Origin of the sequence: Aminobacter aganoensis (assembly GCF_014206975.1) — a bacterium.
GTDB classification, from domain to species: domain Bacteria; phylum Pseudomonadota; class Alphaproteobacteria; order Rhizobiales; family Rhizobiaceae; genus Aminobacter; species Aminobacter aganoensis.
Map to the genome: position 1 here is coordinate 57,672 of NZ_JACHOU010000008.1, position 112,919 is coordinate 170,590.

General features: G+C 65.4%; 105 protein-coding genes, 1 tRNA gene and 1 pseudogene (2 of these 107 cut by a window edge). 45 read left to right on the top strand and 62 right to left on the bottom strand.

Annotation, left to right across the window (positions count from 1 at the left end; genetic code table 11):
* Both GGR00_RS16385 and GGR00_RS16390 read right to left on the bottom strand, forming a co-directional pair.
* A protein-coding gene (locus tag GGR00_RS16385) for a phospholipase effector Tle1 domain-containing protein (RefSeq protein ID WP_184700015.1) crosses the window boundary here: on the bottom strand, positions 1–416 show its start. Its footprint begins 712 nt before the window's first position; only the first 416 of its 1,128 coding nucleotides appear in the window; it begins with the start codon at positions 414–416; its stop codon lies off the left edge, out of view.
* A gap of 105 nt (positions 417–521) precedes the next feature.
* Positions 522–794 (bottom strand): usg protein, encoded by a 273-nt coding sequence (locus tag GGR00_RS16390; protein WP_055974952.1) that lies wholly within the window; start codon positions 792–794, stop codon positions 522–524.
* A 313-nt stretch (positions 795–1,107) separates the two neighbouring features.
* On the opposite strand from GGR00_RS16390, the gene acs reads away from it, so the two are divergent.
* From acs to GGR00_RS16410, 4 genes and pseudogenes are all read left to right on the top strand, one after another.
* On the top strand, positions 1,108–3,063 hold the full coding sequence (acs, locus tag GGR00_RS16395; protein WP_184700016.1) for an acetate--CoA ligase: 1,956 nt from the start codon (positions 1,108–1,110) through the stop codon (positions 3,061–3,063).
* Between the two features lie 97 nt (positions 3,064–3,160).
* Positions 3,161–3,268: pseudogene (locus tag GGR00_RS16400) on the top strand (creatininase family protein); the annotation flags it as partial.
* Between the two features lie 146 nt (positions 3,269–3,414).
* Positions 3,415–3,831 carry a MerR family transcriptional regulator gene (locus tag GGR00_RS16405; protein ID WP_184700081.1) on the top strand — a complete coding sequence of 139 codons (417 nt, stop codon included), beginning with the start codon at positions 3,415–3,417 and terminating at the stop codon, positions 3,829–3,831.
* Positions 3,779–4,174: a carboxymuconolactone decarboxylase family protein gene (locus GGR00_RS16410; protein ID WP_184700017.1), complete on the top strand. Its 396-nt coding sequence runs from the start codon at positions 3,779–3,781 to the stop codon at positions 4,172–4,174. Before GGR00_RS16405 ends, GGR00_RS16410 begins: the two co-directional genes overlap by 53 nt.
* A gap of 293 nt (positions 4,175–4,467) precedes the next feature.
* Here GGR00_RS16410 and GGR00_RS16415 read toward each other — a convergent pair whose 3' ends face one another.
* Positions 4,468–5,859, bottom strand: coding sequence for a pilus assembly protein (locus tag GGR00_RS16415; protein WP_184700018.1), 1,392 nt, complete (start codon positions 5,857–5,859; stop codon positions 4,468–4,470).
* A gap of 317 nt (positions 5,860–6,176) precedes the next feature.
* Complete coding sequence (locus GGR00_RS16420; RefSeq protein ID WP_184700019.1) at positions 6,177–6,446, bottom strand: PepSY domain-containing protein; 270 nt, start codon at positions 6,444–6,446, stop codon at positions 6,177–6,179.
* Positions 6,447–6,567: 121 nt separating this feature from the next.
* On the opposite strand from GGR00_RS16420, the gene GGR00_RS16425 reads away from it, so the two are divergent.
* Positions 6,568–7,053 carry a hypothetical protein gene (locus GGR00_RS16425; protein ID WP_184700020.1) on the top strand — a complete coding sequence of 162 codons (486 nt, stop codon included), beginning with the start codon at positions 6,568–6,570 and terminating at the stop codon, positions 7,051–7,053.
* A gap of 7 nt (positions 7,054–7,060) precedes the next feature.
* Here the strand turns inward: GGR00_RS16425 and GGR00_RS16430 are convergent, their stop codons facing one another.
* Positions 7,061–7,273 (bottom strand): DUF1674 domain-containing protein, encoded by a 213-nt coding sequence (locus GGR00_RS16430; protein ID WP_184700021.1) that lies wholly within the window; start codon positions 7,271–7,273, stop codon positions 7,061–7,063.
* 106 nt (positions 7,274–7,379) lie between these two features.
* On the opposite strand from GGR00_RS16430, the gene htpX reads away from it, so the two are divergent.
* The 4 genes from htpX to purH all read left to right on the top strand — a co-directional run bounded on the left by htpX (position 7,380) and on the right by purH (position 13,319).
* The gene (htpX, locus tag GGR00_RS16435) at positions 7,380–8,396 is read left to right on the top strand and encodes a zinc metalloprotease HtpX (RefSeq protein WP_184700022.1); all 1,017 of its coding nucleotides are present in this window, start codon (positions 7,380–7,382) and stop codon (positions 8,394–8,396) included.
* A 68-nt stretch (positions 8,397–8,464) separates the two neighbouring features.
* Positions 8,465–9,796: an RsmB/NOP family class I SAM-dependent RNA methyltransferase gene (locus GGR00_RS16440; protein ID WP_055975472.1), complete on the top strand. Its 1,332-nt coding sequence runs from the start codon at positions 8,465–8,467 to the stop codon at positions 9,794–9,796.
* A 64-nt stretch (positions 9,797–9,860) separates the two neighbouring features.
* On the top strand, positions 9,861–11,609 hold the full coding sequence (locus GGR00_RS16445; RefSeq protein WP_377863565.1) for a heparinase II/III family protein: 1,749 nt from the start codon (positions 9,861–9,863) through the stop codon (positions 11,607–11,609).
* Positions 11,610–11,702: 93 nt separating this feature from the next.
* Complete coding sequence (gene purH / locus GGR00_RS16450) at positions 11,703–13,319, top strand: bifunctional phosphoribosylaminoimidazolecarboxamide formyltransferase/IMP cyclohydrolase (RefSeq protein ID WP_184700024.1); 1,617 nt, start codon at positions 11,703–11,705, stop codon at positions 13,317–13,319.
* Between the two features lie 140 nt (positions 13,320–13,459).
* On the opposite strand, the gene GGR00_RS16455 is transcribed toward purH, so the two are convergent.
* From GGR00_RS16455 to GGR00_RS16465, 3 genes are all read right to left on the bottom strand, one after another.
* A complete protein-coding gene (locus GGR00_RS16455; RefSeq protein WP_377863567.1) occupies positions 13,460–14,839 on the bottom strand; it encodes an MFS transporter in 1,380 nt (459 codons plus the stop codon).
* Positions 14,840–14,953: 114 nt separating this feature from the next.
* Positions 14,954–19,738, bottom strand: a complete 4,785-nt coding sequence (locus GGR00_RS16460) for an NAD-glutamate dehydrogenase (RefSeq protein ID WP_055974988.1) — start codon at positions 19,736–19,738, stop codon at positions 14,954–14,956.
* A gap of 188 nt (positions 19,739–19,926) precedes the next feature.
* Positions 19,927–20,538, bottom strand: a complete 612-nt coding sequence (locus GGR00_RS16465; protein ID WP_055974990.1) for a LysE family translocator — start codon at positions 20,536–20,538, stop codon at positions 19,927–19,929.
* 206 nt (positions 20,539–20,744) lie between these two features.
* On the opposite strand from GGR00_RS16465, the gene GGR00_RS16470 reads away from it, so the two are divergent.
* On the top strand, positions 20,745–21,059 hold the full coding sequence (locus GGR00_RS16470) for a YciI family protein (protein ID WP_184700026.1): 315 nt from the start codon (positions 20,745–20,747) through the stop codon (positions 21,057–21,059).
* Positions 21,060–21,139: 80 nt separating this feature from the next.
* Here GGR00_RS16470 and typA read toward each other — a convergent pair whose 3' ends face one another.
* The 3 genes from typA to GGR00_RS16485 form a co-directional block, all read right to left on the bottom strand.
* Entirely contained in the window at positions 21,140–22,960 is a 1,821-nt protein-coding gene (gene typA, locus GGR00_RS16475) for a translational GTPase TypA (RefSeq protein ID WP_055974997.1), read from the bottom strand.
* Between the two features lie 132 nt (positions 22,961–23,092).
* Positions 23,093–24,049, bottom strand: a complete 957-nt coding sequence (locus tag GGR00_RS16480) for a small ribosomal subunit Rsm22 family protein (protein ID WP_055975000.1) — start codon at positions 24,047–24,049, stop codon at positions 23,093–23,095.
* 215 nt (positions 24,050–24,264) lie between these two features.
* A complete protein-coding gene (locus GGR00_RS16485; RefSeq protein WP_184700027.1) occupies positions 24,265–26,313 on the bottom strand; it encodes a M3 family metallopeptidase in 2,049 nt (682 codons plus the stop codon).
* Between the two features lie 129 nt (positions 26,314–26,442).
* Between GGR00_RS16485 and GGR00_RS16490 the strand changes: the two genes are divergently transcribed.
* Both GGR00_RS16490 and GGR00_RS16495 read left to right on the top strand, forming a co-directional pair.
* Positions 26,443–26,919, top strand: a complete 477-nt coding sequence (locus tag GGR00_RS16490) for a MarR family winged helix-turn-helix transcriptional regulator (protein WP_055975007.1) — start codon at positions 26,443–26,445, stop codon at positions 26,917–26,919.
* Positions 26,916–28,169: a multidrug effflux MFS transporter gene (locus GGR00_RS16495; protein ID WP_184700028.1), complete on the top strand. Its 1,254-nt coding sequence runs from the start codon at positions 26,916–26,918 to the stop codon at positions 28,167–28,169. Before GGR00_RS16490 ends, GGR00_RS16495 begins: the two co-directional genes overlap by 4 nt.
* Positions 28,170–28,171: 2 nt before the next feature.
* Here GGR00_RS16495 and GGR00_RS16500 read toward each other — a convergent pair whose 3' ends face one another.
* The 4 genes from GGR00_RS16500 to GGR00_RS16515 are packed head-to-tail and all read right to left on the bottom strand — an operon-like array spanning position 28,172 to position 30,520.
* A complete protein-coding gene (locus GGR00_RS16500; RefSeq protein WP_184700029.1) occupies positions 28,172–28,576 on the bottom strand; it encodes a nuclear transport factor 2-like protein in 405 nt (134 codons plus the stop codon).
* Between the two features lie 27 nt (positions 28,577–28,603).
* Entirely contained in the window at positions 28,604–29,356 is a 753-nt protein-coding gene (locus GGR00_RS16505; protein WP_184700030.1) for a DUF429 domain-containing protein, read from the bottom strand.
* On the bottom strand, positions 29,353–30,258 hold the full coding sequence (gene pdxY, locus GGR00_RS16510; protein WP_184700031.1) for a pyridoxal kinase PdxY: 906 nt from the start codon (positions 30,256–30,258) through the stop codon (positions 29,353–29,355). The genes GGR00_RS16505 and pdxY overlap by 4 nt, the downstream gene beginning before the upstream one ends.
* 4 nt (positions 30,259–30,262) lie before the next feature.
* Positions 30,263–30,520, bottom strand: coding sequence for a hypothetical protein (locus GGR00_RS16515; protein WP_055975022.1), 258 nt, complete (start codon positions 30,518–30,520; stop codon positions 30,263–30,265).
* Between the two features lie 103 nt (positions 30,521–30,623).
* Here GGR00_RS16515 and GGR00_RS16520 point away from each other — a divergent pair, with 103 nt between their 5' ends.
* The 5 genes from GGR00_RS16520 to ppa all read left to right on the top strand — a co-directional run bounded on the left by GGR00_RS16520 (position 30,624) and on the right by ppa (position 34,208).
* Entirely contained in the window at positions 30,624–31,259 is a 636-nt protein-coding gene (locus GGR00_RS16520) for a LemA family protein (protein WP_184700032.1), read from the top strand.
* Between the two features lie 180 nt (positions 31,260–31,439).
* Complete coding sequence (locus tag GGR00_RS16525; RefSeq protein WP_184700033.1) at positions 31,440–32,285, top strand: TPM domain-containing protein; 846 nt, start codon at positions 31,440–31,442, stop codon at positions 32,283–32,285.
* A gap of 6 nt (positions 32,286–32,291) precedes the next feature.
* Positions 32,292–32,930: a TPM domain-containing protein gene (locus GGR00_RS16530; protein WP_184700034.1), complete on the top strand. Its 639-nt coding sequence runs from the start codon at positions 32,292–32,294 to the stop codon at positions 32,928–32,930.
* 130 nt (positions 32,931–33,060) lie between these two features.
* On the top strand, positions 33,061–33,567 hold the full coding sequence (locus GGR00_RS16535) for a GNAT family N-acetyltransferase (RefSeq protein WP_055975030.1): 507 nt from the start codon (positions 33,061–33,063) through the stop codon (positions 33,565–33,567).
* Positions 33,568–33,671: 104 nt separating this feature from the next.
* On the top strand, positions 33,672–34,208 hold the full coding sequence (gene ppa / locus GGR00_RS16540) for an inorganic diphosphatase (protein WP_184700035.1): 537 nt from the start codon (positions 33,672–33,674) through the stop codon (positions 34,206–34,208).
* 63 nt (positions 34,209–34,271) lie between these two features.
* Here the strand turns inward: ppa and GGR00_RS16545 are convergent, their stop codons facing one another.
* From GGR00_RS16545 to GGR00_RS16555, 3 genes are all read right to left on the bottom strand, one after another.
* On the bottom strand, positions 34,272–34,877 hold the full coding sequence (locus GGR00_RS16545) for a hypothetical protein (RefSeq protein ID WP_055975036.1): 606 nt from the start codon (positions 34,875–34,877) through the stop codon (positions 34,272–34,274).
* A gap of 81 nt (positions 34,878–34,958) precedes the next feature.
* Positions 34,959–35,279: a DUF167 family protein gene (locus GGR00_RS16550; RefSeq protein ID WP_055975040.1), complete on the bottom strand. Its 321-nt coding sequence runs from the start codon at positions 35,277–35,279 to the stop codon at positions 34,959–34,961.
* An 11-nt stretch (positions 35,280–35,290) separates the two neighbouring features.
* Positions 35,291–35,581 carry a YggT family protein gene (locus tag GGR00_RS16555; RefSeq protein WP_055975475.1) on the bottom strand — a complete coding sequence of 97 codons (291 nt, stop codon included), beginning with the start codon at positions 35,579–35,581 and terminating at the stop codon, positions 35,291–35,293.
* A 320-nt stretch (positions 35,582–35,901) separates the two neighbouring features.
* Here GGR00_RS16555 and GGR00_RS16560 point away from each other — a divergent pair.
* Positions 35,902–35,977, top strand: a tRNA-Ala gene (locus GGR00_RS16560).
* 163 nt (positions 35,978–36,140) lie between these two features.
* Here the strand turns inward: GGR00_RS16560 and GGR00_RS16565 are convergent.
* From GGR00_RS16565 to GGR00_RS16595, 7 genes are read right to left on the bottom strand one after another with little or no spacing between them, the layout of a single operon-like run.
* The gene (locus GGR00_RS16565; protein WP_244487813.1) at positions 36,141–37,031 is read right to left on the bottom strand and encodes a DUF1684 domain-containing protein; all 891 of its coding nucleotides are present in this window, start codon (positions 37,029–37,031) and stop codon (positions 36,141–36,143) included.
* A 22-nt stretch (positions 37,032–37,053) separates the two neighbouring features.
* Positions 37,054–38,412, bottom strand: coding sequence for an acyl-CoA thioesterase/BAAT N-terminal domain-containing protein (locus GGR00_RS16570; protein WP_055975072.1), 1,359 nt, complete (start codon positions 38,410–38,412; stop codon positions 37,054–37,056).
* A 37-nt stretch (positions 38,413–38,449) separates the two neighbouring features.
* Positions 38,450–39,364, bottom strand: coding sequence for an Ldh family oxidoreductase (locus GGR00_RS16575; protein WP_055975075.1), 915 nt, complete (start codon positions 39,362–39,364; stop codon positions 38,450–38,452).
* Entirely contained in the window at positions 39,361–40,074 is a 714-nt protein-coding gene (locus GGR00_RS16580; RefSeq protein ID WP_055975078.1) for a GntR family transcriptional regulator, read from the bottom strand. Before GGR00_RS16580 ends, GGR00_RS16575 begins: the two co-directional genes overlap by 4 nt.
* A 20-nt stretch (positions 40,075–40,094) precedes the next feature.
* Entirely contained in the window at positions 40,095–40,907 is an 813-nt protein-coding gene (locus GGR00_RS16585) for an ABC transporter permease (RefSeq protein ID WP_055975081.1), read from the bottom strand.
* 1 nt (position 40,908) lies between these two features.
* A complete protein-coding gene (locus tag GGR00_RS16590) occupies positions 40,909–41,709 on the bottom strand; it encodes an ABC transporter ATP-binding protein (protein WP_055975084.1) in 801 nt (266 codons plus the stop codon).
* Entirely contained in the window at positions 41,709–42,728 is a 1,020-nt protein-coding gene (locus GGR00_RS16595; protein ID WP_244487814.1) for an ABC transporter substrate-binding protein, read from the bottom strand. The genes GGR00_RS16590 and GGR00_RS16595 overlap by 1 nt, the downstream gene beginning before the upstream one ends.
* Positions 42,729–43,083: 355 nt before the next feature.
* Between GGR00_RS16595 and GGR00_RS16600 the strand changes: the two genes are divergently transcribed.
* Entirely contained in the window at positions 43,084–44,253 is a 1,170-nt protein-coding gene (locus GGR00_RS16600; protein ID WP_246441411.1) for an AraC family transcriptional regulator, read from the top strand.
* Positions 44,254–44,328: 75 nt separating this feature from the next.
* Here GGR00_RS16600 and GGR00_RS16605 read toward each other — a convergent pair whose 3' ends face one another.
* Positions 44,329–45,048, bottom strand: a complete 720-nt coding sequence (locus GGR00_RS16605; protein WP_246441412.1) for an outer membrane protein — start codon at positions 45,046–45,048, stop codon at positions 44,329–44,331.
* Positions 45,049–45,888: 840 nt separating this feature from the next.
* Between GGR00_RS16605 and GGR00_RS16610 the strand changes: the two genes are divergently transcribed.
* Complete coding sequence (locus GGR00_RS16610) at positions 45,889–46,287, top strand: heme-copper oxidase family protein (protein ID WP_055975096.1); 399 nt, start codon at positions 45,889–45,891, stop codon at positions 46,285–46,287.
* Here the strand turns inward: GGR00_RS16610 and GGR00_RS16615 are convergent.
* On the bottom strand, positions 46,284–47,360 hold the full coding sequence (locus tag GGR00_RS16615; protein WP_055975099.1) for a substrate-binding domain-containing protein: 1,077 nt from the start codon (positions 47,358–47,360) through the stop codon (positions 46,284–46,286). The two genes, GGR00_RS16610 and GGR00_RS16615, sit on opposite strands and share 4 nt — an antisense overlap.
* Before the next feature lie 232 nt (positions 47,361–47,592).
* Between GGR00_RS16615 and GGR00_RS16620 the strand changes: the two genes are divergently transcribed.
* Together GGR00_RS16620 and GGR00_RS16625 are read left to right on the top strand one after the other, a co-directional pair.
* Positions 47,593–49,047, top strand: coding sequence for an aldehyde dehydrogenase family protein (locus tag GGR00_RS16620; RefSeq protein WP_055975101.1), 1,455 nt, complete (start codon positions 47,593–47,595; stop codon positions 49,045–49,047).
* Between the two features lie 113 nt (positions 49,048–49,160).
* Entirely contained in the window at positions 49,161–50,150 is a 990-nt protein-coding gene (locus GGR00_RS16625) for a methionyl-tRNA formyltransferase (RefSeq protein ID WP_184700036.1), read from the top strand.
* 88 nt (positions 50,151–50,238) lie between these two features.
* Here the strand turns inward: GGR00_RS16625 and torT are convergent, their stop codons facing one another.
* Entirely contained in the window at positions 50,239–51,321 is a 1,083-nt protein-coding gene (torT, locus tag GGR00_RS16630) for a TMAO reductase system periplasmic protein TorT (protein WP_246441413.1), read from the bottom strand.
* Between the two features lie 44 nt (positions 51,322–51,365).
* Here torT and torS point away from each other — a divergent pair, with 44 nt between their 5' ends.
* Positions 51,366–54,284, top strand: coding sequence for a TMAO reductase system sensor histidine kinase/response regulator TorS (gene torS / locus GGR00_RS16635; protein ID WP_184700037.1), 2,919 nt, complete (start codon positions 51,366–51,368; stop codon positions 54,282–54,284).
* A 15-nt stretch (positions 54,285–54,299) separates the two neighbouring features.
* Here torS and torR read toward each other — a convergent pair whose 3' ends face one another.
* Entirely contained in the window at positions 54,300–55,034 is a 735-nt protein-coding gene (torR, locus tag GGR00_RS16640; RefSeq protein ID WP_055975111.1) for a two-component system response regulator TorR, read from the bottom strand.
* A 212-nt stretch (positions 55,035–55,246) separates the two neighbouring features.
* On the opposite strand from torR, the gene GGR00_RS16645 reads away from it, so the two are divergent.
* The 3 genes from GGR00_RS16645 (at position 55,247) to GGR00_RS16655 (ending at position 59,288) form a co-directional block, all read left to right on the top strand.
* Positions 55,247–56,173, top strand: coding sequence for an ABC transporter substrate-binding protein (locus GGR00_RS16645; protein ID WP_082496532.1), 927 nt, complete (start codon positions 55,247–55,249; stop codon positions 56,171–56,173).
* Between the two features lie 104 nt (positions 56,174–56,277).
* Positions 56,278–57,306, top strand: coding sequence for a quaternary amine ABC transporter ATP-binding protein (locus GGR00_RS16650; RefSeq protein WP_184700038.1), 1,029 nt, complete (start codon positions 56,278–56,280; stop codon positions 57,304–57,306).
* Positions 57,303–59,288, top strand: coding sequence for an ABC transporter permease (locus tag GGR00_RS16655; protein WP_210315046.1), 1,986 nt, complete (start codon positions 57,303–57,305; stop codon positions 59,286–59,288). Before GGR00_RS16650 ends, GGR00_RS16655 begins: the two co-directional genes overlap by 4 nt.
* Positions 59,289–59,331: 43 nt before the next feature.
* Here the strand turns inward: GGR00_RS16655 and GGR00_RS16660 are convergent, their stop codons facing one another.
* The 5 genes from GGR00_RS16660 to GGR00_RS16680 all read right to left on the bottom strand — a co-directional run bounded on the left by GGR00_RS16660 (position 59,332) and on the right by GGR00_RS16680 (position 67,212).
* On the bottom strand, positions 59,332–59,799 hold the full coding sequence (locus GGR00_RS16660; protein ID WP_082496533.1) for a TetR/AcrR family transcriptional regulator: 468 nt from the start codon (positions 59,797–59,799) through the stop codon (positions 59,332–59,334).
* The gene (locus tag GGR00_RS16665) at positions 59,796–62,942 is read right to left on the bottom strand and encodes an efflux RND transporter permease subunit (protein ID WP_184700039.1); all 3,147 of its coding nucleotides are present in this window, start codon (positions 62,940–62,942) and stop codon (positions 59,796–59,798) included. The genes GGR00_RS16660 and GGR00_RS16665 overlap by 4 nt, the downstream gene beginning before the upstream one ends.
* 12 nt (positions 62,943–62,954) lie before the next feature.
* Entirely contained in the window at positions 62,955–64,172 is a 1,218-nt protein-coding gene (locus GGR00_RS16670) for an efflux RND transporter periplasmic adaptor subunit (protein WP_184700040.1), read from the bottom strand.
* A 78-nt stretch (positions 64,173–64,250) separates the two neighbouring features.
* Complete coding sequence (locus GGR00_RS16675; protein ID WP_184700041.1) at positions 64,251–64,829, bottom strand: TetR/AcrR family transcriptional regulator; 579 nt, start codon at positions 64,827–64,829, stop codon at positions 64,251–64,253.
* 340 nt (positions 64,830–65,169) lie between these two features.
* Entirely contained in the window at positions 65,170–67,212 is a 2,043-nt protein-coding gene (locus tag GGR00_RS16680; protein WP_184700084.1) for a TonB-dependent receptor domain-containing protein, read from the bottom strand.
* 283 nt (positions 67,213–67,495) lie between these two features.
* Here GGR00_RS16680 and GGR00_RS16685 point away from each other — a divergent pair, with 283 nt between their 5' ends.
* Positions 67,496–68,959: a glycosyl transferase family protein gene (locus GGR00_RS16685; protein WP_184700042.1), complete on the top strand. Its 1,464-nt coding sequence runs from the start codon at positions 67,496–67,498 to the stop codon at positions 68,957–68,959.
* 13 nt (positions 68,960–68,972) lie between these two features.
* Here the strand turns inward: GGR00_RS16685 and GGR00_RS16690 are convergent, their stop codons facing one another.
* Entirely contained in the window at positions 68,973–70,067 is a 1,095-nt protein-coding gene (locus GGR00_RS16690; protein ID WP_184700043.1) for a fatty acid desaturase, read from the bottom strand.
* A gap of 226 nt (positions 70,068–70,293) precedes the next feature.
* Here GGR00_RS16690 and GGR00_RS16695 point away from each other — a divergent pair, with 226 nt between their 5' ends.
* Positions 70,294–71,559 carry an AGE family epimerase/isomerase gene (locus GGR00_RS16695; protein ID WP_184700044.1) on the top strand — a complete coding sequence of 422 codons (1,266 nt, stop codon included), beginning with the start codon at positions 70,294–70,296 and terminating at the stop codon, positions 71,557–71,559.
* Between the two features lie 25 nt (positions 71,560–71,584).
* Here GGR00_RS16695 and GGR00_RS16700 read toward each other — a convergent pair whose 3' ends face one another.
* The gene (locus GGR00_RS16700; protein ID WP_184700045.1) at positions 71,585–73,567 is read right to left on the bottom strand and encodes an acyltransferase family protein; all 1,983 of its coding nucleotides are present in this window, start codon (positions 73,565–73,567) and stop codon (positions 71,585–71,587) included.
* Between the two features lie 254 nt (positions 73,568–73,821).
* On the opposite strand from GGR00_RS16700, the gene GGR00_RS16705 reads away from it, so the two are divergent.
* On the top strand, positions 73,822–74,250 hold the full coding sequence (locus GGR00_RS16705) for a hypothetical protein (protein WP_055975144.1): 429 nt from the start codon (positions 73,822–73,824) through the stop codon (positions 74,248–74,250).
* 183 nt (positions 74,251–74,433) lie between these two features.
* Positions 74,434–75,675, top strand: coding sequence for an MFS transporter (locus GGR00_RS16710; RefSeq protein WP_055975146.1), 1,242 nt, complete (start codon positions 74,434–74,436; stop codon positions 75,673–75,675).
* A 28-nt stretch (positions 75,676–75,703) separates the two neighbouring features.
* Here the strand turns inward: GGR00_RS16710 and GGR00_RS16715 are convergent, their stop codons facing one another.
* From GGR00_RS16715 to hemC, 6 genes are all read right to left on the bottom strand, one after another.
* On the bottom strand, positions 75,704–76,411 hold the full coding sequence (locus tag GGR00_RS16715; protein ID WP_055975149.1) for a glutamine amidotransferase: 708 nt from the start codon (positions 76,409–76,411) through the stop codon (positions 75,704–75,706).
* 7 nt (positions 76,412–76,418) lie between these two features.
* Complete coding sequence (locus tag GGR00_RS16720) at positions 76,419–76,898, bottom strand: tellurite resistance TerB family protein (RefSeq protein WP_055975152.1); 480 nt, start codon at positions 76,896–76,898, stop codon at positions 76,419–76,421.
* 48 nt (positions 76,899–76,946) lie between these two features.
* Positions 76,947–78,527 carry a heme biosynthesis protein HemY gene (locus tag GGR00_RS16725; RefSeq protein ID WP_055975156.1) on the bottom strand — a complete coding sequence of 527 codons (1,581 nt, stop codon included), beginning with the start codon at positions 78,525–78,527 and terminating at the stop codon, positions 76,947–76,949.
* A gap of 10 nt (positions 78,528–78,537) precedes the next feature.
* Complete coding sequence (locus GGR00_RS16730) at positions 78,538–79,908, bottom strand: COG4223 family protein (protein ID WP_184700046.1); 1,371 nt, start codon at positions 79,906–79,908, stop codon at positions 78,538–78,540.
* A gap of 122 nt (positions 79,909–80,030) precedes the next feature.
* On the bottom strand, positions 80,031–80,747 hold the full coding sequence (locus tag GGR00_RS16735; protein ID WP_055975163.1) for a uroporphyrinogen-III synthase: 717 nt from the start codon (positions 80,745–80,747) through the stop codon (positions 80,031–80,033).
* Positions 80,748–81,677, bottom strand: coding sequence for a hydroxymethylbilane synthase (hemC, locus tag GGR00_RS16740; protein ID WP_055975165.1), 930 nt, complete (start codon positions 81,675–81,677; stop codon positions 80,748–80,750).
* Positions 81,678–81,775: 98 nt separating this feature from the next.
* Between hemC and tsaD the strand changes: the two genes are divergently transcribed.
* From tsaD to GGR00_RS16765, 5 genes are all read left to right on the top strand, one after another.
* On the top strand, positions 81,776–82,861 hold the full coding sequence (tsaD, locus tag GGR00_RS16745) for a tRNA (adenosine(37)-N6)-threonylcarbamoyltransferase complex transferase subunit TsaD (RefSeq protein ID WP_184117386.1): 1,086 nt from the start codon (positions 81,776–81,778) through the stop codon (positions 82,859–82,861).
* A complete protein-coding gene (locus GGR00_RS16750; RefSeq protein ID WP_055975171.1) occupies positions 82,858–83,841 on the top strand; it encodes an NAD(P)H-dependent glycerol-3-phosphate dehydrogenase in 984 nt (327 codons plus the stop codon). Before tsaD ends, GGR00_RS16750 begins: the two co-directional genes overlap by 4 nt.
* A 19-nt stretch (positions 83,842–83,860) precedes the next feature.
* On the top strand, positions 83,861–84,157 hold the full coding sequence (locus GGR00_RS16755) for a YciI-like protein (RefSeq protein ID WP_055975174.1): 297 nt from the start codon (positions 83,861–83,863) through the stop codon (positions 84,155–84,157).
* 31 nt (positions 84,158–84,188) lie between these two features.
* Positions 84,189–84,623, top strand: a complete 435-nt coding sequence (locus GGR00_RS16760) for an EVE domain-containing protein (protein WP_055975177.1) — start codon at positions 84,189–84,191, stop codon at positions 84,621–84,623.
* 68 nt (positions 84,624–84,691) lie between these two features.
* A complete protein-coding gene (locus tag GGR00_RS16765) occupies positions 84,692–85,291 on the top strand; it encodes a class I SAM-dependent methyltransferase (RefSeq protein WP_184700085.1) in 600 nt (199 codons plus the stop codon).
* A 5-nt stretch (positions 85,292–85,296) separates the two neighbouring features.
* On the opposite strand, the gene gcvA is transcribed toward GGR00_RS16765, so the two are convergent.
* Complete coding sequence (gene gcvA, locus GGR00_RS16770) at positions 85,297–86,214, bottom strand: transcriptional regulator GcvA (RefSeq protein WP_055975181.1); 918 nt, start codon at positions 86,212–86,214, stop codon at positions 85,297–85,299.
* Positions 86,215–86,348: 134 nt separating this feature from the next.
* Between gcvA and GGR00_RS16775 the strand changes: the two genes are divergently transcribed.
* The gene (locus GGR00_RS16775; protein WP_055975184.1) at positions 86,349–86,597 is read left to right on the top strand and encodes a hypothetical protein; all 249 of its coding nucleotides are present in this window, start codon (positions 86,349–86,351) and stop codon (positions 86,595–86,597) included.
* Positions 86,598–86,716: 119 nt separating this feature from the next.
* On the opposite strand, the gene GGR00_RS16780 is transcribed toward GGR00_RS16775, so the two are convergent.
* Positions 86,717–87,343, bottom strand: coding sequence for a L,D-transpeptidase family protein (locus tag GGR00_RS16780; RefSeq protein WP_184700047.1), 627 nt, complete (start codon positions 87,341–87,343; stop codon positions 86,717–86,719).
* A 50-nt stretch (positions 87,344–87,393) separates the two neighbouring features.
* Here GGR00_RS16780 and GGR00_RS16785 point away from each other — a divergent pair, with 50 nt between their 5' ends.
* Both GGR00_RS16785 and GGR00_RS16790 read left to right on the top strand, forming a co-directional pair.
* Positions 87,394–88,077 (top strand): response regulator transcription factor, encoded by a 684-nt coding sequence (locus GGR00_RS16785; RefSeq protein WP_055975187.1) that lies wholly within the window; start codon positions 87,394–87,396, stop codon positions 88,075–88,077.
* 73 nt (positions 88,078–88,150) lie between these two features.
* On the top strand, positions 88,151–88,606 hold the full coding sequence (locus tag GGR00_RS16790) for a Crp/Fnr family transcriptional regulator (protein ID WP_184700048.1): 456 nt from the start codon (positions 88,151–88,153) through the stop codon (positions 88,604–88,606).
* Positions 88,607–88,858: 252 nt separating this feature from the next.
* Here GGR00_RS16790 and GGR00_RS16795 read toward each other — a convergent pair whose 3' ends face one another.
* The 4 genes from GGR00_RS16795 to GGR00_RS16810 all read right to left on the bottom strand — a co-directional run bounded on the left by GGR00_RS16795 (position 88,859) and on the right by GGR00_RS16810 (position 94,271).
* Positions 88,859–89,665, bottom strand: coding sequence for an exodeoxyribonuclease III (locus tag GGR00_RS16795; RefSeq protein WP_184700049.1), 807 nt, complete (start codon positions 89,663–89,665; stop codon positions 88,859–88,861).
* Between the two features lie 120 nt (positions 89,666–89,785).
* Positions 89,786–90,448: an outer membrane lipoprotein carrier protein LolA gene (locus tag GGR00_RS16800; RefSeq protein WP_184700050.1), complete on the bottom strand. Its 663-nt coding sequence runs from the start codon at positions 90,446–90,448 to the stop codon at positions 89,786–89,788.
* 118 nt (positions 90,449–90,566) lie between these two features.
* Entirely contained in the window at positions 90,567–93,218 is a 2,652-nt protein-coding gene (locus tag GGR00_RS16805) for a DNA translocase FtsK (RefSeq protein WP_184700051.1), read from the bottom strand.
* Positions 93,219–93,350: 132 nt separating this feature from the next.
* Positions 93,351–94,271, bottom strand: a complete 921-nt coding sequence (locus GGR00_RS16810) for a hypothetical protein (RefSeq protein ID WP_246441414.1) — start codon at positions 94,269–94,271, stop codon at positions 93,351–93,353.
* A 277-nt stretch (positions 94,272–94,548) separates the two neighbouring features.
* Here GGR00_RS16810 and GGR00_RS16815 point away from each other — a divergent pair, with 277 nt between their 5' ends.
* The 3 genes from GGR00_RS16815 to GGR00_RS16825 all read left to right on the top strand — a co-directional run bounded on the left by GGR00_RS16815 (position 94,549) and on the right by GGR00_RS16825 (position 95,708).
* Complete coding sequence (locus GGR00_RS16815; protein WP_055975202.1) at positions 94,549–94,758, top strand: hypothetical protein; 210 nt, start codon at positions 94,549–94,551, stop codon at positions 94,756–94,758.
* A gap of 139 nt (positions 94,759–94,897) precedes the next feature.
* Positions 94,898–95,149, top strand: a complete 252-nt coding sequence (locus GGR00_RS16820; protein ID WP_156381216.1) for a DUF1344 domain-containing protein — start codon at positions 94,898–94,900, stop codon at positions 95,147–95,149.
* Positions 95,150–95,288: 139 nt separating this feature from the next.
* Complete coding sequence (locus tag GGR00_RS16825) at positions 95,289–95,708, top strand: hypothetical protein (RefSeq protein ID WP_055975208.1); 420 nt, start codon at positions 95,289–95,291, stop codon at positions 95,706–95,708.
* Positions 95,709–95,836: 128 nt separating this feature from the next.
* On the opposite strand, the gene GGR00_RS16830 is transcribed toward GGR00_RS16825, so the two are convergent.
* The 3 genes from GGR00_RS16830 to GGR00_RS16840 form a co-directional block, all read right to left on the bottom strand.
* On the bottom strand, positions 95,837–97,219 hold the full coding sequence (locus GGR00_RS16830; RefSeq protein WP_055975211.1) for an ammonium transporter: 1,383 nt from the start codon (positions 97,217–97,219) through the stop codon (positions 95,837–95,839).
* Positions 97,220–97,249: 30 nt separating this feature from the next.
* Positions 97,250–97,588 (bottom strand): P-II family nitrogen regulator, encoded by a 339-nt coding sequence (locus GGR00_RS16835; protein ID WP_055975214.1) that lies wholly within the window; start codon positions 97,586–97,588, stop codon positions 97,250–97,252.
* Positions 97,589–97,810: 222 nt separating this feature from the next.
* Entirely contained in the window at positions 97,811–98,683 is an 873-nt protein-coding gene (locus GGR00_RS16840) for an acyl-CoA thioesterase (RefSeq protein WP_184700053.1), read from the bottom strand.
* 92 nt (positions 98,684–98,775) lie between these two features.
* Here GGR00_RS16840 and GGR00_RS16845 point away from each other — a divergent pair, with 92 nt between their 5' ends.
* Positions 98,776–100,035, top strand: coding sequence for a ubiquinone biosynthesis hydroxylase (locus GGR00_RS16845; protein WP_184700054.1), 1,260 nt, complete (start codon positions 98,776–98,778; stop codon positions 100,033–100,035).
* Positions 100,036–100,368: 333 nt separating this feature from the next.
* The gene (locus tag GGR00_RS16850; RefSeq protein WP_184700055.1) at positions 100,369–100,794 is read left to right on the top strand and encodes an OsmC family protein; all 426 of its coding nucleotides are present in this window, start codon (positions 100,369–100,371) and stop codon (positions 100,792–100,794) included.
* A gap of 42 nt (positions 100,795–100,836) precedes the next feature.
* On the opposite strand, the gene GGR00_RS16855 is transcribed toward GGR00_RS16850, so the two are convergent.
* On the bottom strand, positions 100,837–101,808 hold the full coding sequence (locus GGR00_RS16855; protein WP_184700056.1) for an AraC family transcriptional regulator: 972 nt from the start codon (positions 101,806–101,808) through the stop codon (positions 100,837–100,839).
* 585 nt (positions 101,809–102,393) lie between these two features.
* Between GGR00_RS16855 and GGR00_RS16860 the strand changes: the two genes are divergently transcribed.
* Positions 102,394–103,512 carry a Glu/Leu/Phe/Val family dehydrogenase gene (locus GGR00_RS16860; protein WP_184700057.1) on the top strand — a complete coding sequence of 373 codons (1,119 nt, stop codon included), beginning with the start codon at positions 102,394–102,396 and terminating at the stop codon, positions 103,510–103,512.
* A gap of 144 nt (positions 103,513–103,656) precedes the next feature.
* Here GGR00_RS16860 and GGR00_RS16865 read toward each other — a convergent pair whose 3' ends face one another.
* From GGR00_RS16865 to sdhC, 6 genes are read right to left on the bottom strand one after another with little or no spacing between them, the layout of a single operon-like run.
* Positions 103,657–104,295, bottom strand: a complete 639-nt coding sequence (locus GGR00_RS16865) for a YceH family protein (protein ID WP_184700058.1) — start codon at positions 104,293–104,295, stop codon at positions 103,657–103,659.
* 31 nt (positions 104,296–104,326) lie between these two features.
* Positions 104,327–105,106, bottom strand: coding sequence for a succinate dehydrogenase iron-sulfur subunit (locus GGR00_RS16870; protein WP_055975230.1), 780 nt, complete (start codon positions 105,104–105,106; stop codon positions 104,327–104,329).
* Positions 105,094–105,558 carry a DUF3052 family protein gene (locus tag GGR00_RS16875; protein ID WP_184700059.1) on the bottom strand — a complete coding sequence of 155 codons (465 nt, stop codon included), beginning with the start codon at positions 105,556–105,558 and terminating at the stop codon, positions 105,094–105,096. Before GGR00_RS16875 ends, GGR00_RS16870 begins: the two co-directional genes overlap by 13 nt.
* A gap of 3 nt (positions 105,559–105,561) precedes the next feature.
* On the bottom strand, positions 105,562–107,391 hold the full coding sequence (sdhA, locus tag GGR00_RS16880) for a succinate dehydrogenase flavoprotein subunit (RefSeq protein WP_184700060.1): 1,830 nt from the start codon (positions 107,389–107,391) through the stop codon (positions 105,562–105,564).
* A 4-nt stretch (positions 107,392–107,395) separates the two neighbouring features.
* Entirely contained in the window at positions 107,396–107,791 is a 396-nt protein-coding gene (sdhD, locus tag GGR00_RS16885) for a succinate dehydrogenase, hydrophobic membrane anchor protein (protein WP_055975238.1), read from the bottom strand.
* A gap of 1 nt (position 107,792) precedes the next feature.
* Positions 107,793–108,209 carry a succinate dehydrogenase, cytochrome b556 subunit gene (gene sdhC / locus GGR00_RS16890; protein WP_055975515.1) on the bottom strand — a complete coding sequence of 139 codons (417 nt, stop codon included), beginning with the start codon at positions 108,207–108,209 and terminating at the stop codon, positions 107,793–107,795.
* 420 nt (positions 108,210–108,629) lie between these two features.
* Between sdhC and GGR00_RS16895 the strand changes: the two genes are divergently transcribed.
* On the top strand, positions 108,630–108,986 hold the full coding sequence (locus GGR00_RS16895; protein WP_055975240.1) for a hypothetical protein: 357 nt from the start codon (positions 108,630–108,632) through the stop codon (positions 108,984–108,986).
* A 7-nt stretch (positions 108,987–108,993) separates the two neighbouring features.
* Here the strand turns inward: GGR00_RS16895 and GGR00_RS16900 are convergent, their stop codons facing one another.
* The 4 genes from GGR00_RS16900 to GGR00_RS16915 all read right to left on the bottom strand — a co-directional run.
* Positions 108,994–110,205 (bottom strand): GGDEF domain-containing protein, encoded by a 1,212-nt coding sequence (locus GGR00_RS16900; protein ID WP_055975244.1) that lies wholly within the window; start codon positions 110,203–110,205, stop codon positions 108,994–108,996.
* 165 nt (positions 110,206–110,370) lie between these two features.
* Complete coding sequence (gene leuC, locus GGR00_RS16905) at positions 110,371–111,780, bottom strand: 3-isopropylmalate dehydratase large subunit (protein WP_055975247.1); 1,410 nt, start codon at positions 111,778–111,780, stop codon at positions 110,371–110,373.
* A gap of 67 nt (positions 111,781–111,847) precedes the next feature.
* Positions 111,848–112,000, bottom strand: coding sequence for a hypothetical protein (locus GGR00_RS16910; RefSeq protein ID WP_162244913.1), 153 nt, complete (start codon positions 111,998–112,000; stop codon positions 111,848–111,850).
* 63 nt (positions 112,001–112,063) lie between these two features.
* A protein-coding gene (locus tag GGR00_RS16915; protein WP_055975250.1) for a haloalkane dehalogenase crosses the window boundary here: on the bottom strand, positions 112,064–112,919 show its 3' portion. 38 nt of this gene lie beyond the right edge of the window; 856 of the gene's 894 nt are visible here — the last part of the coding sequence; its start codon lies off the right edge, out of view — the gene reads right to left on this strand; it ends in the stop codon at positions 112,064–112,066.

Genomic DNA, 112,919 nt, shown 5'->3' on the forward strand with positions numbered 1-112,919 from the left:
GGCCCGCCAAGATCGGTCGTCGCGATCCCGCATGTCGCCAGCACACCGCCGAGGCAGCGCACGGTGTAGGCGCCGCGGGAAAAGCCGAACAGCCCGACCTTCATGCCTGGCCGCCAATCCATCATCAGGGCTTCGTAGCAATCGACGATGTTTGCGGTGATGCCCCAGCCGGTGGCCTTGCTCCATAGGTTGCGCAGGGTGCGAGTCCAGTTCCACTCGCCTGCCTCCGGCGCGCCGAGGCCGGCATCGTAGAAGGTGCGGATGCCCGGCCTGCCGTCGATGGCCGAATACATCTGGAACACATTGGTGTTCTTGAACTGCCTATCGCCGACCTGCTCGATCTCGTCGGCCCGGACGCCGCGCTGCCCCGTGCCATCGGAAAAGATCAAAACCCAAGCGCCGCTTGCCTGAGACATGCCGCCTCCCGCCGACTGCCGCCCACCGACGGCGAATACTAGCATGCAGGGCACGCTCACCTGCGCTGAATTGGCCGCGCAAGGTTAATCGGAAGGGCAGTCCGCCTAGTGCATCAGGAATTCGCCATCGACCTTGCGCCACTCGTTGGGTGCGATCAGCTTGCGATGGGTGTAGTGCACCGAATGCAACGGACCATCGAGCTTGGCCCGCCAGAACTCGATGAACCCGAACAGGATCGGAAATTTCGGCGCCAGGTCGTAGTCCTGCCAGATGTAGGTCTGCAGCACATGCGGATGGTCGGGCAGGTGGTACAGGATTTCAGCTGTGGTCAGGCCGTACCCCTTCAGCATCAGTTCCAGTTCAGAAGTGTCGCGCATCGCAAGCCTTCCGTGTCGAACAACTCCTCCACGGCCCGAGTCTGCGCCGCGGTCGTTAACCGTCCACTAAAATGAACGTGATCCACACGTGATAAGTTCCAAGAAATCAGCAGTTTAGAACTCGACCGCAGCCGTTTCCGACGGCTATAAGGCGGCGGCGATTTGCCGCTGCGGAATGCGACGAGGCAAATCCAATGTCTAATATTGTGGCGAGGCGGGAATTGATAATAATGCCCGCCAACGTGCGGCCCTGAGGTCGCCGTCCGCCGGCCACCAGGAGCCGACGGATCGCATCCGGGAGGAAGGGAAAGAAATGTCCGAAGTCCGTGTCCACCGCGTCCAGCCGGCGTGGAAGAAGAATGCGCTCATCGACAACGACACCTACCTGAAATGGTATGGCGAGAGCGTGAAGAACCCCGACAAGTTCTGGGGCAAGCACGGCAAGCGGATCGACTGGTTTAAGCCCTACACCAAGGTCAAAAACACCTCCTTCAACGGCAAGGTCTCGATCAAGTGGTTCGAGGACGGCCTGACCAACGTCTCCTACAACTGCATCGACCGCCACCTGAAGAAGCGCGGCAACCAGACCGCCATCATCTGGGAAGGCGACAACCCCTACGACGACAAGAAGATCACCTACAACGAGCTCTACGAGCACGTCTGCCGCCTCGCCAACGTGATGAAGAAGCACGGCGTCAAGAAGGGCGACCGCGTCACCATCTACATGCCGATGATCCCCGAGGCGGCCTATGCGATGCTCGCCTGCACACGCATCGGCGCCATCCACTCGATCGTCTTCGGCGGCTTCTCGCCCGACGCACTCGCCGGCCGCATAGTCGACTGCGAATCGACCTTCGTCATCACCGCCGATGAGGGTCTGCGCGGAGGAAAAGCAATTCCTCTGAAGGAAAACACCGACAAGGCGATCGACATCGCGGCCAAGAACCACGTCATGGTCAAGGACGTGCTGGTCGTGCGCCGCACCGGCGGCAAGATCGGCTGGGCGCCGGGCCGCGACCACTGGTACCATGACGAGGTCCGCTTGGTGAAAGCCGAATGCAAGCCTGAGAAGATGAAGGCCGAGGACCCGCTATTCATCCTCTACACCTCCGGCTCGACCGGCAAGCCCAAGGGCGTGCTGCACACCACAGGCGGCTACCTCGTCTATGCAGCGATGACCCACCAGTATGTCTTCGACTACCATGACGGCGACATCTACTGGTGCACCGCCGATGTCGGCTGGGTCACCGGCCACAGCTACATCGTCTACGGCCCGCTCGCCAACGGCGCGACCACGCTGATGTTCGAGGGCGTGCCCAACTATCCCTCCGCCTCGCGCTTCTGGGATGTCGTCGACAAGCACAAGGTCAACATCTTCTACACCGCCCCTACCGCGATCCGTGCCCTGATGGGCGCCGGCGACGAGCACGTGAAGAAGTCTTCCCGCAAGTCGCTGCGCGTGCTGGGCTCGGTCGGCGAGCCGATCAACCCTGAAGCCTGGGAGTGGTACTACAACGTCGTCGGCGACAAGAAGGTGCCGATCGTCGACACCTGGTGGCAGACCGAGACCGGCGGCATCCTGATCACCCCGCTGCCCGGCGCCACCGACCTCAAGCCTGGCTCGGCGACGCGGCCGTTCTTCGGCGTGGTTCCCGAACTGGTGGACAACGAGGGCAAGCTGCTCGAAGGTGCGGCCGACGGCAATCTCTGCATCGCCGACTCCTGGCCGGGCCAGATGCGTACCGTCTATGGCGATCACGAGCGCTTCATCCAGACCTACTTCGCCACCTACAAGGGCAAGTACTTCACCGGCGACGGCTGCCGCCGCGATGCCGACGGCTACTACTGGATCACCGGCCGGGTCGACGACGTCATCAACGTCTCCGGCCACCGCATGGGCACGGCCGAGGTCGAATCGGCGCTGGTCAGCCACGACAAGGTTTCCGAGGCCGCCGTCGTCGGTTATCCCCACGACATCAAGGGCCAGGGCATCTACAGCTACGTCACGCTGATGTCCGGCATCGAGGCCACAGAGGACCTGCGCAAGGAACTCGTCGCCCATGTCCGCAAGGAAATCGGCGCCATCGCCTCGCCCGACAAGATCCAGTTCGCGCCCGGCCTGCCCAAGACCCGCTCCGGCAAGATCATGCGCCGCATCCTGCGCAAGATCGCCGAGGACGATTTCGGCGCGCTCGGCGACACCTCGACGCTGGCCGATCCGGCCGTCGTCGACGACCTCGTCGCCAACCGCCAGAACAAGCGGGTCTGACCACTCTCCTCCCCCGCATCACCGATGCGGGGGATTTTGCTTCCGGCTGCGGATCCAACGCCTTCCCGAAGCCGTCAATTGACAACTCCTCACATCGATCGCGGTGCGCGGCAACGCCATGGCGATCCTGCCGGTCGGCTCGCTGGAACAGCACGGACCACATCTGCCCGTCATCACCGACACGGCCAGCGCCGAGGCCGCAGCCTGATCCGGTCTGGGCGCCCGGTCGCGGCTCGGCATGCGCGCCGGCCGATCGCAACTCGTCGTCCAGTAAGCTCCCGAAACAGGCCTTGACTTAGAGCGCGCTCGAACACCTAGCATCGCGAGCGTCGTAACGAGACAAGGTTGACCATGAAGATCGGAGAACTCGCCAGGCGCAGCGGTTTGACAGCCTACACGATCCGCTACTACGAGCAGATCGGGCTGTTGCCGGCGCCCGACAAGGGCACATCGGGTCAACGCGACTATGATGCCTCGATCCTCGTCTGGATCGAGTTCCTCGGCCGCCTCAAGGCCACTGGCATGCCGATCCGCGAGATGCTGCGTTATGCGGCCCTCCGACAGACAGGTCCGGTTACCGACGCCGCGCGCCGCGTCCTGCTCGAAAAGCACCGCGACAAGGTGCGGGGCCACATCGCCGACCTTCAGGCCAACCTCCTCGTTCTCGACGCCAAGATCGCTGGCTACGCCGATGCGGAAGAAAGGACTGAGACCAATGGACAACATCAACGAGAGCCGCTTCGAGCGCGGCACGCGCGCACTCGCTGAAATCGACGGCGCAGGCGGGCAGAAGGTGGTGGATTCCCTCGCCGACATCGCCCCCGATTTCGCCCGCTACATCATCGAGTTCCCGTTCGGCGACATCTACTCGCGCCCAGGCCTGGACCTCAGGTCACGCGAGATCGCAACGATCGCCGCCCTGACCGCGCTCGGCAATGCCACCCCGCAGCTCAAGGTGCATATCCAGGCGGGACTGAATGTCGGGCTCAGCCGAGACGAGATCGTCGAAACGATCATCCAGATGGCGGTCTATGCCGGCTTTCCAGCGGCACTCAACGGCCTGTTCGCCGCGCGGGATGTGTTCCAGGAGAAGCACAGTCTCGCCGCATGATGCGGTAGCAACGGTCTAGTGCCATGGTCGCACTTGCCAAATCGATGGAAAGCCCCCACCTTCCCTAATGTGTTCAACGAACTGAAAGGAGGTGATCCGATGTCGAGTGATTTCGTTTTCCTGAACGTGGCCTCTGCGGATTGCCTTCTCGGGAAGCAGCCTTCCTGAGCGATGCATGATGTGCGGCGGGCGATGCTCCGGCATCGCTGCTGACGGCCGCGCCACGGACGAAACACGGAAAGGCCGCGTCTTCGCAAGAAAGCGCGGCCTTTTTTGATTCCTCGCCGTGCAGCCTACTTGGTCAGCGACAGCTGTTCGATGTTGCGGGCGATGGTCTGGAAGGCTTCGTCGAGTTCCTTGCCCGTCGAGACTTCGAAATAGCGCTTCAGCGTGCCGCTATCCGGCGTCGCACAGTTCTTGAGCACGGCCTTGGCCGCATTCCTTTCGGACTTCGAGGTGTCCTTGTTGTCGAGGTCGAAGCCGATGGTGAAGACCTCAATGCCGTCGTTCTTCATGTTGGTACAGATGCTTTCGGCATAGCTGCCGGACTTCGCCGACTGGCTGCCCTGGGGCCTTCCCGTGACGCCTGCAAAGGCAGTGTTGAACAGGCCGTCGGTCATCAGGATGGCCACCTTCGCGACCTTCTTCGCATCGGGATTGGCCGGGCCCGCACCGAGGTTCGCATCCTTGATGGCAGTGCGCCATTTGGGCGAAAGCATGTAGTAGCCCCACTGCGCGGCGATGCCGCCTGCGGTCACTCCGTTGGCCCTGAACCCGCCGATCGCGGCCGTCAGCTTCGTCACATCGGCGGTCAGCGGTATCAGCTTCGCCGACGGGCATGACCCGACGCGGTCGTCGCGATTGACCCTGGCGAGATAGATCTCGCCCTGGTTGTTCTCGCGCTCGGTGTAGGGGCCGTCGTCGCTGAAGTCGGCGGCGCCGTCCTTGTCCTTGCGCTCGCTGGCGCAACCGTCGCCGCTGCTGGCAGAAACAGCCTGCCAGGCATCGATCGGGGGCGGCAGGTCCGACTTGCCCGGCTTCTCGACGAAGACGGCGTCCGACAGCCCACCGGTGTTGACCGCCTCGGCATAGGGAACCAGCGCAATGCGTATGCGCGGCTTGTCGGCATCCTGGCCCGTGAGAAGGATATCGACGGCGTTCTGGGCGGCCGTCTTCAGATCCTTGATCTTCTGCCCGCCCATGGAGCCGGTGACATCTAGCATCATCGCAACTTCGATGCGCTTGTCGGAATAGAGCGACGCGGTCGTCGCCGAAACACGCTGCCGGTTGCCCTTGCCGAAAAGCGGGAAGAAGATGTCTACGTCGATCTCTGCGGTCGCCTCGACCGTGCCCGCCAGCCGGTCGACGGTGACGCTGCGCAGCACAACCTTCTCGCCGGGCGCCAGCAGGCTCGCAGCATTGACCTCAAGGAAAGTCCTGACGGACGCGTCGGCATCCTCTGGCTTGATCCTCCCGGTCGTCAGGTCGCGCGCCGTCGATGTCACCGCCCCGTCGACCGCCAGCGCCAGGCCGGATTTTACATTGGACAGCTGGGCGATGTTGATCCCGAAGCCAGCGGCCATGGCCAGCAGGGAAATCGTCACGCCACCCAGGACGGCAAAATTGCCACGACGATCCCCGGCCAGGCGAAGTGCCGTCCGTCCCGCCTTCCGAAATTGCAACATGTCCCGCCCCGCCATTCAATTGCCTCTGGCGAAGGCGTTGCAGGAAACTGGCCGTGTCGGCGCTCTGCTGGCCTCGTCAGGTCGACGGCACGACAAGTTATTGAATTTACAGGATTTCGAGTGGCATCAGGGTAAACGGAGCGTAAACGCAGTCCCCGCACGCACGGTTTATTCACCACTCGCTAACCACGATGCATGCGGTTCGCCAGAGCCATTCGTGGAGCTGTCCCGTTTCGGTGCGCAGGGGTGTGCCAAATTCTGTCAGCACCAGGCGTGCCGGGTCAGACCTCGACATCCAAGCTTTAACCGGCCTCGGGTCAGAGCCGCGGTTCGCCCGTCACCGCGTCGATCTTGATTTCCACCTTGGCCTTGTCCGACGTGTAGTAGACGATGTCGTAATAGCCTTCGCTTTCCCATTCCACTTCGGAAAGATAGCGGAACTGATCGCGCTGCTCGATCTTGGCGATGATCTCGGACAGCTTGAGCGAATTCTGCGGCGGCACCGCCGGTTCCTTGGTCTGCGCCTGCGCCGGCATGGTGCCCAGCAGGGCAGTAACTACGAGTCCGGTAATTGACCACTTTGCCATAATTGCTCCTTTCGCAACTCCCAGCGAAACGACCGGCACGGATTTCAGTTCCCGCTCCAGCGTTCCAGTTGATTAGTCGAATGCAATAATGACTAGATTGACGAAAAGACGGGAGGGGAAGATGAAACGAAGAATAGACTTGGCATTAATTGTCGCGGCTATGCTGTTCTCGACAGGCTGCGTCCAGCAAATTCCGATACAAACGCAGTTCAACAATGCAGAACACGAATTCGCAAACAAGCCGGGCAAGGCGACCATCTCTGGCCAGGCATTCATGCGCCGCAATGATGGCGTGGTTGTTTATGCCGCCGGCAGCCCTGTCTACCTCACGCCTCAAACGTCATACACCATGGAGGCGTTCAATCGCAGCGCGTCTGCCACCGGCCCGGTTGTATTCACCAATCCGGACGCGCGTCTGAAGGACTACACACGCGTGACTCAGGCCAACGGCGAAGGCCGCTTCACTTTCGCGGGCGTGCCGGATGGTCCATTCATTGTCGCCACCACGGTGCATTGGATGGCTGGCGACATGCGGCAGGGCGGCGACCTGACTAAGCTGTTCGTCGTCACCCACGGCCAGGGTCACGACATCATCATGACCCGCTGACGAAAGCTCAGAAGTCGCTGGTCAGGCCCTTGATTTCCCAGTCGCCGTAGCGTCCTGGTTCCTTGCCGCCACGGCCACCGATCTCGCGCGGCAGCTTCGCCTCCTGCGCCCTGTAAGCTTCGCGGCGTGCCTCGGCCTCGGCCAAGGCGCGCCTGGCGGCCGGCGAAAGCTCCTTCGGTGCGGCCGTCTCGGCTTCGATTTGCGGCTTGGCGTCGTTCATGGGATTCCTCGGAAATGATTGAAACGCACCCTCGTGTTTCCCATCATATAGCGAAGCGCGCGACCGGGATCGACCCTGGCGCAGGCGGAAAAGGACGGAGCGGACGATGAACATGATGCGGACGGCTATGCTTCTGGCGACCATGACGGCGCTGTTCATGGGCGTCGGCTACCTGATTGGCGGATCGGGCGGCATGACAATCGCCTTCCTGATCGCCGCCGGCATGAACCTGTTCAGCTACTGGAACTCCGACAAGATGGTTCTGCGGATGAACCATGCCGTCGAGGTCGACGAGCGCAACGCGCCCGAATATTACGCCATTGTGCGCGGACTTGCCGCCAATGCCGGGCTGCCGATGCCCAAGGTCTACCTGATCGACAATCCGCAGCCCAACGCCTTTGCCACCGGCCGCAACCCGCAGAACGCGGCGGTCGCGGCCACCACTGGCCTGCTGCAGCGCCTCAGCCACGAAGAGGTCGCGGCCGTCATGGCCCATGAACTCGCCCATGTCGAAAACCGCGACACGCTGATCATGACGATCACCGCGACGATTGCCGGCGCGATCTCGATGCTGGGCAACTTCGCCTTCTTCTTCGGCGGCAACCGCGACAACAACAATCCGCTCGGCTTCGTCGGTGTGCTGGTGGCGATGATCGTCGCGCCCTTTGCCGCCATGCTGGTGCAGATGGCGATCAGCCGGACGCGCGAATATTCGGCCGACCGGCGCGGCGCCGAGATCTGCGGCAATCCGCTTTGGCTCGCCTCCGCACTTGACAAGATCGCTCGCAACGTCGAACGCATCCACAACCCCGAAGCCGAGCGCAATCCTGCCATGGCTCCCCTCTTCATCATCAATCCTCTATCCGGCGAGCGCATGGACAATCTCTTTTCGACCCACCCCAACACCGAGAACCGCATCGCCGCCCTGCAGGCGATGGCGAATGAGGGTGTCGGTCGACCTGCACAGCGCACGGCACCCCAGCCGACAGCCCAGCGCACGGCTCCTGCCGGTCAGCAGGGCCCGTGGGGCGGTCGCCCCGCTGACGAGGCGGCGCCCGAGCAACCGCGCCCGTCCGGCCCGTGGGGCCGCAATCCGACCGGGCCGAAGGGCCCGAGATCGTGAGCGCCGGCCAGCGCGACCGCTCGCGAAACCGCGCACGCACCGGCGACAGCAAGGGCAGCCGGCCGTCCATCGTTCCCGATGTCCCCGGCATCGCCGCGCGCATGGCCGCAGCGCGCCTGCTTGCAGCCACCATCGACGCCAGGACGCCGCTCGACGGCTTGACCGATCACGAGCACGGCCATCCGCAGTTCCGGGCGCTCGACCTGCGCGACCGCGGGCTCGTCCGCGCCATCCTGGCCACCGCCCTTCGCTATCGCGTCACCATCGCCAAGCTGATCTCGCGCCGCCTGGAAAAGCCGCTCCCCGCCAACGCCACCGTGCTGACGCATATCCTGCATGTCGCGGCTGCCCAGATCCTGTTCCTCGACATCCCCGACAGCGCTGCCGTCGACCTCGCCGTCACCCACGCCAAGGCAGATCCGCGCACCGTGCGCTTCTCCGGCCTGGTCAACGGCGTGCTGCGTTCGCTCGCCCGTGCCAAGGATGCCGAACTGCCTGAGATGCTGGCTACGACGAACGACGCGCCGGACTGGTTCGTCGAGCGGCTGACCGCGGCCTACGGCGCGGAACACGCGAAGAATATCCTCGCCGCGCATCGCATCGAGGCGCCGGTCGATTTCACCGCCAAGTGCGATCCCGCCAAATGGGCGGAGCAGTTGGGCGGCACCGTGCTGCCCACCGGCTCGCTGCGTATCGAGCGCCTCGCCGGACCGGTCGCCGAGCTGCCCGGTTTCGCTGAGGGCGCCTGGTGGGTGCAGGATGCCGCCGCAGCACTGCCCGCGCGGCTGTTTGGCGACGTCGCCGGCCAGCGCGTCGCCGACCTGTGTGCTGCGCCCGGCGGCAAGACCGCCCAGCTCGTGCTCACCGGTGCCAAGGTCACTGCGGTCGAGGCCTCGAAGAACCGCCTCGCGCGCCTTGCCGGCAATCTCGAGCGCCTTGGCCTCGACGCCGACAAGGTCAATGCCGACATCCTCGTCTACGAGCCGGAGGAGCTGTTCGACGCCGTGCTGCTCGACGCGCCATGCTCGTCGACCGGTACCGTGCGCCGCCACCCCGACGTGTTGTGGACCAAGTCGCCTGAAGACATCGCCAAGCTCGCCGGCGTCCAGCGCGGGCTGCTCGACCGCACGGTGAAGCTGGTGAAGCCAGGTGGCCGGATCGTCTTTTCCAACTGTTCGCTCGATCCGCTCGAAGGCGAGGCGCTCGTCGCCGGCTTCCTCGCCGACCACAAGGGCAAGGTCGAACTCGATCCGATTCGCGTGGGCGAAGTCGCAGGAGCAGACGACTTCATCACCACGGAGGGTTTTCTGCGCACCACACCCGCAGGCCTCGACCTCGGCAATCCCGCCATCTCCGGTCTCGACGGCTTTTTTGCCGCGCGCTTCCGCCGTCTCGCCTGATCCGCCCTCGCATTTACCAAAAATTCACCCTCGCGCCTGCCATTGAAACAACCTAATTTGAGCCATGGCGTGGGTTGCGTCGGGAGGGATATTGTCGATTTCGGCGGACAACACGACGCGCCTGTGGACGCTCGTCGCCAAGGAGTTCTGGCGCAAGGCACGTCGGCGTTTGCGCGCCGGTCCGGCCTATCGCTGGCGCTACTCGGGGCGTACGCCCGAACGCGTGCTCATTGCTCCGCCCGACCTGCGGCTCGCCGATCCCCAGATCGCGCTTGAAATCTACTATGGCCGCTTTCCGCTGTCCGGCCACCTGGTCGAGACCGGCGGCCAGTCACCCTTCACGGTCGAAGTGCCCAACAGGGGCTGGCAGCGCAGCCTGCACGGTTTCCGCTGGCTGCGCCACATGCGCGCCGCCGGCACCGAACTCGCCGCAGCGAATGCGCGGGCGCTGGTGTCCGACTGGATTGCCATGCACGGCAACCGCATCTCCGGCGTCGCCTGGGAGCCGGCCACCACTGCCAAGCGCATCATCGCCTGGCTCCAGCATTCCTCGGTCGTGTTGCAGGGCGCCGAATTCTCCTTCTACCGGTCGTTCCTGCGCTCGCTGGCGATGCAGATCCGCTACCTTCGCTCGATGGCGCGCGAAATGCCCGCCGGCAAGGACCGGCTCAGGGCGCGCATCGCGCTTGCCTTCGCCGCCCTGTCCCTGCCCGCGCCGGTCTCGGCCCTGCGCTCGGCGACGCGCAGCCTCGCCGAAGAGCTCGACCGCCAGATCCTGCCTGACGGCGGCCATGTCTCGCGCAACCCGATGGCGGTGCTGGAGATCCTCGCCGACCTCCTGCCGCTGCGCCACACCTATGCCAACCAGGCCGAGCAGCCGCCGTTGGCGCTGATCAATGCGGTCGAACGCATGCTGCCCGCCCTGCGCTTCTTCCGCCACCAGGACGGCAGCCTTGCCCGCTTCAACGGCATGGGCGCCACCATCCACGACCGCATAGCGGCGATCCTGCGCCATGACGACACCGCCGGCTCGCCGCCGCTGCATGCCACCCACTCCGGCTACGAGCGGCTGGCCATGGGCGGCACCACCGTCATTGCCGACACCGGCACCGCCCCGCCCATCGACGTGTCGAACCACGCCCATGCCGGCTGCCTGTCCTTCGAGATGTCGTCGGGCCGGCAGCACTACATCGTCAACGCCGGCGTCGACACCTATGGCATCGCCGAACTGCGGCCACTGGCCCGCGCCACCGCCGCGCATTCCACAGTCACGATCAACGACACCTCGTCGGCAAGTTTTGCCCATTCGCAGCGCGTCAGCGGCCTGCTCGGCAGCCCGCTTTTCGGCGGCCCCAAATCGGTGTCCACGCAGCGCCTCGACAAGCCCGGCATCCATGGCTTCATCGCCAGCCACGACGGCTACGCCCAGCGCTTCGGCCTCCATCACGAGCGCGAGCTCAGCCTGTCGGCCGGCGGCAGCATCCTGTCGGGCTGCGACCGCCTGCTGCGCGCCGGCAAGACGCCGATCCGGAACGACGGCCGCGATCTCGTCAGCGTGCGCTTCCATGTCCATCCCGACATCCAGCTGTTCCGCGACCAGAAGGAGCGGCTGGTGCTGACCGGCCCCGACATCGACACCTGGGTCTTCATCTCGCCGGACATCCCCGCCGAGGTCGAGGAATCGATCTATTTTGCGGGGCTTGGCGGGCCACGCCGCTCGCACCAGATCGTGCTGTCGTTCAAGGCTTCGGAAGTGTCCGAGGTGCACTGGCAATTCTCCCGCACCCGCATCATCAGCCGCCTCGAAAACTGAGCGAAAGGCCCTGCGCGCCTTGATTTCCAAACGTCATATGGTACGCCGCCCGCACGCAGCTCCTCCCATCCAGCCGTGAAAGGCCCCCTCGCCATGGCCGTCGTTTCCAAGAAGATCCCCGCTCCCGATCTGGTGCCGATCCGTCGCGCCCTGCTGTCGGTTTCCGACAAGACAGGCCTGATCGAGTTCGCCAAGTGCCTCGCCAATATCGGCGTCGAGCTTGTGTCGACCGGCGGCACGGCCAAGAGCATCGCAGCCGAAGGGATCGCGGTCCGTGACGTCTCCGAGCTGACCGGCTTCCCCGAGATCATGGACGGCCGCGTCAAGACGCTGCATCCGTCGGTGCACGGCGCGCTGTTAGGTGTCCGTGACGACCCCGAGCACGCTGCCGCCATGGCCGAGCACGGCATCGAGCCGATCGACCTCGTGGTGGTCAATCTCTATCCGTTCGAAGAGGTGCGCGATTCCGGCGCCCACTACGCCTCGATCGTCGAGAACATCGACATCGGCGGGCCGGCCATGGTCCGTGCCTCGGCCAAGAACCACGCCTATGTCGCCATCGTCACCGACCCCGCCGACTACAAGGACGTGCTCGACGCCATCGTCGCCAACAATGGCAGCCTGCCCTACGAGATGCGTAAGAAGCTCGCCGCCAAGGCGTTCGCCCGCACCGCGGCCTATGACGCCGCGATCTCCGGCTGGTTTGCCGAAGCGCTCGAAATCGAGATGCCCGACTGGCGCGCCTTCGGTGGCAGGCTCGAGAGCGTCATGCGCTATGGCGAGAACCCGCATCAGTCGGCCGGCTTCTACCTGACCGGCGACAAGCGCCCCGGCGTCGCCACCGCCACCCAGTTGCAGGGCAAGCAGCTCTCCTACAACAACATCAACGACACCGATGCCGCCTTCGAGCTCGCCGGCGAGTTCGATCCGGTCCGCACCGCCGCGGTCGCCATCATCAAGCACGCCAATCCGTGCGGCGTCGCCGAAGGCGCCAGCCTTGCGGAAGCCTATGCCAAGGCACTGGCCTGCGATCCTGTTTCGGCCTTCGGCGGCATCGTCGCGCTAAACCGCATCCTCGACGCCGAGGCGGCCGAGGAGATCGTCAAGATCTTCACAGAAGTCATCATCGCCCCCGCCGCCACGCCGGAGGCCCAGGCCATCGTCGCCGCGAAGAAGAACCTGCGCCTGCTGGTGACGGGTGGGCTGCCCGATCCGGACCGCGCCGGCCTGGCCGTCAAGTCGGTTGCCGGCGGCCTGCTCGTCCAGTCGCGCGACAACGCCGTCGTCGACGCGCTCGACCTCAACGTGGTCACCAAGCGCCAGCCGACCCAGCGCGAGATCGAGGACATGAAGTTCGCCTTCCGTGTCGCCAAGCACGTCAAGTCGAACGCCATCGTCTATGCCCGCGACCTGGCCACCGTCGGCATCGGCGCCGGCCAGATGAGCCGGGTTGACTCCTCCCGCATCGCCGCACGCAAGGCGCTCGACGCGGCCGAGGCCGCCGGCCTCGCCGAACCGCTGACCAAGGGTTCGGTCGTCGCCTCCGACGCCTTCTTCCCCTTCGCCGACGGCCTGCTGTCGGCCGTCGAGGCCGGCGCCACCGCCGTCATCCAGCCGGGCGGCTCGATGCGCGACGACGACGTCATCGCCGCCGCCGACGAGCATGGCATTGCCATGATCTTCACCGGTGTCAGGCATTTCAGGCATTGAGGCCTTTACCCTCCCCCTTGTGGGGAGGGTCGATCCACGCAGCGGGGTGGGAGTCGCCAACGCTGTACCCAGCCACGTCTCGATCGTCTTACTCGGCAAAGCTTTCCCGCCGGCCCTTCCCGCAAGAGAAGGGTAACGCGCTACTTCACCTCATCAGCCGGGTAGGGCGTCCGCAATAGCACCGCCAGACCGATCACGAAGAAGATGATGATCATCGCCATGCCGAGGCGTGGCGAACCGCTCAATGCGGTCACCGTCGCGACCGCGAAAGGCGCGACGAAGCTGGTCGCCCGGCCCGACAGCGCATAGAGCCCGAAATAACGCCCCGCCTCGTCGGCCGAGACGCTGCGCGCCATGTAGGATCGTGACGAGGCCTGCACCGGACCGAAGGCGATGCCGACCAGCAAGCCGAAGGCGATGTAGGCCTTTTCCGCCGGCGTGCCGAACAGCCCGCCGGTGTCGGCGCCAGGCATCTGCCAGATGCCGAACAGCGTGTAGCCCGGCCCGGTCGAGACGATGCCGATGGTGGCGATCGTCAGCAGGATGAGTGAGACCACGACCACCACCTTCGAGCCGAACCCGGTGTCGAGACGGCTGGCGACGAGACAGCCGAAGATGGCGACGACGTTGAGGATGATGCCGTAGATGCCGATCTCGGTGATGGTCCAGCCGAACATCGCCGCGGCGAATGCGCCGCCGAGCCCGAGCAGTGCGTTGACGCCGTCCTGGTAGATCATGCGGGCGACCAGGAAGCGGAAGATACCGGTGCGCTTGCGCACCTCGCCCAATGTCGACCTGAGCTCGCTCAGGCCCAGGCGCACGGCCGGGCGGATGGCGATGCCCTTGCCGCTGTCGGGCGTGAGCAGGAACATGGGCAGGATGAAGATCAGGTACCACAATGCCGAGATCGGGCCGGTGGCGCGTGCATCCTCGCCGAATTTCGGATCGATGCCGAACAGCGGGTCGGCGCCGATAATGGTCTTGCCGGTCTCGGGCGATGCCGCCAGGAAGCCGACGACGAAGACCAGAACGATCATGCCGCCGAGATAACCTAGACCCCAGGCGATGTTCGAAATCTTGCCGATCTCGTCCTTCGCCACCAGGCGCGGCATCATCGAATCGTTGAACACGATCGAAAACTCCGCCGCTACCGAGGCGAGCGAAAAAAGCAAGACGATCGGCACCAATGGCGAGCCGGGTTCGGCGTACCAGAGCAGACACAGGCTGATGATCTTGATCGCGGCGAAGAAGGCGATCCATGGCTTGCGCGGCCCTGTCTGGTCGGCGATCGAGCCGAGCACCGGCGACAGGATGGCGATGACGAAGCCGGCAGCGGCGATGCCGTAGCCCCAGGCCGCCTGGCCCATGGCCGGATCGGTCGCCATGCGCGAGACGAAATAGGGGCCGAAGATGAAAGTGGTGACCACGGTGAAGAAAGGTTGCGCCGCCCAGTCGAACAGCATCCAGCCCCAGACGCCACGCCGCGGCGTACGTTGAACCACCATCGTCTCAGCCATCATCCCTCCACGCGCGCCGCATCTGCGCGTCGTTGCGAGCTATAACGCAGTTCGCTTGCGTGGTCCTTGAGGAAATGCCCGCCGCGATTTTCCGCGGCAGGCCGGTTTGATAGGCCACTACCGGCCCGACAGGTCGCTCATCAGGCCGGCGGCAACCGTCAGCTTCGACACACTGATGTCGCCGCCCTCGGTCAGCGCCTGCAGCCTTTCGCGGGTACGGTTGATGCGCTCGCCACCGGCGTCGAGCCAGGCAGCGACAGGATCGGCAGCCGAGCCGAAGCCGGTAAGGGCTGCAACCGCGATGCCGCGCCGTGCCGCGCCGATCGTGTCCGACGCCCGGGAAAGAGCCAGCCCCTCATAATAGTCGGAGCTCGATATCGCATTGGCGGCGTCTTCGATGCGCGGAATGCGGAACGCCTCGCTGACGGCGAAGAACGACTTGGCTGCCGCGACGATGTCGGCCTTGGCCGTCTTGGCCACCAGAGCGATGTCAGGCACCAGTTCGCCGACTTCGAGCAGCGACAGCCGCTCGGCCAGTTTCTCGGGCGCACCGGCAGCCGCAAAGCCCGCCTTCCGCTTCTGGATGCGGTCCTGGGTGAAGGCAGGCAGCATGCCGGCAAACTTGTGCTCGAGCGCCGCCCGAGCCTGGTGCAGCTCGGCGATGCGACTTGCCAGCGGCGCGTCGCCGTGGTCGTTCCTGAGGTACCAGCCGCATGTCGCAAACAGCAGCCGGCTCACAGCCTGGTAGAGGTCGAGCTGCGTCGTGCCATCGACGACATTGTCCAGCGCGTCGATCTCGGCATAGAGCCCGGGCAGCGCAAAGCCGTCGCGCACGACCGCAAAGACCCGCGCCACGTCCGCCGCCGACCGGCCGCTCGCTTCCTGCAGGCGGTTGACGAAGGACGGCCCGCCGCGATTGACGAGATCGTTCACCAGCACGCGCGTGATGATCTCGCGGCGCAGCCGGTGGCCGCCGATCTCCGCCTCGTATTTCCTGGCCATGCGACCGGGGAAATAGCCCATCAGGTCGCGTGCGAACTGGGCATCGTCGGGCAGGTCGCTGGCGACGATGTCGGAGAACAGCACGATCTTGGCATAGGCGAGCAGCACGCCGAGCTCGGGTCGGGTCAGCGCCTCGCCGCGCGTCTGGCGCTCGGCCAGCGCAGCCTGGCTCGGCAGGTTCTCTACCGCGCGGTCGAGCAGGCCGCGCGCTTCGAGCGCGCTCATGAAGCGCCCCTGATGCGCGATGTCCTGGATGCCGCGCCGGGCGGCGAGAGACAACGCCAGCGTCTGCTCGTAGTTGTTGGCCAGCACCAGCCCCGCCACCTCCTCGGTCATCTCGGCGAGCAGCTTGTTGCGCGCCAGGCGCTGGAGCGAACCGGAGCGCATCGCCGAAGCCAGGGCAATCTTGATGTTGACCTCGACGTCGGACGAATTCACGCCGCCCGAATTGTCGATGGCGTCCGAATTGCAGCGCCCTCCCTTGAGCCCGAATTCGATGCGCGCCCGTTGCGTCGTGCCGAGATTGGCGCCTTCGCCGATGACCTTGGCGCGAACCTCGCTGGCCGTCGCGCGGATCGCGTCGTTGGCCCGGTCGCCGGCCTCCTGGTTCGTTTCGCCGGTTGCCCGGACATAGGTGCCGATGCCGCCGAACCACAACAGGTCCACCGGCGCCCGCAGGATGGCACTCATGATCTCGGTCGGCGAAGCGGTGGTCTTCTCCAGTCCGATCGCAGCAGCAGCAGCCGCGGGCAGCGTCACCGATTTCTGCGTCCGTGGGACGATCACCCCGCCGACCGACAGCTTCGACTTGTCATAGTCCTGCCAGCTCGAACGCGGCAGGGCGAACATGCGCTTGCGCTCGGCAAACGACGCCGCCATGTCGGGATCGGGATCGATGAAGATGTCGCGATGGTCGAAGGCCGCGATCAGCCTGGTCTGCTCGGACAACAGCATGCCATTGCCGAACACGTCGCCCGACATGTCGCCGACACCGACGGTGGTGAACGGCGACGTCTGGATGTCGCGGTTCATCTCGCGGAAATGCCGCTTCACCGCCTCCCAGGCGCCGCGCGCGGTGATGCCCATCTTCTTGTGGTCGTAGCCGGCCGAGCCGCCCGACGCGAACGCGTCGTCGAGCCAGAAGCCATGCTTCTCGCTGATGCCGTTGGCAGTGTCCGAGAAGGTTGCGGTGCCCTTGTCGGCGGCGACGACGAAATAGGAATCGTCGACGTCGCGCCGCACCACGTCCTTTGGCGGCACGACCTTGTCGCCGTCGATATTGTCGGTGATCGACAGCATCGACGAGACGAAGTTGATGTAGGCCGCCCGGCCCGCCTCGAAGGTGGCATCGCGGCTGCCGCCGACCGGCAACCGCTTCGGGAAGAAGCCGCCCTTGGCGCCGACCGGCACGATGACGGCGTTCTTGACCTGCTGTGCCTTCACCAGGCCCAGCACTTCGGTGCGGTAGTCCTGTGCCCGGTCCGACCAGCGCAGGCCGCCGCGCGCCACCGGGCCAAAGCGCAGGTGCACGCCCTCGACCTCGGAACCGTAGACGAAGATCTCGCGCCACGGCCGCGGCTCGGGCAGGCCGTCAACGCTGCGCGAATCGAGCTTGATCGCCAGCGACTGGCCCCGTTCCTTCTTGCCGGCGACGAAGTGGTTGGTCCTGAGCGACGCCTCGATCAGGTTGACGTAGCGACGGATGATGGTGTCGTCGTCGATGTTAGGGACCGCTTCCAGCGCATCCTTGATCTTGGCCTTGAGATGCTTGGCCGTGACCAGCCCGTCTTTTTCCTGCGCCGGGTCGAGCCTGGCGAGGAACAGCTGGTGCAGGCCGCGCGCGATATCGGGATAGCGGTTGAGCGCCGCGGCGATGAAATCCTGGCTCTGCGGAATGCCGGCCTGCTGCAGATAGCGGCCATAGGCGCGCAGGATGACGATCTCGTTGGCGCCGAGCCCCGCCGTCTGCGCCAGCGCGTTGTAGCCGTCATTGTCGGCATCGCCGGTCCACACCGACAGGAATACCTCCTCGAACAGCAGTCCGCCGTCGGCGAGGTCGATCGGCTGGCCGTAGGCGTTCTCCAGCTCCATGTCGTGAATGAAGATCTGGTCTTCGCCCTTTTCGCCGAGCTCGAAGGTACGCTCGCTGATCACCCGGAAGCCCATGTTCTCGAGCAGGGGCACGCGCCGCGACAGCGCCACCGGCGCGCCGTGGTGGTAGATCTTCAGCGAAGCCTGTTCCGGGGCCTGGCCGGCGTCGCGGTAGCAATCGATGACGATCGGGTTGGCGGCGCTGACGGTGGTGATCCGCTCGGCGTCGAGCAGGGCGGCCGTCGGCGAGAAACTGTTCTGGTAGTCCTGCGGAAAATGGCTGGCGACACTGACCAGCGACGCGGGCGAACCCGCCTCCGCCGACGCTTCGCGCAGCCCGTCTTCCCAGGTCGTGACGATGTCGCGGATCGCCGCTTCGATTGCCGATTGCTCGACCTTGGGCGTCTTGCCGCCGGAGCGGCCGATGATGAAGTGCACACGCGCCAGCCCGCCTTCGGGGAAGGCCGGGTAATAGGCAGACAGGCGGCCTTCGAACACCTTCTTGAGATAGGCGCCGATCCGCTCGCGCGCGACCGAATCGTAGCGGTCGCGCGGCACGAAGACGAGAACCGAGACGAAGCGGTCGAACTGGTCGACGCGAACCAGCGCGCGAACGCGTGGCCGCTCGACCAGGCCGAGGATTGCCTCGGCATGCTTGCGCAACGTCGGCACCGCGATTTGGAAAAGCTCGTCGCGCGGATAGGATTCAAGCACGTTGATCAGTGCCTTGCCGGAATGATCGGCGGGATCGAAACCCGATTTATGTATCACCGTCTCGGCCTTGGACCGCAGATAGGGGATCTTCATCACCGACCGTGTGTAGGCCGTCGAGGTGAACAGGCCGACGATGCGCAACTCGCCCGAAAGCTGGCCCTTGGCGTCGTACGTCTTGACGCCGATGTAGTCGAGATAGGCACGGCGGTGCACGGCCGACTTGGCATTGGCCTTGGTGACGATCAGCGGATCGGGGCCATGCAGGAAGACACGGATTTCCGGCGTCGTCGACATCGCAGCGACGGTGTCGCGGCGCAGAACCAGCACGTCGGGGTCGGCGAGGATACCCAGGCCCGGCTTGTCGGCGCGCTCCAGCGTTCCGCTCTTCTCGCCGCCCGAATATTTGAACTCGCGCATGCCGAGGAAGGTGAAATTGTCATCGCGCAGCCATTCGAGGAAGGCGATCGCCTCGAGCACCGCGTTCTTGTCGAGCGGGATCGGCGCATAGCGGAATTCCGAGATCGCCTGGTCGAGCCGAGCCAGCATCCGCTTCCAATCGGTCACGGCGGCGCGGACCTGGCCGAGCAGCTTCTTCAGCCGCTCGCGCAGCGCTTCCGCGGCGTCCTTGCCGAGCAGCGGGATGTGGACATGGATGACGCTCAGCTTGTCGGCACCCTGGTCGCCCTTGCCGTCGCTCAGGATCTCGTCGACGCCGGTACGGCCGTGGCGCACGCGCAGCACGGGATGGGTGACGAGTACCGGCTCGCCGGCTGCCTCGGTGATCTCGCCGAGGACCGAATCGAACAGGAACGGCATGTTGTCGTTGACGACGGTGACGACAGTCACCGGCCGGCCGTGCCGGATCACGCCCCCGCCGGTCTCGATGTCGATCACCGACGACCCCTTGCGGTGCTTGAGAACCGCCTGCTCGGCCAGGTGAGCCGCGCGCTCCAGCATGCCGGGTTCGTAGTCGGCCACATCCTCGGCAGGAGCGCGGCCAAGCAGGAGTTCAAGAATTTGTGGGGGTTTGGCGGAGGATTTGGAGGACGATGCAGTCTTGGCAGGTTTCGCCTTCGACTTCACTGATGCGGCCATGACGTTAGTTTCTCCCGTCCCGTCATATGCTTTTGCGACTATCGTAGCAGATGGCCCGCGTTTAGCGACAAAGGTTTGACGGAACGTTTGCAAAAATGCCTGCGCAGCGGGCACGCCGTGCCTGCTTTTGAGGCTGACGCAACGTCCTCAGGGCCTCCCGCTGCCAATCCCTGCCGAGAAAACCGGCACTATCTGGCGGCAATCGCCGCAGCCGCTCCAGCCATCGTCGTCGCGCTGACGCGATTGGCGATTCGCATTGCCCGATTGCTCCTCAGCAGCTTGCGCGCCTGCGCAGCCGCAAGCACCCAGCACAGGTCGATGGCGATCAGCACCGCAGCCATCGTCAGCGTCAGTTCCAGCCAGCCGACAACTGTGACGGAAGCGAGATCGATGATGGTCGGCAGCAGCGCGAGGTAGAACATCATGATCTTGGGATTACCCAAGGTCACGGCCATGCCGGCAGCGAACAGCCGGACTGCCGAATCCTGGCGCGGCATCTCGCCTTCACGCGCCTCGACCGGTGCGGTCCACATCTTCCAGGCGAGGTAGACGAGATAGGCGACGCCAAGCCATTTCACGATCACGAACGCCAGGTGGAAAGATTGCGCCACGAATGCGAGCCCGAACACCGCCAGCGACAGCCAGATCGCCTCCCCCATCCACATCGCCGCCAGGAACGGCAGCACGTCGCGAAAACCCTTCGAGATCACCCGTGCAACCAGGGCGGCGATCGACGGGCCGGGCGAACCCGCCGCCACCAGCAATGCGCCGGCAAAGATCAGAAGCGAAGTCGTTTCCATCGTCTTTTCCCCTTGAACTGGCAGCCAGAACTTATGCCAACGGCAAGATCTTGCAACCGGCGGACGATGCCGGCCGCAATGGCGAGATTTTGACGGAACCGGGCACCGGACGGCGCTTGCCCGCGACAGGCTTCGGGCGGATGGTGCGTCCTGCGCTGGCAAGATGCCGGGTGGCCGGCCTGTCGGCACGCCACGGGAGGTATGTCATGGCCAAGTTTCTCTTCGTCTATCACGGCGGTGCGATACCGCAGTCGCAGGAAGAAGGCGCAACGGTGATGAAGGCCTGGATGGACTGGTTTGCCGCCCTGGGAGCGGCCGTCGTCGATGGCGGTGCACCGGTCGGCACGTCCCAGACGGTCGCCGCCAATGGCGCCGTCAGCAATGATGGCGGCGCCAATCCGGTGAGCGGCTACTCGGTCTTCGATGCGAAAGATGCCGCCGACGCTGCGCGCATCACCAAGGGTTGCCCGATCCTTGCCGCCGGCGGTTCGGTCGAGGTGGCGCCGATCATCGAGATGTGACAATCGACGCGATCCTGTCTTGCAAACAAAAAAGGGCGCCTCCAGTGGAGACGCCCTTTTTTGGTTCATGTCGGGTTGGCTTATGCCGCGCCCTTCGACTTTTCGAAGCGCTTGCGCTCGTTCGGGTCGAGATAGAGCTTGCGCAGGCGGATGGTCTTCGGCGTCACCTCGACCAGCTCGTCGTCCTGGATCCAGGCCAGGGCGCGCTCGAGCGTCATGCGGATCGGCGGCGTCAGGCGAACGGCTTCATCCTTGCCGGCGGCGCGGATGTTGGTCAGCTTCTTGCCCTTCAGCACGTTGACTTCGAGGTCATTGTCGCGGCTGTGGATGCCGATGATCATGCCCTGATAGACCTTGACGCCGGCGTCGATGACCATCGGGCCGCGATCTTCGAGGTTCCACATGGCGAACGCCACCGACTCGCCCTGGTCGTTGGAGATCAGCACGCCATTGGTACGGCCGGGCAGCTCGCCCTTGTAGGGCTGGTAAGAGTGGAACAGGCGGTTCATGACGGCCGTGCCGCGCGTATCGGTGAGCAGCTCCGACTGATAGCCGATCAGGCCGCGCGTCGGCGCGTGGAACACCAGGCGCTGGCGGTTGCCGCCCGAAGGACGCAGCTCGACCATCTCGGCCTTGCGCTCCGACATCTTCTGCACGACGACGCCGGCATGCTCCTCGTCGACGTCGATGACGACTTCTTCGACGGGCTCGAGCAGTTCGCCGTTCTCATCCTTCTGCATGACCACGCGCGGACGCGACACGGCCAGCTCGAAGCCTTCGCGGCGCATCGTTTCGATCAGCACCGCAAGCTGCAATTCGCCACGACCGGACACGAAGAACGAGTCCTTGTCCGGCGACTCTTCGATCCTGAGCGCGACGTTGCCTTCTGCTTCCTTCATCAGGCGGTCGCGAATGACGCGGCTGGTCACCTTGTCGCCCTCGGTGCCGGCCAGCGGCGAATCGTTGACGATGAAGGACATGGTGACGGTTGGCGGATCGATCGGCTGCGCGGCCATCGGCGCGTTCACCGACGGATCGCAGAAGGTGTCGGCGACGGTGCCCTTCGAAAGACCGGCAATGGCGACGATGTCGCCTGCGTGGGCCTCTTCGATCGGCTGGCGTTCGATGCCGCGGAAGGCGAGGATCTTGGTAACGCGGCCGTTTTCCAGCAGCGTGCCGTCATGGTGCAGCACCTTGACAGCCTGGTTCGGCTTCAGCGTGCCGGCCTCGATGCGGCCGGTGATGATGCGGCCGAGGAACGGGTTGGCCTCGAGGATGGTGCCGATCATGCGGAACGGGCCGGGATTAACCGTCGGCGCCGGAACATGCTTGAGCACGAGGTCGAACAGCGGTGCCAGGCCCTGGTCCTTCGGGCCTTCCGGATTCTCGGAAACCCAGCCATCGCGGCCCGAACCGTAGAGGATCGGGAAGTCGAGCTGCTCGTCGGTGGCGTCGAGCGCCGCGAACAGGTCGAACACCTCGTTGATGACTTCCTGGTGGCGGGCGTCGGGACGGTCGATCTTGTTGATGACGACGATCGGGCGGAGGCCGACCTTGAGCGCCTTGCCGACCACGAACTTGGTCTGCGGCATCGGGCCTTCTGCAGCGTCGACAAGCACGATGGCGCTGTCGACCATCGACAGGATGCGCTCGACTTCACCGCCGAAATCGGCGTGGCCCGGCGTGTCAACGATGTTGATGCGGGTCTCTTTCCAATCGACCGAGGTCGCCTTGGCCAGGATGGTGATGCCGCGTTCTTTTTCGATATCGCCCGAGTCCATCGCGCGCTCGGCGACGCGCTGATTTTCACGGAAAGAACCGGATTGCTTGAGGAGCGCATCGACGAGCGTGGTCTTGCCATGGTCGACGTGCGCGATGATCGCGATATTGCGGAGGTTCATATGTCTACTCGGGAGCGTTGCGGGCACTGCCTGTCGACGCGCCGCGTTTCGTGTGGGCGGGCTCATACAGCTTTTTTCGCAAATGCGAAAGGGGGGCGGGCAAATCGACTGATTTTCCTTCGCCCCGCAAGGCTACAAAATGTCGCCCCAGTCGACCCGGCGCGCCGTCCTGAACTGGTCGCCGTCGCGCTTGGTCAGGAGTTTTTCGACGAGGGAGCCATCGCTCTGGCAAAGCTTCAGCTGGATCTTTCCCGAGCCGCCGCGCGCTGGCGCCAGCACCCGGGCGGCATGCGTGTCGGCGGGCAGGCGCGATGCCGCAAGGAAGATGTACTTCTCGTCTTCCCAGGGCACGTCGCCGCGCTTGGTCAGGCGATGAACGCGCGAGCGCGCCACGCGCCGCGAAAAATGGCACCAGTCGGGTTCGACGATCGGGCAGGCCTGGCTGTGCGGACAAGGTGCCGCCAGATGCCCACCCAGCTCGACGAGCCGCGACCGCACCCCGACGATCCGTCGCCAGCCGGCCGGCGTGCCCGGCTCGACGATGACCAAGAGCCCCGAGGTCGCAGCCCACAGCCGCTCGATCAGGGTCAGCCCTTCGGCCGGCGAAAGCTCGTCCAGCACATAGGCCAGCGTCACCAGTTCGGCTTTTTCGGCGTCGAAGCTCTTGGAGGCATCCGCTGCTCGCCACTCGACATCGACACCCGCATGCGCCGAAAGCTCCTCTCCGACCTTCCGGATCGGCTGGCTGGCTTCGAGCATCGTCGCCGAGGCAAGCGTCGGCCAGCAGTCGGCGGCGGCCCAAAGTGCCGTGCCGGGCCCGGCGCCGACGTCGAGCAGGCTCTTCGGCTCGAAATCCGGCATAAGCTCGGCCGCGCTCTCGAGGCTCGCCCTGACCGCGGCAAATGTCGCCGGCAGCCGTGTCGCCAGATAGGCACGGGCAAACATCTCGTCGGACAGGTGCAGGCGGCCATCGCGCGTCTCGGCGCGATAGCGGCTCGACAGCGTGTCGGCGGCGCACTGCAACTCGGCCAGCGGCACGCCTTCCAGCGCCCGGTCGACCGCCGCCCGCAATGCTGCCGGTAGTTCCATCTTTGTCCTATTCCTAATGCTCTTGGTGGTGTTGATACACCCACCCGTCCCCCACCCCACAAGGGGGACGCCCTCTCGCCACCTCCGATGAAACGTCAAGGCAGTGCAAAGACATCAACGAAAGAGCTCGGCATGCGAAGCCCTCAAGTTCCGCTCCCCTTTGTGGGGAGGGGTTAGAGGTGGGGGCAGCCCGCAGTGCCTACCAAGCCTAAAAGTCAGTTCAACCCGCGCTTTTCCATCATCGCCTCGGGCGACGGCATCTTGCCGCGGAAGGCCTTGTAGAGCTCCTCCGGATCGGCTGAACCGCCGGCCGAGTAGATGTGCTTGCGCAGCTTCTCCGCCATTGCCGGATTGAACGCATCGCCCGTTTCCTCGAAGGCGGCGAAAGCGTCGGCATCGAGCACTTCCGACCACATGTAGGAGTAGTAGCCGGCCGAATAGCCTTCGCCTGAGAACACATGCAGGAAATGCGGGGTGCGGTGGCGCATGACGATCGCCTCTGGCATGCCGAGCTTTTCCAGCGTCTCGGCCTCGAAGGCCGCCGGTTCCGCCGGCGCATCGGGACGGGCGTGGTAGGCCATGTCGACGAGCGCCGACGAGGTGAATTCGACGGTGGCGAATCCGGCGCCGAAGGTCTTGGCCGCCAGCATCTTGTCGAGCAGTTCCTTCGGCATCGGCCTGCCTGTCTTGTAGTGCAGCGCGTGCTTCTCCAGCACCGCCGGCACCGTCAGCCAGTGCTCGTAGAGCTGCGACGGCAGTTCCACGAAGTCGCGGCTGACCGAGGTGCCCGAGACCGACGGCCAGGTGACGTCGGTCAACATGCCATGCAGCGCGTGGCCGAACTCGTGGAACAGGGTCTTGGCCTCGTCGAGCGACAGCAACGCCGGCTCGCCCGCCGCCGGCTTGGCGAAGTTCATGATGTTGTAGATGAAGGGCGTTGCCCCCTTGCCCAGCCTGTGCCCCGACTGCAGCGAACTCATCCAGGCGCCGGAACGTTTCGACTGCCGCGCGAAATAGTCGGCCAGGAACAGGCCACGCTTGCTGCCGTCGGCGTTGAAAACCTCGAAAACCCTGGCATCCGGGTGCCAGGCGGCAATGCCCGGCTTTTCCTTGAAGGTGACGCCGAACAGCCTGGTCGCCACGTCGAAGCAGGCGTCTATGATCTTTTCGAGCTGGAGATAGGGCTTCAGCTCGGCCTCGTCGAAGGCATACTTCTCGGCCCGCAGCTTCTCCTGGTAAAAGCGCCAGTCCCAGGCGGCGAGCTTGTCGTTGCTGCCGGCCGCTGCCGCCAGTCTCTGCAATTCTGCCTCGTCGGCGGCCGCCTTCTCGCGCGCCTTGTTCCACACCGGCTCCAGCAGTTCCATCACCGCCTTCGGCGTCTTGGCCATGGTGTCGTCGAGTTTCAGCGACGCATAGCTGTCGTAGCCGAGCAGCTTCGCCTTTTCCGCCCGCAGCCGCAGCGTATCGCGCACGACGCCGGCATTGTCGGTCGCGCCACCCGTTTCACCGCGTCCGGCAAATGCCTTGAAGGCCTTTTCGCGCAGGTCACGCCGCTCGGAGAAGGTGGTGAAAGGCTCATAGATCGAGCGTGACAGGGTGACGGCATACTTGCCCTTGTGGCCGCGCGTCTCCGCCGCCTGGGCCATCGCGCCGCGCACGAACTCGGGCAGCCCCGCAAGATCGGCCTCGTCGAGGAACAGTACCCATTCCTTCTCGTCGGCGAGCACGTTCTGGCCGAACCTGGCGCCCAGCGAAGCCAGTTCCTCCTGGATCGCGGCAAGCCGCTGCTTGCCCTCGGGATCGAGCTTGGCGCCGGAGCGGACAAAGCCCTTCCAGGTCTTTTCCAGTACCCGCAGCGTCTCGGCATCAAGGCCGAGCGCGGCACGGCGCGCATAAAGATCGTCAATGCGGGCGAACAGCTTCTCGTTCATCGAGATGGCCGAGAAGTGCCGGGCCATCTTCGGCGAAATCTCGCGCTCCATGGCCTGGATCGCGTCATTGGTGTGGGCGCCGGCCCGGCACCAGAAGATCGACGACACACGATCGAGCGCGTCGCCAGCGAGCTCTAGCGCTTCCAGCGTATTGGCAATCGTCGCCGGTTCGGCATTGGCCGCGATCGCATCGACTTCGGCGGCATGCGCAGCAAGTGCCGCGTAGAACACCGGTCCGAAATCGCCGTCCGCGATCCTGGTGAAATCCGGCAGGCCCAGCGGCCCGGCCCAATGGGTCAACGGATGGCGCGCGAGATCGATCGTGACGGACATGGAAAGCTTCCTTGATTGGCGTTCGGTGCGGACAGCTTCGATGTAGGGCCGGACCGGAAGCTGCGCAACCGCATTGACTCGTCGCCTACGGTAAACTAAGTATTCCATATAATAAGGATTACTTATCAAATGCCGAACAGCAGCGAAACCGACACGTTCGGCTTCATCGTCAACGACCTGTCGCGCATCATCCGCGCCGAGATGGACCGCCGCACTGGCGAGGCCGGCCTCGGCCTGACCACTGGCGAAGGCCGCGTGCTGTTCAATGTCCGCCGCGCCGGCCCGCTCCGCCAGACCGCGCTTGCCGAGCGCCTCGGCATCGAGGCGATGACGCTGAGCGGGCTACTCGACCGGCTCGAAGGCAAGGGATATGTCGAGCGCCAGCCAGACCCGGCCGACCGGCGGGCCAAGCTCGTCAAGCTCACCGACGCGGGTTCGGCGGTGGTCGCGCAGATCGAACCCATCGCCGCCGGCATCCGCAGCGATGCCGCGCAAGGGATCGATCCCGACGACTGGCAGCGCCTTCTCGCCGCCCTCAGGTCCGCCCGCGCCAACCTGCTCGCCTCCCGGACCGAAGCCCAGTCGACCGAAAGCACGGCGGCATGAACATGCGTCCTGACATTTCAGCCGCCGAACCGCTGGCAACCGTCTCCGCGCCGATCATGAGCGAACGCCGGGTGTCCCTGATCGGCGGCCTGATGGTTGCCATCGGCCCGATCTCGCTCGCGCTCTTCACCCCGGCCATGCCCGAGATCGTCCAGGCCTTCGGCACCACCGAGGCGGCCGTCAAGATGACGCTGTCGCTCTATTTCGGCGGCTTCGCCTTCGCCCAGCTCGTCTGCGGCCCGCTTTCCGACGGCTTCGGCCGCCGTCCCATCACCCTTGTCTTCATGGCAATTTATCTCGCCGCATCGGTGCTGGCGCTGGTCGCGCCCAACATCGAAACCCTGATCGCCGCCCGTTTTCTCCAAGGGGTCGGCTCCGCTGTCGGCGTGTCGGTGTCGCGCGCGGTCGTCCGCGACGTCTTCACCAGCGAGCGCTCGACCCGCATCATGAACATGATCGGCATCCTGTTGGCGCTCGGCCCGGCCATCGCCCCGACGCTCGGCGGCCTGACCATGGAATTCTTCGGCTGGCACGCCATTTTCGTCGTCATGGTGTTGCTCGGCATCGTCGTCATGCTGGTCACCATCTTCGCCCTGCGCGAAACGGTGACCCGCGATCTCAGCCGCATCCGCCCGGCCGCGCTCGCCAGGTCCTATGGCTCGGTACTGCGCAGCCCGTATTTCGTCCTGTGCAGCCTTGTCATCGCCGGAACCTCGGGCGCCATTTACACCCAGGCGACGGTGCTTGCCTTCATCCTGATGGACCGCGTCGGCCTGACCGCCACCCAGTTCGGCGTCGGAATGCTGATGCAGACCGCTAACTTCATGGCCGGCGCGCTGATCATGCGCAAGCTGATGCCGCGCTACGGCGCGGCGCGCATGGTGCCGGTCGGCCTGTTCTTCGTCGCCGTCGGCTCGATCGCCATGGCCATCGTGCTCAGGGCCTACGAGCCCACCTTCCTGCGCGTCATGGTCCCGGTCGGCATCTACGCCTTCGGCATCGCCATGGTCATGCCGGCCATGATGACGGCCGCCCTTGCTCCATTCCCCGGCAATGCTGGCGCCGCCTCGGCAATGATGGGCTTCTTCCAGATGGGTGCCGGCATGGTCGGCGGCGCGGCGTCCGCCTGGATGGGCGACCCCATCAACGCGCTGGCCACGGTCATTCCGCTGATGGGGCTCACCGCCATCTTGTCATGGCTGATCTGGCGCCGGCTGCCCGAGCCGACGCTGATGACGCGCCTGAAATAGGCTCAGAAGCCGTCGCAGTTCTCGCCGATGGTCATCTGCGTGTTGGCGACGATGACGCCGTCCTTGGTGGTGAAGGTCTCACGCATGGTCATGTCGTTGTTGGGGAAGTCGTAGCAGGTCCGCACGGCAACCGTGTCGCCCATTTCGGCCTCGATCTTGTGTCGGATGGTGGCGCCCTTCACGGCCACCTGCCACTCGCCCATCGAGGCCAGAAACTCCTGCTTCGTCTGGGTCACGCCGATGTCGTCGAGCCGGATCGTGGCATTGTCGGCCAGCATTGCTGAAAGCGCCACTCCGTCGGCCTTGAGCAGCGCCGCGTACCAGCGGTCGACGATGCTCTCCTGCGCCACCGCACTGACGGTCGCCAGCAAGGCCAGGGCCGCCGCCATCGCACGAATGGGTCTCATCGCACGCCTCCGTGTCGGATGACGGCATTAAACCCAGATCGCGACCGGAATGCCATGGCTATCCCGCCCGGGCGGCGACGGAAAGCTCATCGTTTCTCCGTGCCCGTGGCGCTGTGCAACCAGCATCATCGCGCAGGCATCGAGGAAATCGTCCGATGCAGCCCCGCGCGGCGGCGCTTGATCGAGGAAGCCGCGGTCATGACCGCAGCGTGCCAGCAGCGCCTTGCGCTCTTCCATGCCGGCGGCATTCACGCTGCCCTTGATCTTCTTCGGCAGGCTCATCGCCTGCCCGCCGTTCAGCCGCCAGAACGCCACCTCGGGATGCGATTCGATCACCCGCCCGCGCAGTTCCGGCCGGGCCAGCATCAGCGCATCGATCTCGCGGATCTTGGAAAAAATGCCGAACGCCTGGATCGACACGCCGCGCGGCGGTTCCGACGTTTGCATCGCCACCTCGCTCGACTTGCGATGGGCCGCATACCAGCTCTCAAGGTCGGTGAAGGCTGCCGGCTCGGCATGGACAGCCGCCCGTGACGGGATCGAAAACACGCTCGACTGCCTTTGGCCGAGCAATGGCCGCACCAGCGCCTCAGGCCCGCGTCCGCCCCTGGTCGTGAAATCGGGAAGCCCGATCGGCATGTCGACGGCAACGACCGCGTCATCGGGCAATGCCGCCAGCAGTCCCATGAATCTGCCAAAAACCTCGGCCTTCGTCGCAGCGTCGTTGCGGATCACCGCGATCCAGCCGGCCTTGCAGCCGTCGACGCCGACAATTGTCACGCCCCAGAATCCTGATCGGGTTTTCGGCGCCTGGAGGGATGGATCAGCGTGCGCAGTTCGACCTGTGCCATCGGATGCGACAGGCTCTGCGCATCGGTTTCGAGCTGCAACTCGTCGCCGCCACGTTTCGACGTGCGCGCCAGGATCTCGTAGACCGACGCCGTGGTCGACTGCAGCGCCTTGGCTGCCGGCTGTCCGGCCAGGAGCCGCGCCAGGAACACCGCGGCACTCAGGTCGCCAAGCCCGTTGGGCGGGCGCTCGACGGTCCGGTGTTCGGCCAGCAGTGCCTGTGTCTCGGTGACCAGCAGGTTGCCGGTGCCGCCGGCCATCATTGCCGGGGCCGATGTCACCAGCATCGTCGGCGGCGGTGCTGCGAGCGCTGCCGCCATGGTCGTGCGCATGTCGTCGAGCGTGGTGCCGGTCAGCCATTCCAGTTCGTAGCGGTTGGGCGTGGCGATGTCCGCCAGCGGCAGCAACCGGTCTCGAATGCCCGACGCCAGCGCTTCCGCAACATAGAGCCCGCCCTTGTCGCCAATGACCGGATCGCAGATGTAGAGCGCCTGCGGGTTCCTCGCCTTCACCGTCTCGACCAGAGACGCGACCGCCTCCACCTGGCCGGCTTCGCCGAGATAGCCAGACAGAACGGCGGTTACCTCGCCCAGCCACGGCGCCCTTTCGAGATCGGCCATGAAGGCGGCAAACTGGTCGGTCGGCGGCACGATGCGCGTCGCCCGGCCATGCCCCGGATGCCAGGGCAACATGACGGTCGGCACCGCCCAGACCGGGTGCCCAAGCGTTTCCAGCGCGAACACCGCCGCACGGTTGCCCACCGAGCCCCGCGCGACATGGCTCGACACCACGATCACCGCGCGTGGCGCGGCTGTCTCGCCTTGAATTATCATGAAGTCATCCGCCTCGAACGAGATAGTTGATCAGCCACAGGACCAGGCCGACCGTCAGCACGAAGCCCAGGATACGGCCGATGCGCGTCCCGAGGTGCTCGATCGGATCGGCCTTGTCGACATCGGCGGCCGCGAGATGGTTACGCATCTCGTCGGCCTTGCGCGCCACGAAGGAGGCGCCGCCCGGGTCGCTTTCGCGCGCGATGCGGTCGAGGATACGGCGCGATTCCTTTTCACCGTCGCTGTCTCTCGGCGAAGCCATCGTCAAAACTCTCCCGGCATCATCGCCATGGCGCGAACGGTTTTCTCCGCGCATGTTTGTGATAATGCTGTGCCATCAGGCGCTTTGTCGAGGGGACATTCCAATGCAGATGCAAGCTTCGCCGGCACTTCCCGCTTTCCGTTTCCGTCCGGCGGCGATCCTCATGTTGCTTGTGATGCCGCTCCTGTCGGCTTGCGGCTACAACACCATCCCGACGCAGGAAGAACAGGCCAAGGCCGCCTGGAGCGAGGTGCTGAACCAGTACCAGCGCCGCGCCGACCTGATCCCCAACCTCGTCGAAACCGTGAAGGGTTACGCCTCGCACGAGAAGGACGTGCTCGAAGGCGTTGTCGAGGCCCGCGCCAAGGCCACCCAGGTCACCGTGACGCCCGAGACGCTGACCGACCCCAATGCCTTCAAGGCCTTCCAGGAAAACCAGGCCGGACTGACCAGCGCGCTGTCGCGCCTGCTCGCCGTCGTCGAGAACTACCCCGACCTCAAGGCCAACCAGAACTTCCTCGCCTTGCAGGCGCAGCTCGAAGGTACCGAAAATCGCATCGCGGTCGCCCGCCGCGACTACATCGAGACCGTTCGCGTCTACAACACCTCGCTCAAGACCTTCCCCGCCATGCTCTGGAACACCTTCTGGTTCCGCAACGAGCCGTTCCAGAACTTCACCGTCGCCGAAGACAAGCTCGAGGCGCCGAAGGTGAATTTCGGCACCAAGCAGGGTGGGTGACGCGCGGCCGTCGGGAACCCAGCAGTGCATTTCTCGCTAACGGAAGAGCCATGCCCCTCACCCTTACCCTCTCCCCGTAAACGGGGAGAGGGAGGCGCCGACGTGGCCGCTTGTCCCTTCTCCCCGTCCTTCACGGGGAGAAGGTGCCGGCAGGCGGATGAGGGGCAGCGTATCCTTCGCATGAGGACACTGTTCCGGCTGCTTGTAGCGCTTGCTGGCGCCTGGCTGCTGTTCGCAGCCCCTGCCCTCGCCGCCGAGCTTCCCGCCCTCACCGGCCGTGTGGTTGACGACGCCAACATCATCGATCCCGCGACAAAGGTCGAACTCGTCCAGAAGCTCGAAGCCTTCCAGCAGAAGTCCTCCGACCAGATCGTCGTCGCCACGATTCCCAGCCTCGACGGCGAAGAAATCGAGCCCTACGCCAACCGGCTGTTTCGCGCCTGGAAGCTCGGCCAGGCCGGCGAAGACAACGGTGTGCTGCTGCTCGTCGCGCCCAACGACCGGCGCATGCGCATCGAGGTCGGCTATGGGCTGGAGGGCGTGCTGACCGATCTGCATACCAAGCTGATCATCGAAAACACCATGGTGCCGGCCTTCCGCGCCGGCGATTTTTCCGGCGGCATCTCCAAGGCGGTCGACGACATCGTCATGGTGGTCGAGGGCGAAGGTGCCGAACTCGAGGCCCGTGCCAAGCGCAACGAGCAGACCGGCATCTCCGGCATGAGCGAAGACGACATCATCTTCTTCGTTTTCATCGCGCTGTGGGCGACCCTGTTCTTCGGCGGCATGGCCATGGCCATCCTGCCGCGCATCTATGGCCGCAAGCTCGGTCCGGGCCGCTACGAATGGCTGGGCATGACCTTCAACTACAACCAGCGCTCCGGCTCCTCGTCGCGCGGCGGCTGGACCTCGGGCGGAGGCGGCTGGTCTTCCGGCGGCGGTGGCGGCGGCTGGTCGTCGGGCGGAGGCGGCTTTTCCGGTGGCGGTGGCTCCTCCGGCGGCGGTGGCTCTTCGGGAAGCTGGTAGGACAACATGACAGAAGCGACCCTCAATTCCGGCGACCACGAACGCATCGCAGCGGCGATCCGCGCGGCCGAGGCCGCAACGGCCGGCGAGATCTACTGCGTCGTCGCCCGCCGCAGCGACGGCTATTTCTTCGCCGCCGCCTTCGCCGTCACGTTGGGCATCCTGCTCGTCAGCCTCGCCGCTGCCTTCGCCCTCGAATACTGGTGGATCGCGGTCAGGCTGCCGCATTTCGTCGTCGTCCAGTTGCTGGCGGTCGCCGCCGCCTGCGCGCTTTTGTGGTGGCTGCCTGGCCTGCGCCTCTGGCTGGCGCCGCGCCGGCTGCTCTGGCGCGCGGCACATGCCAATGCGCTCAGGCAGTTCCTCGCCCGCAACGTCCATCTGACCAGCGAACGCACTGGTGTCCTGATCTTCGTTTCGCTGGCCGAACGTTATGCCGAGGTCGTCGCCGACGCCGGCATCAACGCCAAGGTGCCGCAGGACACCTGGGACGGAATCGTCCGCGACCTCACCGCGCAAGCCCGCGACAACCGCCTCGCGGACGGCTTCGTAGCCGCCATCGCCACCGTCGGCGGCCTGTTGTCCCGGCATTTCCCCGTGTCGGCAAGCGACGTCAACGAGCTCGACGACCATCTCGTCGAAATTTGACACGGCCGGCATCAGCTGAGTCCATTCGGACACACTGCGCGCCGATCTCGTTCCCAATCCTGTGAAAGGCCCGTCGGCCCATCGGCGGACTCTTTGCAACGGCCGAAACGCGGTTTATGGTTAAGAAACTATGAACACGCTGACAATCGACATCAGGAAAGCCGAGCCCCGCGACGCGGATGCCATCGCCGAAGTGCATCATGAGGCCTGGCGCGGCGCCTATTCCGGCATCATCCCGCATCGCGCCCTGACCGCCATGATCAACCGCCGCGGCGGCGAATGGTGGGCCAACGCGATCCGTCGCGCCGCCACCGTGCTGGTCATCGAGATCGGCGGCAAGATTGCCGGCTACGCCACCCTCGGCCGCAACCGCGCCCGCGAGCTCAAGCAGCAGGGCGAGATCTACGAACTCTACTTGCGCCCCGAATGCCAGGGCATCGGCCTCGGCAGCCGGCTGTTTGCCGCCGCCCGCCAGCGCCTCGCCGACCACGGCCTCAAGGGCATGGTGGTCTGGGCACTCGAGGAAAACGAGAACGCCTTGTCCTTCTACGCCGGCGCCGGTGGCCGCGACATCGCCGAGGGCGTCGAAGTCTTCGACCAGAAAGCACTGAAGAAAGTCGCTTTCGTCTGGGAGTGATGGGAAAGGCTCGCCTTTCGTCGCAGCCTCCGGACATCAATATTGCATTGCACACGCGACCCAACGCGTTTATCGGGAGGCACCTTTAATCTGGAGCTTCCCTCATGCGCATCGATGCAATCGCGATCGGCAAGAATCCACCCGAAGACGTCAACGTGATCATCGAGGTGCCCGTTGGCGGGCAGCCGATCAAGTACGAGATGGACAAGGAAGCCGGCACGCTGGTCGTCGACCGCTTCCTCTACACCCCGATGCACTATCCGGGTAACTACGGCTTCGTGCCGCATACGCTTTCCGGCGATGGCGATCCGATCGACGTACTGGTCTGCAACACGCGCCAGCTCATCCCCGGCTGCGTCATCAATGTGCGCCCGATCGGTGTGCTGGTCATGGAAGACAATGCCGGCCAGGACGAGAAAGTCATCGCCGTGCCGTCGCCCAAGCTGACGCGCCGCTACGAGGACGTGCACGAATACACCGACCTGCCCGAGATCACCCTCAAGCAGATCGAGCATTTCTTTGCGCACTACAAGGATCTCGAACCCGGCAAGTGGGTCAAGATCGAGGGCTGGCACGATGCGGCCTACGCCAAGAAGATGATCGTCGAGGCGATCGAGCGCGCCAAGCAGCAGAAGGCCTGAGGCTTTTCGCTCCGGACCGGAGCCCGTCAATCTTAAGGCGCGGACGGTCCAGCCGTCCGCGCCTTAGTTCGCCGTCCTGTCGACCGAGATGAATTCGGGAATGGGCTCGCCGACGAGCACCCGCTCGTCGGCCCCGCAAGCAAAATCACGGGCCTGTTCGTCGGCGATCTTTCGTGCCAGCTCGTTGGCATTGGGCTTTCCCGTCGCCAGCACAAGCCCGACCGCGCAACCATCCGCCTTGCCCGGCTGGCCGACCTTGGCCACCACCAGCACCTCGATCTGCTTCGCATCGCTGGCCTCGTCCTGCACATACCAGCGATGGATGGTCGCGAACGGTACGGACAGGCCGTCATGGCTGGAAATACGCCACTCGATCCTGCCGCCGGTCGAATTGAAGGTACCGAAGCTCTGCCACGGCACGCCGTCGAGATTGGCTGGCGGAAAGCCGTAGTACATCGACTCCCTGAGGTCGCCGGTGAACATCAGCACCGGATAACCGCGATATCCCGCACAGGCGAAATTGGCGAAATCGCCGTCGTCGGCGCCGGCCTTCTCGTAGGTCACGCAATCCTGCTCGGTCCTGATCTCGGTGTAGGCGCTCGAGATTTCTTCCGCCGCCGCCACGGGCCAGGGCATCGCCAGAACGCCAGCCAGAACCAGTTTCCGCATCTCGGCCTCCCCGGCAATGGGCGATCTTGCCACGCCACCGGCCGCGAGTATGCCCCCTCGCCGCCGCCCGATCCAGGGATCTCAGGCTTTCCGTCCGGCCAGAAGGGCAAGCCCGGGCGCGAGGTCTCCCGGATGGCCAACGATCCGCACCGTCTTCAGTCGCGATGTGCCGCCGGCAACCACCGAGACCGATTTTTTGGGAATGCCGAGCGACGCGGCCAAAAGCCTTTCCAGCGCGGCATTGGCCTCACCCTTTTCCGGCACGGCGCGAACCCGTGCCGCAAGGTGGCTGCGTCCGTCGGCGGTCGTCTCAAGGCCTTCGACCGCATCTTTTGCGGCGCGCGGCGTCAGCCGCACGAACACCTCGACACCGTCACGGCATTCCCGGAAGAAGCCGGCCACCGGCAGGCCGCTCAGATGACGAGCGGCAGCACCGTCGTCAGGATGAACTGGCGCACGAAGAACAGCAGCAGCAAGAGGATGATCGGTGAAATGTCGATGCCGCCGAGGTCGGGCATGAAGCGGCGGATCGGCTTCAGCGCCGGTTCGGTCAGGCGGAACAGCATATTGCCGATGGTGCCGACGAACTGGTTGCGCGAGTTGACGACGTTGAAGGCATAGAGCCAGGAGAAGATCGCCGAGGCGATGATGATCCACCAGTAGAGGTCGAGGGCCAGAACGATCGTCTGAATGAGGGCGAGCATGCCGTTCTCCAATGTGTTGCCGACATTTAGCCATTGCATGCTTTTGCGGCAAGCCCCGGTCGCCTGGGCCGTGTCGATCGCAACACCGGCCATGGCCGGGACCAGGGGGTGCGCCCCGGTGGATCAGGCTGGAGCAGGGTCGCGAGAGGGAGGCGCTGCCGGCGCATGTTGAACGCCGACCTTCGCATAGCGGCCCGATCGGCCAACGCGCCCAAGGCCTGGCAATTGCCATTGCAATGCGCGTCGGCCATGCCGCCCCTGCGTCACGTGCCGCTTGACAGAAGCCGCCCACCGTCAATAAATGCGGCCATCCGCTGGACGGGGCTGTAGCTCAGCTGGGAGAGCGCGTCGTTCGCAATGACGAGGTCAGGAGTTCGATCCTCCTCAGCTCCACCAGCGGATTTTCATTTTTTCTCCTGGCAACTGATGCCCGGTGGCCGGCTATTGACCGTCTGGATCGGGCCGTAGGCCGACAGCTGGTTGCCTCCCGTCTGCTCGCGTTGAAGGTCCGCAGGTGTCCATCAGCCTGTGATGGACATCTGCGTGCGATCCGTGGGTATCAGGCCGCGCCGTTTGTTCCGGTCTGGTAGGTCATCGTGCGCGCTATGTCCTGCGCCGGACGCTTCTCGCCGGCGAGGACCTCGAAATCGAGTTGGTTCTCACGGGGGACCAGCGGACAGGTGACGAAGTTGGTGAAGGCACAGGGCAGCGCGACGGCGTAGTTGAAATCGATCCAGTCGATGCGGCTGTTTTTGTCATCGGCGAACTGCAACTCGATGACGCGGCCGGCACCATAGGTAACAGGGCCGCTGGTGCGGTCGCGAATGTGCGCGACAGGCTGCACGCCGGTCGCCGTGTCCTTGCCGATCAACTGGACGCTGTAGCTCTTGCCTTTGTGCTCGAACGTGAAGGTGCCGATGCGTGGCGTCGATTCACGCACGCCGGCTTCCACGGTTTCGGCCTCGTAGTCGGTGATCTCGGTCGGCGTGTAGATGCCGGGGACCCGCCAGGCAGGATCATAATCGAAAGCGGTGACGCCGGCGTCCTCCAGGCGCGTCGCCTCGCGCGGGTCGCGCACGCGCACGCCATAGAGGGACTGGCCGTCATGCTTGCTGCGCAGGATCGTCTCGACCTCGTTCACGCCGAAATAGACCGGCTCGCTCTTGCCGTGGCCGTAGGTCTGGTTGCGACCCGGGATGATTTCGACCGGCTCTGTCGGATACCTGCCATTCACCGTGAGGGTCGGACCGGAAGCCGGTGGCGTGAACATGACCCGGCCGTCTTCGACCGACCATGTGCCGGGCAACATGTCGAAGCTGACATCCTTGTCGTCGGCTTCGAGCCAGTACTGGGCAACCAGCGAGGTCCAGCCATAGGGGCGGAACATCGTGGCGACATGAGCGTAGCGCCATTCACGCCACTGGCCTTCCAAATGTTCTTTTGTGGGCATGTTCGTCTCCCTTTCGAAGAATTCAGCTGTCTGCTTGCGCATGGGGATTCCGGCTGGCTGCGCCTTGGCCGGCAGAACCGGCGGCCTCGCCCAGGAAGGCGAGCATGCCGCGCCAGGAGCCGTCATCGGCTCTGGTATTGCCGGAGGGCGTGCCGCCATTGGTGTAGGGCACCTTCGAGACCGGATGCAGGCGGCTAAGTTGCGTCGACGGCACGATCGGCAGGTTGATCGCGTGGCCGGCATCGTCGAAGTCGAGATGGCGGACCAGGTGAGGATGGTCATGCTTCCGCAGCGTCGAGACCACCATGCGGGAATAGAGACTGGACGGCCAGGCGCGGTCGTCGCGGCCCGAGATCAGCAGCACCGGGCCAGCGATGTTCTCGACCGGAATGCGCGCGCGCTCTGCCAGTGCTGTGTCCTTCAACCCTTCGAAGAAGACCGAGTGGTGCCGGCTGGGCGGGGTATCGCCAGCCCAGGGGTGCCAGTGCACGGCGGCATTGTCCTGCCACAGATGCGGCAGCGGAATGCCGCCCCGGGTCCAGGTCGTGCCTTGCCAGCCGCCACGGGCGGGATCGCCGGCTCCTTGAGCACCGTGGACCATGGCGCCGGGCACGAAGGCGATCACGGCGGAGACCAGATGCGGGAAGGTGGCGCCCAGCAGGAGTGCGAGTTCGCCGCCGCGCGACTGGCCGCTGACCGCAACGAAGCCGTCCTTTGGCTTCAGTTCCCGGTGCGCCCAGCGCAGGCCGGTCTCGAGATATTCGAGCGGCGTCTCGGTGATGAAGGGTGACAGGCCCGGTGCCTTGAAATAGCCGAGCGCGAAAGCCCGGTAGCCGCGCGACGCAAGAAGTGCCGCGCGCGGTTCGTTGATGCCGCCGCCCGAGCCGTTGAGCACCACCACGACCGGATGAGGGCCCGGTCCCGCCGGCGTGAACAGCGTGCCCACCAGTCCGTTCTCGCGAACTTCCCGCCGCTCCACGCCAGCTGCGGCAAATCCCTGGGCGAGCTTGCCCTCGGCCCGGACGCCATCTGCGGTTTCTGCCGTCAGCGTCGTTTGCAGGGGCTGCATGACGTCGTCGGGAAAGAGCTCGGCGCTCGTGCTGTCGACTGGTTGCTGGCCCCAGATCAGGCCCATGGCCGAGACTTCCGCATAATCGCCGCCGACGGGGGCGTCACGCTTCAGGTCGACCACGCCCTCGGCGTCGGCCATGAAGGTCGCCTGGCTCATCCAGGTAACGCCGCGTGCGCGTGCCGTACGGGCGGAAATGGCAACGAGTTCGTCGGGAGCAAGACCGGAGACGACGATCCGGCGCGGCTCATCGATCAGGCCATCGACCGGTTCGATGGAAAACACAGGTGCGGAAACTGGCTTTGTCGTCATCTGGGTCACAATCTCTGCAGGTGGAGCGCCGGCGCGATCATCGGCCCGGCTGGCCGGTCATGCGGGCGAGACAGGCGTCGAGACGCTGCGCGAAATCATCTTCCAGCACGGCTTGGGCCGACTGCCTGCCGCCGCGTGGCCAGTGACCGCCGCCATTCGTCCAGTCGCTCTTCAGCCTGGCGAGCTTGGCATTCCAATCGACACCTTCGCCGGGCCGGACGGGATCGAAGGCGAGGATGAACACGCCCCGACCCTTCGGGTCACCCCGGCCCCCGCCGGCGACACCGGCCATGAGCTCGACCACGAGCCCCAGCAGCGAGCCGACCTGGCCGCCGCGTGGCAGCAACGCTGCAACATCAGTGGCGAGGCTGGTCGGTCGTCCGTCGCCGTCCAGGGCGATCCCGTCAGGCAATGGCGTGCCGGAGGCGCGGGCATTGCGGATATCCGCCATCGTGGCGGTGCTTGTGGCGACGTCGATCACGACCCGATCGCTGCCCTGTCCCATGGCGAGTGCCAGCGGGTTGGTGCCGATAACCGGGCGGGTGCCGCCATGCGGCGCGACGAAAGGCGGCCCTTCAGCGCCAGCAATGCCGAGCAGGCCGGCATCGGCGAGATGGCGAACGAAGGGGGCGAGCCGGCCAAAACCCCTGACGCCGTGCAGGAAGACAGCGGCGATGCCGAACTGCCGGGCCGCCTCGGCCACGTCGAGCGTGGCGCTGGCGACAGCGAGCGGCGCAAAACAGGAGGAGGCATCTACCCAGCTTATGGCCTGCGGACTCGCGCCCGTCGGCACCGGGGCCGCATCGGCCGTCCACTCGTCGAGCATGGCGATGCCGAAGCGTGGCAGGCCGAGCGCATCGGCCTCGACCAGGGCCGAGGCCGCGAACTTGGCTGCCGGGCTGCCGCCCAGCGCCACGGCCAGCCGGCCGACCGCATCGGGAAATGCAATCATTCGCCCGGGCTCCGTGCTGCGGCGCCAAGCTGGATTTCATTTTCCGAGAGGTAACCCAGCGTCATCAGCCGCTCGATCAGGAATTCCCTGGCGTGCTTGATATGGGCAAACTCGATGGCGGCGGCCTTCTCGCCGTCGCCGGCTGCAATCGCATCGACGAGCGCCGTGTGCTCGTCGGAATGCTCGCCTGCCTTTACGGTGAAATCGATGGCAAAGCGCAGCAGGCGCTCGAGCTCGTCGAACAGGCTCTCCGACAGCGCAACGACTCGCTTGTTGCGGCTGCAGCGGGCGATAGCGAGGTGAAAGCGCCGCGCCACCTGTTGCATGGTGCCGATGTCCATCGGCGCGGCGTATTCCCTGACGATCTGGCGCAGCAGGGCGATTTCGGCCAGCGTGGCATAGCGTGCCGCCTGCCGCGCCGCATGCGGTCCGATCGCCGCGCGCATGTCGAGAATGTCATGCACGGCCTGGAACGTGATCGGGGCGACGCGATAGCCGCTGCGCGGCAGGATGGTCACCAGACCGTCGGCGGCGAGCTTTTGCATCGCGTCGCGCACCGGCGTCTTCGACACCTCGTATTGGCTGGCGATGGACGCCGCGTCGAGCGTCGTGCCCGGCACGATCTCGCAGCGCATGATCTCCTGGCGCAGCGCCAGGTAGATGCGCTCCGAAACCGGTGCGTGGGCGGTTGCGTCAGCCTCGACGGTCATGGCGTCTGCTCCTCAGCCCCTCAGTGCTTGGCCCAGGGCACGAAACGCCGCTCCAGCGCCTCGAGCGCGAGAATGGTGAGATAGCCCATGGCCGAGATGGCGACGATGCCGACAAACATGCGCGACACGGCAAAGGTCTGCCACGACGCCCAGATGAAGAAGCCGACGCCGCTGCGCGCGCCAAGAAACTCGGCGGCCGCGATGATGATGTAGGACGAACCGGCGGCGAGCTTAAGCCCGGTGAATACGCTCGGCAACGCCGCCGGGAAGGCGATGCGCCGGAAGATCTGCAGCCTGGTCGCGCCGGCATTCTTGGCGACGTCCATGTAGATCTGGGGCGTCTGCATCACCCCGCCCATGGTGTTGTAGAACATCAGGAAGAACACGCCGATGGCGATGACGACGAATTTCGATGCATCGCCGACGCCGAAGATCAGCAGGATCAGCGGCAGGATGGCGATCTTCGGCACGGGATAGAGCGCCGAGAAAATCGGACCCAGCAGCCGGCGAGCCGGTCGCGACAGGCCCAGGATCAGTCCCATGACGATGCCGGGCACCGCACCCATGACATAGCCGATGCCGACGCGGCGCAGCGTAGCACCTATGTGCTCGAACAGTTCGAAGCTTACGATCATGCGCCAAGCGGTGCCGGCAATCGCGCTCGGCGCCGGGAAGAAGCGCCGGTCAATCAGGTTGAACTGGCTCGACAGTTCCCACAGCAGCAACAGCAGCAGCGGGCTGAAATAGGAGGCAATGCGGAATATCCGTTCCCGGCGCGCCGGTGCCTTGAGCCGACGCCACTGTTCTTCCGTCAGAGTGGGAGTGACGCTCATCTCAGTCCCTCGCAGGCGAGGCCAGCAGACGCCAGACCTCGTAAGTCATGTCCCAGAACCGCTTGTCGCGGCGCATCTCGACAACGTCGCGCGGCCGCTCGAAGGGAACCATCAGATTGGCGACCAACGTGCCGGGACGCGGCGACATGACGAGCACACGATCGGCCAGCGTCAGCGCTTCGTCCACACTGTGGGTAATGAAGACCACGGTCTTGCCGGTCGTCTCCCATATCCGCAGCAGCTCCTGTTGCAGGACCAGGCGGGTCTGCTCGTCGAGCGCACCGAAGGGTTCGTCCATGAGCAGGATATCGCGGTCGTCGACCAGGGCGCGGGCCACCGAAACGCGCTGCTTCATGCCGCCGGAGAGCTGGTGCGGGCGGGCCTTGGCAAATTCAGTGAGGCCCGTCAGCGCCAGGAGGTCGCGCACGCGCGCTTCCTGCTCCGCGCGGGACACGCCCTTCAGGCTCAGCGGAAAGGCGATGTTCTCCGACACCGTCAGCCAGGGCAGAACGGAGGCCTCCTGGAAAACCATGGCCGGCGGGGTCGTGCTGTGCAGCTTCACCGTGCCGCCGAGCTTCTCTTCGAGATCGGCCAGGATGCGGAGTACCGTGGTCTTGCCGCAGCCGCTCGGGCCGACGATGCAGACGAATTCACCGCGCGCCACCGAGAAGCTGACATCGGAGACGGCCACGGTCACGCGGTCACCTTCGCTGTCGTAGAAGGCCTTGGTCAAATGGCTGACCTCGATGGCCGGCGGCAGCGCTTCCGCCGCAGCCGCATGCATCTCGCGCACGATTTCCATCACTTCTTGCTTGCAAGCAGGTCGTTGGCGCTCTTCAGCAGGTCGAGACGATAGACGGCGTCGATCTTGGCCTGGCCTTCATATTCGAGCGCGCCGCGCTTGCGGAAGAATTCCTCCTGCTCGCGCACCGAAGCCATGTCGATGGCGCCGTCCTCGGAACGGACGGTATAGGGGATGCCGCGCAGCGTATCGGGCTCGGTGCCGGTGTATTTCGACACGACCTCGACGACCTTGTCGTCCTTCCATCCGCCATTATCGAGCAGCCGGGCAGCCTTGAGATAGCCCGCCATGAAGCGCACCACCGCCTCCTCGTTCGCGGCGACGAAATCCTGGTTGAAGGCGATCAGGCCAAGCTCGGTGCCGAAGGTATGATCCTCGACCAGCCGGCGGCCAAACCCCTGCTTTTCGAGTTGCTGGGCGAAGGGCTCGATGCTCCACCCCGCTTCGAGGGCGCCATTGGCGAAGGCGGCTGCAGTGGCGGGGGGCGGCAGGAAGACCGCCTCGACGTCCTCGATCGTCAGCCCGCCCTTCTCCAGGGCCTTGGCGACGGAGTACATGCCAAAGCCTCCCGGGCCGGGAATGCCGACGCGCTTGCCCTTGAGGTCGGCGACGGTCCGGATCCCTGCGTCCCAGGCCGCCTGCGAGACCATGAAGGGCGATGGCGACGGAACCGTGGCCGGCATCCGGGCCAAGGTAGCGATGATCGCGACGGTTGCGCCTCGATCGAGCGCGTTGAAGAGGCTGGCGCCCCAGGTCGCGCCGCCGGCCTCGATGTTGCCGGAGGCGAGCATCTGGATGGTCTCCGCCGTGTCGCCCTTCGGCGAGAGCGTCACCTCGACGCCGAACTCATCGAAGAATCCGAACTCCTTGGCGACGAAGAACGGCGCGTAGTCGGCATAGGGCGAATAGAGGAACTCCAGCTTCGGCTGCTCTTGCGCCCAGGCCGGCAGGGCGAATGAGGACGCCAAAGCGACGGCAGCCGCGGCAGCCATGAGATCACGACGATTGATTGAAGACATGCGCGAGACTCCCCCCTCATGCACCAGTGCGGCTTTCGGGCCGGCACCAAACGATCCTGTCACTCCCGAAGCCAGGTTTTCGCCGCGGGTGAGCCGATGATCCATCGGAAAGACTGCTTACAACTGATGCATCAGATGCGCAACCTGATATTTCGATGACGTACCGCTGATCATCCACCGGCACTGGCATCCGCAACTTTCAGACTGCTGGAAATCATGAAGGATGAGGTTTTATGGCGGACATGGTCAGCGCCGGTGTGTACGCCTTGGGCGTGCTCGACGCGCAGCCGGCCCCGCCTCGGCGGGACCAACCTCGACTGACGAGGTTTGGTGGAAAGCAGAACGCGGCCGGCCAATGGTCATGACTGTGCGTCTCAACCGCTTGACCAAGCGTCCCAAGCTATTGACTGCTCCGATAGTTGCAGATCACCTCATATTGCTTGATCGGCGCTGCCGATGCAGGGGGATGAAAGAAGTCAAACCGGGGCTTGGAGCGACCATGGCAACGCCACAGCGACAGGAATGGCCATTTCCGCCTGGCGCGGAGTGCTTCGCCGCCTGGAAGAAGGCGATTTCTCTGCTTGTCGACTGCTCCTTGCCCGAGGACGCCGACCCCGCGCTTTTTGATTTCCATGGCTCCAGCTGGCAGCTTCCGGGTGCCTTTCTGCACGTGAGCGGCGGCTCGGCGATGGCGATGTCGCGGACGCAACAGGTCATCGACGAGCGGCCGACGCCGCATATGGTGTTGTTCATGGTCCTGTCGGGACGGGTGACGAGCAATTACGACGGACTGGTCCAGGAGCATGAGCCCGGAGACATCGTCGTCGTCGACTATTCGTTGCCGTACGAGAGCCAGACTTCAGGCTTCGAGGCCATCACGCTGACATTCGACAAGGCCAGCGTGCCGGCCGAGCTTCAGAACAACGCGCATGGTCTCGTGCTGACGGCAAACGACCCCACCGGCGCCATGTTGGGAACCCAGATCAAGGCGTTGGCGGAGCACATCGACGGGCTCAGCGTCCACCAGGGCCAGGTGACGGTCGACGGCATCCTGCAATTTGCCGCGGCCGCCTATGCCACCCCGACGACGCGGGAGAGGCGCGACAGGCGCTTCCTCTTCCAGCGCGCGTCATCGACCGCGCGACAGAGCCTGTCCGATCCCGACTTCGGCCCGGATGAGCTGGTCAACGCCCTGGGTGTCTCCCGATCGAAGCTGTTCCGCCTGTTCGAGCCGTATGGCGGCGTTCAGCGCTGGATGCTCGCCGAGCGGCTGAGGGGCAGCTTGCAGAGCATCCTGCGCTCGACACCGGACCACAAGATTGCCGCCATCGCCCGCAATCATGGATTTCGCAGCGAGGCCCACTTCAGCCGCGCCTTCCACAAGCGATATCAGATCAGCCCGAGTTCCGTCCGCACCCTCGCCGGAGAATCAATGCGGATGGCGACATACGAGACCATGCTGAGGCACGGCGGTGGCAACGGAGGAGCAATCGTCGAAGCCTGGCTCGCGGCGGCCCGCGCCTGAGATGCGCGAGCTGCGGACGGTCGTGCCAAACTAAAGGCGGCCTGAAGGCCGCCTCGTCATCTCCTGCGACCCGGCTCAGAACTTGTAGTTCAGGCCGGTCTTGAGCGTATGGAAGGCGGTATTCATTTCGATCCGATCTCCAGTGAACATGAGATTCGTCGACTTCAGGCTGCCGAGATCGACATAAAGATATTCGGTCTTCAGCGTGATGTCGCTGGTGATGCCATGTTCGACGCCGGCGCCGGCGGTCCAGCCCAGACTGGTGTCGCTGAGCGATTCGTTGTAGCCGTCGCTAGTTTGGTCGGAATACGCAATCCTGCCATAGGCGGCGCCGCCCGTGCCGTAGAACAGGACATTGTCCTGGGTGTAACCGAGGCGGCCGCGCAGCGTCCCGAACCAGTCGATCTGGATCGCATAGTTAGAGCTGTAGTCGTCAGTCGTCTCGCTGTGCTCGGCCTTGATCCCGGACAAGGAGAAGTCTGCTTCAACGCCAGCCATCCAGTTGGGAGCGATCTGGTGGTTGTACCCAACCTGGACACCGCCGAAACCACCGAACGCCCGGTCGCTGGCGAAGTAGCCGATCGGGCCAACCTCGGTGGCGATGACGTAGGAATTGTCAAACTCGCCACCGCCGATGCCGCCTGCCACGCCGATATAGAAGCCGCTCCAGTCACGGGCGAAGCGTTCCTCAACCGGCGCCGGCACCGGCTCGCTGAGGACATCGGCGGCTTGCGCCGAAGCTTGCCCCAGGAAAAAGATGGCGGAAATCGCAGTAATTCTGGAAGGATTTTTCAAAACAGGCCCCAAGATTTGCAAGTGAGAACACGAATGATCTCTACATGAGACGGCGGCCATCTACCTTGACCGACCGTCTCATCTTGATGACCGGACGTCCCAATGTGCCCGGCGGCTCGGTTCCGGGCAGTGACACCGCCATCCGGCGGTGCGAAACCTTCGGCGGCAGTTCACCGAATGCTCTGCCGGTGGCTGGCGCGCGCAATGTATGCTTCTTGCGTTGCGCCAGCCTCTTTCACGCTGTCCAGGCGTTTGATCGAGCCGGCACCATCCACCCGCCAAACTCATGACCGACCGTCTCATCTTGATGACCGAACGTCCCAATGTGCTTGGCAGCGCTCCTCGGGGCAGTGACAGCTCGGTCGAGTTCGCCGACAGATATTCTGGGTTCTGGCCGCAAGCCTGCTTGCCATGCGCAACGACCGGCAGGTCAGGACCGTCGCGGAACGTTGGAGCGAGCGCCAGGGAGGGTACGAGCATGCCAGACGAAGCAGTTCAGATGCAGCAGATCGGGGAAGTGCTGGCGGAGCAGCCTGCCCCCGGACACTCCTCGTATCTGGGACAGGTGATCGGCAGGGCATGGGCTCGTCTCACGGCGGCTGGCCCACGCCGACAGCAGTCGCCGCGGCCGGATGGCCTGGAAGCATTTGATATGCTCGGCGGCTGGAAGGGGTCCGATGCCCGGCAGCGCATCCCCTGAAAGTCCGCGTCTACGTTATCCGACGCCGATGACTGAACATCCGGCCTGAACCGGCAGAGCGACTTTCGGCGCACCGAACGCTCCCGGAGGCGCACTGCGCCTGTATTGGCTGCCTGAAAACTGAACATTTCGAGGGGAAAATGCCCAGCATTGCCAAGATGTATTTTATGACTGCGATCTTTTTTCTGGTCGCTGGAATTCTGGTCGGCCTGCAGATGTCGATCGCTCATGACTACGCCGCAACTGGCGCGCACGCGCATATCAACCTGCTCGGCTGGGTAACCATGTCCATCTTCGGCACGTTCCACGCGCTCAACCCGCGCGGAGCCGCAACCCGTTTGGCCAGGGCGCAGTACTATGTCTACACCGGCGGTGTGATTGTGATGACGCTCGCTCTCTATTTGCTCCTGACCGGCAACCCTTCACTGGAGCCGGTTGTTGCCGTCTCATCCCTTGTGGTTTTCGTTGGCGTGCTGATGTTCGCCGCGATCATTTTTCGCGCCCGCGCAGGCCAGGTCGACCCGCTCGCACAAACCTAGTCCGCCGTCCGGAACACCTCGCGCACGGTCTTGATCGCGCCGGCGTCGTTGACGCGGTAGCCGGGCAGTTGCGAGATCGCCGCGTGGAACTCTTCGCCGCGCATGATCGACAGCACGCGCTTGATGGCGTCGAGTTCGAGGATCTCCTTGCGGCAGACGAAGAAGTAGTCCTCGGTCACCAGCCGGACGAAGTCGAGATCGAACTGCCGCGCCGCAGCCTCGACGCCGAAGGCAACGTCCGCCATGCCGCTGGCCACATAGGCCGCAACGGCGGCATGGGTGAATTCGGCGTGCTCGTAGCCATTGATGCGGGAGCTGTCGATGTGGTGCTGGGCCAGCAGGTGACCGAGCAGCATCCGCGTGCCGGAATCCGGGTCGCGGTTGACGAAGCGGATCTGCGGATCGAGCAGGCGCTCGAGCGATGTGATGCCGAGCGGGTTTCCGCGCGCTACCATCAGCCCCATTTCCCGCGTCACGAAGCCGATGACACGGTGCGCGCTCGGCGTCAGCCAGCCCTTGCTCGCCGCGATGGCGCGCTTGCGCAACTCGCCCTGCGGCAGGTGCATGCCGGCAAGGTCGCAGCCGTCATGCGCCAGCGAGGCCAGCGAATTCTGGTTGCTGACATAACGGAAATCGACCCCGATGTCGGGCTCGCGGCTGAGCAGTTCCCTCAGCTTCGGCACCGCGAAGCCATGGCTGGCATGCACCCGCAGGATCAGCGGCCCATGTGGCAGCAACTGGTTGATTTCGGTCTCCAACTCCTGCGACAGGTTTTGCAGCAGCGGTCCGAGCCGCGCCTCCAGCCTCTGGCCGGCCCACACCAACTTGTCGCCGAACGGCGTCAGGCTGGTGCCGCTGCCCTGCTTGCGCACCACCAGAGGCGTGTCGAAAAAGGCCGACCATTTCTCGATCAAATTCCAGGCGTGGCGGTACGAAACGCCGGCGAGATCGGCAGCCTTGGTGATTTTGCCGCTCGACCGTATCTCGGCCAGGAAACCGAGCATGATCTGCATGGATTGTGAATCCGCACTGCGCCTGAAACGCCAGACGGGATCGATCTCGATACGGATCATCGCAACCTCCCAACCGCTGCAGCCAAATAAGATATGACTTTCATATCATATCTTGTCGGGTTCCAAACCGGCAGTCGGGATCATGTCTCAGGCCAAAAAGTTAGGCAACATATATCTTATTCCCATGGGAAAATATCTTTCCTACGGTGAGATCAGTCTCCCGGCGGTGGTTGGAGGAATCGATGCTCCGATCGGGAAATAGGAAATAAAGTTCATATGTGGAGGATGACCCGTGGTATACGCCTTTTCCGACTGGACCCAGAAGCTGTTGATTGACGGCAAGCGGGTCGACGCGCTTTCCGGCCGCACCTTCGACACGCTCGACCCCTCGACAGGCAACGTCATCGCCAGGATCGCCGAGGCCGACGCCGCCGATGTCGACGTTGCCGTACGCTCCGCCCGCGCCGCCTTCGAGGGCGAATGGGGCCGGATGCGCGCCAGCGAGCGCGGCCTGCTGATGCTCAAGCTGGCCGAGCTGATCCGCCAGAACGAGGACGAGCTGGTCAACCTGGAAAGCCTCGACAGCGGCAAGCCGGTGTCGGCCATCCGCCGCCAGGACCTGCCGGCGGTCATAGACACGCTGGTCTACTATGCCGGCATGGCCGACAAGATAAACGGCCAGGTCATCCCGGCGCGCCAGGACGCGCTGACCTACACCGTGCGCGAGCCCCTCGGCGTCGTCGGCGCCATCATCCCGTGGAACTTCCCGCTGATGATCGGCATGTGGAAGATCGCGCCGGCGCTGGCCTGCGGCTGCACCGTGGTGCTGAAGCCGGCCGAGATCACGCCGCTCACGGCGCTGCGCATCGGCGAACTGGCACTCGAGGCCGGCTTCCCCGCCGGCACGCTCAATGTCGTGCCGGGCTTCGGCAAGATCGCCGGACAGGCGATCGTCGACCATCCCGACATCGACAAGGTCACCTTCACCGGCTCGCCCGTCGTCGGCCGCCAGATCCTGCAGGGTGCCGCCAGCAACCTGAAGCGGGTTACGCTGGAACTCGGCGGCAAGTCGGCCAACATCATCTTCCCCGACGCCGACCTCGACGCCGCGGTCAAGGCAGCCGGTGCCGGCATCTTCTTCAACACCGGCCAGGTCTGCTCGGCGGGGTCGCGCATCCTCGCCCATGAATCCGTCTATGACGAGGTCGTCGAGCGCCTGGCAGCGCGTGCCGCGTCCACCCGCATCGGCGACCCGCGCGAGACCTCGACCGCCATGGGCCCGTTGGTCTCGGAAGTGCAGATGAAGCGCGTGCTCGACTACATCGAGATCGGCAAGAAGGAAGGCGCTGCCCTGGTCGCCGGCGGCAGCCGCCATGGCGACACCGGCTACTACGTCCAGCCGACCGTCTTTGCCGGCGTCGAACACGAGATGCGCATCTCGCAGGAAGAGATTTTCGGCCCGGTCGCCACCGTCATCAGGTTCAAGGACGACGACGATGCCCTGCGCATCGCCAACGGCACCGTCTACAGCCTCGCCGCAGGCGTCTGGACCGGCGACATCGCCCGGGCCCATCGCTTCACCCGGCGCCTGAAGGCCGGAACCGTGTGGGTCAACACCTACGGCCCGACAGACATCAGGTTGCCATGGGGCGGCGCCCGCGATTCCGGCTTCGGCCGCGAGCATGGCGACATGGCGATCGAGAATTTCACCGAGCCCAAGGTCGTCTGGATCAACACCGGCCGCTGACACGGCGCCTCGCCTGAGGGCGGGGCGCTCCCCAATCCCTGAGGAAATCCGGCAGCCCTGTCCACGGCAGGGACCGGAGAAGCTTTGCCAAGATTCTGGAGGAGTACAGCATCATGCGAATTGCAATCATCGGACAGCAGGCATTCGGACAGAGCGTGTTGGAGGCGTTCCTGGCGCGCGGCGATGAGGTCGCCGGCGTCTTCTGTGCGCCGGAAAAGACGGGCGCCAGGCCAGACCCGCTGCGGCTTGCGGCGGAAAAGGCCGGCCTGAAGGTGTTTCAGCTTCCGAGCCTCAAGGGCGAGGCGGCGGAAAACGCGCTGCGCGCGCTCGATGTCGATCTCGCCGTCATGGCCTATGTGCTGCAGTTCGCACCGCAGGCTTTCATCAACATCCCCCGGCACGGCACCATCCAGTACCACCCCTCGCTGCTGCCCAGGTACCGCGGCCCGAGCTCCATCAACTGGCCGCTGATCAAGGGCGACACCGAGACCGGCCTCACCATCTTCCGACCGACCGACGGCCTCGATGAGGGCCCGGTGATCCTGCAGAAGACGGTCGGCATCGGTCCCGACGACACGCTCGGCAGTGTCTATTTCGACTGGCTGTTCCCGCTCGGCGTCGACGCCATGCTGGAGGCGGCGGACCTGGTCGTCGCGGGCAAGCACAGCGAAACCGAGCAGGACGAGAGCCAGGCCTCCTACGAGGGCTGGTGCAAGGACGGCGAAGCCAGGATCAACTGGAGCGCCCACATCGACGCCGTGCACAATCTCATCCGAGGCTGCGACCCCGCGCCGGGCGCATGGACCACGGTCAACGGCACCAAGGTGCGGCTGTTCGAGGCGCGCAAGCATCTCGTTCGCCGGTTCGAGGACGTCACCGGCAAGCCCGGCAAGATCGTCTCGATCGGCGAGCGCAGCATCGGCATATCGGTGCAGGGTGGCGTGGTGGAGATCTTCAAGGTCCGCACCGAAGCCGGCCAGAAGCTTTCCGGTGCAGGCCTCGCCGAGGCCCTCGGCCTGAAGCCGGGCATGAAGCTCGGCACCGACACACCGGCACCAGTGCAGGCCCCTGCGCCATCGAAGACAGCCGAACCGGTCAGCTGAATATTTCCCCCGCGTCGGCCGAGGCCGACCATCCTCCCGCGAAGCCGCCGACGATCGCCTCCCCTGACTGTTACGCGGTCACGCCGTCTCACTGGACCTGGAAGGTCGGCTTGAACCAGGCCGGCGCCAGGCTTCGCTCGAGGTCGAGCGACTGCACATTGGTCCGGTCGACGATCTCGACCGGCGGGCCAACATGGCGATAGCGCAGCGTGCCTTCGATCGCCCGGATCGCCTGGTCGATGGCGATGCGGCCCTGCAGCGGCGGCGAGTCGGTCGGCGCGGCTACGACCTTGCCACGGTTGATTTCGCGGAAGGTGCCGTGGGTGAAATAGTCGGCCAGGATCCGCACCTGGTTTGCCCGGCCCTGCGCCCTTAGGATACTGACCGCGGCGTCGGCCGTCGGCGCGCTGCCGACGATGTAGTCGATGTTGGGCTGCGTCTCGAGCAGTTCCTCGATCAGCAGCAACTGGATCTCCACGCCCGTGTCGCCCCATTTGACGGCTGCGATCTCGGCCGAGCTCTGCTTCAGCGCATCCCGGAAACCAGCTTCGACGAACTTGACCCAGCCGGCCCCCTTGGGACCTGGAAACCAAGCCACCCTGACCGGCATGGTCCCGGCCGGGTGAAGGCGGGCAAGATAGGCGCCGATCGACCGGCCCATCTCCTCCCACGAAACCCCCGACTTTGCCGTGATTCCGGCGTCGTCGATGTCGTTGACCGAGGCGATGACCGGGATGCGGCGGGCGATTTCCTTGATTGTCGGCGTCAGCCCCTCATAGGACACGGTCCCGACGATCAGGGCGTCGGCGGTGGCGCTGCAGGTCCGGATCTGCTCGATCTGGCGGTCGAGATTGGGGTAGCCTCCGGCCTCGACGACGGTCAGCCTCACGCCCGCCGAACGCGCCTGCTCGACCATGCCGTAGTTGACGCTGACCCAGTAGGAATCCTTGAGATGCGGATAGGAAGCGCAGATGCGCCAGGCTTTCGCGGCCTTCGCCACCGGCTGGTAGTCGATCGTCGTCGCCGGCCGGGAATAGCCGAACGGCTCCGCCCACGCGTTGAGCTTCCATGTGCCGGCGACATCCTCGGCCATGGCCTGCTGGCCGCAACCAAGCGCCAGGAAGACGGCGGCGAGGAAGCTGAAGCGATCAGGGCGTGCCGGCAATTTCATCGGCGCAAGCTAGACAGCTTACGCCGGCAGCGCAAATATGGACCATGCTTCATCGTTTCGGCATCGGCGGAAGGCTGTTCCTCGCCTTCCTGTGCATCACGGGATTGTCGCTGTCGTCGGGCATCGCCAGCTGGCTGATCCTGCGCAACATCGCCGACGCCCAGGCCGTGGTGAACGCCCAGGCGCTGCCCGCGGTGGCGGCAACCCAGCACACCGCCGAACTGAGCGCGAAGCTGATCGCCACCGCCCCCGCCCTTGCCGCCGTGCGTTCGCCCGACGAATTGCTGGCCGAGCAAGGCAAGCTCTCGACGCTGTCGCAGGAACTCGTCAAGTCGCTGACCGAGGTCAGGCGGTTGTCGATCGATCCCCGGCTCGTCGAGGAATTTGCCGGCTCGGTCGAAAAGATGCTCGCCAACCTCAAGCAGAACAACGAGCTGGTGCGGCAGCGGCTGGACGAGGACAAGGCCTACCGCGAGGGCGCCGAAGCGGCGGCAACAGCTGCCCAGTCGATCCTGCTGCTGTCCGAGACCTTGATCTCCAACGCATCTGCCGGTGCCTCGGCGGTGACGGCCAATCTCTACGGCCTGATCGGCGATCCCGCGCGCCGGGAAGACGCCTACACCGCCGTCGACCGGCTGATCGAGCACGACATCTATCTGATGGAGCGCATGTACGAGCTGCGCCACCGCAGCGCACAGGTCAGCCTGCTGATCAACCGGCTCGGCCGGGCGGAGTCGCGTTCCGAAATCAGCGAGATCAGCGGCATCTTCCAGGACCACATGAAGGTCATCCGCCGTCGCATCCTGAGCATCGACGATCCGGTGCGGCGCAAGCAGGGTGTCGCCTTCTTCAGCGCCATCGAGGCGGCCGCCGGCGAGGTGCCGGTTTCGGGCTCCATCTTCGGCCGCCGCCAGCAGGTCATCGACCTCGCCGACAGGCTCGACGCCATGGCCCAGGCCAATCGCGATCTCGCCGTGACCCAGAACCAGGTCGCCCGCGACATCCTCGATCGCTCCGACGAGTTCGCGAGGACGACGGCCGACCGCGCCGACGACGCCGTCCGCATCGGCGTCATCGTGCTCGTCGTGACTTTGCTCGGCGCCATCCTCGCCTCGGGCGCGATCGTCTGGCTCTATGTCGAGCGCAACCTTGTCCGCCGGTTGAGCGGCCTGTCGCGCGCCATGCAGCGGCTGACCGCAGGCGATCTCGATGTCACAGTCACCGATACCGGCGACGACGAACTGCGCACCATGGCGGTCGCCGTCAACCAGTTCCGCGACGAGTCGCGCCGCCGCCTCGAACTGGAGCAGGAGCGCGAACGCATCACCGACGAACTCCGGCGCCACCGCGAGGAACTCCAGCAACTGGTCGAGGAGCAGACCGAGCAGATCAGGCAGGTCAACACCCGCCTGCGCCAGGAGGCGATCGACCACGACCAGGCGCGAGCGCGAGCCGAACAGGCAAGCAGCGCCAAGTCGGCATTCCTCGCCACCATGAGCCACGAGATACGGACGCCGATGACCGGCATGCTCGGCATGATGCGCCTGCTGGCCGACACCCGGCTTGGTCCGAGGCAGCGCGAGCACCTTTCGGTGGCGGCGAATTCGGGCGAGGCGCTGCTCGGCATCCTCAACGCCATCCTCGACTACTCCAAGGTCGAGTCGGGCAATGTCGCCGTCGAGAAGGTCGACTTCGACCTGTCGAAGCTGGTCACCGGCGTCGTCGCCTTCATGCGCCCGATGGCGACGGAAAAGGGCCTCGACCTGTGGCTCGAAATCGACCCGAAGCTGGCGCCTGCCTTTAGCGCCGACGCCGGCAAGATCCGCCAGGTCCTGTTCAACCTGGTCAGCAACGCGATCAAGTTCACCGAGCAGGGCCATGTCCGGGTCAAGGTAACGGTCGCCGCCGGCGCCAGCCAGGCGCAAACGGTGCGTCTCGCCGTGTCGGACACCGGCATCGGCATTTCGCCGAAGCGCCAGGAAGACATCTTCCAGGCCTTTACCCAGATGGACGCCTCGATCACCCGACGCTTTGGCGGCACCGGACTGGGGCTGGCGATCAGCCGCGAATACGCCCGGCTCATGGGCGCCGATCTCTCGGTCAGTTCGCGCCAGGGCGCAGGCAGTATCTTCACGCTGGAGGTGCCATTGCGGAGGGCCGCCATCGAGGCCGGCCTACCCGCCGTCAAAAGCCGCCGCTCGCGCAAGGCCGCGGCCTCGCCGCGCAATATCCTGCTGGTCGAAGACGACGACGCCACCCGGCTGGTCTCGACCACGTTGCTGTCCCAGGCCGGCCACCGTGTGAAGGCGGTAAGCTCAGGCTACCTTGCCCTGGAAGCCATCGCCGACTTCCGGCCCGACATCCTGGTGATGGATGTCAGCCTGCCCGGCATCGACGGCATCGAGACGATGAAACGGCTGCGCGCCGCGCTCTCGGCGCCCGACCTCCCCGTCGTTGCGATGTCGGCGCATGTGTTCAGGTCGGACATCGACCGCTATCTCGACTCGGGCGTCGATGCCTTCGTGGCAAAACCCATCGTCCACGAACAGCTGCTCGACGCCGTGGCAGCACTTGCCGGCCGCCCGGCCTCGGCCAGAAAACCCGTCGCCGCCTTCGACGCCGCCGCCTGCCAGGCCGATCTCGACGCACTCGGCCCCGAGACGGTGCGGCGGCTGCATCGCATCGCCCATGACAGCCTGCCCGGACGCTTCAAGTCGATGCACGATGCGCTGGAAGCCGGCGACCGCAAGACCATCGGCGACCTCGCCCATGCGACGCGAAGCTCGGCCGGATCGCTCGGTTTTCCGCGCCTGCTGCAGGCGGCCGAGGCGCTCGAAGCAGCGGCGGCCGACGAACCCGTCGCCGGGCTGAAGCGCAGGGTCAAGGACTGCGAGGCGGCCTTTGCCGAGGGCACGAAGCAATGGCAGACGTTGCTGGAGGCCGACCCGGCGCATTCGGCCTGACGGCAGGCCCTGGCCTCAGAAGCTTGCCGACGCGCGCACCATCTGGTGTGCATCCGGCGCGAAGAAATAACCCTCGCCATGGGCGGTGACGATGATGCGCGGCGTGCGCGGATTGTCGTTCAGCTTCTGCCGCAGCCGTCTGACCAGCACATCGACCGTGCGGTCGCTGGCGTCCCATTCGCGCCGCGAGATCTCGTGCAGAAGGCGTTCGCGCGACAGCACCTGTCCCGGATTGGCGGTCAGCACCGATAAGAGCTTGAATTCGGCGCCGGTCAACTCGATGAAAGTGCCGTCGTCAGCCTGCAGCGTGCGCCGCGCGACCTCCAGCGTCCAGCCGTAGAAATGGCGAGTGCCCGAGGCCACGGGGGCCAGCCGTCCCTTGCCGACGCGGCGCAACAGGCCCTTGACCCGGGCCAGCAGCTCGCGATGTTCCACCGGCTTGGTGACATAGTCGTCGGCGCCGATCTCGAGCCCAACGATGCGGTCCACCGTGTCGGTCCGGCCGGTGACCAGGATGATGCCGACGTCGGAGCGTTCGCGCTGCTCGCGGGTCAGCTTGAGGCCGTCCTCGCCGGGCAGATTGATGTCGATCATCAGCAGATCTGCCGGATGCCTGCCCATGATGGCCCGCATCTGCTCGCCGTCGCCCGCCTCGCTGACCTTGTAGCCCTCGGCCAGGAAGTAGCCGGCAAGCTTCGCCCGCGTGACCGGGTCGTCCTCGACGATCACGATGTGGTGCTGAGCCCGCATGCCATCTTATCCTCCCAAGCCCTGATTAACATCTTTTCACAAGTCAGACCACGACTTTTACACCCCGCCCGACACCGGTTCACTTCTCACGGCTATGTTTGCTGGGCTGGAGTGGAAACAGGTCCACAGAGACCGACCTCCGCATCCCGTGGGAACAATCGCAACACAAAGGAAAGGGAGGTTCAATGAGGAATTTCACGAAGTCCGCAACTATGGCCACGATTCTGGCTTTTGCTACGGGCACGGCATTCGCCGAGGATTCCACTGACCCCATCAAGATCCCGACGCACAACTGGTCGAGCCAGATCGTCGGCGCCCACATCGTCGGCAAGCTGCTCGAAAAGGGCGGCGCCAAGGTCGAATACGTTTCCGCCGACAGCCAAGTCGTCTACACCGCGCTCTGCGAAGGCGACGTCAGCCTCGTGCACGAAGTCTGGGAAGGCGCCTTCGGCGTCGCTTTCCAGAAGGTGGTCAAGGAAGGTTGCGTCGTCGATGCGGCCACCCACGACGCCAAGACACGCGAGGAATGGTGGTACCCGACCTATGTCGAGGAAGTCTGCCCCGGCCTGCCGGCATGGGAAGCGCTGAATGCCTGCGCCGACAAGTTCGCCACCGCCGAAACCTCGCCGAAAGGCCGCTTCCTCGGCGGTCCGGTCGACTGGCTGAAACATGACTCCGAACGCGTCGAAGCCCTCGCCATGAATTTCGAGGTCGTCAACGCCGGTTCGGCTGCAGCCCTCTGGGCCGAGCTCGATTCCGCCGTCAAGCGCAAGGAGCCGATCGTCCTGTTCAACTGGACGCCGAACTTCGTCGAAGCGCTGTACGACGGCAAGTTCGTCGAATTCCCGGCCTTCGACCCCAAGTGCAAGGACGATCCGGCCTGGGGCAGCAACAAGGACCTGAGCTACGACTGCGGCAACCCGAAGGACGGCTACCTGAAGATCGCCGCCTGGAAGGAATTCCCGACCAAGTGGCCCAAGGCCTACGCCATCCTGCAGAAGATCAACTTCTCCAACATGGACATCGCGGTTCAGGCAAAGCTTGCCGACATCGACAACATGGAGCCCGAGCAGGCCGCCGACAAATGGCTGGCCGACAACGAGGCTCGCTGGAAGGCCTGGCTGGGTTCCGCCAGCTAACCCTGCACCAAACGACATCGCGTGGTGAAAGTGGCGCTTGCAGCAGCAGGCGCCACCTCGCCCCTGCACACCCATCGGCCACCTTGGCGAGAGGCAAACTCGACATGACCGAAGCAAAAATCGCATGCCGCAATCTCTGGAAGCTCTACGGCGCCGACCCTGCCGGCTTCCTGAAACGCCACGCCGGCAACCCCTCGATCGAAACCATCAGGGCCGAAGGCTACGTTCCCGCCGTCCGCAACGTGTCGTTCGAGGTCATGCCGGGCGAAATCCTTGTCGTCATGGGCCTGTCGGGCTCGGGCAAGTCGACACTTCTGCGCTGCCTCGCACGCCTGGTCGAGCCGACCTCCGGCGAGGTCATGTTCGAGGGTCGCGACATCCTTGCCGCCAGCGAGCGCGAGCTGATCGAGATCAGGCGCCACAAGATGGGCATGGTCTTCCAGCACTTCGCCCTGCTGCCGCACCGCACCGTGCTCGACAATGTCGCCTTCCCGCTCCAGGTCCGCGGCACCGACCGCCAGAAGCGCGAGGCCCGCGCCCGTGAAGTGATCGAACTGGTCGGTCTGAAAGGCCGCGAGGCCTACTATCCGCGTGAGCTCTCCGGCGGCCAGCAGCAGCGTGTGGGCATCGCCCGTTCGCTCGCCGTCGGTCCCGACGTCTGGTTCCTCGACGAGCCCTTCTCGGCACTCGACCCGCTCATCCGCCGCGAGATGCAGGACGAGTTCCTGCGCCTGCAGAAGATGCTCAACAAGACCATCGTCTTCATCACCCACGATTTCGACGAGGCGATCCGTGTCGCCGACCGCATCGCCATCATGAAGGATGGCGTCGTCGAACAGCTTGGCACCGCAGAAGAACTGGTCACCTCCCCGGCCACGCCCTACGTCGCCGAATTCACCCGCAACGTTTCTCACGACCGCTTGCTCTCGGTGGGCGCCGTCATGGCGCCGGCAGCCGCCCGCAAGCCGGATGCGGCAGCCGTCCAGGTCGAGGCGCTTCTGGCGAGCGTCGCCCGCCAGGTGCTGTCGTCGGAACGCCCGGTCGACGTCGTCGACGACGGCGGCGCCCTTGTCGGCACCCTCAGCCGCGACAGCCTGCTCGATGCACTCTACGGCAAGGAACAGCACGCATGAGTGCCGCGATCCTGACCCGCGCCACCGAGATGGAGCCGCAAAAACCCCTGGCGTCCCTGACAAAACCGCTGCTCGTGGTGCTGCCCTTCATCATCCTGCTGCTGGCAGCCTCGCTGCTGCCCGGCTGGGCGGTCAGGGTTCCCGCAGGCTGGACCGTCCCGTTCGTCGACTGGGCGAACACGCTGATCGAGCACATGCGCGATGACGCCATATTCGGGCTGTTTTCGTTCCGCGACCTGACCCGCGCCATCGCCGAACTCATCACCTGGCCTCTGGCCTTCGTCGAGGGCCTGCTGGTTTCGGGCTTTCCGAAGATCGGCCTGGCAGCGATGCCATGGGTCATGACCGCAGGCCTGTCCGGCGTGCTCGGCTGGTATCTGAAGGACTGGCGCCTCGGCCTGCTCTCAGCCGGATGCGTGGCCTACATGGCGATCTTCGGCAAGTGGGAGCTGTCGATGATCACCCTTTCAGTGGTTCTTGTCGCGGCCCCGATCGCCGGGCTCATCGGTTTCCTGATCGGTATCCTCGCGGTCAAGAAGCCGTGGTTCGAGGCACTCGTCGTGCCGCTGCTCAACGTGTTGCAGTCGCTGCCGCACTTCTCCTACCTGATCCCGATCGCCGTGTTCATCGGCGTCGGCCACAAGGCCGGAACGATCGCCACCGTCATCTTCGCCATCCCGCCCATGGCGCGCCTTACCATCCTCGGCCTGAAGGGCGTTGCCGAGGAAGTTCGCGAGGCCGGCAAGATGGCCGGCTGTACCCGCTTCCAGACATTGTGGATGGTCGAGATCCCGTCCGCTCGCCAGCCGCTCCTGGTCGGCGTCAACCAGGTCATCATGCAGTGCCTGGCAATGGTGGTGATCGCATCCTTCGTCGGCGCCCGCGGCCTGGGACACGATCTCCTGTTCCGGCTCCAGGCGCTGAAGATCGGCCAGGCGCTGGAAAGCGGCGTCGCCATCGTCCTGATGGCGATCACGCTCGACCAGTTGAGCCGCGCTGCCGCCCACAAGGAGCCGTCGCATGTCGCGGACGCCACTCTCCTGCAGCGCTTTCCGTTCCTCGTGGCTTCCGTGCTGGTCGTCATGGCGTCGCTCCTGCTGGCCGCGATCACGCCCTATGCCCAGGCCTGGCCGTCCGAACTTGCCCTCAGCACCGCACCGCTCTGGGATGCGCTGGTCGACTGGGTCACCGTCACCTTCTACGACCCGCTGCAATATGTCCGCAACGCCATGCTGCTCTACGTGCTGATCCCGGTGCGCGACCTGTTCCAGAGCATTCCCTGGACGGCGATGGTCGCGCTCGTCGCCGCGGCAGGCTGGTCGCTCGGCGGCTTGCGCCTCGCGCTCACCGTCTCCGGCTTCGTGCTGTTCATCGCCTTCGCCGGCTACTGGGAGCGGTCGCTGATCACCGCCTACATGGTGACGGTCGCCGTGCTGATCTGCATCCTGGTCGGCCTTCCGATCGGCATCTGGGCATCGCGCAGCGAACGCCGCACTGCCATCGTCAAGCTGCTGTGCGACACCTTCCAGACCTTCCCGTCCTTCATCTACCTGATCCCCGTGATCATGCTGTTCAAGGTCGGCGACGTCGCGGCGATTTCAGCGATCATCATCTACGCGATGATCCCGATCGTCCGCTACACGATCTTCGGGTTGCGCAACGTACCGTCCGAAATCGTCGAGGCCGGCATCACCTCGGGCTGTACCAGGCGGCAGCTGCTGTGGAACATCCGCATGCCGCTCGCCTTCCCCGAGATTATGCTCGGCATCAACCAGACAATCATGTTCGCGCTGTTCATGGTCATCATCGCTGCCTTCATCGGCACCAAGGACATCGGCCAGGAGATATTCCGCGCCCTGACCTTCAACGATGCCGGCAAGGGGCTGGTGCTCGGCCTCTGCGTCGCCTTCATGGGCCTCACCGCCGACCAGCTGATCACCGCCTGGGCGGCCCGCCGAAAGCAGCGGCTCGGCCTGTCCTAGAAACTCGGGCCCGGCGGGCGCTTGCGCCTCCGCCGGGCCCACCTCAGCGTTCGCGCAGCATCAGCCGGTTGGCAAAGCCGCAGGTCAACGCCAGTCGCGTCGTCCGCTGACCGCTGCCGCCAGGCCCGGTGCACCGGATCCCGATCCGCGAGTTGATCGTTTCGAGCAGCGCCGTATCCTCTGCCGCCGCGACCAAGGCCGCGACAGCCAAGGGATCGACGTCGTCGGGCGCCCCTTGGTCTGCTCCGCCAGCCTTCACCATGTTTCCGTCATCGGCTGCGTCGGCATAATGCCTTAGCATCGCCCGGATCAGCTCGCCCTTGGTCGAGAAGTGGTGCAGCAGCCCGCCCTTGCTGATGCCGGCCTGGCGGGCAACGGCATCGAGGGTGACCTTGCCGAAGCCGTTTTCCAGCGCCACGCAAACCGCCGCATGGAACAGGCGCTCCTTTTGCTCGAGCCGTCGCACGAGTGCTGTCCGTCCGGATGCCGGCCGGCTGGCGGAACCGGTCATTCCGCCGGCACCCGTTCCGCCTCGGACGCATCTGTGCCCGCCTGCGCTTCCGCCTTGCCCCGCCGCGTCAGCTTCATGACGGCGACGAAGAACACCGGCACGAAGAACACGGCAAGCACGGTCGCCGAGATCATGCCGCCCAGCACGCCGGTACCGATCGCGTTCTGGCTCGCGGCGCTGGCCCCGGTGGCGATGGCCATCGGCACGACGCCGAGGCTGAAGGCCAGCGACGTCATGATGATCGGCCGGAAGCGCAGCTTGGCCGCTTCCACCGTCGCATCGAGCAGCGACATGCCCTCCTTGCGCAGGTCCTTGGCGAACTCGATGATCAGGATCGCGTTCTTGGCCGACAGGCCGATGATGGCGATCAGGCCGACCTTGAAGTAGACGTCGTTGGGCATGCCCATGACCATCACCGCCAGCACCGAGCCAAGCACGCCCAGCGGCACGACGAGGATCACCGACACCGGGATCGACCAGCTCTCGTAGAGTGCCGCCAGAAGCAGGAACACGAACAGGATGCTGAGCACGATCAGGGCCGGCGCCTGCGAGCCGGACTGGATTTCCTGCAGCGACTGGCCGGTCCATTCATAGCCGAAGCCGGCCGGCAACTCGTCCGCCAGGCGCTCCATCTCCGTGATCGCCGCACCCGAGGAATGGCCCGGCGCCGCCTGGCCGCTGATGCGCACCGCAGGATAGCCGTTGTAGCCAACGACCTGCGCCGCGCCCTTCTGCCATTCGACGCTGGCGAACGACGACAGCGGCACCATACCGCCATGGGCGTTACGCACGTTGAGGCTCATGAGGTCCTCGGTTTGCATGCGCCGCCCTGCATCCGACTGCACCGTCACGCGCTGCATCCTGCCGGCATTCGGGAAGTCGTTGACATAGGCCGAGCCGAGATTGGCCGAGATCGTCGAATTGATATCGGCGAAGCTGACGCCGAAAGTGTTCGCCTTCTCGCGGTCGATCAACAGGTTGACCTGCGCCGCATCGGGCATGCCTTCGACGCGCAGGCCGGTGATGACGTCGCTGTCCGCCGCGGCCGCCATCAGCTGGTCGCGCGCGGCAGCCAGCGCCGCCTGGCCCCGTCCCGACCTGTCCTGCAGCCGGAAGGTGAATCCGTTGGACGTGCCGAGGCCCTGGATCGGCGGCGGCGACAGCGCGAAGGAAACGGCGTCCTTCATCTGGAACAACGCCTTGTTGGCCCGGCCGGCGATGGCCGCAGCCGAGTTGTCGTCGTCGCGTTCGCTCCAGTCGTCCAGCGTCACGAAGGCCAGGCCGGCGTTCTGGCCGGCGCCCGAGAAGCTGAAGCCGTTGACCACCACCATGCGGTCGACCGCCTCCTCGCCCATGAAGATCGTCTCGACATTCTCGGCGATCGCCCGAGTGCGGTTGCTGCTCGATTCCGGCGGCCCCTGGATGTCGACGATCAGGAAGCCCTGGTCCTCATTGGGCAGGAACGACGTCGGCAACTGGATGAAGGACCAGCCGAGGCCGACCAGCAGCGCCAGGTAGATGACCATGAAGCGGCCCGTACGCTTGACGATCCATCCAACGCTGGAAGTATAGCTGCGCGTCGTCCGGTCGAAGCCACGGTTGAACCAGCCGAAGAAACCCTTCTTCTCATGGTGCCCCTTGGCGACCGGCTTCAGGAAGCTGGCACAGAGCGCCGGCGTCAGCGACAGCGCCAGGAAACCGGAGAACAGGATCGACACCACCATCGTCAGGCTGAACTGCCGGTAGATGACACCGACGGCTCCCGGGAAGAACGCCATCGGCACGAACACCGCCGTCAGCACCAGCGTGATGCCGATGATCGCACCGGAGATCTGCTTCATCGCCTTGCGCGTCGCCTGGCGTGGCGACAGCCCCTCTTCGGCCATGATGCGCTCGACATTTTCGACCACCACGATGGCATCGTCGACCAGGATGCCGATGGCCAGCACCATCGCAAACATCGTCAGCACGTTGATCGAGAAGCCGGTCGCCAGCATCACCGCGCAGGTGCCGAGCAGCGCCACCGGCACGACCAGGGTCGGGATGACCGTGTAGCGGAAGTTCTGTAGGAACAAAAACATCACAGCAAAGACGAGCAGGATCGCCTCGATGAGGGTGCTGATCACCTTCTCGATGGACACCTTCACGAAAGGCGAGGTGTCGTAAGGGATCGCGTATTCCAGCCCCTCGGGGAAGAAGCGCGACAGCTCCTCCATCTGCGCCCGTACCGCTTCCGATGTCGCCAGCGCATTGCCTGTCGGCGACAGCTGCACGGCAATCGCCGCGCTCGGATTGCCGTTCAGCCTGGTCGAGAAATTGTAGTTCTCGGCGCCGACCTCGATCCGCGCCACGTCGGACAGCCGCACCGAAGAGCCGTCGGGATTGGCGCGCAGCACGATCGAGCCGAACTCCTCGGCGGAGGTGAGCTGGCCCTTGACCAGGACGGTAGCCGATATCTGCTGCGTGATCGGGTTGGGGTCGGCGCCGATGCGGCCGGCGGCGACCTGCGCGTTCTGGGAGCGGATCGCGTTGGTGATATCGTCCGACGTCAGGTTCAGGCCGACCATCTTGTCGGGGTCGATCCAGATGCGCATCGCGCGCTGCGTCGCAAACAGCTGCGCCCGGCCGACGCCGTCGATGCGGCGGATTTCGCTGAGCACGTTGCGGCTCAGATAGTCGCCAAGGCCGACGACGTCGAGCGAGCCGTCCGTCGAGGTCAGCGCCACCATCATCAGGAAGCCGCTGCCGGCCTCCTCGATGCGGATGCCGACCTGCTTGACGACCTGCGGCAGCCGCGGCTCGACGCGGCGAACCGCGTTCTGGATGTCGATCGAGGCCTGGCCGCTGTCGGTTCCCGGCGCAAAGGTCGCGGTGATGCTGACCATGCCGGAGGAATCTGAAGTCGATTCGAAATAGAGCAGACCGGGGACGCCGTTCAGCTCTTCCTCGATCGGCCGGGTGACGCTCTGGTAGATATCTTCAGGCGCAGCGCCGGCATAGGTCGCGTTGATCGAGACCTGTGGCGGCGCGACGTTCGGATATTGCGCCACCGGCAGGAACGGAATGGCGATGGCGCCGGCGAGCATGATGAAGATCGCCACGACCCATGCGAAGATGGGTCGATCGATGAAGAACTGAGGCATGTCTGATGATCCTTAGCCGGCCTTGGGCTTGCTGGCGGGCGTTGCCGCGCCGCTGCTGCCGGTTGCTGACGTCTTGTCCTGCGGCTTCCACGCCTGGGCCGCCACCTCGGCGCCCGGCCTGACCTTCTGGAATCCTTCGACGACAACCTTGTCGCCCGCCTCGACGCCGTCTTCGACGACCCAGCGGTCGCCGACCACGCGCCCGACCCGGACCTGGCGACGCTCGGCCACGTTCTTGTCGTTCACCACATAGATCTGGGCGCTGCCGCCGGAATCGCGCTGGATCGCCTGCTGGGGGATGGCGATGGCGTTCTGCTGCACACCCTGCTCTATCAGCACCCGGACGTACATTCCAGGCAGCAGGTCGCCCTCGGGATTGGGGAACTCGCCACGCAGCGTCACCTGCCCGGTCATCGCGTCGACCGCGGCTTCCAGGAACAGCAGCTTGCCCGGATGGGCATATTCGCTGCCGTCGTCGAGACGAAGCCCGACGCGCGCGGCCCCTGCCTCGTCATTCGTCAGCGCGCCGTCTTCGAGCTCGCGCCGCAGCCTGAGAAGCTCGTTCGCCGACTGGGTGAAGTCGGCATAGACCGGATCGATCTGCTGGATCGTCGCCAGGCTTTCGGGACCGTTGGCGCTGACGAGCGCACCCTCGGTGACCATGGCACGGCCGATGCGCCCGGAGATCGGCGCCTTGATTTCGGCATAGCCGAGATTGAGCTGCGCCGTCGCAAGCCCCGCGGTGGCGATCGCCACGTCGGCGTCGGCCTGCGCAAGGGCGGCGACGGCATTGTCGAGTTGCTGGCCGCTGGAGACATTGCGCTCGCGCAGTTCGCTCTGGCGCTCGGACTGCTGGCGCGCCTGGAGTTGCACGGCCTGCGCGCGTTGCAGCGTCGCCTCGGCGCTTGCCACCTGCGCCTGGAACAGCGCCGGGTCGATGCGGTAGAGCACGTCGCCCTCCTTCACCAGGCTGCCCTGTTCGAAGACGCGCTCCAGCACGATGCCCGAGACCCGCGCCCGCACCTCGGCGATGCGGGTCGGGGCAATGCGCCCCGGCAGCTCGTTCAGGATGGGTAGCGCTTCGGGAACCACCTCGATCACGCTCACCGGCGATGGTGGAGGGGCTGACGGCTTCGGTTCGGACGAGCTGTTGGCATCGCTGCATCCGGAGACCAGGGCGAGCAGGCTGATGGCCGCTGCAAGTTTCAGCGGCAGGGCGGGTATACGCATGGGAAAATCCACAAAAGGTTGACGGTGGCCGGAACGGCGAGTGATGGTTTGATGATGGGATGGCTTGATCGGGAGCGATCAGTCGCCGGCGTCTCTGGGTGGTTTCAGGTGATCGGCGTCGATCAGCCAGCCTATGTCGCGCAGCATGTCCGCGCGTTCGGCATCCGACCAGGGATGCAGATTGTGCATCTCCAGGCGCTTGAGCCCTTCAAGCGCCAGGAATGCGAGAATGGCGCCGCGGGGGTTTTCCGCAGTCTCGGTGACCGAGGCGATTATCCTGGTATAGACCGCTTCAATGATGCCGCGTGCTTCGGCATCCTGGGCTAGGGCCGAGACCAGGTTGACCGCCACGGCGCGGGCATGGTCGCGCGGCCGCTCGGCAGCCGCTGCAATGAGCCCGTTGATTGCCGGGCTTGCAATAGGGCCCAGGCCAGCCGTCACCGCCTGGACGCGCTGCTCCTCGTTCTCCACGCGCCGCCGGATGACGGCGTTGATGAGCTCGCGCTTGGATTTGTAGTCGTAGACGACGCTGGCCTTGCCGATCCCGGCCGCCGTGGCGACAGCGTCGAGCGTCAGATGCGCGGCGCCTTCGCGCACGACCACGAGTTCCGCCGCATCCAGAATGTCGCTCTGTTCGATTACCCTGGGACGGGCCATACGTTCACGCCTGCACTGCTTCGACAATTACCGAACAACCGGTCGGTAATGGATAATAGGTGCGGTGCAGCGATAACTTCAATTCACCAATATGTGTGCGGAGACGGCCACGCCCCTGCCTCCGACCAGATTCGAGATCCCCGTTTGCATCGATTTTCCGGTAGGATCCGCCGCTGCGGATCCCCGATGTCGCGTCCGTCCGCGGCAAAGCTTGCCACGGCCGGAAGCCTTCGAAACCGGGGCTTGCAGGCTGGTTTTTGGAACCGGCCGCCCGGGCTTTCGATTGCCAAAGCAGACACGACAGAGCCGTCTCGCAGCCCTGTCCGCAACCTCGCGTCGTCTAGAAGTTCGAGGTCATGCTGACCCAGAGCCGTCGCCCTTCCATCACGGCATTGTGTTCCGCGGTCTCGACCCTCTCGTCCATCAGATTGTAGACGGCGGCGTTCATGACGAAGCTTTCGCTGAAGGCATAGGTCGCCCCAACATCGATGGTGGCATAGGCGTCGTACTTCCTCCCGACTGCGCCGTTGCGGATCACCGGCGTACCGATGATGCCGACGCGCGGCCCGGCATTGATCTCCGAGCCGTGGTAGTTGGCCGCCGCCCATGCCGACAGCCCGTCGACCGGCGTCGTCCAGTCGGCACGGATGTTGGCGAGATGCGCCGGCGTGCGTGCCAGCGGGAAGCCGGCATAGACGCCCGTCTGCTGCTCCGAATGGGTGTAGGTATAGCTGCCGCGCAAGGTCAGCGTGTCGGTCGCCTCCCAGCCCGCCGTCAGCTCGACGCCCTGGATGACGGCATCGTCGATATTGTAGTTGTACCAGAGCCGGTAGTTCGGATCCTCGCTCCAGCGCACCGGATTGCCGGCACCGTCGAGCACCAGCGAATTGGCGATCTTGTCCTTGAAGTCGGTGTAGAAATAGGTCGCCCCCAGCGTGATGCCGTCATGGCTGTCCCACAGCGCGCCCAGTTCGTAGCTGGTGCTGGTTTCTGCCCTGAGGTTCGGATCGGCAATGATCACCCCGCAAGTGCCGTTCGGGCCGTAGGTGCAGCCGCCACCGCCAGTCGTGTAGGCGTAGCCTGGGGCGATGGCGCGTATCTCCGGCGCGCGGAAGCCCGTCGAGATGCCGCCCTTCAGCGTCAGATGGTCGGTCGGGTTCCAGACGCCATAGAGGCGCGGGCTGAAATGCGAGCCGTATTCCTGGTGCTGGTCGAAGCGCAAGCCACCGGTCAACGCGAAACTGTCGCTGATCTTCCACTCGTCCTCGGCAAACAGCGCCCATTGCGCGATCTGGAACTGCTCGTCGCGGCCCGTTCTGCGGCCCGGATTCTGGTCGGTCAGCAGCGCGTCGAAGAACTGGCCGCCGGTCACCAGCGTGTGCGAACCGAAAAGCTCGAACGGCGTCGTGAACTTGCCGTCGATCACCGAGTTGCGCACCTCCGGAGAGCGCGCCTGTTCGAGGTAGCTGCGCCGTGTGCTGTCCCAGTTGAAATTGGTACGCTCGGCCCATTCCTGCATGATCGAGAATTCCGACGTCGTCCAACCCCAGTCGCCGACATGCGACAGCGACCAGTGGTCCCGGTCGTTGTAGTTGTAGGTCGAGGTGCCGTTGGCGGCGAGCGTCTCGCCGGCATTCGCATCGCGCCTGAGCCGCGCCGTGCCGCCTTCGAGGCGGAACTCGTGGTTCTCGTTCGGCACGAAGGTCAGACGACCGCCGAGCGTACCTTCCTTGGCGCCGGTGATGCCGCCCAGAAACTGGTCCTCGTCACGCTTCAGGCCCTTGCCCCAGACCTGCAGGCCGAGCGTGTCGGTGACGACCGGTCCGTTCAGGTAGAACGAGCCCTGCCCGGAATTGCCGAACTCATCGTGCTGCTGCATGGTGCCGTCGGCGGTGAACGAGCCTGACCACGTCTCCCCGACCTTGCGGGTGATGATGTTGATGACGCCGCCCATCGCATCCGAGCCGTAGAGCGAGGACATCGGCCCACGCACGACCTCGATGCGCTCGATCGCCGCGAGCGGCGGCATGAAATTCTGCTCGAAGCCCGAATTGCCGTTGGTGCGCGCATCGCGCGTGCTCTGGCGCTTGCCGTCGATGAGGATCAGCGTGTACTGGCCCGGCAGGCCTCGGATGAAGATGTCCTTTTCGTTGGCCGGTCCCGTCACCGCCACGCCCTGCACGTCGCGCAGGGCATCTGTCAGGTCGCGATACGTCCCCTTCTCCAGCTCCTCGCGCGAAACCACCGTGATGCTGGCCGGGGCGTCCTTGACGTTCTGCTCGAAGCCCGACGCCGTCACCACCAGTTGCTGCAGCACCAGCGCATCGCTTTCCGCGCCCGTCTTTTTCTGGGCGGCCTGCGCGAATGCGGCCGAGGATGCCATCAGCGCTATGCCCGAAAGGCAGGTGCAGGCGAGCAACGCGCGCCCGAACGGGCCAAAGCCCGTGCCTGGCCAGCAGCGGGCAGGGTGACGCTCCACGATTGCATCCGGGTTGAGAAAATTCATGAAAAGCCCCATCACCTAAACTTGAGTATAAAAGTCTTCTTATTTATCGAATAGGGACGGTCAACTCGGGTGTTTGAGAGCGATTCCAAATTCAGAAAAGCGCAATTTGGACTGGTGCCTGCACGTGCCCGGATGGTTTTCGCAGGCGATGAAGGAACAGATGGATAGGACTGACGCGCACGAAACCAGGCCGCCGGCGGAAGCACGCGGCGCCGTGGCGGAGCCGCGCCTCGGCCAACTGCGCCTGCTGGTGGCGTTGGATGCGCTCTTGGTCGAGGGCAGCGTCGGCAAGGCCGCCGCGCGCATGGGCCTTGGCGCTCCGGCCATGAGCCGGCTTCTGAAGCAGATCCGCGAACTCTACGGCGACCCGATCCTGGTGCGGACCGCGCGCGGCATGACGCCGACCCCCTTCGCCGAGACGTTGCGCCTGCGCCTGCGCGCCGTGGCGGCGGAGACCGAAGACCTCATCGCCCCGCGACGTGAAGCAGCCGAGAAGGCACGTACCGAGACCAACGGCTGGAACCAGACCACCATCATCGACGCCCCGCCGCTGGCCATGCGACCCAGCCTCTATCTCGAGGACGAGCCGTTTCCAGAGGACTTTGCCCGCAGGCTGCGCTCGATCGGCAAGGATGCCGCGCCGCGGCAGAGGCTGGCCAGACACATCGCGACCATAGGCGCCGGCGTCGGCGGTGCCCGGCCGCTGACCCTCGATGAGGCCGACGACGCCTTCTCCTTGCTGCTCGAAGGCGAGGCCGACCCGATACAGGTCGGAGCACTTCTGGTCGTTCTGCAATATCGCGGCCTGACGGCGATCGAGCTTGCCGGGTTGACCAGGGCGAGCCGGCGCCATCTCGGCTGCCCCGTCCATCCCGGACTGGCTGACCTCGACTGGCCGGCCTATGTCTCGCCGAGATCGAGGTCGGCGCCGTGGTTCCTGCAGGCGGCCAGGCTTGTCGCCGACGCCGGCCACCGCGTGCTCCTGCACGGCAACAGCGGCGGCGGCGCGACTCCCAACGCGCTCGACATGGCTGCCGGCGCCCTCGGCATATCAGTTGTGGCATCCATTGCCGAAGCGAACGACGCCCTGCAGCAACGCCGCATCGGCTACTTGCCGCTCGCGGCGATGTCGCCGCAGCTCCATCGCCTGCTCGGCATCTACAACCTTCTTGAAATGCGCTCGCCGCTCAGCGCCGTTGTGCACCTGCTCAATCCGCTCACCGCCGGGGCCAGCCTGATCGCGGCGTTCCGGCCAAGCTACCGCGACCTGCACCGCGATGCCGCCGCCCTGCTCGGCTGGCCGAAGCTCGGCATCCTGGGCAACAGCCGCGACGTCGCCCAGGCGACGCCCTTTCGCACGACGACGATGTACACCCTCGACGATGGCAGTCCGGGCGAGGTGATCATCCCGTCGCACAGGCGCCCGAGAGCCGAGCTGCCGACGGGGCTCACCAGCTTCGAATACTGGCGGGCGGTCTGGTTGGGACAGGCCAGGGACGAGGCCGCCGAACGCACCGTCGTGGACACTGCCGCCGCCGCCTTGCTGACGCTCGATTCGAAGACGAATTTCGCCGACGCCCGCAGCAAGGCGGGCGAACTCTGGCGCCTCCGCCTGTCGCAATGACTGGTCGCAGAAGCTACCGCGCCGCGTCGGCGAACGTGACGAGCCGCCGGCGGTCTTCGCACCACAGCGCGAGATTGACGCAGGCAACGCTGTTCCAGAAGGTCAGCTTCACGCTCTGGCTGGCATCGCGCAATTCCGCATTGCTGTCGAAGCAAGCCTGCAGGCGATAGAACGGCACCCGGCTGCACAGATGGTGGATGTGGTGCAGGCCGATCGAACCGGTGATCCACTGGGCCACAGCGGGCAAGGCATACCACGAGCTGCCCCCGAAGGCGGCGACATGCAGGTCCCAGGCTTCGCCGGCATCCCAGCGTGTTTCTTCGAATTGATGCTGCACGTAGAACAGCCAGCCGCCGACCCATGCACCCATCACCACGACAGGCAGGATCGCCAGCATCACCGCCCAGCCGGCCACGAACACCAGCCCGCCATAGACGACCAGCAGTGCAAGGTTGAGTCCGCCGGCGCTGCGCCAGGCCTCGACGCGCGGAATGGCGTCGTTGTAGGGCAGCCGGTGCATGATCAGGAAATAGATCGGCACGCCGATCACGATCAGGATGATCGGATTGCGATAGATGCGATACATCAGCCGCTGGCCGGTGGTCATCGCCTCGTATTCGGCGACGGTGCGGGTATCGATGTCGCCGATGCCGCGCTTGTCGAGATTGCCCGACGAGCCGTGGTGCACGGCGTGGGCCTTCTGCCACAGCGTGTAGGGCGTGAAGGTGAAGACGCTCAGCACCCGCCCGATGACGCGGTTTGCCTCGCGCGAACTGGTGAAGGAGCCGTGGCCGCAATCGTGCTGGATCGCAAACAGCCGGACCAGGAACGCCGCGCATACCGGCGCCAGCAGCGCCAGCAGCAGCCAGCGCCAGGCGCCGAGTAGCGGTTCGGCATAGGCGGCGAGCCAGACCAGCACCGCTCCCATCGCCAGGAACGGCACCAGCGTCACCGCCAGTTCGAAGGCCGCGCGCCGGTCGTCGGGATCGCGAAAGCGATTGCAATGCGACGCAAGCCGGCGAACCAGCGCCTTTTCAGACGCATGATCGGCAGCAATGACAGCCCCCGCAGGCAGGCCGTCCGCCCTGGACGACATCAATTTCGTCATTCAATCCCCGAAATCTCGCTGCCAACTCGGTCAAGCGCGCCATTTGTCCATAATGCGCGGCAAGCGCCGTGACTAGTGGGTCCGCCGTGGCATATTGGCTAAATACAGTGTCGTTGCACCGCTGCATGCCAATCATGGCGTTTTCCTGTTGAGTGCGGCCGCCAATACGTCTTAGGTCGCGGAATTCATGCAATTCGGCGCCGCCAGCCGCAAGGGAACGCTCTCCATGGCTTCTTTGGACATTTCCGCCGGCTCGGCCAGGTGGACCACGCTCGCCAGCCATCGCCTGTGGCTCTTGCAGCAGGCGGACGCGCTGTTCTCCTTCTTCGAACGCGAAAGCCTCAATCCGCTCGGCGGTTTTCACGATCTCGACGACCGGGGCCACCCGCTGGCGCCCGGTGCCGTGCCGGGCAAGTTCGCCGGCCGCCAGATCCACGTCACCACGCGCATGGTGCACTGCTTTTCGATCGCCCATCTGCTCGGCCGGCCGGGAGCCGGCACGCTCGTAGACCACGGCATGGAGTTCCTCTGGAACGGCCATCGCGACAGCGCCAATGGCGGCTATTTCTGGGGCGTCGGCTATGACGGCCCGGCCAACGACACCAAGCAGGCCTATGGCCACGCCTTCGTGCTGCTGGCCGCCTCGAGCGCCAAGGTCGCCGGGCATCCCGATGCCGACCGCCTGCTGACCGACATCTCGACCGTCCTGTCCGAAAAATTCTGGGAAGACGGCCATGGCGCCGTCGCCGAAGAATTCACCCGCGACTGGAAGCCTTTCGACAGCTATCGCGGCCAGAACTCCAACATGCACCTGACCGAGGCGCTGATGGCCGCCTTCGAGGCAACCGGCGACGGCAATTACCTCCGCATGGCCGAACGCATCGCCGATCTGATCATCCGCCGCCATTCGGCCGCTGCCGGCTGGCGCCTGCCGGAACATTTCACCCTGGATTGGAAGCTCGACCGCGACTATTCCGGCGACCCGATGTTCCGCCCCTACGGCACCACGCCCGGTCATTCGTTGGAGTGGGCGCGGCTTCTGCTGCAGCTCTGGGAGCTCGGCGAGCGCAAGCTCGACTGGCTGCCGGATGCAGCCAGGAACCTGTTCGGCCAGGCAACGGCGGATGGCTGGGACGCAGCGACGGGCGGCTTCTACTACACGCTCGAATGGGACGGCTCGGCCCGGATCAAGGATCGCTACTGGTGGCCGTGCTGCGAGGCGATCGGAGCGGCCAGCGTGCTCGGCGCGATCGATGGCGACCCCGCCTACGAGGAATGGTACCGCCGTATCTGGAGCTTCTGCGCGACGCGCTTCATCGACCACCGCAATGGCGGCTGGCATGCCCAGCTCGACGACGATCTCAAGCCCAATGCCGGCCCCTTCTATGGCAAGCCCGACATCTACCACGCGCTCCAGGCCTGCCTGATCCCGCTTTTGCCAACCACCGGCAGCATCACCCGCGGCCTCAGTCAGGGCGGCATCCAGCTCTAGCCACGACTATGGCCGGCGGTCCGGCTCACTGCCAATGCGCAGCAATCTGGTTGCCGAAGATCGCGCGCTGCATCGAGCCCGCAAGTGTCGCCGCATAGGGCGTGGCGATGTGATGCCGATCGCGGAAGGTCAGCTTACCGCCGATCATCGCCGGGCATGTGGTGGCGTTGCAGAACAATTCGGTGAGGTCGACATACCGGACCCCACGCAGGCCGGCCGTCGCGGCCTGTTCGGTCTCCGATATCCGCTCGTCGATCGCCTGGTCTCGCGGTGTGTCGCAGACCGTGGCACTCCGGCCCTGCCACAATGAACGGGCCACGCAGCGGTCGAGATACGATTTGTGGACTGGAACGTCCCGCAGCAGCACGACCTCGGCGCCCGTCTCGCCCAGCTTTGCAAGCGATGCCCTCAAGCCGCCACCCCAGACATTGCGGCTGACCAGATGTTCCAGGCCGCCATTCACATCATTTTCGACATAGCTGTAGGAGAACTGCGCGACGATCACGGCGTCGGGCTTCAGCTTGGCGATTTCCTTCATCGCCGATTTCCGCCACGCATCGCACTCTTCATAGGCCCGCATCAGCCGCACGTTCCACGTCGGCACCTCGGCGACCGAACAGGAGGATTTCAGATAGGTGACCACGCGCCAGTTGTTCGCCTCGGCGATCTTTGCCAGCGGTGTCGACCAGTGATCGGCGTGTGAATCGCCGAAAAGCACGATCGTCTTGCGGGGTTCCTCTGCCCCGAGGCTGCAGCTGCGCGGTTCCGTCTGTTCCAGGCTGGCAACGCAGCCGGCATCGACCTGGCGCGCCGACGACGATCGCGCCGCGCTTTCCGCGATCAGCTTCTGATCCGGGTCGACGCTTCGCGCCGCGACCTGGGCTGCGCCATAGGACAATGTCACGCCAGACGACGTCAGCAGCGCGGCAAGCCCCAGCGACCGCACCGAGCCGGCCGACAGCCAGCCGCTCAGGCGCACCGGGTTCTCGACGAAATGGTAGCTCAGCAGCGACAGGCCGAAGGTCGCCGCAAGGCACGCCAGCCTGCCGGCCAGCGACAGGTCGGGGATCAGGATGGTGGCGAACACGATCACCGGCCAGTGCCAGAGATAGAGCGAGTAGGACAGCTTGCCGGTCCACTGGAAGGGCGCAAGCGACAGCAGCGCCGCCGGCCCTGCTGCGCTTTGGCGCGCACCGGAAAGCAGCAACATTGCCGTGCCGAGCACCGGCATCAGTGCAAGGAAGCCGGGGAACGGATCGGCCTCCGACACAGTGAGGTAGGTTACGACGATCAGCGCCAGGCCGGCCCAGCCCATGGCAGGCGCGAAGCGGAAGCCCGACGCCCAGCGTTCGGCGACCGTCAGCGAGACCAGCCCGCCGACGGCGAACTCCCAGGCCCGCAATGGCGAAAAATAGAACGCCCAGGGTTGCGACACCGTGGTCATCCAGGCGCAGGCGGCAAACGACGCCACCGTCGCCACGCCAAGGAAAACGGCCACGCCCCTTTCGCCTGGACGGAACCGTGCCACCAGCAGCAGGAACGCCGGCCATAGCAGATAGAATTGCTCCTCGACCGAAAGCGACCAGAAATGCAGGAACGGGTTGATTGCCGTATCGGCGGCGAAATAGTCGAACGACCACCGCAGCAGCCAGAGATTGATGACGTAGCTCGAGGCGAACAGGGCGCCCTTGGCGTAGAGCTGCTGTTCGGACGGCGCCAGGATGAAATAGCCGGCCAAGAGCGTCGCCACGATCACCAGCAGCGATGCCGGCAGCAGCCGGCGCGCGCGACGCCCGTAGAAGCGCCAGAGGTCGACCGTGCCGCTGCGGCCGATCTCCTGCATCAGGTGCCTGGTGATCAGGAAACCCGAGATGACGAAGAAGATATCGACGCCGATGAAACCGCCGGGCAGGTTCGACATGCCGAAATGGAAGGCCACCACGCCACCCACGGCGATGGCGCGCAAGCCTTCGATGTCGGGCCGGAACGTCGACGGGCCTGCGCTCATGAGGCGGAAATGAGGCTGCTGGACATCCGCGCAGGATCGGCGAGGCAGTCCGGCAGGACAATTCAAACTATGTTGCAATGCAATATGCCCGCTTCCGCGCGATGTGGCGCAACACCATGGAAACGAAGGCGCCACGGCACATGCCGTTCATAACATCTGCCCCGACATTTCTTTCCGGGGCCGATTTGAGCGGAACCGATGCCGCGCCGACCGGTTAAACCGTCGCGAAGGGGTGAAATTCGAAGAGGAAGAAGATGAGACATTCACTCGCCGCCGCGATCCTGCTTGCATCCACCGTCGTTGCTGCGCCCGCCTTTGCCGCTGGTGCCACCAGCAGCGAGGCACAATCCGTGGACACGTCCACCACGGCGAGCACCGGCGCCAAGGCAGATCTCGGCACGGTGCTGCCGGCCATCCAGGCCAGCAGGACCACCGCGACCGCCATCCAGGCCCTCACCACCGTCGGCACCGTCAACGTCGTCAAGCTGTCGCCCACGGGCAATGACAAGGAGGCGCTGGAAAAGGCCGTCAGCGAAAATCAGGCCGACATCACCGGCTTGCAGGCTGCGATCATGGCCAACAGCGCCCTGAAGACGAAACTCGACAGCGAAACGATCGACACGTCGGCGGTGGTCGCCGCCAGCATCGAAGCCGACGGCTCGGTTACGGTCTTTGTGAGATAGCCTCGCATCGGCCGCGCGGCGCGGTCCGGCGGCTCGAAAGCGCCGGACCTCGCTGGCACCTCTCGTGGCACGCTTGCCGAAAAGTTTTGATCCAGCGGCACAATGTTGCCCGCCGGACAGTGATCTGCGCTATTGCACCCTCGCCGGCGTGATCCGATCCGGCGTCGAAACCCGCCGGACCAGATGACAGCCCATCCCGCAACAGCGCCCGAACACCGCTTCGCTGCCTTTCGTCATGGTGCGTTCTCGCGCTTCTGGATCGCGCGTTTCCTCGCCACCTTCTCGACCCAGATCGTCTCCGTCGGCGTCGGCTGGCAGGTCTACGACCTGACGCGAAATCCCTTCGACCTCGGCCTCGTCGGCGTCATCCAGTTCGCGCCGGCCTTGCTGCTGGTGCTCGTCACCGGCGTCGTCGCCGACCGCTTCGGCCGACGCCTCATCATGGCGCTGGCAGCGCTTGTTGAAACTGCGTGCGCCGCTGCCCTGCTGCTCCTCACCTATCATGGCCTCGCCAGCCCGCTGCCGATCTTCGCCGTGCTCGCCGTCTTCGGCATCGCCCGCGCCTTTTTTGGCCCAGCATCGGCATCGCTGGTCGCAAACCTGGTCCCAGCCGAGGATTTCGCCAACGCCGTTGCCTGGAATTCGTCTGCCTGGCAGACCGCCACCATCGTCGGCCCGGTCGCCGGCGGCCTGCTCTACGGCGTCTCGCCCGAAGCCGCCTATGGCGCGGCCACCGTCCTCATGCTCGCCTCGGCGGCGCTGATCTTTTCCATCCCGAAACCAACCCAGCGCAGCGAGACGGACACATCCACCGCCGAAACCCTGTTCGCCGGTTTCCGCTACATATGGGGCGAGAAGATCGTGCTCGGCGCGATCTCGCTCGACCTGTTCGCCGTGCTTCTGTCAGGCGCCGTCGCTCTCCTGCCGGTCTACGCGCGCGACATCCTGGAACTCGGGCCCTGGGGCCTTGGCATGCTGCGCGCCGCCCCCGGCGTCGGCGCCATCGTCGTCGCCGTCTGGCTTGCCGGCCATCCGATCCGCGATCATGCCGGCCTGGTGATGTTCGTCTTCGTCGCCTTGTTCGGCATAGCCACGGCGATTTTCGGCGTCTCGACCATTCCCTGGCTGTCGATCACGGCCCTGGCCCTGATCGGCGCCACTGACATGGTCAGCGTCTACATCCGCGAGACGCTGATCCAGCTGTGGACGCCGGATCGTGTCCGCGGCCGCGTCAACGCCGTCAACGGCGTCTTCGTCGGCGCCTCCAACGAACTCGGCGAATTCCGCGCCGGCACCATGGCAGCCCTGATCGGCACCGTGCCTGCCGTCGTCTTCGGTGGCATCGGCGCCGTCGCCGTCGCCGGAATCTGGGCCTGGACCTTCCCGCAGTTGCGCAAGGTCAGGCGCCTCGACGGCCGCGTCTGATACAAGGGCAGCAGGAAGCCCCCCTGCCTTACCGGCCCCCTCGGCCAAATATCGTGACGAGAAACTCGTCGAGCCAGCGCTTGAGGTGCATGTCCCAGATCAGCCGGCCGCCCAGATGGTCGCGGCCTGGCTGTGCGCCGGGCAGCACGAAGCGTTCGGCCCCGCGCACCACCCAGCGCTGCATCATCACCCGTGTCAGTTCGGCGTGGAACTGGATGCCCCAGGCATTGTCGCCATAGCGGAATGCCTGGTTGGGATAGGTGTCGGATGATGCCAGGAGCACGGCGTCGGTGGGCAGCGAAAAGCCCTCGCGATGAAACTGGTAGACCATCTCGGGCCAGTGCATCAGCTTGCGGCCTTCCTCGGTCGCCTTGATCGGATACCAGCCGATCTCCACCAGCCCATCGCCATGGCCCTCGACCTTGCCGCCGAGATGGTTGACCAGCATCTGCGCGCCAAGGCAGATGCCGAGGAACGGCCGGTTTTCGCTGAGCGGCACCGCCAGCCAGTCGGTCTCGCGGCGCACGAACTCGTCATGGTCGTTGGCGCTCATCGGCCCGCCGAAGACCACGGCGCCGGCATGGTTTTCCAGTGTTTCGGGCAAGGAATCGCCCAGCGGCGGCCGGCGGATATCGAGATCGAAGCCATTCTCGATCAGCAAGTGACCGACACGGCCGGCGCTGGAATGCTCCTGGTGCAGGACGACCAGGATCTTCGCTCTCGCCTTGCCCGGCATCGAGCGCCTATTCGTCCGTTTCGGGTCCGACCGCGCGCTGCGCCTGCTGCGCCGCCTTGCGCTTGGTCTCAATGCGGTCGCGGCTTGCGACCCCGATCAGTTCGGCGATGCGCCAGATGGTGTTGTCCTCCATCTCATGCAGTTCGCCGTCGGCATAGACGATCTCCCACATCATGCCGATGAAATCCTTGCGCGCATCCTCGTCGAGGCTGCGCTTGAGCACGCTGGTGAAGGCGTAGAGATCGATCGCCTCGTTGTCGGCCTGCTCGCCGGCCTTCGCCAGCCGGTCGAGCTCGGTGCCCGAGACGCCGTAACTCTTGGCGAGCAACTGCTTGACGCGCTCCCACTCGATGTCCTGCCGGTCGCCGTCGGCGTCCATGACATGGTACATCAGCGCCGCCGCCGCCACGCGCGGGTCGTCCTCACCGCTGTGCCTGGCGCCTGCCGCGGGCAGGTCCTTCAGGAAGGAAATCATGCGTTCGAACATCGGCGAATCCTGCTTGGGGCAAAGCCTAGACTTAGGGTCGGCCTCGAATCAAAACAAACGGAAACGTCGCTGCGCGTTGTCCCGTTCCACCTCGGGGTCCACGCCGGGATCGTCGGGAAGCCGGATCGGCTCTGCCTTGTCCTCGTCCACGACCCCGGCAACGCCGTCCAGCGCCGGTGGAACGACTTTTGCCACGGCCGGCTCGGCCTCCTTTTCCGGCATGGCCTCGACGTCGCTCTCGACCTCTACGATGTCGTCGCCGGCGGGCTGCGCGGCCCGGATCGCCGGGATCGCCACGCGCTCCTCCGGCTCCTCGTCGTGCTGTTCGATGAGATGGCCGAGCCGTTCCTCCGGCGCCTTCCACTCGAATGCGTCGAGCCTGCCGGTCACCGGCGAGAACGGCGCCCAGCGCTCGGAAACGACGCCGTCGGCGACCCATGCCGGGTCGCGCGGCGCCCGCACCGCCTTGGCCAGCCACTGGCGCACCTTGCCCTGGTTGCCGGTCTCGGCCTCCTCGATGTCCGCGAGCAGCAGATAGGCGCCCTCGCGCGGCTGCATCCGCGCCGCTGCCTCGGCCTCGGCGCGTGCCAGCGCATAGTCCTGCGCCTCCAGCGCAGCGCGCGCCACGGCGAGTGAGGATTCCGGGTGGTTCTGCCGCAGCGACTGCAGCTTCTTCGCCCGGGCCAGCCGGTCGAGAACGGCGTCGCCGGGTCGGCCATGGACATAAAGTTCGGCGACATCGGGCAGCGGCTCGGCCTTCCACGCACCTTCCAGCGCCTTCGAACCCTTGCGCACGTCGTTCTGGCGGAACAGCGCCTTGGCTGCGGCGATCGCCGCCGGGCCGAATTCCGGCCGCAGCCGGTTGGCCTCGAGCGCTGCCGTCCGTGCCGCATTGAAGTCGCTGTCGAACAGCTGCATCGCCTTGGCCGTCAGCAGGACCGAGCGGCGATTGTTGGCGACGTCGCGCTCGATCTGCCGCGTCGACTTCTGGGCATCGACCAGCGCCAGGGCACCGTCCCAGTCGCCGCGTTCGGCCTTTTCCTCCAGCGTCGAATCCGCCGCCCAGGAAAGCTGCGGCGCCAGCCCCGCGGCACGCCCGGCATAGTGGCGCGCGGCCGAGCGGTCGCCCAGTCTCTCGGCCTCGAGATAGAGCCCGCGCAGGCCAAGCAGGCGCATCTCGGGATCGTCGAGCATCGCCTCGAATTTCTGCCGCGCGCCGTCATGATCGCCTTCCAGCAATGCCGCCTGCGCGTCGAGCAGCTGGATCAGCGGTTCCTGGTCGGAGCGGATCAGCTTCGCCGCTTCCTTGTTCTTCTTACGCGCAAGCGCCGCATCGCCGGCACCCGCCGCGATCATCCCGGTCGACAGCGCCTGGTAGCCGCGGTCGCGGCGGCGGGCGCGGAAATGGCGGGCGATGGCATAGGGACTGTTCCACAGCGACTTGGTCAGCCACCACAAGAGCATCACCGCCGCAACGATGGCCGTCACCGCCACCGCCGCCACCATCAGGCTGACCTGGTACTGGTAGCCGCCGAAGGTCACCACCATGTCGCCCGGGCGATCGGCCAGCCAGGCGAAGCCCAGACCGAGAGCGAAGACGATGGCGAGGAAGAACAGGATGCGTATCATCTGGTGTTCCTCACGCCTTCATCGCATTGGCGACCAGTTGGTCGACCAACGCCTCGACCTCCTGCCGCGCCTTGAGCGTGGCGGCGAAATCGGCGCCCGCCGCCTTGGCGGTGTCCGGCAGCGTCTCGTATTCGGCCAGCGCCTTGGCGAAGTCGCCCTGGGTGACCGCCAGTTCCATGCGCGCCACCGTCTCCGGCGCGCCTGCGCCTTCGACGGCGCCGATCGGCCGCACCTTGACCAGTTGCTCCGCGCTCGAAACCAGCCGCTCGAACACGCCGGCATCCGGATTAACCGGCTTCGCCGCCGCGATCATCGCATTGGCGGCGGCGTCGGTTTCGGCAACGATGTTGGCCCGCGTCGCCACGCCCTTTTCGGCATGGGCCCGGAGTTTCGCCAGCTCCGCCGCGTCGGGCGAAATGGCGGCAAAGGTCTCGAGTTCGGCGCCGAACGCGCCACCCCGGTCGACGGCTGCCTTGAGCGCCGATGCGGCAATCGCCAGCGCGATCTTGGGCTGCGATGCCTGTGCGTCGACCTTGGAGGTCAGCGCGGAAACCGACTGCTCCAGCGTCGCGATCTTGCCGTCATCGCTGGAAGCAGCCTCGCCCGCGGCCTTCAGCGCTGTGTCCAAAGCGCCCACCTTCTCGTTCAGGGCCGCAACCTCGCTTGCCGCCGCCCCGCCCTGTCCGAGCGACGTCACCGCCGTCTCGACATCCTTGATGCGCTGGTCGAGCCCGGCCAACGCCTCCGGCGAACCCGCCTGGCTGCCGGCTGTCTTCAGCCCTTCGACCTCGCTCTTCAGCTGCGCGATCTCGCCCGACAGGCTTTCGATCTGTCCGCCGGCGTCGCCGCTGCTGCGCGCGGCCGAAAGTTCGGCCACCTGCGACTTCAGCGAGGCGATCTCGGCCTGCATTTCGCCGCCATCGCCGGCACCAGACGACGGCGCGCCCAGCACGCCTGCATATTGCAGTCCGCCGGCGACCAGCAGCGCGATCAGGCCGCCGGCAAGGCCCGGCAGGAGGCCTGACGTCGGCTGTCGCATCGGCGCTTGCGAGGACGTCGCCGAACTCGAGGCATAAGAACTGCCGCCATCCGAAGCTGCGGCTTGTGCCGGCGCCTCGGCCTTGGGCTGCTGCGCCTGCGGGCCGTTGTCGAAATCATAGTCGTAGGACGCATATCCGCTGTCGGCCGGCGCTTGCGCCTCGCTGGCAGCGGGCTCCGCCGCCATCGCCTCGTCGCCCATCGTCGCCGAAACCTTTTCGCCCTCCGTCACGGTCTCGGCCTTGGCGGCATCCTCGACCCGCGACACCGCGCCTGGCTCAAGCTCGATCGTCACCGGCTCGCGATGCGTCTTCGAATGGCGCGTCTTCGGCGTCTTGACCATGCTTGGGGCTCCGCGATTTTCGTTGGCACAGGTCCCGCGGCGAATGCGGGGTCGAAGATCAAAATCAGTAACACCCACCGTCCAGCGAAAAAAGGCCGCGTGATGGCACGGTCGACGCAACGTCAGTCCGGCGCGCCGAGAAGGTCGAGCAGCGCGTCCTCGTTGGGATCTGGCGCGACCTCGATGTCGAAGCCGTCGCCCAGCGCCGAGGCAATCCGCCCTGACAGGCAAAAACACGTCGCGCCCCGGATCAGGTAGTCCGCCTCGGCATGCGTTTCCATCAGCGTCCCGAACGCTGCCGCCGAGCGTGCCGAATAGATCAGCACCGCGTCGATCGGCTGGCCGCCGAGTTGCTGCCGCACGTAAGTAGGAGGCGGTGAAAGTGCGATCGTGTCGTAGGTCTCGATCGGCACCACCTTGATGCCGTTGGCGCCGAGGCGCCGCTCGAAATCCGGCATCCGCACGCGCCCGCAGAGATAGGCCAGCGTCGCCTTGCCCAGCTCGATGGCGATCATGTCGGCAAGTGCTGCTGCATCGCCCGGCCCTTCGCTGACGGAGAAAAAACCCGCCTTGCGCGCGCCCTCTGCGGTCCGGGCGCCGACTGCGTGGCACGGCAGGTGGCTGAGCCGCTCGACCAGCCCGCTCGGGGCGTGGCGGAGCGCGTTGGCACTGGTCACGGCCACTGCGGTGGCGTTGGTCGGCACGCTTTCGCGCGCCACCGGCAGCGGCTGCGTCTCGGAAAGCGGCAGCAGCACCGGTTCGAAGCCGAGCGCTTCAAGGCGCCGCGCGGTGCGGGTGGCGCCGGGATCCGGCCTCGTCACCAGCACACGGCGTGCCATCTAGCTCCATCCCTCGAAGAATTTCTCGCCGGCGCGTGCCCTGACGTCTTCGCCGGCCTTGCGGCCGATCTCGGCGGCGTCCGCCGCGCGGCCTTCGGCCTTTGCCTCGTGCCACAGCGTACCATCTGGCGTCAGGATAAGCCCGGAGAACGCCAGCATGTCGCCATCGATTGTTGCATATCCGGCGATCGGTGTCCGGCATGAACCGTCGAGTGCGGCGAGAAACGCCCGTTCGCAGGCCAGGGCCTGGCCGGTTGGCCTATGGTCGATGGCTGCCAGCATGTCGCGCACGCGGCTGTCGCCGACGCGGCTTTCGATGCAGATCGCGCCCTGCCCCGGCGCCGGCGGAAACATGTCCAGCGGCATCAGGTCGGTGATGATGTCCGCCAGGCCGAGCCGGCGCAGGCCGGCATTGGCCAGGATGGTGCCCTGGGCCACGCCCTCGTCGAGCTTGCGCAGCCGGGTCTGCACGTTGCCGCGGAACATCACCACGTCGAGGTCGGGGCGCATGCGGCGGATCAGCGCCTGCCGCCTCAGCGACGACGAGCCGACGACGGCACCTTCCGGCAGCTCGGCGATCCTGGCGGCAGCCCGGCCGATGAAGGCGTCGCGCGGGTCCTCGCGCGGCAGGAACGCCGACAGTTCCAGCCCGTCGGGCAGCTGCGTCGGCATGTCCTTGGACGAATGCACGGCGAAGTCGACGTCGCCGGCATAGATCGCCTCTTCCAGCTCCTTGGTGAACAGCCCCTTGCCGCCGGCCAGCGCCAGCGAGCGGTCCTGGATACGGTCGCCGCTGGTGGTGATCGGCACGATCTCGAACGCCTCTTCCGGCAGGCCGTGCGCCGCCATCAGCCGCGCGCGCGTCTCATGCGCTTGCGCGAGCGCCAGCAGGCTGCCGCGGGTTCCGATTCTCAAGGCTCTAGTTTGCATCGCGCTTGGTCCGTGATAACCCCGCGCTGGCGGGGCGGTCCCGTACCTCCTATCTAGGAAATTACCACCGGGCAATCATGCAGGGTAGCGACCAATTGATCCGCGTTCTGGGCATCGAGACAAGCTGCGACGAAACCGCGGCCAGCGTGGTCGCGCTCGAAGCGGGCAAGAAGCCGGTCATTCTGTCGAGCACGGTCTTCAGCCAGATCGAGGAACACGCAGCCTTTGGCGGCGTCGTGCCCGAAATCGCCGCCCGCGCCCATGTCGAGGCGCTCGACGGCATCGTCGAGGCCGCACTTGAGGATTCCGGCCTCTCGCTCGATGACATCGACGCCGTCGCCGCCACTGCCGGCCCGGGCCTCGTCGGCGGTCTGATCGTCGGGCTGATGACCGCCAAGGCGATCGCCGCATCCGCGCAAAAGCCGCTGCTGGCCATCAACCACCTCGAAGGCCACGCACTCACCGCGCGGCTGACCGACGGGCTCGAGTTCCCCTACCTTCTGCTGCTCGTCTCGGGCGGACACACCCAGATCGTGCTGGTTCGCGGCGTCGGCGACTACCAGCGCTGGGCCACCACCATCGACGATGCGCTCGGCGAGGCCTTCGACAAGACCGCCAAGATGCTGGCCTTGCCTTATCCCGGCGGCCCCAATGTCGAGAAGGCGGCGGCCTCGGGCGACGCCACCCGCTTCGTCTTCCCGCGTCCGATGAAGGGCTCGGCCCAGCCGGACTTCTCCTTCTCCGGCCTCAAGACCTCCGTGCGTCAGGCCGCCACCTCGGTCGCCCCGCTCAGCGATCAGGATGTCGCCGACATCTGCGCGTCGTTCCAGGCGGCGGTCACCGACACGCTCGGCGACCGCGTCAAGCGCGCGCTCGCCCGCTTCCGTGCCGAATTCCCCGATGTCGCAGCACCGGCGCTGGTCGTCGCCGGCGGCGTCGCCGCCAACCACCAGATCCGCGCCAGGCTTGAACTGCTATGCGCCGGCCATGGCTTCGCCTTCATTGCGCCGCCCATGGCGTTGTGCACCGACAACGCCGCGATGATCGCCTGGGCCGGCATCGAGCGGCTGCGCGCCGGGCTCGCCGAGCCTGACGCATTCGATTTCGTGCCGCGCTCGCGCTGGCCGCTGGACACCGTGTCCGCGCCGGTCGTCGGCTCCGGCAGGCGGGGAGCCAAGGCATGAGCGCATACAAGGTCACGGTTCTGGGCGGCGGCGCCTGGGGCACGGCGCTGGCCCTGGCCATGCTGCGCGCCGGCCATGCCGTCACGCTCTGGGCGCGCGACGCAGACAGCGTTGACGCCATCGCCAGGGGCCAGAACCCGCGCTACCTCCCCGGCATCACCTTCGAGACCGGCATCGTCGCCACGACCGACCTCGCCGCCAGCGTGGCCGGCGCCGACTGCGTGCTGGTCGTCACCCCGGCGCAGGCGCTGCGCAGCGTGCTGTCGGAGGTCAAGCCGCATGTTGCCGCCCATGTGCCCCTGGTGCTCTGCGCCAAGGGCATCGAACGCGACACCGGCACGCTGCTCTCGGCCATTGCCGCCGAGATCCTGCCGGACAACCCGGTTGCGGCCCTGTCGGGCCCGAGCTTCGCCACCGACGTCGCCCGCGGCCTGCCGACCGCCGTCGTCGTCGCCGCCGAGGACGAGGCCCGCGCGTCGGCGCTTGCCCTGCGCTTCTCCGCCGCCAATCTGCGCTGCTACTCGACCGACGACCTCATCGGCGTCGAGCTCGGCGGCGCGCTGAAGAACGTCTTCGCCATCGCTGCCGGTGCCGTCACTGGTGCCGGCCTCGGCGCCTCGGCGCAGGCAGCCCTGGTCACCCGCGGCTTTGTCGAACTGCGCCGCATCGGCGCCGCCTTCGGCGCCCGGCCCGAAACGCTGATGGGTCTGTCCGGCCTCGGCGACCTGATGCTCACCTGCTCTTCCGTCCAGTCGCGCAACTTCGCCTACGGCGTGGCGCTCGGCAAAGGCGAGGAACTGTCCGGCCGGCCTCTGGCCGAGGGCGTGGCCACCGCCTACATCGCCGCCCGCCTGACGCGCGAGCGCGGTATCGATGCCCCCATCGTCGAGGCGGTTGCCGCTTTGCTCGACAAGGCCATCACCATCAACGAGGCCGTCGCCGGGCTGATGACCAGGCCGCTGCGCGCCGAAGCCGACTGAATTCATCGAGAGGGACAACATGCTTTTCGCACTGATCTGCAAGGACAAGCCGGGCCATCTTCAGCTCCGCCTCGACACCCGCCCCGACCACGTGGTCTTCCTCAACGACCTCAACGCCAGGGGCGCGCTGAAATTCGGTGGCCCGTTCCTCGATGCCGACGGCAAGCCGGAGGGTAGCCTCGTGGTCATCGAAGCGGCGGATGCGGCTGTGGCCCAAGCAATCGCCGACGCCGATCCCTACGCCAAGGCCGGCCTGTTCGAAAGCGTCCAGGTCCGTCCGTGGAACTGGGTCTTCAACAATCCGGCCAGCGCCTGAACTGGCATCTATCGGGCATCGAGGGGACGACATGAGCGACAAGAAGTACTGGCTGTTCAAATCCGAGCCGTTCAAATTCTCCTTCGAGATGCTGAAGGCGGCCGGCAAGAAGGGCACGCAGTGGGACGGCGTGCGCAACTACCTCGCCCGCAACAACATGCGCGCCATGCAGATCGGCGACCTCGGCTTCTTCTATCACTCAAATGAGGGGCTGGAAGTCGTCGGCATCGCCGAAGTCTGCGCGCTCGCCCACCACGACACCACCACCGAGGACCCGCGCTGGGAATGCGTCGACATCCGCTACCACAGCGAGATCCCCAGGCCCGTCACGCTCGCCGACGTAAAAGCCAATCCGGCGCTCGAGAAGATGGCGCTCGTCACCTCGATGCGCCTGTCCGTCCAGCCGGTCACGCCGGACGAGTGGCAGGAAGTCTGCCGCATGGCCGGGCTCGACAAGGCGCCGTGACCACGGCCTCCACGACACGCCTGACGTCCGAAGGCGCGGCCACCTTCATCCGCGCCAACACGGCGCTGATGCGGCCGCCGCATGTGCCCGAGATTGCGCTCTACCTCGCCGACGAGGCGCATGATCTCTGGCACCGGACCGAAGAGGAACTGGCCGAGATCGGCCTGCCACCGCCCTTCTGGGCCTTCGCCTGGGCCGGCGGCCAGGGCTTGGCGCGCTATGTGCTCGATCACCCTGGAACCGTGGCCAGCAAGCACGTCCTCGACTTCGCCTCCGGCTCCGGCCTCGTCGCCATTGCCGCCATGCAGGCCGACGCGGTGTCGGTCGTCGGCGCCGACATCGATCCCTTCTGCGAGGCGGCCATCCGCCTCAATGCCGGGGCCAACGATGTGACGATCGGGTTCGAAGGCGCAGATCTCGTCGGCCATGACGGCGGCTGGGACGTCGTCCTCGCCGGCGATGTGTTCTACGAAAAGCCCTTCGCCGACCGGCTCGTGCCCTGGTTCGAAAAGCTCAGGGCACGCGGCGCAGACGTGCTCGTCGGCGATCCCGGCCGCTCATACCTGCCCAGGGAGCGGCTCGAAAAGCTGGCCACCTACGAGGTGCCTGTCACCCGCGCGCTCGAGGACGCCGAGGTCAAGCGTACGACCGTCTGGCGCTTTGCCTGAGGCCTTCAGGCCAGCGTCTGGGACGCTTCCCCGACAATCCACTCCCGGAAGGCCGCAATGCGCGAATCGCCCTCCGAGCTTTTCGGATAGACGAGGAAATAGGCGAACTCGCGTGACGCCCTGATGCCGAGGTCGAACGGCCTGATCAGCCTCCCCTCGGAAAGATCGTTGGCCACCATGGCGAAATCGGCGAGTGCCACGGCACTGCCGTCAATCGCCGCCTGCACGGCGTCGGACGAATTGGTGAAGACGATGGCCCGGCTGTCGTCGAAGTCGTCGACGCCCGCCGCCGCCATCCACATCCGCCAGTTCGGCCATGTCACGCCCTGCTGCGACCATTCGATGTGCACAAGCGTGTGATGGAACAGGTCGCGCGGCACGTTGAGCGGCCGCTCGGATTGCAGAAGCCTCGGACTGCACACCGGAATGATGATGTTGTCGAACAACCGTTCGGCATGCAGCCCCGGATACTTGCCCGTGCCGAAGCGGATACCGACATCGACATCGTCGAGGTCGAAATCGCGCACGTCGTAGCTGATGTCGAACCGCAGCTCGACGTCTGGATGCAGCTTGCGAAAAGCGTCGATGCGCCGCATCAGCCATTTCGAGGCGAAATGCGCATCGAGCGTCACCTTCAGAAGCGCCGTCCCGCGCGTCAGCTTGCGCGCCTTCGAAACGGCCCGGTTGAGCAGGTCGATGGCATCGGCCGATGCATCCACCAGCGCCACCCCCGCCTCGGTCAGCCGGATGCTGCGGCTGGTGCGCGTGAACAAGGTGACGCCGAGCTGGTCCTCGATTTCCTTGATTTGGTGGCTGACGGCGGCCGGCGTCAGCCCGAGTTCGTCGGCGGCACGCGTGAAATTCAGGTGCCTGCCGGCAGCCTCCAGCGTCCGCAAAGCACGTGTCCCGGGTACGAAGCGCATCGCCAGATCTTCAAATTCGGTTTGATGATCGAGAAAGAACTACTCGTTTCTCTTTTGTCTTTCAGCGCTGCATCATGAGCCCAGTTCAATCAATGTCAAACCGGATTTGATGTCCGGACGAAACGGAACCGACCATGTCTACCGATGTCCTGAAAGCCACCTTTGTCCAGCCGGCACGGCTGCAGCCGGTTTTCGATTGGTTTCGCCAGATGAGGGCAGCTCTCAACGTGCCTGTACAGGACGCGTCCGAGTTGTCCGAGCACTACCGCCGCGACACCGGTATCGCCAAGCAGGACATCGCCAAGGCCGTCGACGCCGATCTTGGCCGCCTGGGCCTGCTCGACATCGGCTGGCAGCAGCCGCGCCGCCAATCCCATCGCTGAACCCCTCTCCCACTCACTCTGGGAGTTCACTCGGCCCGAAGATCACGTCTCCCGATCTTCGGGTCGCTTTCTTTCCGCGCCTCGCGTCCAAAAACGCACCGCGTCTCCTTGGATCGGTCCTAGCGAACCACTTTCAAGATCGTGCGGCTCGATAGGTGCGGCAAAAGCCGCGCCATCGTCTGCGCCGTCACCGCCACGCAGCCCTGCGTCGGGGTGAAACCCGGTCGTGCCAGGTGGAAGAAGATGGCGCTGCCGCGCCCGCGCCGCCGCGGCCGTATGTTCCAATCGAGCACGATGCAGGCGTCGTAGAGCCGGTCGTCGCGCTTCATCCGCTCGTGGCTCGCGCCGTAGGGGATTTTCACCGGCCTGTTGTAGTTGCGATCGTCGGGCACCTCGCACCAGCCGAGATCCGCGCTGATCGGGCTCATCGCAAGCCGCGTGCCCCGCCCTCTGAAATGGTCGTTGCGGAAATAACCCGACAAGAGCCGCATCTGCCCGAGCGGCGTTCCGCCATCGCCCTCGCGCTTGTTAGCGGTGATGCCGCCACGCCCCAGCGCACAGGGAAACACCACCCCGCCGACTTGCAGCAGCCCCTTGGTCGGCTCGCCCGGCTTGGCGCGCACGACGATTGTCGAAATGCCTTGTCGCAAAAAACCGTCCGCCCCAATTACGCCTTTGATTTTTCTTGTATGATCGTACGCGGAACAAATCACCGCGTTGACAGTTGTGCCGTTCAGCTTCTTCATCCAATTGCCGCGGTCAACAGAATTTTGATTTTAAAACAACGGATTGATTCATGACCTCACGTACCATCCTGATCGTCGACGACGACGACGATCTGCGCAGCACGCTGGTCGAGCAACTCGCGCTTTATGAGGAGTTCGAAGTCCTCGAGGAGGCTTCCGCCGCCAAGGGCGTCAATGTCGCCCGCGCCGGCCTCATCGACCTGCTCATCATGGATGTCGGCCTGCCCGACATGGATGGCCGCGAAGCGGTGAAGATCCTGCGCAAGGGCGGCTACAAGGCACCCATCATCATGCTGACTGGCCACGACACCGATTCGGACACCATTCTCGGTCTCGAAGCCGGCGCCAACGACTATGTCACCAAGCCGTTCCGCTTCGCCGTCCTGCTCGCCCGCATCCGCGCCCAGCTGCGCCAGCACGAGCAGAGCGAGGACGCCACCTTCTCCGTCGGTCCCTACACCTTCAAGCCGAGCCAGAAGCTTCTCATCGATGCGCGCGGCGGCAAGGTCCGGCTGACCGAGAAGGAAGCCTCGATCATCAAATATCTCTATCGCGCCGACCAGAAGGTGGTCACCCGCGACGTGCTTCTCGAAGAGGTTTGGGGCTATAATTCGGGAGTGACGACACATACGCTGGAAACACATGTCTACCGGCTGCGGCAGAAGATCGAGCGCGATCCTTCCAATGCGGAAATTCTTGTGACAGAAAGCGGCGGATACAAGCTGGTTCCCTGACCGGTTTTCCGGCGGTGTGCGGCCGCCGGCCAACAACAGGGAGAAGGAGCCGGTCTGAGAAGTCGGGGACATAATGGCGCTGGATGACGACATCCGCATCCTGTCCGGCGTGAGGCTGTTCGAGGGCTTCACCCAAGAACAGCTGCGTTTGCTGGCCTTCGGCGCGGAGAACGTAAATCTCCCGGCCGATCGCAAGCTCTATCGCGAGGACGACGAGGCTGATTCGGCCTATGTCGTCATCTCGGGCCGCATAGCGCTTTATCGCGAGGCCGATGGCGCGCGCCTCGACCTCGGCTCCGCCGGCCCCGGCGCGATGCTCGGCGAACTCGCCCTCATCGCCGACACCAGGCGGCTGACCAGCGCCGCCGCCGCCATCGATTCGGAAATCATCCGGCTCAACCGCAAGATGTTCCACCGCATTCTCGAGGAGTACCCCGAGGCCGCCGCCCGCCTGCACCAGCACATCCTCGAGGAGCTGCAGGACATGCTCGCGCGGATCGAGGACATGGCTCCGAGGTTCGGAAAGTAGGCTCACGTTGGCCAATGGAACGTGAGCATGGGCGAAGGCGACCCGGTAGCCCTCATGGTGAGCCTGTCGAACCACGAGGGCTACGCCAGGCTCAGCTACGTGACGGAAGCGGAGAAAGCTGCGGCAGATGCCCGCCGGGGCGTGTTTTCCCTAGAGCAATTCCAGGAAAAGTGTGCAGCGGTTTTCCGTCCGGAATTGCGCAAAAACAAGAGCATAGAGCGTTTTCGCGTTTCGAAGAAAAGCGGAAACACTCTAGTCCAGGTCGAACCGGGCGATGACCGGCACATGGTCCGACGGACGGTCCCAGCCGCGTGCAGCGCTCAGGATCTCGATGCCAGTCAGCTGCGGCGCCAGGTTGGCCGACGACCAGACATGGTCGAGACGGCGGCCGCGGTTGGAGATCGCCCAGTCCTTCGCCCGGTAGCTCCACCACGTGTAGATCTTCTGGTCGTCCGGCACGTTGAGCCGCATCAGGTCGACCCAGCCGCCGGCCTTGCGCATCGCCTCGAAATTCTCCGTCTCGACCGGCGTGTGGCTGACCACGTTGAGCAACTGCTTGTGCGACCAGACGTCGTGCTCCAGCGGCGCGATGTTCAGGTCGCCGACCAGGACCGAGGCCGACGTTTCGTCGTGAGCCGCCGGGATGGCATTCATCTCGGCGATGAAATCGAGCTTGTGGCGGAACTTCGCGTTTATCTCGGGATCGGGCTCGTCGCCGCCAGCCGGCACGTAGAAATTATGCGCCGTCACCTTCTTGCCGCCGACGTCGAACCGCACCGACAGGTGGCGGCTGTCGTCGATTTCGCAGAAACGCCGCTTTTCCACAATCTCCAGCGGCCGCCGTGCCACAGTCGCCACGCCATGGTAGCCCTTCTGGCCATGGATCGCGATGTGCTCGTAGCCGAGCTTGCGAAACGCCGCCGACGGAAACTGGTCGTCCGGGCACTTGGTTTCCTGCAGGCACAACACGTCGGGCGCGTATTCGTTCAGCAGCCGCTCGACCAGCGGCATGCGCAGGCGCACTGAGTTGATGTTCCAGGTGGCGATGGACAAGGGCATGGCGGGTTCCGGCACGAAGTTGCCGCGGAACCTGCCAGCAAGGCCAAGCGATGACAAGGCGCGAAGACGGATGCAGCGCCGGTCGCGGCGCTGTCCACAGCTTAGCCGTGCGGAACGGCGTCAGTCGTTCTTCTTTTGCGCGTTGAGTTCGCGGTTGAGCTTGTAATCGATCTTGAACGTGTCGGCGGCAAACGAACCGCCCTGCTTGACGTTGAACACCATGACGGTGGTGTCTTTGCCCTGCGCGTCGGTGATCGTCCACTGCCGGAGCTCATAGGTCTTCGGGTCGAACATCATGGTGATGGTCGAATTGCCGAACACCTGCCGGTCGGACAGCTTGATCGTCGTCAGGTCGTCCTCTTCGGTGACGCTCTTGACCTTGTTGCCGGTGAGATCGATGCGCTCGTCGAGCAGCAGCTTCAACGGCGTCTTCGACAGCGGATAGAGATCGGAGGTCCGCATCTTGGAGTTCAGGATGACCACTGACTTGCCGTCGGAGATGACCTTGAAATTCGACGGCGCCTCGTAGTTGAATCGGATCTTGCCCGGGCGCTGCAGGAAGAACTTGCCGCCCGTCTGCTCGCCACGCGGACCGAACTGCACGAACTCGCCCGACATCGAGCGCACGTTCGAAAAATGGTCGGCGATGCGCTGCGCTGCCTCGGAAGCCTGCGCCTGGGCCGGGATGGCCTGCAGCGCCATCAGCGGCGTAGCGGTCAGGGCCATCGCTGCCGCGAAGCCGAGCAGGCGCCGGCGGGTCGGGGTGCGAAAATCGTCGTTCATGCCGTTACTCTCTCATTCCATTTGGACGGTTCTATCGGCACTTAGTAGGGCTGAAGTTTGACATGGTTCACGCCATGCGCCCCAGAACGCGAAAACGTGATCGCGGGTTCCCCTGATCCTACATCTTGTCGTCTTCGGTCGGCACCAGAATCTCGCGCTTGCCGGCATGATTGGCCGGCCCGACGATGCCTTCCTTCTCCATCTTCTCGATGATCGAGGCGGCACGGTTGTAGCCGATGCCGAGACGGCGCTGGATATAGCTGGTCGAGGCCTTGCCGTCGCGCAGCACCACGGCGACCGCCTGGTCGTACGGATCGTCCGAATCCTCGAAATTGCCGCCGCCGCCACCGCCGCCCTTGCCCGACGGCTGGTCGTCCTCGTCCTCGCCGTCGTCCTCGGTGATCGCGTCGAGATATTCCGGTACGCCCTGCAGCTTGAGATGGGCGACCACCTTCTCGACCTCGTCGTCCGAGACGAAGGGGCCGTGCACGCGCTGGATGCGGCCGCCGCCGGCCATGTAGAGCATGTCGCCCATGCCGAGCAGTTGCTCGGCGCCCTGCTCGCCCAGGATGGTGCGGCTGTCGATCTTCGACGTCACCTGGAAGGAGATGCGGGTCGGGAAGTTTGCCTTGATCGTGCCGGTGATGACGTCTACCGACGGACGCTGCGTCGCCATGATGACGTGGATGCCGGCGGCGCGGGCCATCTGCGCCAGGCGCTGGACAGCACCCTCGATGTCCTTGCCGGCGACCATCATCAGGTCGGCCATCTCGTCGATGATGACCACGATATAGGGCATCGGCTCTAGGTTGAGGTCCTCGGTCTCGTAGATCGCCTCGCCGGTCTGGCGGTCGAAGCCGGTCTGCACGGTGCGCGAGATCTTCTCGCCCTTCTTGTCGGCGGCAGCCACCCGGGCGTTGAATCCGTCGATGTTGCGCACGCCGACCTTCGACATCTTGCGGTAGCGGTCTTCCATCTCCCGCACCGTCCATTTCAGCGCCACGACGGCCTTCTTGGGGTCGGTCACGACCGGCGTCAGAAGGTGCGGGATGCCGTCATAGACGGACAGTTCCAGCATCTTCGGATCGATCATGATCAGCCGGCATTCCTGCGGCGTCATGCGGTAGAGCAAGGACAGGATCATGGTGTTGATCGCCACCGACTTGCCCGAGCCGGTAGTGCCGGCAACGAGCACGTGCGGCATCTTGGCGATGTCGACGATGACCGCTTCGCCATTGATCGACTTGCCGAGCGCCAGCGCCAGCTTCGACTTGGTCGTCTCGAAGTCGCGGCTCGCCATGATCTCGCGGAGATAGACGGTCTCGCGCTTGGCATTGGGCAGTTCGATGCCGATGGCGTTGCGCCCCGGCACCACGGCGACACGGGCAGCGATGGCGCTCATCGAGCGTGCGATGTCGTCGGCGAGGCCGATGACCCGGGACGACTTGATGCCCGGCGCCGGCTCGAGCTCGTAGAGCGTCACGACCGGGCCCGGGCGGACATGGATGATCTCGCCCTTGACGCCGAAATCTTCCAGCACGCCTTCGAGCAGGCGCGCATTCTGTTCCAGCGCGTCCTTCGACAGGCTGGCGTCGCGCGCCACGTTCTTGGGCTCCGAGAGGAAATGCAGCGACGGCATCTCGAAGGTCTCGGAGCCGATCAGCGTCGTCTGCGCCTCGCGTTGTACGCGTGCGCCGGGGGCAGGCCGCGGTGCCGGCGCCGCGACGCGGGCCGAGGCGGGACCGGCCGAGGCCGGCGTGCGGAAGTTCTGCACCTGCGCGCCGCCGTCGAGCGAGGGCATGTCGAAATCATCGTCGTCGCCGAACACATCCTGGTCGTCCGGGGCGATCGAGACCTGGCGGTCCTGCGACACCATCTGCGCGAAGAATTCCGGCTCGACGCGCGCGCGTCCACCCGCGGTCACGCGTGCCTCGGCCCGCTCGGCCGATTCGACGCGCTCGGCGGCCTGGCGCCAGGCGCTCTCGCGCTTCACCGGCGGCATCTCGTAGCCTTCCTGCTCGCGCCGCTTGGCGGCGCGGCGGCGCATCCAGGCCTTGGCCGACAGCCACCAGTGCGTGATCGCGCCCAGCGCCAGCACGCCTTCGTTGTCGTCTTCGTCCTCGTCGTCGAAGCTGGCGAAATCCTGCTCGCGCATGTCGGGCTTCGGCTTCGGGTTGACCACGGCAAAGCCGTTCTCGCGGTTGAGCAGGCCGGCCCCGAAAGCAAACATCCACAACGCCGGCGCGATCAGCAGCACGCCGATGACGGTGGCGATCAGCCCGGTCGGATAGCCGCCGATGAACAGCCCCGGCACCTTGAGCACCATGTCGCCGAACACGCCGCCGAGGCCGGTTGGAAGCGGCCAGGTCGGCGGTGCGCCGACACAGCCGGCGATCGCCGCCGCCAGCATCGCCGAGCCGAACCAGACCAGGCCGCGCTTGGGCATGCGGTCGACGCCGCGCGCGGTGGCAAACAGCACGCCCCAGATGACCGCCGGCATGAGGGCTGCCACCGAGGCGAGGCCGAAGAACTGCATGGCGAGGTCGGCAAACACCGCGCCGGGATAACCCATGGCGTTGGTCACCGGATTGTCGGTGGCGTGGCTGAAACTCGGATCGGCGACGTTCCAGGTGCCGAGCGCTGCCAGCCCGAAGGCAACGAAGGCAAACAGGCCCAACCCCGCCGCTCGGCCTGCCTGCCGCCGCGCGAATGCCTGGATGCCGTGCCCCGTTTCGGTCAGCGCGAGCGGTGAGGAAACCCCAGAACGCATGCCTCGTCCCCGTCCAATAATGCCTTGGCCCGGGCGCGGACGCGTCTCGGGCAGATTCGGCTGTCAGACTATCGGGGCGAAGGTTAAGGCCGCATTAAGGTTAAGCCATCGTTCATCGGGCCGCCCGCAGCCTCAGCGGCCGAGCCACGCGCGATCGAACATCTCGACGAGGCGCTGGAAATCCTCGGTGGCGATCTGGTCGACGCCGCCGTCGCCGCTGCGTTCCAGGAACCTGCGCAGGTGCCCGTCCGCAACTTCGGGCTGGTCGAGCTTGATGCCGAACCGCGCCAGGTCTTCCGTGATCGTCAGGGCCGGATCGAGATAGCCGTCGGCCGCGCTCGCCTGCGTCTCCGGCTGCTTCAGCCGCACCAGCACGGCGCGCGTCGCCGACGGCTGGGATTCCGGGCCGAGCACCGTGGTGCCCGTCAGATATCCGCCAAGCACGCTGCCCGGCGGCGAGAACGGAAACAGCGCGAAGAAGAAATGTGTGTCGTCACCTGCTCCGCCGACATGGATGTAGACACCGCGCCGCGTCACCGTCACCTGGCCCTTGCGCTGCAGGCGCATCGTCGGGAGCTGCTCGGAATAGGTCGCCGTCAGACGCTGCGGCCCGTGCTCCTGTTCGATCACCAGCGTCCCGCGGATGAGCTGGCCGCGAAAATAGGGCGACCAGCTGTGCGAATAGCAGGCATAGCGGCCGACGATCGTGGCGCCACTGTCGTCCAGTCCGTGCAACTGGGGCTTGCCGAAGGCCGCCGCCCTCCGCTCGAGCTGCTGGCGGTTCTTGCCGTGGTGGTCGCAAATCTGGCCGACGAAGGTTTCCAGGTCGCAGTCGACGATCCAGTCAGCCGGCTGCGGCAGGTCCAGCAGCCTGATCCAGTCTTCATAGACGCTGAACTGTCTAGGCCTTGATCGACCCTGCAGCCACTTGTCTGCACGGTCGACATCGAATGCGGTCGTCGGGTTGATCCGCCTGAAAGCCGCCGCCAAGTCCTTACGTGTCGCAGCACCGACAAAAGCTGCGGTCAGGCGCAGCTTCCGGTCAATATTCATTCCAAGAAATCTCCCAAGCCCCAGCGGCATATTTTCTTCTTTGCCGCCGAAAGCAAGGCATGTCGGGAACTTCCCGGAAATTCCACAGTGTTCCAGCCATTCCATATCCGTTGCATTTACACTGCCATCAGCCTGCGAGATCGTCCGCTCGCACGGTCGGGCATTGTCGCCGGGGGGCGCCAGACTGCTCGATGACGCGGGCCATAGGCCCAAGCCGGGTTCCGGCTTGGGCCGGCGCCGCGTGTCCCCGCTTTCGGCACTGGAAGGGCGCAAACTCATGCAAGGCGATGCGATCCAGCTACGGCAGCCTGCCGATGGCAGTCCCAAGGCTGCCTTCCGGCGTTCATACCTCGCCAACGTCTTCCGGCGCGCCCTCGCGCTGTTCCCGTCGACACGGTCGCATCCCCAGGAGCACGCCGACGGCCTCGAAGCCTTTGACATGCTCGGTGGCTGGCAAGGCTCGGACCGGAAGCAGCGCAAACGCTAGCCGGCGGTAAAGATCTCCACCCCGGACGCCTCCTGCGCCTGCCTTTGGGCGCAGCCCCTCCTGCTCGCCGCTCAATTGATGCAACCATGCCGGCCTTGGGCCGTTGGTACGGCGAGGGACGCAACCAAGGAGAAGCAGAATGAGAAAGCTCGTTTTGGCTTTGGGTGCCGCGGCACTCATGACAGGTGCAGCTTGGGCCGCCTCGGCCGACGGCGTCGTCAAGGAGTTCAATAAGGACACCCGCGTCGTCACGATGGAAGACGGCAAGAGCTACACCGTGCCGGCTGACGTGGCACTGCCGGCCGATCTGGCAGCCGGCATGAAAGTCACGGTCACGACGGCCGACGACGATGCCACAAAGGTTACAGCACTGACGATGTCCGCGATGTAGCGCATGTTGCAGGCCTGATCTCTGGAAACCCCGCTCCATCCGAGCGGGGTTTTTCCGTTCCGGCAGGCCGATACGGGCTTGCCGCGGCATCGGCACCGCCATACCTTTGTATATTAGCGAAAACTAAAAGGAGGCAACGATGAAGCACCATAGCATCGAGCAATTGCAAGCCTTCGCTGAAGTCCGTCCCGCCAGCCCGCACCTGCCGATGACGCGAACCGAGCGCCTCGAACGCTGGGCCGAGCTTCTCGAGCGCGAGCCGGAACGGCGCCTCGGAACGCTTTCGGGCACGGAGTACACGCCGCGCGCCGCACGGCAGGCGCTGCGCGTCGCGGGCTCCCCCATCACCGTGGCATTCGAAGACGCGGGCTTCCGGGCCGATGGCCTGGCCGACGACAGCTATGGCGAGGCAAAGCGCTTTTTCGACTTGTCCGACAGGCAACTGCACAACATCGTTTGCTACTGCCACTTCGGCGAAGCGGTGAGAGGTGCCAATGCCGCCCGCCGCGTGCGCGCAGCGATCGGCTGGTGGCCGCGGATACGGGCGTTTTTCGCCTGAGCTGGTGCGCACGGCATGAAAAAAGAGGGCCCGGATTGCTCCGGGCCCAAGGCGCGGGCGCCTTTCGGGCGGCCACGACGGGATAGGGAGGATGCGGCGCCGGATCTGAGATCCGCCGCCGACCGGGATTACGTGTGGTAGGCCACTTCGCCATGCGAGGTCAGGTCGAGACCCTGGCGTTCGGCCTCGACGGTCGGGCGCAGGCCGACGACGAGGTCGACCAGCTTGTAGAGCACCAGCGAACCGACGCCGCACCAGACGACCGTGACCGATACGGCGAGGATCTGCGTCCACACCTGGCCGGCGATCGACATATCGCCATAGCCAATGCCGCCGAGCGACTCCGCGTTGAAGATGCCGGTGCCGATCGCGCCGACGATGCCGCCGACACCGTGGATGCCGAACACGTCGAGCGAGTCGTCATAGCCGAGCTTGATCTTCACCACAGCCACGAAGAAGTAGCAGATGGCCGAGGCGATGGCGCCGAGCACGATGGCGCCGACCGGGCCGACGAAGCCAGCGGCAGGCGTCACCGCAACCAGCCCGGCGACCATGCCGGAAGCCGCGCCCAGCATCGAGGCCTTGCCGCGGGCGACCACTTCGATGAGCACCCAGGCCAGGATCGCGCCGGCGGTGGCGGTGAAGGTGTTGACCATGGCAAGTGCTGCGCCGCCATTCGCTTCGAGGTTGGAGCCGGCATTGAAGCCGAACCAGCCGACCCACAGGATCGAGGCGCCGACCATGGTCAGCGTCATCGAGTGCGGTGCCATGTTGTCCTTGCCGTAGCCCGTGCGCTTGCCGACGAGCAGGGCGCCAACCAGCGCTGCGATGCCGGCATTGACGTGCACGACGGTTCCGCCGGCGAAATCGAGCGCGCCCCAGCCATAGATCAGGCCGTCCGAATCCCAGACCATGTGGGCGATCGGGAAGTAGACGAAGGTCACCCACAGCGCCACGAACAGCAGCACCGCCGGGAACTTGATGCGTTCGGCAAACGAGCCGACGATCAGCGCCGGCGTGATGCAGGCAAAGGTCATCTGGAAGACGATGAACACATATTCGGGAATGACCACGCCCTTGGTGAAGGTCGCCGCCATGCTTTCCGGCGTCACGCCGGCAAGGAAGGCCTTGCCGAGGCCGCCCCAATAGGGGCTCGCGGCGTCGCCGAAGGCCATCGAATAACCCCAGAACGTCCAGATCACGATCACCAGCGCCACGATCATCGTGCACTGCATCAAGACCGACAGCATGTTCTTGGCGCGCACCAGGCCGCCATAGAACAGCGCCAGGCCCGGCAGCGCCATGAACAGCACCAGCAGCGACGAGGTCAGCATCCAGGCGACGTCGCCCTTGTCCATGACGTCGGCGGGCGCGGGTGCGGCGGCCGCGGCGTCAGCGGCAGCCGGTGCGGCTTCCTGGGCGAAGGCCGCGACCGTTCCCAGGGCGGTCAGCGCGAGCGTGCCGACAAGGGCCGTCCGCGCCGCCGTCTTCAATGAGGTTGGAATTTGCATTGAGGTCTCCATGAGAATTGGTTGGCCGGCTCAGAGCGCGTCGGTGTCGGTTTCGCCGGTACGGATGCGCACGGCCTGGTCGATGCCGAAGACGAAGATCTTGCCGTCGCCGATCTGGCCGGTCTTGGCCGCGCCGGTAATCGCCTCGACCGCCTTGTCGACGAGGTCGGTGCTGACGGCGACTTCGATCTTGATCTTGGGCAGGAAGCTGACGGCATATTCGGCGCCGCGGTAAATCTCGGTATGCCCCTTCTGGCGCCCGTAGCCCTTGACCTCGGTGACGGTCAGGCCCTGGATGCCGACATTGGTGAGCGCTTCGCGCACCTCGTCGAGCTTGAACGGCTTGATGATGGCCATCACGATTTTCATCAGGTTTCACCCCTTTCTGATGCGGGTCCCCCGCGATTGCAGACGTCGCCGGCGGACCCGAAAGCCACCGGTGAGTGCAATACGGGATTCAAGCTCCGTGCCAGTTTGCGCAGGCAGGAGATAAACCACTGAAATTCAAGTGAAATTCCAAACGGACAAGCAGCATCCCGAGCAGATGCCGCAAGGCACCTGCTTACAGAGTGTGCAGAATCTCTGAAATGCCTATTTTGAAGGCTTCGTGCGCAGGCGGATCAGCCCTTCCTGGGCCACCGAAGCGATCAGGGTGCCGTCCTGGGCGTAGAGCGCGCCGCGTGTGAAACCGCGCGATCCCGATGTCGACGGGCTGTCCTGGGTGTAGAGCAGCCAGCCGTCCAGCGCATGCTCGCGGTGAAACCACATGGCGTGGTCGATACTGGCGGCCTGGATGTCGGGATCGAAGATGCCGCGGCCATGGGCAAAGGTTGCCGTATCGAGCAGCGTCATGTCGGAAACATAGGCAAGCACCGCGGCGCGCAATGCCCGGTCGTTGGGCACCGGCCCGGTCAGGCGCAGCCATACCTTCTGCAGCGGTGGCAGCTTGTCGCGACTGGAATAGTGCTCGGCATAGACCGGCCGCAGTTCCAGCGGCCGCTCCTTGGCCCAGAACAGCCGGATCTGCTCGGGCACGTGCTTGGCCTCCTGCAGAAGCTCGCGCTGCGATTTCAGCTTCTCCGGCGGTGGCACGTCGAGCGGCATCGGCATCTGGTATTCGAGCCCCTCCTCCTCAAGCTGGAAGGATGCCTCGAGCGAGAAGATCGCATGGCCGTGCTGGACCGCCACCACCCGCCGCGTGGTGAAGCTTGAGCCGTCGCGGATGCGGTCGACCTCGTATACGATGGGCACGTTGATGTCGCCCGGACGCATGAAATAGCCGTGCAGCGAATGCACGTGCCGGTCGGGCGTCACCGTGCGCTGCGCCGCCACCAGGGCCTGGGCGATGGTCTGGCCGCCAAACACCCGTTGCCAGTGCGCCTGCGGGCTGCGACCACGATACAGGTTGTGTTCCAGCTTCTCGAGATTGAGAATGCTCAGAAGCTCTTGTATTCCGGCCGGCATGCTTTCCCCTTTTCGGGACGAAGTATCCCCGGTTTCCATCAGGAAGCCCCTGTCGAGTCAAGGCAGGAAGCCTAGCCGCAAAGGACACCGCCATGGTCACACGCCAGACTGACGACAACAAATCGACGCAGCTCGACGTGCTGGTCGCAGGTGCCGGTTATGTCGGCCTGGCGACCGCCGTCTCGATCAAGCAGGCCCGGCCCAATCTGCACGTCGCCATCGTCGACGCCGCTCCGGCCGAGGTCTGGCGCAAGGATGGCCGTGCCTCGGCGATCGCCGCTGCCGCCTGCCGCATGCTCGACCAGCTCGGCTGCTGGGAAGAGATTGCGCCAGAGGCGCAGGCCATCACCGACATGGTCATCACCGATTCGAAGAGCGCCGATCCCGTCCGCCCGGTTTTCCTCACCTTCGACGGCGACGTCGGCGCCGGCGAACCCTTCGCCCATATGATCGAGAACAAGGTGCTCAACGGCGCGCTGCGCCGCCGCGCCGCCGAACTCGGCATCGACATCATCGAAGGCGTTGCAGTCGAGGCCTTCGAGGCAGGCATCGCCGGCGCCAAGGTCCATCTCGCCGATGGCGTCAGCATCGACACCCGCCTTCTCGTCGCCGCCGACGGCGTGAAGTCGAGGCTGCGCGACATGGCCGGCATCAAGACCGTGCGCTGGGACTATGGCCAGTCCGGCATCGTCTGCACTGTCGCCCACGAACGCCCGCATGGCGGCCGCGCCGAAGAGCATTTCCTGCCGGCCGGCCCCTTCGCCACGCTGCCTCTCAAGCCGAAGGACGGCGTCAACCGCTCCTCCATCGTCTGGAACGAACGCACCGAGGACGCCGACAAGCTGGTCAACGGCGACCCGTTCGTCTTCGAGATCGAACTGGAGCAGCGCTTCGGCCTGAAGCTCGGCGAGATCCGCGTCGAAGACAAGCCCCGCGCCTGGCCGCTCGGCCTGACGCTGGCACGCGCCTTCGTCGCGCCTCGCTTCGCGCTTGCCGGCGACGCCGCCCACGGCATCCACCCGATCGCCGGCCAGGGCCTCAATCTCGGCTTCAAGGATGCCGCCGCCCTCGCCGAGACCATCGTCGAGGCCGACCGCCTCGGCCAGGACATCGGCGCGCTCGACGTGCTCGAACGCTACGAGACCTGGCGCCGCTTCGACACCGTGCGCATGGGCGTCACCACCGACGTCCTCAACCGCCTGTTTTCCAACGACATCGCCCCCATCCGCGCCATCCGCGACATCGGCCTCGGCCTGGTCGACCGCGTGCCCCGGCTCAAGGACTACTTCATCCGCCAGGCGTCGGGCCTGACGGGCGAAACGCCACGACTGCTCAAGGGCGACGCGATCTAGGGACGAGGTTATTCCACCGCGGCCCGTGCAGCCGGTCGGTTGTGCGTCCTTCGACAGGCTCTGGATGAGGGCCCTGGGTGCTGCCGACGTGCACGTCGAGAGGTTCTGCGAGGCGGCAACGCAATCGGTCCTCATCCTGAGCCTGTCGAAGGACGCACTCCCAGGCAACCTCGCTTCCACACTGGCCCCACCGACAAGCCGGCATTTTTCGCGGGACAGTTTTTTCGCCCTACATGGCTTTCCTGGCGCCGGAACTCTGGCAGCCGCGTCAACCGGCGCTATAGTCTCATCCGGCTGCCGAACCCGGCCCCGTCAGAAATCATGGAGAAGATCATGAACCACAGCGCCAACGCCGTCTGGAAAGGCAATCTGAAGGAAGGTTCCGGGACGCTCGACACCCAGAGCGGCGCGCTCAAGGGCCAGCCCTATTCGTTCAAGGCACGCTTCGAGGACGAGACCGGCAGGTCCGGCACCAATCCCGAGGAGCTGATCGCCGCCGCCCATGCCGGTTGCTTCGCCATGCAGCTGTCGCACTTCCTCGCCGAGAATGGCACGCCTGCAGACAAGCTCGACACCAAGGCAGTCGTGACGCTCGTCCCGGGCACCGGCATCACCGAAAGCGCGCTCACCCTCGTCGGCACCGTCCCCGGCATCGACAACGCCAAGTTCCAGGAACTCGCCGCCAAGGCCAAGGAAGGTTGCCCCGTGTCCAAGGCACTCGGCGCCATCAAGGTCTCGCTCGACGCCAGGCTCGCCTGATCCAGGCTTTCCCATGGGGCGCCGGGCGATGGCTCGGCGCCCTCATGCCGCCAGAACCCCCGCGCGGATGTCCGACGGCGTGACGCCGTAGCGCTTGCGGAATGCCCTGTTGAAATAGGACAGGTCGTTGAAGCCGGCCTCATAGGCGATGTCGATGATGCCGTGACCCGCCCAGGCCGGATCGGCCAGCATCCGGTGCGCCCGCATCAGCCTTTGCCCAAGCGCGAATGCGGTGAACGACAGCCCCTCGCCCTCGAAAAGCTTCCTGACATAGCGCGCCGACAGCCTGTGCTCGGCGGCGAGCGCCTCGGCCGAGAGCCCGCGCAGGTCGGCCCGCGCCGAAATGTCGGCCTTGATCGCCGCCAGGCGCGCGGCCCGCAGCCCGCGCCCCATTGCCACCTGCTCGGCGTCGCGCGTCGCCCCCAGCGTCAGCGCCGTCAGGTCCAGCATATGGCTTGCCACCTTGCGCGCCATGTCCCCGGGCAAGGCATCGTCCAGTTGCTGAAGCGCAGTGGCATAGCTCAGCAGCAGGTGCATAGGCCCTTGGTCCACGGCGATCGGGCGCATCATCAGCTTCGACACGTCTCCGACAAGCGGCTGCAGCGCCTTCCGCTCGAAGCGCAGATTGACATAGCTGAAGCCTGGCCGCGTCACATTGGCGCCTGCCCGTCCGCCGGGTACGAACATTGCGCAGCCGGGCAGCACGCTTTCTTCCTGCTTGCCGATCTGCATGTGGCTGCCGCCGGCGAGCGCGGCCAGGAGAATGACGTCGTCATTCTCGATCATCTCGGATTTGACGCCGACCTTGATCGGCGAGGCCGTGCCGGTGGCGATGCCGACCCCCGGCAACAGCCTGACCCGCATGTCCATCTCAAGTGGACTGTCGTCGACGGGTTCGAGGTCGGCCTTGAGGATGGTCTTGCCATAGACCTCGCGCAGCATTGGCAACCTGTCCTCTACCGGCAGGTCCGCCGTCACGATGCGGAATGAAGTGAACTGTCCGTCAGTTGCCATCGACTCACCCAACCAGATACAACCCATACGCGAGGTTGGGCTTTCTAGTTCTCGTTTGATGATAGGTCAATCCAGGACCGCCCAGACCCGGCGCAGGTGCCGTTCCGTCCAAGAATCTGCACTGGCCGGCCTCTAGTTTGCCGCTCGCACATCGAACTTGGTCCAGTCCAGCCACGAGGAAACGGGCATGCACCATCTTCAGTTCTGGAAGACTTTGAAGGCCCTGGCCGCGGCGGGGTTCAACCCGCGTGCGTTTCTGGCGCCGATGGCATCGGGCAGCAATCTTCCAGGGCCGCCCGAGCCGAAACCGCCAAGGGAGCGGGACGAACGAAGGCGCTGAGGGCGCAGGGACCGTACGGATTGACAGGTCTGGCTGCAGAGCAAGCAAGCTGGGGGCAGTGGCAACTTGCGGCAGCACAGCGGCCGGGCGTCGGGTGGGCAGACCTGGCGTCCGGCCATTTTTTTGTTTGTTGCGCGGCAGCCCGCGCAAGCGCAACGCGCGGTCGCGGCGCGCCCTGTCTTCGAAACCAAAAATCGCCCGAAATGTTTACCCTCCAGGGGATCAGCCTACCGGGAGGAGCCCTCATGCTGAATGTCCTGGAACCGCGCCACCAGAAGCTTGCCGGCGCAACCACGCTCGAAATCACCGACATCACCGCAGACGTCGCCCGCCTCGACGGTTTCGACCGGCACGAGCAGGTCTGGCTCGGCCGCGACACCGCGCGCGGGCTGACGGCCATCGTCTCCATCCACACCACCGTGCTTGGCCCGGCGCTGGGCGGCACCCGCATCTGGCCGCATGTCAGCTTCGAGGCCGGCGTCATCGATGCGCTGCGGCTGTCGCGCGGCATGACCTTCAAGTCGGCCATCGCCGGCCTGCCGCTCGGCGGCGGCAAGGCGGTCATCATCGCCGACGCGAAAAAGGACAAGACGCCGGCCATGCTCGAGGCCTATGCGGAGATGCTCAATAAGCTCCAGGGCCAGTACATCACCGCCGAGGACGTCGGCATGACGCTCGCCGACGCCGACTTCCTCGCCGAGCGCGCACCCAATGTCAGCGGCACCACCAAGGGCGGCAGCGGCAACCCCTCGCCCTTCACCGCACAGGGCACCTTTGTCGGCCTCAAGGCAGCGCTGCGCCACCGCACCGGCAGCGACGCACTGTCGGGCGTCCGCGTCGGCGTCCAGGGCCTCGGTTCGGTCGGCTGGTCGCTGTGCGAAAAGCTCCATGCCGAAGGTGCTGTGCTCACCGTCTCCGACCTCGATGTCGTCAGAACCGCCCGCGCCGCCGAAAAGTTCGGCGCGACGGTGGTGTCCGGCGATGCCATCCTGTCGGCCGACGTCGACATCTTCGCACCCTGCGCGCTGGGCGGCATCCTGTCCGCCGAGACGATCCCGCAGCTCAAGGCCGGGATCGTCGCCGGCGCCGCCAACAACCAGCTGGCGACGGCCGAAGACGGCATGCGCCTGGTCGAGCGCGGCATCCTCTACGCCCCCGACTACGTCATCAACGCCGGCGGCGTCATCAACGTCGCTGCCGAGATGGCCGAGGGCGGCTACAGCGTCGGGGCGGTTTCCCCGCGCGTCGAAAAGATCGCCGACACGCTGGCCGCCATCTTCCAGCGCGCCGACCGCGAAGGCCGCACCACTGACGCGGTCGCCGAAACCATGGCCCGCGAGATCGTCGAAGCGGCGCGAAAGTAAGCCATTAGCTCCCTTCTCCCCGCCCGCGGGGAGAAGGTGCCGGCAGGCGGAAGAGGGCAGCGCCGCCTCTGCGAACACCCACCCAAATGCAAAACGGCCCGGCTGCGTCCACAACCGGGCCGTTTTCAATTACCTGCCAAGCGCTTATGCGCCGACAGCGTCAAGCCTTGCCTTTAGCGCCGCCACTTCCTCTTCTAGAAGCCGGACGCGTTCCTCGAGCTCAGAAACAGCGGGGGCGCTCACGCTCGGCGCCCGGCTTGCCGTGACAACCGCAGCGTCGACATCACCGGACAACAGATGCGCGAAGCGATCTTCGCGCTGGCCGGGTGCTCGGCCGATCTCCTTGACCAGCGCCGGCCTGCGGCCGATCAGCATGTCGAGTTCGCTGCGCACGGCGTCGGCATCGGCAAAGTTCGCCATGCGCTCGGTGCGGGCGAGCAGTTCGTAGACGGTCTGCGGTCCGCGCAGCAGCAGCAGGCCGATCAGCGCACTCTGGTTGCGCGTCAGCGAGAACTTCTGCGCCATCTGGTGTTCATAGCGCTCGACACGCGAGGCAAATTGCTGCTTCGCCAGTCCCTTTGCCTGCAGCGAACCAAGCGTCCTGGTGATGTCGACCATCTCCAGGGCCATCACCGGCTCGCGCGACGTCTTCTGGTTGGCCGCGGCCACCAGCGCATTCGACGTCATCGGATAGACGTCAGGCGTCAGTTCCTTCTTCTCGATCAGGCAGCCAAGCACGCGTGCTTCGGCTGGAGTAAGGTGAGGAAGGTCCGTGTCCGTCATATGCGCTGTTGCCTCAAGCCGATCGACGAAACTACACCCGGCGTTCGACCATCATCTTCTTGATCTCGGCGATCGCCTTGGCCGGGTTCAGCCCCTTGGGGCAGGTCTGGGCGCAGTTCATGATGGTGTGGCAGCGATACAGCCGGAATGGATCCTCGAGATCGTCGAGGCGCTCGCCCTTGGCCTCGTCGCGGCTGTCGATCAGCCAGCGATAGGCCTGCAGCAGCACGGCCGGGCCGAGGTAGCGGTCGCCGTTCCACCAGTAGCTCGGGCAAGAGGTCGAGCAGCAGGCGCACAGGATGCACTCGTAGAGGCCGTCGAGCTTGGCGCGGTCTTCATGGCTCTGCAGCCATTCCTTCGCCGGCTCCGGCGACACAGTCTTCAGCCACGGCTCGATCGAGCGGTGCTGGGCGTAGAAATTGGTGAGGTCGGGCACCAGGTCCTTGACCACCGGCATGTGCGGCAGCGGGTAGATCTTTACCGCGCCCGAAATGTCGTCGCAACCCTTGGTACAGGCCAACGTGTTCGAGCCGTCGATGTTCATCGCGCAGGAACCACAGATGCCCTCGCGGCACGAGCGGCGCAAGGTCAGCGTCGGGTCGATCTTGTTCTTGATGTAGAGCAGGTGATCCAGCACCATCGGGCCGCAATCGTCGACGTCGACGAAATAGGTGTCGATGCTCGGGTTCTCGCCATCGTCCGGCGACCAGCGATAGATCCGGTATTCGCGCAGGTTGGTTGCGCCCTCGGGCTTGGGCCAGGTCTTGCCCTGCCTGATCTGCGAGTTCTTGGGGAGCGTTAGTTCGACCACGATCGGTTCCTCACAGCTTGGCGCAGTTCCTTGCGGATGACGAGCTTGAGCCCGCTCCACACGGCGTCCACGGCACAGACCTTGACGTCCACCAGCCCCTCGGGCAGCGCCACGTCGCGAATGACATCTTCGGTGATGTCGGTGGCGATCTTCGACGCCTTCTTGGGCCAGGAAATCCAGACCGCGCCGTCGGGCGCGATCATCTTCTTGAAAGTCCCGACATTGTCGTCGAGATCGGCACGGCGCCGCGTGAAGGCGTGCACCACGTCGTGGCCCCCGCCTGCCTCGCCCAGCGCCGGCCAGTCGGTCAGCGTCCTGACGGCGAAGTCACGCGCCGTGGCCAGGTCGCCAAGCGCGTCCGGCAGGCCGACAAACACCACGCTCTGGCCGTCCTTCAGGCCGAGCTTCACCGCAAGCGGCGTTGGCGAATATCCTGCTGCCGCCGACGCCATGGCTCAGTACACGCGCGCCTTCGGCGCGATCTTGGCCAGGCTGATGCCGCCGTCTTCTTCCTTGAGCAACGGCTCGGTGTGCACCGGCCGGTAGGTCAGCGTCACCTCGCCATTCTCGGCGACATTGGCCAGCGTGTGCTTGCGCCAGTTGGCGTCGTCGCGCGCCGAGAAGTCCTCGCGGGCATGCGCGCCGCGGCTTTCCTTGCGTGCTTCGGCGCCATAGACGGTGGCGATCGCGTTCGACATCAGGTTCTCGAGTTCCAGCGTCTCCACCAGGTCCGAATTCCAGATCATCGAGCGGTCGAAGACCTTGATGTCCTTCATCTCGCCCCAGATCTGGGAGATGCGCTTGCAGCCCTGCTCCAGCGATTCCTGCGTCCGGAACACGGCGGCGTCGTCCTGCATCGCGCGCTGCATCTTTTCGCGCAGCACCGCCGTCGGCGTGCCGCCGTTGGCATGCCGCAGGCGATCGAAGCGGTCCATGATCTTTTCGACCGAAGCCGCGTTCGGCGCCTGGATCGGCGCGTTGCGGTCGACCACTTCGCCGGCGCGGATGGCGGCGGCGCGGCCGAACACCACGAGGTCGATCAGCGAGTTGGAGCCGAGGCGGTTGGCGCCATGCACCGAGGCGCAGCCGGCCTCGCCGACGGCCATCAGGCCAGGCGACACGCGGTCCGGATTGCCGGCTGTCGGGTTGAGCACCTCGCCCCAGTAATTGGTCGGGATGCCGCCCATGTTGTAGTGCACCGTCGGCAGCACCGGGATCGGCTCGCGGGTCACGTCGACGCCGGCGAAGATCTTCGCCGATTCCGAGATGCCGGGCAGCCGCTCGTGCAGCACCGCCGGATCGAGGTGGTCGAGGTGCAGGAAGATGTGGTCCTTGTTCTTGCCGACGCCGCGGCCGTCGCGGATCTCCAGCGTCATGCAGCGCGAAACCACGTCACGCGAGGCCAGGTCCTTGGCCGACGGCGCGTAGCGTTCCATGAATCGCTCGCCCTCGGCGTTGACGAGATAGCCGCCTTCGCCGCGCGCGCCTTCGGTGATGAGGCAGCCCGAACCGTAGATGCCGGTCGGGTGGAACTGCACGAACTCCATGTCCTGCAGCGGCAAGCCGGCACGCGAGGCCATGCCGCCGCCGTCGCCGGTGCAGGTATGGGCCGAGGTCGCCGAGAAATAGGCGCGGCCGTAGCCGCCGGTCGCCAGCACCACCATCTTCGCCGAGAAGCGGTGGATGGTGCCGTCGTCGAGGTTCCAGGCCACGACGCCGGTGCAGGTGCCGTCCGGCTCCATGATCAGGTCGAGGGCGAAATACTCGATGAAGAACTGGGCGTTGTTCTTCAGCGACTGGCCGTAGAGCGTGTGCAGGATGGCGTGGCCGGTGCGGTCTGCGGCAGCGCAGGTGCGCTGCACGGGCGGGCCGTCGCCGTAGTTCATCATGTGGCCGCCGAACGGCCGCTGGTAGATCTTGCCTTCCTCGGTGCGCGAGAACGGCACGCCGTAGTGCTCTAGCTCGTAGACGGCGGCGGGCGCTTCGCGCACCAGGTACTCCATGGCGTCGACGTCGCCGAGCCAGTCCGAGCCCTTGACGGTGTCGTACATATGCCACTGCCAGGAGTCAGGCCCCATGTTCTGCAGCGAGGCGGCAATGCCGCCCTGTGCCGCGACCGTGTGCGAGCGGGTCGGGAACACCTTGGTGATGCAGGCGGTCTTCAGGCCCTGCTCGGCCATGCCGAGCGTGGCGCGCAGGCCGGCGCCGCCGGCGCCGACGACGACGACGTCGAACTTGTGGTCGACGAATGTGTAGGCGGATGCTCCGCTGGTCTTGCTGGCCACCGTATCAGCCTCCGAATGCGATCTTGAGCAGGGCGAACAGCGAAGCCGCACCCACCACAATGGTGAAGAAGGTGTTCAGCATGAGCAGGGCAAGCTTGCCGCCCTCGCCATGCACGTAGTCCTCGATGACGATCTGCATGCCGAGCTTCATGTGGTAAAGGCCCGAGATCAGCACCAGCGCCATCACCAGCGCCACCAGCGGATTGGCGAGCGTGGCGCGCACGGCGGCGTAATCGGCGCCGTTGAGCGCGATCAGCAGGCCGACGAAGATCAGCATCAGCGGAATGTTGGCGACCGCCGTCAGGCGCTGGCGCCAGAAATGCAGGGTGCCTTCGCGGGCGGAACCCAGGCCGCGCACCTTGCCGAGCGGCGTGCGCATGTCGTTGTTGCTCCCGCTCATGTCAGGCTCCCCGAACCATGTAGCCGACGATCCAGACCAGCGCGGTCACCACCACGGAGGCGACCACCGTCGCCCAGGCGATCTTCGACGCGGTGTGCTTCTCCAGGCCCACGCCGGTGTCCCAGACCAGGTGGCGGATGCCGCCCATCATGTGGAATACCAGCGCCCAAGTGTAGCCGAGCAGCACCAACTGGCCGAACCAGCTGCCGTAGATCCCGCTGACGAAATCGAAATACTCCTGCGACGTCGCCGCCGCGATCAGCCACCAGGCGACCAGCAGCGTGCCGAAATACAGCGCGCCGCCGGTGATGCGGTGCAGGATCGACGTCGTCATGGTGATCGGCGGGCGATAGACGGTCAGGTGCGGCGACAATGGCCGCGCACGCGATGTGGCTTGGGTGGCTTGTGATTTGCTCATGGCTCCCCCGGTCTGCATCCGAGCGTGGCTATGTTTGAATACGGCGCCGCCGCACCGTTTTGCGACGTCGGACTGCGCGCTTTCTAATGTGCTTTTTGCACCGCGTCAAAGACCAAAAAACCGTTCAGGCGCACCTATTTAGTCGCATCGCGGCTTCAATCGATTGAACGCCGATTGGAGCTACCCGCCTGGGTAAGTGGGGGATCGGCGACCGGGCACGGGTAACAGCCAAGGCCTCCCCATTGGGGCGAGCGACGCCCTACCCGGTCGGGTGAGTCGCAACCTGCCGGTCGCATCGGGGCAGAATTAACCATGTTCGTTAATCAGTGCGGCCCCGACCGTGCCGGCCTCTTAACAAAGATTAAGAAAAGGTTAAGGTTCGAATCGAAACTTCGCGCCGCAAACCATGGAGATTGCGCGATGCGCCTCCCGTTGGCTTTCCTCGGAACTGCGTCCCTCGCACTCGCGGCGACGATGGCCTTGGCGACACCTGCCGTTTCCGGCGGCTGGGACCATGACCGCGTCTACGCCGATTCGTTCGGCAATCTGGTGGTCGACAGCGCTGCCGGCTACAAGCGCATCGTCGTCGGCCAAGGCCATTCGGCACGCCAGTTGGCCGAATACACCGGCTCCGCCAAGCCAAAGGTCGTCTATCTCGACGAAGGCCGGCGCGCCGCGCGGCATTGCTACCGGCCGCCGATGCTGCTCAAGGGCCGCAGCTACATGTATGGCTTCTCCGAGGGAGAAATCCCCCAGCCCGGCCTGCGCTGCTACTGATTTCGGGTCAGGACTTGCCGCCGAAGGGCACGATGTTTGACTCGGCGTGCATCTCGACGACGCTGCCGGAGGCCACCCGCACGCAGTCGCGCCCGTCCTTCTTGGCTTCGTAGAGTGCTGCGTCCGCGCGGCGCATCAGCTGGTCGATGAACTCGCCGGTGACCAGTTCGGCCACGCCGAAGCTCGCGGTGAACCGTTGGTTCGACGGCAGCCCTTCGATCGGCAGGGCCGAGAACGCGCTGCGCGCGCCTTCGGCGAACAGCCGTGCCGCCGCCAGGTGCGTGCCGGGCAGGATGATCGCGAACTCCTCGCCGCCGATGCGCCCGGCGATGTGATGGCCCACCTTGGATTCGTGGATGAAGCGCGCGAACGCCTCGATCACCCGGTCGCCGGACAGATGGCCATAGGTGTCGTTGATCGACTTGAAATGGTCGAGGTCGGAGATCACCAGCGTCACCGGCAGGCCCTGGCGCTCCGCCTCGCGTAGCGCAATCGCCGCCTGGCGCTGGAAACCGCCGCGGTTGAGCAGGCCCGACAGCGCGTCGGTCTCGGATTTCTGCGTTGCATCGGCAAGGATGTCGCGGACCAGGATGACCAGCAGCATCAGCGCGATCGACAACGCAAACACCGTGCCCAGCGCCTGCGAAATCATCGCATAGGTACTCTGCAGATATTGATGCGGATCGGAACCGGAGCCGACGGCTAGCGCCAGATAGGGCTTGGAAAAGAACTGCAGCGCACTCGCCAGCAGCACGCCGGCGAGGCCGTAGTCGAACTGGCTGAGCTTGTCCCGCGACCTGAGCACGATCGCCGCCCCCATCGCCTGCACCGCGGCATAGGGCGTCTGGAACATCATCATCCTGAGCAACGAATCGCGCGGCAGGCCCTGCGTGATATAGACGGCCACCGTGGCCGCCACGACGAACACCAGCATCGTGCGCCAGGGCGGCGGCACCTCGTAGCGACGCGCCAGCCCGACATTCATGATGCACAGCGTCGCCAGGAAGGCGGCGAAATTGGCGGTGACGATGGGCCTCGTGTTCTCGAACCACGGGATCGAGAATTCCGTGCCGATATAAAGCAGGCCGGTCAGGTAGCAGAGCGCGAACCAGCGCGCCGAAGCGCGCTTGGCGTCATAGATCGAGATCGCCATGAACGCCGCGGCCAGCAGGCCGGCAACGAACACGTTGATCGCGAGAATGAACTCTGCACCACTCATCGTCTGGCGTCGTCTCCCACCTCCGGACCAAACCATATCGGGGAGAAAAAGACGTTAACATGACCCCACGGAAGCAGAAGCTTCTCGACATCCTCAACAAAATGAAAAGGCGGCGGGCTCGCGCCCACCGCCTCGAATTTGACAGGCCGATATCGCCCGCGCTGGTCAGTGCCAGTCGCGGATGTCGACGAAATGGCCGGCGATTGCCGCTGCCGCTGCCATGGCCGGCGACACCAGGTGGGTGCGACCCTTGAAGCCCTGGCGGCCCTCGAAGTTGCGGTTCGAGGTCGAAGCGCAGCGCTCATGCGGCTTGAGCCGGTCGTCGTTCATGGCCAGGCACATCGAGCAGCCCGGCTCGCGCCAGTCGAAGCCGGCGGCAACGAAGATCTTGTCCAGGCCCTCGGCCTCCGCCTGCTCCTTGACCAGTCCCGAACCCGGCACGATCATCGCGCTGACGGTCGACGCCACCTTCTTGCCCTCGACGACCTTGGCGACGGCGCGAAGGTCCTCGATGCGGCCATTGGTGCACGAACCGATGAACACGCGGTCGACCGCGATGTCGGTGATCTTGGTGCCGGCGGTCAGGCCCATATAGTCGAGCGCGCGCTTCTTGGAGTTGCGCTTGGCCTCTTCCTCGATCACTTCCGCGTCCGGCACCACGCCGGTGACGGCGACGACGTCCTCGGGCGACGAGCCCCAGGTGACGATGGGCGGCAGCTTGCCGGCATCGAGCACGATGATCTTGTCGAAATGCGCGCCTTCGTCTGTGTGCAGCGTCTTCCAGTAGTCGAGCGCCATGTCCCACGCCTTGCCCTTCGGCGCGCGCGGTTTGTCCTTGACGTACGCGTAGGTCGTCTCGTCGGGCGCGATCAGGCCGGCGCGGGCGCCACCCTCGATCGACATGTTGCAGATCGTCATGCGGCCTTCCATCGACAGCGCGCGAATCGCCTCGCCGGCATATTCGATGACGTAGCCGGTGCCGCCCGCGGTGCCGATCTCGCCGATGATGGCGAGCACGATATCCTTGGCGGTGACGCCTTCCGGCAACTGGCCGTCGACACGCACCAGCATGTTCTTGGCCTTCTTCTGGATCAGCGTCTGGGTCGCCAGCACGTGCTCCACTTCAGACGTGCCGATGCCGTGGGCCAGCGCGCCGAACGCGCCATGCGTCGAGGTGTGGCTGTCGCCGCAGACGATGGTCATGCCCGGAAGCGTAAAGCCCTGCTCGGGGCCGACGATGTGCACGATGCCCTGGCGCTTGTCGTTCTCGGAGTAATATTCCACGCCGAAATCGGCCGAGTTCTTGGCCAGCGCCTCGACCTGGATGCGGCTTTCCTCGTTCTTGATGCCGTTTTTGCGGTCCGGCGAGGTCGGCACGTTGTGATCGACGACGGCCAGCGTCTTCTCGGGGTGACGCACGGTGCGGCCGGTCATGCGCAGGCCTTCGAAGGCCTGCGGGCTGGTCACTTCGTGCACCAGATGGCGGTCGATGTAGAGCAGGCAGGTGCCGTCGTCCTGGCGGTCGACAACGTGGTCATCGAATATCTTGTCGTAGAGGGTACGCGGTGCGCTCATGATCTTGGATCCGTCGATGGCAATAAATGAAAATGACCGGCCGAAATGCCGGAAGGAGCCCGTCGGCTCAGGGAAGTCGGCAGCTTAGCGCGCCGGAAATGCGGGCAAAGAACCGGGCCGGCAGGCGCTTGTGGTCCTGCAGCACGAAACCTTTGTAGGCCGGATCTCCAAAGAGCTCTTCCATAAGCGGCTCAATATCAATCTTTTGACGTTCCGGCAATCGGCTGCTTGCCCGGGCAGGCTGACCGGCGACCTGAGACCGCCAGACAGGGACACGCAGGGCTCAAGCTGTACGCGCCAACGCCTGGGCATTCGCTCGCAATCCGTGCCGGTCTGCCCACCCGGCAATGGCTGCGGCAATCGCCTCGGGCTGATCCTCTGGCGCTGCATGCCGCGCCGGCCCGCAATTCTCGACCTCGATGCCGGCGATGTTCTCGGTACACCACGCGGTCATCTCCGCACCTATCATCAGCGTCTCGGGCGACCCCTCGAAGGTCAGAAGCAGCTTGGGCACATCCGGACTCTCGGCCAGCCAGCGGTCATAAGCCTCGATGCGGGCGATCACATCGGCCGGCTCGCCGTTGATCGGCATGGCGCGCGGCCATGCCAGCAGCGGCCGCCGGCTGTCGCGTGTCGGATAGGGCTTGCGGTAGGCGTCGAGGTCTTCGTCGCTCAGCCCGTTGAGCACGGTCGCACGCAGGGCGAACTCGATGAAGAAGTTCTCGTCCAGCACCTTGGCCTCGCCGGTGCCCGCGCCGCGCAGCGCCTCGTAGCGCGGCCTGGCACTGTCGGGAAAATCGGCCCATGTCATCGGCCGCACGATGGTCTCCATCACGGCAACCCCGCGCACTCCACCGGGATGCCGCGCCGCCCGGTCGAAGGCCAGTGCCCCGCCCCAGTCGTGGCCGACCAGAACGACCTCCTCCAGCCCCATCGCCTCGAACCAGGCGTCGAGATAGCGGGCGTGGTCGTCGAAGCTGTAGGCGATGTCAGGTTTGCCGGAATTGCCCATGCCGATCAGGTCGGGCGCAAGGCAGCGCACATTGGCGCCCATCCCAGGCAGCACGTTGCGCCACAGATAGGACGAGGTCGGGTTGCCGTGCAGAAAGACGAACGGCACGCCATGGCCAATGTCGACA

Coding starts and splice junctions, on each gene's coding strand:
- GGR00_RS16390 (WP_055974952.1), bottom strand. CDS start 794: ATGCGCGACACTTCTGAACTGGAACTGATGCTGAAGGGGTACGGCCTG.
- acs (WP_184700016.1), top strand. CDS start 1,108: ATGTCCGAAGTCCGTGTCCACCGCGTCCAGCCGGCGTGGAAGAAGAAT.
- GGR00_RS16405 (WP_184700081.1), top strand. CDS start 3,415: ATGAAGATCGGAGAACTCGCCAGGCGCAGCGGTTTGACAGCCTACACG.
- GGR00_RS16410 (WP_184700017.1), top strand. CDS start 3,779: ATGGACAACATCAACGAGAGCCGCTTCGAGCGCGGCACGCGCGCACTC.
- GGR00_RS16415 (WP_184700018.1), bottom strand. CDS start 5,859: ATGTTGCAATTTCGGAAGGCGGGACGGACGGCACTTCGCCTGGCCGGG.
- GGR00_RS16420 (WP_184700019.1), bottom strand. CDS start 6,446: ATGGCAAAGTGGTCAATTACCGGACTCGTAGTTACTGCCCTGCTGGGC.
- GGR00_RS16425 (WP_184700020.1), top strand. CDS start 6,568: ATGAAACGAAGAATAGACTTGGCATTAATTGTCGCGGCTATGCTGTTC.
- GGR00_RS16430 (WP_184700021.1), bottom strand. CDS start 7,273: ATGAACGACGCCAAGCCGCAAATCGAAGCCGAGACGGCCGCACCGAAG.
- htpX (WP_184700022.1), top strand. CDS start 7,380: ATGAACATGATGCGGACGGCTATGCTTCTGGCGACCATGACGGCGCTG.
- GGR00_RS16445 (WP_377863565.1), top strand. CDS start 9,861: ATGGCGTGGGTTGCGTCGGGAGGGATATTGTCGATTTCGGCGGACAAC.
- purH (WP_184700024.1), top strand. CDS start 11,703: ATGGCCGTCGTTTCCAAGAAGATCCCCGCTCCCGATCTGGTGCCGATC.
- GGR00_RS16455 (WP_377863567.1), bottom strand. CDS start 14,839: ATGATGGCTGAGACGATGGTGGTTCAACGTACGCCGCGGCGTGGCGTC.
- GGR00_RS16460 (WP_055974988.1), bottom strand. CDS start 19,738: ATGGCCGCATCAGTGAAGTCGAAGGCGAAACCTGCCAAGACTGCATCG.
- GGR00_RS16465 (WP_055974990.1), bottom strand. CDS start 20,538: ATGGAAACGACTTCGCTTCTGATCTTTGCCGGCGCATTGCTGGTGGCG.
- GGR00_RS16470 (WP_184700026.1), top strand. CDS start 20,745: ATGGCCAAGTTTCTCTTCGTCTATCACGGCGGTGCGATACCGCAGTCG.
- typA (WP_055974997.1), bottom strand. CDS start 22,960: ATGAACCTCCGCAATATCGCGATCATCGCGCACGTCGACCATGGCAAG.
- GGR00_RS16480 (WP_055975000.1), bottom strand. CDS start 24,049: ATGGAACTACCGGCAGCATTGCGGGCGGCGGTCGACCGGGCGCTGGAA.
- GGR00_RS16485 (WP_184700027.1), bottom strand. CDS start 26,313: ATGTCCGTCACGATCGATCTCGCGCGCCATCCGTTGACCCATTGGGCC.
- GGR00_RS16490 (WP_055975007.1), top strand. CDS start 26,443: ATGCCGAACAGCAGCGAAACCGACACGTTCGGCTTCATCGTCAACGAC.
- GGR00_RS16495 (WP_184700028.1), top strand. CDS start 26,916: ATGAACATGCGTCCTGACATTTCAGCCGCCGAACCGCTGGCAACCGTC.
- GGR00_RS16500 (WP_184700029.1), bottom strand. CDS start 28,576: ATGAGACCCATTCGTGCGATGGCGGCGGCCCTGGCCTTGCTGGCGACC.
- pdxY (WP_184700031.1), bottom strand. CDS start 30,258: ATGATAATTCAAGGCGAGACAGCCGCGCCACGCGCGGTGATCGTGGTG.
- GGR00_RS16515 (WP_055975022.1), bottom strand. CDS start 30,520: ATGGCTTCGCCGAGAGACAGCGACGGTGAAAAGGAATCGCGCCGTATC.
- GGR00_RS16520 (WP_184700032.1), top strand. CDS start 30,624: ATGCAGATGCAAGCTTCGCCGGCACTTCCCGCTTTCCGTTTCCGTCCG.
- GGR00_RS16525 (WP_184700033.1), top strand. CDS start 31,440: ATGAGGACACTGTTCCGGCTGCTTGTAGCGCTTGCTGGCGCCTGGCTG.
- GGR00_RS16530 (WP_184700034.1), top strand. CDS start 32,292: ATGACAGAAGCGACCCTCAATTCCGGCGACCACGAACGCATCGCAGCG.
- GGR00_RS16535 (WP_055975030.1), top strand. CDS start 33,061: ATGAACACGCTGACAATCGACATCAGGAAAGCCGAGCCCCGCGACGCG.
- ppa (WP_184700035.1), top strand. CDS start 33,672: ATGCGCATCGATGCAATCGCGATCGGCAAGAATCCACCCGAAGACGTC.
- GGR00_RS16545 (WP_055975036.1), bottom strand. CDS start 34,877: ATGCGGAAACTGGTTCTGGCTGGCGTTCTGGCGATGCCCTGGCCCGTG.
- GGR00_RS16555 (WP_055975475.1), bottom strand. CDS start 35,581: ATGCTCGCCCTCATTCAGACGATCGTTCTGGCCCTCGACCTCTACTGG.
- GGR00_RS16565 (WP_244487813.1), bottom strand. CDS start 37,031: ATGCCCACAAAAGAACATTTGGAAGGCCAGTGGCGTGAATGGCGCTAC.
- GGR00_RS16570 (WP_055975072.1), bottom strand. CDS start 38,412: ATGACGACAAAGCCAGTTTCCGCACCTGTGTTTTCCATCGAACCGGTC.
- GGR00_RS16575 (WP_055975075.1), bottom strand. CDS start 39,364: ATGATTGCATTTCCCGATGCGGTCGGCCGGCTGGCCGTGGCGCTGGGC.
- GGR00_RS16580 (WP_055975078.1), bottom strand. CDS start 40,074: ATGACCGTCGAGGCTGACGCAACCGCCCACGCACCGGTTTCGGAGCGC.
- GGR00_RS16585 (WP_055975081.1), bottom strand. CDS start 40,907: ATGAGCGTCACTCCCACTCTGACGGAAGAACAGTGGCGTCGGCTCAAG.
- GGR00_RS16590 (WP_055975084.1), bottom strand. CDS start 41,709: ATGGAAATCGTGCGCGAGATGCATGCGGCTGCGGCGGAAGCGCTGCCG.
- GGR00_RS16595 (WP_244487814.1), bottom strand. CDS start 42,728: ATGTCTTCAATCAATCGTCGTGATCTCATGGCTGCCGCGGCTGCCGTC.
- GGR00_RS16600 (WP_246441411.1), top strand. CDS start 43,084: ATGGTCATGACTGTGCGTCTCAACCGCTTGACCAAGCGTCCCAAGCTA.
- GGR00_RS16610 (WP_055975096.1), top strand. CDS start 45,889: ATGCCCAGCATTGCCAAGATGTATTTTATGACTGCGATCTTTTTTCTG.
- GGR00_RS16615 (WP_055975099.1), bottom strand. CDS start 47,360: ATGATCCGTATCGAGATCGATCCCGTCTGGCGTTTCAGGCGCAGTGCG.
- GGR00_RS16625 (WP_184700036.1), top strand. CDS start 49,161: ATGCGAATTGCAATCATCGGACAGCAGGCATTCGGACAGAGCGTGTTG.
- torT (WP_246441413.1), bottom strand. CDS start 51,321: ATGAAATTGCCGGCACGCCCTGATCGCTTCAGCTTCCTCGCCGCCGTC.
- torS (WP_184700037.1), top strand. CDS start 51,366: ATGCTTCATCGTTTCGGCATCGGCGGAAGGCTGTTCCTCGCCTTCCTG.
- torR (WP_055975111.1), bottom strand. CDS start 55,034: ATGCGGGCTCAGCACCACATCGTGATCGTCGAGGACGACCCGGTCACG.
- GGR00_RS16645 (WP_082496532.1), top strand. CDS start 55,247: ATGGCCACGATTCTGGCTTTTGCTACGGGCACGGCATTCGCCGAGGAT.
- GGR00_RS16650 (WP_184700038.1), top strand. CDS start 56,278: ATGACCGAAGCAAAAATCGCATGCCGCAATCTCTGGAAGCTCTACGGC.
- GGR00_RS16655 (WP_210315046.1), top strand. CDS start 57,303: ATGAGTGCCGCGATCCTGACCCGCGCCACCGAGATGGAGCCGCAAAAA.
- GGR00_RS16660 (WP_082496533.1), bottom strand. CDS start 59,799: ATGACCGGTTCCGCCAGCCGGCCGGCATCCGGACGGACAGCACTCGTG.
- GGR00_RS16665 (WP_184700039.1), bottom strand. CDS start 62,942: ATGCCTCAGTTCTTCATCGATCGACCCATCTTCGCATGGGTCGTGGCG.
- GGR00_RS16670 (WP_184700040.1), bottom strand. CDS start 64,172: ATGCGTATACCCGCCCTGCCGCTGAAACTTGCAGCGGCCATCAGCCTG.
- GGR00_RS16675 (WP_184700041.1), bottom strand. CDS start 64,829: ATGGCCCGTCCCAGGGTAATCGAACAGAGCGACATTCTGGATGCGGCG.
- GGR00_RS16680 (WP_184700084.1), bottom strand. CDS start 67,212: ATGGCATCCTCGGCCGCATTCGCGCAGGCCGCCCAGAAAAAGACGGGC.
- GGR00_RS16685 (WP_184700042.1), top strand. CDS start 67,496: ATGGATAGGACTGACGCGCACGAAACCAGGCCGCCGGCGGAAGCACGC.
- GGR00_RS16690 (WP_184700043.1), bottom strand. CDS start 70,067: ATGACGAAATTGATGTCGTCCAGGGCGGACGGCCTGCCTGCGGGGGCT.
- GGR00_RS16695 (WP_184700044.1), top strand. CDS start 70,294: ATGGCTTCTTTGGACATTTCCGCCGGCTCGGCCAGGTGGACCACGCTC.
- GGR00_RS16700 (WP_184700045.1), bottom strand. CDS start 73,567: ATGAGCGCAGGCCCGTCGACGTTCCGGCCCGACATCGAAGGCTTGCGC.
- GGR00_RS16705 (WP_055975144.1), top strand. CDS start 73,822: ATGAGACATTCACTCGCCGCCGCGATCCTGCTTGCATCCACCGTCGTT.
- GGR00_RS16710 (WP_055975146.1), top strand. CDS start 74,434: ATGACAGCCCATCCCGCAACAGCGCCCGAACACCGCTTCGCTGCCTTT.
- GGR00_RS16715 (WP_055975149.1), bottom strand. CDS start 76,411: ATGCCGGGCAAGGCGAGAGCGAAGATCCTGGTCGTCCTGCACCAGGAG.
- GGR00_RS16720 (WP_055975152.1), bottom strand. CDS start 76,898: ATGTTCGAACGCATGATTTCCTTCCTGAAGGACCTGCCCGCGGCAGGC.
- GGR00_RS16725 (WP_055975156.1), bottom strand. CDS start 78,527: ATGATACGCATCCTGTTCTTCCTCGCCATCGTCTTCGCTCTCGGTCTG.
- GGR00_RS16730 (WP_184700046.1), bottom strand. CDS start 79,908: ATGGTCAAGACGCCGAAGACGCGCCATTCGAAGACGCATCGCGAGCCG.
- GGR00_RS16735 (WP_055975163.1), bottom strand. CDS start 80,747: ATGGCACGCCGTGTGCTGGTGACGAGGCCGGATCCCGGCGCCACCCGC.
- hemC (WP_055975165.1), bottom strand. CDS start 81,677: ATGCAAACTAGAGCCTTGAGAATCGGAACCCGCGGCAGCCTGCTGGCG.
- GGR00_RS16750 (WP_055975171.1), top strand. CDS start 82,858: ATGAGCGCATACAAGGTCACGGTTCTGGGCGGCGGCGCCTGGGGCACG.
- GGR00_RS16755 (WP_055975174.1), top strand. CDS start 83,861: ATGCTTTTCGCACTGATCTGCAAGGACAAGCCGGGCCATCTTCAGCTC.
- GGR00_RS16760 (WP_055975177.1), top strand. CDS start 84,189: ATGAGCGACAAGAAGTACTGGCTGTTCAAATCCGAGCCGTTCAAATTC.
- GGR00_RS16765 (WP_184700085.1), top strand. CDS start 84,692: ATGCGGCCGCCGCATGTGCCCGAGATTGCGCTCTACCTCGCCGACGAG.
- gcvA (WP_055975181.1), bottom strand. CDS start 86,214: ATGCGCTTCGTACCCGGGACACGTGCTTTGCGGACGCTGGAGGCTGCC.
- GGR00_RS16775 (WP_055975184.1), top strand. CDS start 86,349: ATGTCTACCGATGTCCTGAAAGCCACCTTTGTCCAGCCGGCACGGCTG.
- GGR00_RS16780 (WP_184700047.1), bottom strand. CDS start 87,343: ATGAAGAAGCTGAACGGCACAACTGTCAACGCGGTGATTTGTTCCGCG.
- GGR00_RS16785 (WP_055975187.1), top strand. CDS start 87,394: ATGACCTCACGTACCATCCTGATCGTCGACGACGACGACGATCTGCGC.
- GGR00_RS16790 (WP_184700048.1), top strand. CDS start 88,151: ATGGCGCTGGATGACGACATCCGCATCCTGTCCGGCGTGAGGCTGTTC.
- GGR00_RS16795 (WP_184700049.1), bottom strand. CDS start 89,665: ATGCCCTTGTCCATCGCCACCTGGAACATCAACTCAGTGCGCCTGCGC.
- GGR00_RS16800 (WP_184700050.1), bottom strand. CDS start 90,448: ATGAACGACGATTTTCGCACCCCGACCCGCCGGCGCCTGCTCGGCTTC.
- GGR00_RS16805 (WP_184700051.1), bottom strand. CDS start 93,218: ATGCGTTCTGGGGTTTCCTCACCGCTCGCGCTGACCGAAACGGGGCAC.
- GGR00_RS16810 (WP_246441414.1), bottom strand. CDS start 94,271: ATGAATATTGACCGGAAGCTGCGCCTGACCGCAGCTTTTGTCGGTGCT.
- GGR00_RS16815 (WP_055975202.1), top strand. CDS start 94,549: ATGCAAGGCGATGCGATCCAGCTACGGCAGCCTGCCGATGGCAGTCCC.
- GGR00_RS16820 (WP_156381216.1), top strand. CDS start 94,898: ATGAGAAAGCTCGTTTTGGCTTTGGGTGCCGCGGCACTCATGACAGGT.
- GGR00_RS16825 (WP_055975208.1), top strand. CDS start 95,289: ATGAAGCACCATAGCATCGAGCAATTGCAAGCCTTCGCTGAAGTCCGT.
- GGR00_RS16830 (WP_055975211.1), bottom strand. CDS start 97,219: ATGCAAATTCCAACCTCATTGAAGACGGCGGCGCGGACGGCCCTTGTC.
- GGR00_RS16835 (WP_055975214.1), bottom strand. CDS start 97,588: ATGAAAATCGTGATGGCCATCATCAAGCCGTTCAAGCTCGACGAGGTG.
- GGR00_RS16840 (WP_184700053.1), bottom strand. CDS start 98,683: ATGCCGGCCGGAATACAAGAGCTTCTGAGCATTCTCAATCTCGAGAAG.
- GGR00_RS16845 (WP_184700054.1), top strand. CDS start 98,776: ATGGTCACACGCCAGACTGACGACAACAAATCGACGCAGCTCGACGTG.
- GGR00_RS16850 (WP_184700055.1), top strand. CDS start 100,369: ATGAACCACAGCGCCAACGCCGTCTGGAAAGGCAATCTGAAGGAAGGT.
- GGR00_RS16855 (WP_184700056.1), bottom strand. CDS start 101,808: ATGGCAACTGACGGACAGTTCACTTCATTCCGCATCGTGACGGCGGAC.
- GGR00_RS16860 (WP_184700057.1), top strand. CDS start 102,394: ATGCTGAATGTCCTGGAACCGCGCCACCAGAAGCTTGCCGGCGCAACC.
- GGR00_RS16865 (WP_184700058.1), bottom strand. CDS start 104,295: ATGACGGACACGGACCTTCCTCACCTTACTCCAGCCGAAGCACGCGTG.
- GGR00_RS16875 (WP_184700059.1), bottom strand. CDS start 105,558: ATGGCGTCGGCGGCAGCAGGATATTCGCCAACGCCGCTTGCGGTGAAG.
- sdhD (WP_055975238.1), bottom strand. CDS start 107,791: ATGAGCGGGAGCAACAACGACATGCGCACGCCGCTCGGCAAGGTGCGC.
- sdhC (WP_055975515.1), bottom strand. CDS start 108,209: ATGAGCAAATCACAAGCCACCCAAGCCACATCGCGTGCGCGGCCATTG.
- GGR00_RS16895 (WP_055975240.1), top strand. CDS start 108,630: ATGCGCCTCCCGTTGGCTTTCCTCGGAACTGCGTCCCTCGCACTCGCG.
- GGR00_RS16900 (WP_055975244.1), bottom strand. CDS start 110,205: ATGAGTGGTGCAGAGTTCATTCTCGCGATCAACGTGTTCGTTGCCGGC.
- leuC (WP_055975247.1), bottom strand. CDS start 111,780: ATGAGCGCACCGCGTACCCTCTACGACAAGATATTCGATGACCACGTT.